At 72.9% G+C, this 113,744-nt stretch carries 95 protein-coding genes, 1 tRNA gene and 1 pseudogene (2 of these 97 running past the window's edge); 49 read left to right on the top strand and 48 right to left on the bottom strand.

The window, feature by feature from the left end; all coding sequences use genetic code 11:
- The 6 genes from ACFY0I_RS12125 to ACFY0I_RS12100 form a co-directional block, all read right to left on the bottom strand.
- On the bottom strand, positions 1-485 hold the start of the coding sequence (locus ACFY0I_RS12125; RefSeq protein WP_388893466.1) for an AMP-binding protein. 886 nt of this gene lie to the left of the window's left edge; 485 of the gene's 1,371 nt are visible here — the first part of the coding sequence; its start codon is at positions 483-485; its stop codon lies off the left edge, out of view.
- Positions 486-588: 103 nt separating this feature from the next.
- The gene (locus tag ACFY0I_RS12120) at positions 589-1,494 is read right to left on the bottom strand and encodes an STM4011 family radical SAM protein (RefSeq protein ID WP_388893464.1); all 906 of its coding nucleotides are present in this window, start codon (positions 1,492-1,494) and stop codon (positions 589-591) included.
- Between the two features lie 5 nt (positions 1,495-1,499).
- A complete protein-coding gene (locus tag ACFY0I_RS12115; RefSeq protein ID WP_388893462.1) occupies positions 1,500-2,864 on the bottom strand; it encodes an STM4012 family radical SAM protein in 1,365 nt (454 codons plus the stop codon).
- A complete protein-coding gene (locus ACFY0I_RS12110; RefSeq protein ID WP_388893460.1) occupies positions 2,861-3,667 on the bottom strand; it encodes an STM4013/SEN3800 family hydrolase in 807 nt (268 codons plus the stop codon). Before ACFY0I_RS12110 ends, ACFY0I_RS12115 begins: the two co-directional genes overlap by 4 nt.
- Positions 3,668-3,692: 25 nt before the next feature.
- Positions 3,693-4,820 carry an STM4014 family protein gene (locus ACFY0I_RS12105; RefSeq protein ID WP_388893458.1) on the bottom strand — a complete coding sequence of 376 codons (1,128 nt, stop codon included), beginning with the start codon at positions 4,818-4,820 and terminating at the stop codon, positions 3,693-3,695.
- A gap of 10 nt (positions 4,821-4,830) precedes the next feature.
- On the bottom strand, positions 4,831-5,787 hold the full coding sequence (locus ACFY0I_RS12100; protein WP_388893456.1) for an STM4015 family protein: 957 nt from the start codon (positions 5,785-5,787) through the stop codon (positions 4,831-4,833).
- Between the two features lie 333 nt (positions 5,788-6,120).
- Here ACFY0I_RS12100 and ACFY0I_RS12095 point away from each other — a divergent pair, with 333 nt between their 5' ends.
- The 5 genes from ACFY0I_RS12095 (at position 6,121) to ACFY0I_RS12075 (ending at position 11,016) form a co-directional block, all read left to right on the top strand.
- On the top strand, positions 6,121-7,743 hold the full coding sequence (locus tag ACFY0I_RS12095; RefSeq protein WP_388893454.1) for an alpha/beta hydrolase: 1,623 nt from the start codon (positions 6,121-6,123) through the stop codon (positions 7,741-7,743).
- A 457-nt stretch (positions 7,744-8,200) separates the two neighbouring features.
- Positions 8,201-8,782 (top strand): TMEM165/GDT1 family protein, encoded by a 582-nt coding sequence (locus ACFY0I_RS12090; RefSeq protein WP_388893452.1) that lies wholly within the window; start codon positions 8,201-8,203, stop codon positions 8,780-8,782.
- A 252-nt stretch (positions 8,783-9,034) separates the two neighbouring features.
- On the top strand, positions 9,035-9,241 hold the full coding sequence (locus ACFY0I_RS12085) for a hypothetical protein (protein WP_388893450.1): 207 nt from the start codon (positions 9,035-9,037) through the stop codon (positions 9,239-9,241).
- Between the two features lie 68 nt (positions 9,242-9,309).
- Positions 9,310-10,260, top strand: a complete 951-nt coding sequence (locus ACFY0I_RS12080; RefSeq protein WP_388893448.1) for a nucleotidyl transferase AbiEii/AbiGii toxin family protein — start codon at positions 9,310-9,312, stop codon at positions 10,258-10,260.
- Between the two features lie 90 nt (positions 10,261-10,350).
- Entirely contained in the window at positions 10,351-11,016 is a 666-nt protein-coding gene (locus ACFY0I_RS12075; RefSeq protein ID WP_388893446.1) for a class I SAM-dependent methyltransferase, read from the top strand.
- A gap of 264 nt (positions 11,017-11,280) precedes the next feature.
- Here the strand turns inward: ACFY0I_RS12075 and ACFY0I_RS12070 are convergent, their stop codons facing one another.
- From ACFY0I_RS12070 to ACFY0I_RS12060, 3 genes are all read right to left on the bottom strand, one after another.
- Positions 11,281-11,511, bottom strand: a complete 231-nt coding sequence (locus ACFY0I_RS12070) for a hypothetical protein (protein ID WP_388893444.1) — start codon at positions 11,509-11,511, stop codon at positions 11,281-11,283.
- Between the two features lie 289 nt (positions 11,512-11,800).
- Positions 11,801-12,652 (bottom strand): NAD(P)H-binding protein, encoded by an 852-nt coding sequence (locus tag ACFY0I_RS12065; protein WP_388893442.1) that lies wholly within the window; start codon positions 12,650-12,652, stop codon positions 11,801-11,803.
- Positions 12,649-13,077 (bottom strand): nuclear transport factor 2 family protein, encoded by a 429-nt coding sequence (locus ACFY0I_RS12060; RefSeq protein WP_388893440.1) that lies wholly within the window; start codon positions 13,075-13,077, stop codon positions 12,649-12,651. Before ACFY0I_RS12060 ends, ACFY0I_RS12065 begins: the two co-directional genes overlap by 4 nt.
- 94 nt (positions 13,078-13,171) lie before the next feature.
- Here ACFY0I_RS12060 and ACFY0I_RS12055 point away from each other — a divergent pair, with 94 nt between their 5' ends.
- Positions 13,172-13,783: a TetR/AcrR family transcriptional regulator gene (locus ACFY0I_RS12055; protein WP_388893438.1), complete on the top strand. Its 612-nt coding sequence runs from the start codon at positions 13,172-13,174 to the stop codon at positions 13,781-13,783.
- Between the two features lie 147 nt (positions 13,784-13,930).
- Positions 13,931-14,929 (top strand): NAD-dependent epimerase/dehydratase family protein, encoded by a 999-nt coding sequence (locus tag ACFY0I_RS12050; protein ID WP_388893436.1) that lies wholly within the window; start codon positions 13,931-13,933, stop codon positions 14,927-14,929.
- A gap of 39 nt (positions 14,930-14,968) precedes the next feature.
- Here the strand turns inward: ACFY0I_RS12050 and ACFY0I_RS12045 are convergent, their stop codons facing one another.
- Together ACFY0I_RS12045 and ACFY0I_RS12040 are read right to left on the bottom strand one after the other, a co-directional pair.
- A complete protein-coding gene (locus tag ACFY0I_RS12045; protein WP_388893434.1) occupies positions 14,969-16,078 on the bottom strand; it encodes a sensor histidine kinase in 1,110 nt (369 codons plus the stop codon).
- Complete coding sequence (locus ACFY0I_RS12040) at positions 16,071-16,910, bottom strand: response regulator transcription factor (protein ID WP_388893432.1); 840 nt, start codon at positions 16,908-16,910, stop codon at positions 16,071-16,073. The genes ACFY0I_RS12045 and ACFY0I_RS12040 overlap by 8 nt, the downstream gene beginning before the upstream one ends.
- 123 nt (positions 16,911-17,033) lie before the next feature.
- Here ACFY0I_RS12040 and ACFY0I_RS12035 point away from each other — a divergent pair, with 123 nt between their 5' ends.
- The 3 genes from ACFY0I_RS12035 to ACFY0I_RS12025 are packed head-to-tail and all read left to right on the top strand — an operon-like array spanning position 17,034 to position 19,023.
- The gene (locus ACFY0I_RS12035) at positions 17,034-17,750 is read left to right on the top strand and encodes a glycosyltransferase family 2 protein (protein WP_388893430.1); all 717 of its coding nucleotides are present in this window, start codon (positions 17,034-17,036) and stop codon (positions 17,748-17,750) included.
- The gene (locus ACFY0I_RS12030; RefSeq protein ID WP_388893428.1) at positions 17,747-18,367 is read left to right on the top strand and encodes a DUF2064 domain-containing protein; all 621 of its coding nucleotides are present in this window, start codon (positions 17,747-17,749) and stop codon (positions 18,365-18,367) included. Before ACFY0I_RS12035 ends, ACFY0I_RS12030 begins: the two co-directional genes overlap by 4 nt.
- On the top strand, positions 18,364-19,023 hold the full coding sequence (locus tag ACFY0I_RS12025) for a class I SAM-dependent methyltransferase (RefSeq protein ID WP_388893426.1): 660 nt from the start codon (positions 18,364-18,366) through the stop codon (positions 19,021-19,023). The genes ACFY0I_RS12030 and ACFY0I_RS12025 overlap by 4 nt, the downstream gene beginning before the upstream one ends.
- Before the next feature lie 134 nt (positions 19,024-19,157).
- Here ACFY0I_RS12025 and ACFY0I_RS12020 read toward each other — a convergent pair whose 3' ends face one another.
- Together ACFY0I_RS12020 and ACFY0I_RS12015 are read right to left on the bottom strand one after the other, a co-directional pair.
- Positions 19,158-19,562, bottom strand: a complete 405-nt coding sequence (locus tag ACFY0I_RS12020) for a hypothetical protein (protein WP_388893424.1) — start codon at positions 19,560-19,562, stop codon at positions 19,158-19,160.
- On the bottom strand, positions 19,562-20,704 hold the full coding sequence (locus ACFY0I_RS12015) for a molybdopterin-dependent oxidoreductase (protein ID WP_388893422.1): 1,143 nt from the start codon (positions 20,702-20,704) through the stop codon (positions 19,562-19,564). Before ACFY0I_RS12015 ends, ACFY0I_RS12020 begins: the two co-directional genes overlap by 1 nt.
- 113 nt (positions 20,705-20,817) lie before the next feature.
- On the opposite strand from ACFY0I_RS12015, the gene ACFY0I_RS12010 reads away from it, so the two are divergent.
- Both ACFY0I_RS12010 and ACFY0I_RS12005 read left to right on the top strand, forming a co-directional pair.
- Positions 20,818-22,275, top strand: a complete 1,458-nt coding sequence (locus tag ACFY0I_RS12010) for a glycosyltransferase 87 family protein (RefSeq protein WP_388893420.1) — start codon at positions 20,818-20,820, stop codon at positions 22,273-22,275.
- A gap of 26 nt (positions 22,276-22,301) precedes the next feature.
- The gene (locus tag ACFY0I_RS12005) at positions 22,302-23,561 is read left to right on the top strand and encodes a cation:proton antiporter (RefSeq protein WP_388893418.1); all 1,260 of its coding nucleotides are present in this window, start codon (positions 22,302-22,304) and stop codon (positions 23,559-23,561) included.
- 52 nt (positions 23,562-23,613) lie between these two features.
- Here ACFY0I_RS12005 and ACFY0I_RS12000 read toward each other — a convergent pair whose 3' ends face one another.
- Positions 23,614-25,029, bottom strand: coding sequence for an alpha/beta hydrolase family protein (locus ACFY0I_RS12000; protein ID WP_388893416.1), 1,416 nt, complete (start codon positions 25,027-25,029; stop codon positions 23,614-23,616).
- Here ACFY0I_RS12000 and ACFY0I_RS11995 point away from each other — a divergent pair.
- Positions 25,019-26,845, top strand: coding sequence for an MFS transporter (locus ACFY0I_RS11995; RefSeq protein ID WP_388893414.1), 1,827 nt, complete (start codon positions 25,019-25,021; stop codon positions 26,843-26,845). The genes ACFY0I_RS12000 and ACFY0I_RS11995 overlap by 11 nt on opposite strands.
- 40 nt (positions 26,846-26,885) lie before the next feature.
- On the opposite strand, the gene ACFY0I_RS11990 is transcribed toward ACFY0I_RS11995, so the two are convergent.
- Genes ACFY0I_RS11990 through ACFY0I_RS11980 form a run of 3 tightly spaced genes read right to left on the bottom strand, consistent with a single transcriptional unit; the run spans position 26,886 to position 30,573 of the window.
- A complete protein-coding gene (locus tag ACFY0I_RS11990; RefSeq protein WP_388893412.1) occupies positions 26,886-27,872 on the bottom strand; it encodes an FAD binding domain-containing protein in 987 nt (328 codons plus the stop codon).
- Complete coding sequence (locus ACFY0I_RS11985) at positions 27,869-29,974, bottom strand: xanthine dehydrogenase family protein molybdopterin-binding subunit (protein ID WP_388893410.1); 2,106 nt, start codon at positions 29,972-29,974, stop codon at positions 27,869-27,871. Before ACFY0I_RS11985 ends, ACFY0I_RS11990 begins: the two co-directional genes overlap by 4 nt.
- Positions 29,971-30,573, bottom strand: coding sequence for a 2Fe-2S iron-sulfur cluster-binding protein (locus tag ACFY0I_RS11980; RefSeq protein ID WP_388893408.1), 603 nt, complete (start codon positions 30,571-30,573; stop codon positions 29,971-29,973). Before ACFY0I_RS11980 ends, ACFY0I_RS11985 begins: the two co-directional genes overlap by 4 nt.
- 232 nt (positions 30,574-30,805) lie before the next feature.
- Here ACFY0I_RS11980 and ACFY0I_RS11975 point away from each other — a divergent pair, with 232 nt between their 5' ends.
- The 6 genes from ACFY0I_RS11975 to ACFY0I_RS11950 all read left to right on the top strand — a co-directional run bounded on the left by ACFY0I_RS11975 (position 30,806) and on the right by ACFY0I_RS11950 (position 38,495).
- Positions 30,806-32,056 carry an arginine deiminase gene (locus ACFY0I_RS11975; protein ID WP_388893406.1) on the top strand — a complete coding sequence of 417 codons (1,251 nt, stop codon included), beginning with the start codon at positions 30,806-30,808 and terminating at the stop codon, positions 32,054-32,056.
- A gap of 90 nt (positions 32,057-32,146) precedes the next feature.
- A complete protein-coding gene (locus ACFY0I_RS11970) occupies positions 32,147-33,595 on the top strand; it encodes a basic amino acid/polyamine antiporter (RefSeq protein WP_388893404.1) in 1,449 nt (482 codons plus the stop codon).
- A gap of 69 nt (positions 33,596-33,664) precedes the next feature.
- Positions 33,665-33,802: a hypothetical protein gene (locus tag ACFY0I_RS11965; protein WP_388893402.1), complete on the top strand. Its 138-nt coding sequence runs from the start codon at positions 33,665-33,667 to the stop codon at positions 33,800-33,802.
- A 241-nt stretch (positions 33,803-34,043) separates the two neighbouring features.
- On the top strand, positions 34,044-35,405 hold the full coding sequence (locus ACFY0I_RS11960; protein WP_388893400.1) for a bifunctional o-acetylhomoserine/o-acetylserine sulfhydrylase: 1,362 nt from the start codon (positions 34,044-34,046) through the stop codon (positions 35,403-35,405).
- Positions 35,402-36,643, top strand: coding sequence for a homoserine O-acetyltransferase (locus tag ACFY0I_RS11955; RefSeq protein ID WP_388893586.1), 1,242 nt, complete (start codon positions 35,402-35,404; stop codon positions 36,641-36,643). Before ACFY0I_RS11960 ends, ACFY0I_RS11955 begins: the two co-directional genes overlap by 4 nt.
- A gap of 46 nt (positions 36,644-36,689) precedes the next feature.
- The gene (locus tag ACFY0I_RS11950) at positions 36,690-38,495 is read left to right on the top strand and encodes a hypothetical protein (protein WP_388893398.1); all 1,806 of its coding nucleotides are present in this window, start codon (positions 36,690-36,692) and stop codon (positions 38,493-38,495) included.
- A 38-nt stretch (positions 38,496-38,533) separates the two neighbouring features.
- Here ACFY0I_RS11950 and ACFY0I_RS11945 read toward each other — a convergent pair whose 3' ends face one another.
- Positions 38,534-38,941 carry a hypothetical protein gene (locus ACFY0I_RS11945; RefSeq protein ID WP_388893396.1) on the bottom strand — a complete coding sequence of 136 codons (408 nt, stop codon included), beginning with the start codon at positions 38,939-38,941 and terminating at the stop codon, positions 38,534-38,536.
- A gap of 365 nt (positions 38,942-39,306) precedes the next feature.
- Here ACFY0I_RS11945 and ACFY0I_RS11940 point away from each other — a divergent pair, with 365 nt between their 5' ends.
- From ACFY0I_RS11940 to ACFY0I_RS11930, 3 genes are all read left to right on the top strand, one after another.
- Positions 39,307-41,037, top strand: a complete 1,731-nt coding sequence (locus tag ACFY0I_RS11940) for an ABC-F family ATP-binding cassette domain-containing protein (RefSeq protein ID WP_388893394.1) — start codon at positions 39,307-39,309, stop codon at positions 41,035-41,037.
- 40 nt (positions 41,038-41,077) lie between these two features.
- Complete coding sequence (locus tag ACFY0I_RS11935) at positions 41,078-41,947, top strand: GNAT family N-acetyltransferase (protein WP_388893392.1); 870 nt, start codon at positions 41,078-41,080, stop codon at positions 41,945-41,947.
- A gap of 120 nt (positions 41,948-42,067) precedes the next feature.
- Positions 42,068-42,142 (top strand) — tRNA-Trp (locus tag ACFY0I_RS11930).
- 47 nt (positions 42,143-42,189) lie between these two features.
- On the opposite strand, the gene ACFY0I_RS11925 is transcribed toward ACFY0I_RS11930, so the two are convergent.
- From ACFY0I_RS11925 to ACFY0I_RS11910, 4 genes are all read right to left on the bottom strand, one after another.
- A complete protein-coding gene (locus ACFY0I_RS11925) occupies positions 42,190-42,510 on the bottom strand; it encodes a hypothetical protein (RefSeq protein WP_388893390.1) in 321 nt (106 codons plus the stop codon).
- A 53-nt stretch (positions 42,511-42,563) separates the two neighbouring features.
- Positions 42,564-43,445, bottom strand: coding sequence for an alpha/beta fold hydrolase (locus ACFY0I_RS11920; protein WP_388893388.1), 882 nt, complete (start codon positions 43,443-43,445; stop codon positions 42,564-42,566).
- A gap of 163 nt (positions 43,446-43,608) precedes the next feature.
- Positions 43,609-44,781: a glycosyltransferase gene (locus tag ACFY0I_RS11915; protein WP_388893386.1), complete on the bottom strand. Its 1,173-nt coding sequence runs from the start codon at positions 44,779-44,781 to the stop codon at positions 43,609-43,611.
- Positions 44,782-45,063: 282 nt separating this feature from the next.
- Positions 45,064-45,699, bottom strand: a complete 636-nt coding sequence (locus tag ACFY0I_RS11910; RefSeq protein WP_388893384.1) for a TetR/AcrR family transcriptional regulator — start codon at positions 45,697-45,699, stop codon at positions 45,064-45,066.
- A gap of 211 nt (positions 45,700-45,910) precedes the next feature.
- Here ACFY0I_RS11910 and ACFY0I_RS11905 point away from each other — a divergent pair, with 211 nt between their 5' ends.
- Complete coding sequence (locus ACFY0I_RS11905; protein ID WP_388893383.1) at positions 45,911-47,704, top strand: hypothetical protein; 1,794 nt, start codon at positions 45,911-45,913, stop codon at positions 47,702-47,704.
- 111 nt (positions 47,705-47,815) lie between these two features.
- Here the strand turns inward: ACFY0I_RS11905 and ACFY0I_RS11900 are convergent, their stop codons facing one another.
- From ACFY0I_RS11900 to ACFY0I_RS11890, 3 genes are all read right to left on the bottom strand, one after another.
- Positions 47,816-48,697 (bottom strand): geranyl diphosphate 2-C-methyltransferase, encoded by an 882-nt coding sequence (locus ACFY0I_RS11900; protein WP_388893381.1) that lies wholly within the window; start codon positions 48,695-48,697, stop codon positions 47,816-47,818.
- Positions 48,698-48,711: 14 nt separating this feature from the next.
- Positions 48,712-50,088 (bottom strand): family 2 encapsulin nanocompartment cargo protein terpene cyclase, encoded by a 1,377-nt coding sequence (locus ACFY0I_RS11895; RefSeq protein WP_388893379.1) that lies wholly within the window; start codon positions 50,086-50,088, stop codon positions 48,712-48,714.
- A 101-nt stretch (positions 50,089-50,189) separates the two neighbouring features.
- On the bottom strand, positions 50,190-51,602 hold the full coding sequence (locus tag ACFY0I_RS11890; RefSeq protein WP_388893377.1) for a family 2B encapsulin nanocompartment shell protein: 1,413 nt from the start codon (positions 51,600-51,602) through the stop codon (positions 50,190-50,192).
- Between the two features lie 286 nt (positions 51,603-51,888).
- Between ACFY0I_RS11890 and ACFY0I_RS11885 the strand changes: the two genes are divergently transcribed.
- Positions 51,889-53,532: an adenosine deaminase gene (locus ACFY0I_RS11885; RefSeq protein WP_388893375.1), complete on the top strand. Its 1,644-nt coding sequence runs from the start codon at positions 51,889-51,891 to the stop codon at positions 53,530-53,532.
- A gap of 201 nt (positions 53,533-53,733) precedes the next feature.
- A complete protein-coding gene (locus ACFY0I_RS11880; RefSeq protein ID WP_388893373.1) occupies positions 53,734-54,771 on the top strand; it encodes a DUF4436 family protein in 1,038 nt (345 codons plus the stop codon).
- A 212-nt stretch (positions 54,772-54,983) separates the two neighbouring features.
- Here ACFY0I_RS11880 and ACFY0I_RS11875 read toward each other — a convergent pair whose 3' ends face one another.
- Positions 54,984-56,156: an alpha/beta hydrolase family protein gene (locus tag ACFY0I_RS11875; RefSeq protein WP_388893371.1), complete on the bottom strand. Its 1,173-nt coding sequence runs from the start codon at positions 56,154-56,156 to the stop codon at positions 54,984-54,986.
- Between the two features lie 443 nt (positions 56,157-56,599).
- Here ACFY0I_RS11875 and gyrB point away from each other — a divergent pair, with 443 nt between their 5' ends.
- Positions 56,600-58,552: a DNA topoisomerase (ATP-hydrolyzing) subunit B gene (gene gyrB, locus ACFY0I_RS11870; RefSeq protein WP_388893369.1), complete on the top strand. Its 1,953-nt coding sequence runs from the start codon at positions 56,600-56,602 to the stop codon at positions 58,550-58,552.
- A gap of 77 nt (positions 58,553-58,629) precedes the next feature.
- Here the strand turns inward: gyrB and ACFY0I_RS11865 are convergent, their stop codons facing one another.
- The gene (locus ACFY0I_RS11865; RefSeq protein WP_388893367.1) at positions 58,630-58,842 is read right to left on the bottom strand and encodes an MbtH family protein; all 213 of its coding nucleotides are present in this window, start codon (positions 58,840-58,842) and stop codon (positions 58,630-58,632) included.
- A gap of 160 nt (positions 58,843-59,002) precedes the next feature.
- Between ACFY0I_RS11865 and ACFY0I_RS11860 the strand changes: the two genes are divergently transcribed.
- On the top strand, positions 59,003-60,112 hold the full coding sequence (locus ACFY0I_RS11860) for an alpha/beta hydrolase-fold protein (protein ID WP_388893365.1): 1,110 nt from the start codon (positions 59,003-59,005) through the stop codon (positions 60,110-60,112).
- Between the two features lie 15 nt (positions 60,113-60,127).
- Here the strand turns inward: ACFY0I_RS11860 and ACFY0I_RS11855 are convergent, their stop codons facing one another.
- From ACFY0I_RS11855 to ACFY0I_RS11820, 8 genes are all read right to left on the bottom strand, one after another.
- Entirely contained in the window at positions 60,128-61,828 is a 1,701-nt protein-coding gene (locus tag ACFY0I_RS11855; protein WP_388893363.1) for an ABC transporter ATP-binding protein, read from the bottom strand.
- A complete protein-coding gene (locus ACFY0I_RS11850) occupies positions 61,815-72,839 on the bottom strand; it encodes an amino acid adenylation domain-containing protein (protein ID WP_388893361.1) in 11,025 nt (3,674 codons plus the stop codon). The genes ACFY0I_RS11855 and ACFY0I_RS11850 overlap by 14 nt, the downstream gene beginning before the upstream one ends.
- 56 nt (positions 72,840-72,895) lie before the next feature.
- A complete protein-coding gene (locus ACFY0I_RS11845) occupies positions 72,896-74,686 on the bottom strand; it encodes an ABC transporter ATP-binding protein (RefSeq protein WP_388893359.1) in 1,791 nt (596 codons plus the stop codon).
- Positions 74,683-75,747, bottom strand: coding sequence for an iron-siderophore ABC transporter substrate-binding protein (locus ACFY0I_RS11840; protein ID WP_388893357.1), 1,065 nt, complete (start codon positions 75,745-75,747; stop codon positions 74,683-74,685). The genes ACFY0I_RS11845 and ACFY0I_RS11840 overlap by 4 nt, the downstream gene beginning before the upstream one ends.
- Before the next feature lie 99 nt (positions 75,748-75,846).
- On the bottom strand, positions 75,847-76,722 hold the full coding sequence (locus ACFY0I_RS11835; protein WP_388893355.1) for an ABC transporter ATP-binding protein: 876 nt from the start codon (positions 76,720-76,722) through the stop codon (positions 75,847-75,849).
- Positions 76,723-76,763: 41 nt separating this feature from the next.
- Entirely contained in the window at positions 76,764-77,915 is a 1,152-nt protein-coding gene (locus ACFY0I_RS11830) for a FecCD family ABC transporter permease (RefSeq protein ID WP_388893353.1), read from the bottom strand.
- Positions 77,912-78,970: a FecCD family ABC transporter permease gene (locus ACFY0I_RS11825; RefSeq protein WP_388893351.1), complete on the bottom strand. Its 1,059-nt coding sequence runs from the start codon at positions 78,968-78,970 to the stop codon at positions 77,912-77,914. The genes ACFY0I_RS11830 and ACFY0I_RS11825 overlap by 4 nt, the downstream gene beginning before the upstream one ends.
- A 225-nt stretch (positions 78,971-79,195) precedes the next feature.
- On the bottom strand, positions 79,196-80,074 hold the full coding sequence (locus ACFY0I_RS11820) for an aminoglycoside phosphotransferase family protein (RefSeq protein ID WP_388893584.1): 879 nt from the start codon (positions 80,072-80,074) through the stop codon (positions 79,196-79,198).
- Positions 80,075-80,259: 185 nt separating this feature from the next.
- Between ACFY0I_RS11820 and ACFY0I_RS11815 the strand changes: the two genes are divergently transcribed.
- Positions 80,260-80,688 carry a hypothetical protein gene (locus ACFY0I_RS11815; RefSeq protein WP_388893349.1) on the top strand — a complete coding sequence of 143 codons (429 nt, stop codon included), beginning with the start codon at positions 80,260-80,262 and terminating at the stop codon, positions 80,686-80,688.
- A 155-nt stretch (positions 80,689-80,843) separates the two neighbouring features.
- Positions 80,844-81,362 carry an adenylate kinase gene (locus ACFY0I_RS11810; RefSeq protein ID WP_388893347.1) on the top strand — a complete coding sequence of 173 codons (519 nt, stop codon included), beginning with the start codon at positions 80,844-80,846 and terminating at the stop codon, positions 81,360-81,362.
- 82 nt (positions 81,363-81,444) lie between these two features.
- On the opposite strand, the gene ACFY0I_RS11805 is transcribed toward ACFY0I_RS11810, so the two are convergent.
- Positions 81,445-82,875, bottom strand: coding sequence for a carotenoid oxygenase family protein (locus ACFY0I_RS11805; RefSeq protein WP_388893345.1), 1,431 nt, complete (start codon positions 82,873-82,875; stop codon positions 81,445-81,447).
- A 348-nt stretch (positions 82,876-83,223) separates the two neighbouring features.
- On the opposite strand from ACFY0I_RS11805, the gene ACFY0I_RS11800 reads away from it, so the two are divergent.
- Positions 83,224-83,742, top strand: a complete 519-nt coding sequence (locus tag ACFY0I_RS11800; RefSeq protein ID WP_388893343.1) for a hypothetical protein — start codon at positions 83,224-83,226, stop codon at positions 83,740-83,742.
- A 51-nt stretch (positions 83,743-83,793) separates the two neighbouring features.
- Here ACFY0I_RS11800 and ACFY0I_RS11795 read toward each other — a convergent pair whose 3' ends face one another.
- Positions 83,794-84,174 carry an ArsR/SmtB family transcription factor gene (locus ACFY0I_RS11795; protein ID WP_388893341.1) on the bottom strand — a complete coding sequence of 127 codons (381 nt, stop codon included), beginning with the start codon at positions 84,172-84,174 and terminating at the stop codon, positions 83,794-83,796.
- A gap of 187 nt (positions 84,175-84,361) precedes the next feature.
- Positions 84,362-84,736 carry a hypothetical protein gene (locus tag ACFY0I_RS11790; protein ID WP_388893339.1) on the bottom strand — a complete coding sequence of 125 codons (375 nt, stop codon included), beginning with the start codon at positions 84,734-84,736 and terminating at the stop codon, positions 84,362-84,364.
- 474 nt (positions 84,737-85,210) lie between these two features.
- On the opposite strand from ACFY0I_RS11790, the gene ACFY0I_RS11785 reads away from it, so the two are divergent.
- The 5 genes and pseudogenes from ACFY0I_RS11785 to ACFY0I_RS11765 all read left to right on the top strand — a co-directional run bounded on the left by ACFY0I_RS11785 (position 85,211) and on the right by ACFY0I_RS11765 (position 89,434).
- A complete protein-coding gene (locus ACFY0I_RS11785; RefSeq protein WP_388893337.1) occupies positions 85,211-85,777 on the top strand; it encodes an NUDIX domain-containing protein in 567 nt (188 codons plus the stop codon).
- A gap of 10 nt (positions 85,778-85,787) precedes the next feature.
- Complete coding sequence (locus ACFY0I_RS11780; protein ID WP_388893335.1) at positions 85,788-86,333, top strand: AAA family ATPase; 546 nt, start codon at positions 85,788-85,790, stop codon at positions 86,331-86,333.
- A gap of 19 nt (positions 86,334-86,352) precedes the next feature.
- Positions 86,353-87,059 (top strand): annotated as a pseudogene (locus tag ACFY0I_RS11775) (PIG-L deacetylase family protein).
- Positions 87,060-87,246: 187 nt separating this feature from the next.
- Entirely contained in the window at positions 87,247-88,692 is a 1,446-nt protein-coding gene (gene argG, locus ACFY0I_RS11770; RefSeq protein WP_388893334.1) for an argininosuccinate synthase, read from the top strand.
- A 262-nt stretch (positions 88,693-88,954) separates the two neighbouring features.
- Positions 88,955-89,434 (top strand): peptidase inhibitor family I36 protein, encoded by a 480-nt coding sequence (locus ACFY0I_RS11765; RefSeq protein ID WP_388893332.1) that lies wholly within the window; start codon positions 88,955-88,957, stop codon positions 89,432-89,434.
- Positions 89,435-89,485: 51 nt separating this feature from the next.
- Here the strand turns inward: ACFY0I_RS11765 and ACFY0I_RS11760 are convergent, their stop codons facing one another.
- Positions 89,486-90,298: a polysaccharide deacetylase family protein gene (locus ACFY0I_RS11760; RefSeq protein ID WP_388893330.1), complete on the bottom strand. Its 813-nt coding sequence runs from the start codon at positions 90,296-90,298 to the stop codon at positions 89,486-89,488.
- Between the two features lie 304 nt (positions 90,299-90,602).
- Here ACFY0I_RS11760 and ACFY0I_RS11755 point away from each other — a divergent pair, with 304 nt between their 5' ends.
- From ACFY0I_RS11755 to ACFY0I_RS11735, 5 genes are all read left to right on the top strand, one after another.
- On the top strand, positions 90,603-90,920 hold the full coding sequence (locus ACFY0I_RS11755; RefSeq protein ID WP_388893328.1) for a hypothetical protein: 318 nt from the start codon (positions 90,603-90,605) through the stop codon (positions 90,918-90,920).
- Between the two features lie 132 nt (positions 90,921-91,052).
- The gene (locus ACFY0I_RS11750) at positions 91,053-92,129 is read left to right on the top strand and encodes a serine hydrolase domain-containing protein (protein ID WP_388893326.1); all 1,077 of its coding nucleotides are present in this window, start codon (positions 91,053-91,055) and stop codon (positions 92,127-92,129) included.
- Between the two features lie 206 nt (positions 92,130-92,335).
- On the top strand, positions 92,336-92,821 hold the full coding sequence (locus tag ACFY0I_RS11745; protein WP_388893324.1) for a hypothetical protein: 486 nt from the start codon (positions 92,336-92,338) through the stop codon (positions 92,819-92,821).
- A 189-nt stretch (positions 92,822-93,010) separates the two neighbouring features.
- Positions 93,011-94,081 carry a DUF5954 family protein gene (locus tag ACFY0I_RS11740; RefSeq protein ID WP_388893323.1) on the top strand — a complete coding sequence of 357 codons (1,071 nt, stop codon included), beginning with the start codon at positions 93,011-93,013 and terminating at the stop codon, positions 94,079-94,081.
- 235 nt (positions 94,082-94,316) lie between these two features.
- Complete coding sequence (locus ACFY0I_RS11735) at positions 94,317-94,553, top strand: hypothetical protein (RefSeq protein ID WP_388893322.1); 237 nt, start codon at positions 94,317-94,319, stop codon at positions 94,551-94,553.
- A gap of 52 nt (positions 94,554-94,605) precedes the next feature.
- On the opposite strand, the gene ACFY0I_RS11730 is transcribed toward ACFY0I_RS11735, so the two are convergent.
- The 5 genes from ACFY0I_RS11730 to ACFY0I_RS11710 form a co-directional block, all read right to left on the bottom strand.
- Positions 94,606-95,217 carry a GPP34 family phosphoprotein gene (locus tag ACFY0I_RS11730; protein WP_388893320.1) on the bottom strand — a complete coding sequence of 204 codons (612 nt, stop codon included), beginning with the start codon at positions 95,215-95,217 and terminating at the stop codon, positions 94,606-94,608.
- 292 nt (positions 95,218-95,509) lie between these two features.
- A complete protein-coding gene (locus ACFY0I_RS11725) occupies positions 95,510-96,481 on the bottom strand; it encodes an LLM class F420-dependent oxidoreductase (protein ID WP_388893318.1) in 972 nt (323 codons plus the stop codon).
- Positions 96,482-96,530: 49 nt separating this feature from the next.
- Complete coding sequence (locus ACFY0I_RS11720) at positions 96,531-96,836, bottom strand: hypothetical protein (RefSeq protein ID WP_388893316.1); 306 nt, start codon at positions 96,834-96,836, stop codon at positions 96,531-96,533.
- Between the two features lie 145 nt (positions 96,837-96,981).
- A complete protein-coding gene (locus tag ACFY0I_RS11715; protein ID WP_388893314.1) occupies positions 96,982-97,248 on the bottom strand; it encodes a DUF4235 domain-containing protein in 267 nt (88 codons plus the stop codon).
- 138 nt (positions 97,249-97,386) lie between these two features.
- Positions 97,387-97,563: a CsbD family protein gene (locus tag ACFY0I_RS11710; protein WP_388893312.1), complete on the bottom strand. Its 177-nt coding sequence runs from the start codon at positions 97,561-97,563 to the stop codon at positions 97,387-97,389.
- A gap of 322 nt (positions 97,564-97,885) precedes the next feature.
- On the opposite strand from ACFY0I_RS11710, the gene katG reads away from it, so the two are divergent.
- The 6 genes from katG (at position 97,886) to ACFY0I_RS11680 (ending at position 108,034) form a co-directional block, all read left to right on the top strand.
- Positions 97,886-100,072: a catalase/peroxidase HPI gene (gene katG, locus ACFY0I_RS11705; protein WP_388893310.1), complete on the top strand. Its 2,187-nt coding sequence runs from the start codon at positions 97,886-97,888 to the stop codon at positions 100,070-100,072.
- Between the two features lie 142 nt (positions 100,073-100,214).
- On the top strand, positions 100,215-101,183 hold the full coding sequence (locus ACFY0I_RS11700; protein WP_388893308.1) for a cyclase family protein: 969 nt from the start codon (positions 100,215-100,217) through the stop codon (positions 101,181-101,183).
- A gap of 118 nt (positions 101,184-101,301) precedes the next feature.
- On the top strand, positions 101,302-104,064 hold the full coding sequence (locus ACFY0I_RS11695; protein ID WP_388893582.1) for a SpoIIE family protein phosphatase: 2,763 nt from the start codon (positions 101,302-101,304) through the stop codon (positions 104,062-104,064).
- Between the two features lie 174 nt (positions 104,065-104,238).
- Positions 104,239-105,789, top strand: a complete 1,551-nt coding sequence (locus ACFY0I_RS11690; protein WP_388893306.1) for a sugar ABC transporter ATP-binding protein — start codon at positions 104,239-104,241, stop codon at positions 105,787-105,789.
- Positions 105,786-106,853 carry an ABC transporter permease gene (locus ACFY0I_RS11685; protein WP_388893304.1) on the top strand — a complete coding sequence of 356 codons (1,068 nt, stop codon included), beginning with the start codon at positions 105,786-105,788 and terminating at the stop codon, positions 106,851-106,853. Before ACFY0I_RS11690 ends, ACFY0I_RS11685 begins: the two co-directional genes overlap by 4 nt.
- 50 nt (positions 106,854-106,903) lie before the next feature.
- A complete protein-coding gene (locus ACFY0I_RS11680) occupies positions 106,904-108,034 on the top strand; it encodes a substrate-binding domain-containing protein (RefSeq protein ID WP_388893302.1) in 1,131 nt (376 codons plus the stop codon).
- A gap of 2 nt (positions 108,035-108,036) precedes the next feature.
- Here the strand turns inward: ACFY0I_RS11680 and ACFY0I_RS11675 are convergent, their stop codons facing one another.
- The 3 genes from ACFY0I_RS11675 to ACFY0I_RS11665 form a co-directional block, all read right to left on the bottom strand.
- Positions 108,037-108,852 carry a YqjF family protein gene (locus ACFY0I_RS11675; RefSeq protein ID WP_388893300.1) on the bottom strand — a complete coding sequence of 272 codons (816 nt, stop codon included), beginning with the start codon at positions 108,850-108,852 and terminating at the stop codon, positions 108,037-108,039.
- 111 nt (positions 108,853-108,963) lie between these two features.
- Positions 108,964-109,830, bottom strand: a complete 867-nt coding sequence (locus tag ACFY0I_RS11670) for a DMT family transporter (protein WP_388893298.1) — start codon at positions 109,828-109,830, stop codon at positions 108,964-108,966.
- Between the two features lie 113 nt (positions 109,831-109,943).
- Positions 109,944-110,831, bottom strand: coding sequence for a LysR family transcriptional regulator (locus ACFY0I_RS11665; protein WP_388893296.1), 888 nt, complete (start codon positions 110,829-110,831; stop codon positions 109,944-109,946).
- Between the two features lie 102 nt (positions 110,832-110,933).
- On the opposite strand from ACFY0I_RS11665, the gene ACFY0I_RS11660 reads away from it, so the two are divergent.
- Both ACFY0I_RS11660 and ACFY0I_RS11655 read left to right on the top strand, forming a co-directional pair.
- Entirely contained in the window at positions 110,934-111,899 is a 966-nt protein-coding gene (locus ACFY0I_RS11660) for a DMT family transporter (protein WP_388893294.1), read from the top strand.
- Between the two features lie 7 nt (positions 111,900-111,906).
- Positions 111,907-112,299: a hypothetical protein gene (locus tag ACFY0I_RS11655; protein ID WP_388893292.1), complete on the top strand. Its 393-nt coding sequence runs from the start codon at positions 111,907-111,909 to the stop codon at positions 112,297-112,299.
- Here the strand turns inward: ACFY0I_RS11655 and ACFY0I_RS11650 are convergent.
- Positions 112,286-113,512, bottom strand: a complete 1,227-nt coding sequence (locus ACFY0I_RS11650) for an MFS transporter (RefSeq protein WP_388893290.1) — start codon at positions 113,510-113,512, stop codon at positions 112,286-112,288. The two genes, ACFY0I_RS11655 and ACFY0I_RS11650, sit on opposite strands and share 14 nt — an antisense overlap.
- 78 nt (positions 113,513-113,590) lie before the next feature.
- On the opposite strand from ACFY0I_RS11650, the gene ACFY0I_RS11645 reads away from it, so the two are divergent.
- On the top strand, positions 113,591-113,744 hold the 5' end (the start) of the coding sequence (locus ACFY0I_RS11645; RefSeq protein WP_388893288.1) for a CGNR zinc finger domain-containing protein. It continues 422 nt past the right edge of the window; 154 of the gene's 576 nt are visible here — the first part of the coding sequence; the start codon lies at positions 113,591-113,593; the stop codon falls past the right edge of the window.

Raw genomic sequence — 113,744 nt, 5'->3', positions numbered from 1 at the left:
GCCTCGTAGGTGAACACCTTCCGCAGGAACGGTCCCCGGGCCGCGATGTCCGCCGCCATCGCCGTGTGGTCGAAGCCCCGGTGGGTCGCCGGGCCGACGTAGCCGACGCTCTCGGTGACCTGGACGAGGTGTGCGACCCCCTCCGCTCCGTACGGGAGCGGGCAGAACACGGGGACCGCGCCGACGCGCATCAGCGCGAACACGGTGATGACGAACTCGGGGACGTTCGGGAGTTGGACGACGACCCGTTGCCCGGGCCCCAGGCCGCGCAGTCGGAATCCGGCGGCCATGCGGTCCACGCGCCGGTTCAGCCTCGCGTACGTGACGCGGGTGTCGCCGTGCACGAGCGCGGTCCGCGGTCCGTACTGGAGGGCCCAGCCGCGGAGCAGGTTGTCGAGGGTGTTGCCGCGCCAGTGCCCGGCCGCCCAGTAGTGGTCGACGAATTCCTCGGGCCAGGGCGTACAGCCGTCGAGCAGGGGTGTCATGTGCTTCTTCCTTGCCGGGTCCCGCCTGTCGTCTTGATCTTGGCCAGCCAATCCCCCGCCGCCGTCGGACGCAATGCGTCATCCGAACCATGGCCGTCGAGCCTCATCGGCCGATGGTCCAATCCGCGCCGCTGACCAGCGGGCCGACCGAAAGCGGAGGGAGCGGGGCCGCTGCGGGGACCCGTTCCAGGATGCCGCCCGCGAAGACGTCGTACAGGGGCAGCGTCTCCAGGTGGACGTAGCCGATGTGGCAGTCGCAGGTGGCCAGCGGGCAGGTGCGGGGGGCGAGGGCCGTGCGGTAGGAGCCGTCGTAGAGGTTCCCGAGCTCGGTGCGGACGAAGTGGCAGCGGCGGACGGTGCCGTCCCCGTCGACCGACAGGACGGACTCGCCGGTGCGGCACGGCAGACCGGCCGAGCGGTGCGGACGCCGACTGTACGGGAACAGCGGGTCGAGGGCGGTCCAGGTGTCGGCCTCCGCGTCGGTGTACGTGTGGCCGTCGGCGGCGTTCACCCACAGGTAGACGTGGGCGGGCAGGTCGGCGCGCAGCCTGCGGGCGTGCTCCAGGTTGTCGGGGAGGCCGACGATGCCGACGCTGTGGCGGACGCCCCGGTCGGCGAGGTCGCGGACCTTGGCCAGGAACCGTTCGTAGGGCGTTTGTCCCGGGTGGTAGGTGCACCACAGGGCGAGGGTGGCGGGGTCCGCTTCGGCGAGCCAGTCGGTGCGGCAGCTGAGGTTGGTCTGGATGGCGACGCGGTCGACGTGCGGCTGGTGGGAGAGGTCGACGAGGGCGCGCCGGTACCAGGAGCGGACGAGGCCCTCGCCCCAGGGGGTGAAGAGCAGCGAGAGCCGGTCCTCGGTGCGCGAGCGCGCCCAGTCGGTGAACCGTTCGAGGGCCGCCCGGTCGGCGCGCAGTTGCGCGGTGGTGTCGCGCCGCTTGGCGAAGGGGCAGTACGGGCAGTCGTAGTCGCAGGAGGCGAGCGGGCCGCGGTACAGCAGGGTGAGGTCCACGGGGGCTACTTGGTCTCGTAGGCGGCCATGGCGGCCCGGACGGCGGGTGAGAACAGGGCGGGGCCGAGCGCGTCGGAGTGGGCCAGGCCCTCCGGGGTGAGGCGCAGGAGGGGGCCGGCGCCGTCGTGGTCGAGCCAGCCCCGGGCGGCGAACGCGGCGAGTTCCGCGGGGAAGTCGTCGTGCGGGTCGGCGGCGAACCGTTCCCGGTAGTCGGCGACCGGCATGCCGCGGGCCTGGAGCAGGGATTGGAGCAGGTGGCGGCGGCGCGCCTCGTCCCCGGTGGTGTACCGGCCGTGGACGGCGCGGGTGAAGTCGTCGGTGGCGGTGTAGTCGTCGATGATCGACCGGATCTCGCCCATGTCGACGGCGTAGTCGAACGAGTAGTGCAGTGCGGAGGTGTAGGAGCGGGCGCCGCAGCCCAGGCCGATCATGCCGTCGGTCTGGCAGGCGTGGTCGTCGGACCCCTGCGGTGCCGCGCCGGGCAGCCGGAACATGCGCATCGACACCTGCTCGTAGCCGTGCGCGAGCAGGTGGTCGCGGCCCCGCCGGTAGAGGTCCAGGCGCTGTTCGTCCCAGGCCCGGTCGGTGAGCGCGGTGCGTCGGGCGAGGCCGGTGAGGGGGCGGACGTACAGCGGGTACAGGTACAGCTCCTCGGGTCGCCAGGCCAGGGCGGCGTCGAGGGAGGTGCGCCAGGTGGCGGGGGTCTGGCCGTCGATGCCGTAGATGAGGTCGATGTTGAGGACGGGGACGCGGGCGTCACGGATGCGGCCGAGCGCCGCCTCGACGTCGGCGCGCCGCTGGGGGCGGACCGCCGCCCGGGCCTCTTCGGCGACGAAGCTCTGCACGCCGATGCTGACGCGGGTGGCGCCGCGGTCGGCGAGGACGGCGAGCCGGTCGGCGGTGGCGGTCGCGGGCGAGGTCTCCACGGACAGCGGGACGGCCCGCAGGTCGACGCCCGTGCGCCGCTCGGCGATGTCGCAGAGGCGCTCCAGCTCACCGGCCGTCAGGAAGGTGGGGGTGCCGCCGCCGAACGCGGCGTTGGCGAACCGGACCGGTTCCTCGTCGCCGAGGGCCTCGCGTACGGCGGCGGCCTGCCGGTCGAGGGCGTCGAGGTAGCGGCCGGTGAGGCCGTCGGGGGCGCCGATGCGGGTGAAGAGGTTGCAGAAGCCGCAGCGGACCTCGCAGAACGGTATGTGGAGGTAGAGGGAGAGGGCGTCCTTGCGTTCGCCGCGCCACAGGTCCCGCAGGGCGGGCCGGTCGGGCAGCGGCCGGTACGCGGTCTTGTGGGGGTAGGCGTACACGTAGGCGTCGTACGGGCCGGCCGGAGTCGGTCGGGCGGGCGCGGCGGGCTCCGGCGCGAGGGCGGTCATGCGGACGGCTCCAGGAAGAAGTGGGCGTACGGCACCGTCCAGACGGCCCGGTGGGCGAGGCGGTGGCCGGTGTAACCGTCGTCGCCGTAGGTGGTGCCGTGGTCGGAGCAGACGATGGCGAAGCAGCGGCGCCGGGAACTCATGGCGTCGAGGAGCCGGCCCACGTGCCGGTCGACGTATTCGAGGGCGGCGGCGTGGCTGGCCCGGGTGTCACCGGCCCCGGCCGTGGCGCCGGGCAGGTGGAACCAGTTGGGCTGGTGCATCGCGGAGGCGTTGACGAAGAGGAACAGCCGCTGCCCGGCGGGGAGTGCGGCGACGATCTGCTCGGCCCGCTCGACCTGTGCCTCGAAGGAGTTCGGCGCCGCGACGCCGAACTCGGGCTCCCAGTGGCTCTCCTGGAACATGCCGGGCAGGACGTCGCCGAGCGCGCCCCGCTTGTTGAAGAAGCCGACGCCCCCGACGCACACCGTGCGGTACCCGGCCGCCGCGAGGCCGGACACCAGGTCGGGCGTGTCGAAGACGTACGTCCGGCCTTCGGTGGTCTCGCTGCCGGCGAAGCGGGCGGCGAACAGGCGCGGGTGCGGGCCGGGGCGGGCCGGCGTGGGCAGGAATCCGGCGAACATCGCCTGGTGGGAGGCGTAGGTGAAGCTGCCCGGGGCGTGCCGTTCCTCCCAGACCCCGCCGGGCAGGTGGCGGGCCAGGTTCGGGAGGCGTCCGGCGGCGGCCAGTTCGGCGGCGACGTCGTGGCGCAGGGTGTCCAGGGTGAGCAGGAGCAGGTCGTCGCGGCCGACGACCTCGTTCATGTCGGGGATCGGGGGCGCTGGGGTTTCAGGCGGGTGCACGGTCGTTCCTCGTCGGGTGGTGCGGTACGGATCCTCGGGAGGCGGCGGCGACCTGGGCGGCGTAGGTGTCCTGGCCCTCGGCGCCGCTGCCCGGCAGTCCGGTCAGCCCCGGCAGCAGGTCGCCGAAGGCGTTGACCTCGGCCACGGCGAACCGGCGCCAGCCGACGGCGGGCAGCAGGTCGACGCCGACGCAGAGCGTGCCGGGGAAGCAGGCCGCGGCCCGCTCACAGATCCGCAGGGCCTCGGCCCAGGCCGTCGGGCCCGCGGCCCGGACCACGGCGGACAGGTCGCCGCGCCGGCCGCCGAGATGGAGGTTGGTCATCGGGGCCCGGCTGGTGCGCACCACGGCGTGGGTGGCCCGCCCGGCGACGACGACCACGCGCAGGTCGGCCGCGCCGTCGTCCAGCGAGGCCTTGGGCCACCACCGTTCGACGTGGAGTCCGTCGGGGGCGAGGGCGTCGACCAGCGCGGCCACCTCCGGCTCGCGCGTGAGGCGCCGTACCCGCAGGGAGTTGTACAGCCGACCGTCCCGCGCGCTCTCCACCGACGTCGTCGCCCTGATCCGGCCCCCGCCGGCCGTCTCGACGGCGACGACGCCGGAGGCGGAGGAGCCGTGGGCGGGCTTCAGGAACACCCGCGGCATGCGGTGGGCGTCCATGAGGGCCCGTACGTCGTCCCAGCCGCGCGGCGGTGTCGCGCCGCCGGAGGTCGGCGCCTGCGGCACGGGGACGCCGGCGCGGGCGAGGGTCCGGTGGCAGCTCCGCTTGTCGAAGAGGACGGCCAGTTCGTCGGGGTCGTCGAGGCGCCGGCCGCCGGTCAGCGTCCGTACGGCGGCCGTGAAGGCGGCGTACCAGCGGGCTCCGCCCTCGACCCGTGTGGGGTCGTCCGTACCGCGCAGGAGGCGGTCCACCTCGGTGTTCTCGCCCGGCGACTCGAGCCGGACGATCTCGTCGGCGGCGAAGGCCGCGCCGCCCGCGCGCAGGACGTCCGTCCAGGGCACGATGCGCGGCGCGGGCAGCCCGGCGGCGCGCACGGCCCCGGCGAACAGGGCGACGCGCCGGTTCTCCGGGTTGCCGACGACCGCCCAGCGCGGCGGGCTCGCTCGGTCCGTCATGACCCGGCTGCTACTCGCCGACGGCGACGTAGCGCCAGGTGCGGCCGTCGTATTCGTCGTCCTCGGCGTTGCCCCGCTCCAGGTCGAGCAGGACGCCGGCGCCGCCGAGCACCTCCGAAAAGCGCTCGCGCAGCGGCTCGGTGAGGTAGTTGTGGTGCAGGTCCAGCTTCTTCAGGTGCGTCAGCGACTGTCCCGAGAGCAGCGCGGCGCCTCCCTCGTCGGTGAGAACGCCCATGGACAGGTCGAGGGTCTCCAGGCGGGCGACCACCGGCGCGGACGCGACGGCGGCGGCGATCGCGTCCTGGATGTCGCTGTTGCGCAGTCCCAGGTGGCGCAGGCGCGGCAGGCGTTCCCCGTCGAGGATCGGGGCCACGTCGGTGATGGTCGCGTCCCCGCCGTACTCGGACGTGCCGAGCCACAGGTCGAGGCGCTCCAGGACGGGCAGGTCGCTCGCGGCGACGCCGCGGACGGCCTCGGCGGGCATGCCGCCGGTCTCGATGGTCAGGGAGCGCAGCTTGTGGTGCGTGACGGCGGGCAGCACCAGTCCGGATCCGCCGCGTACGCCGAACTCCTCCAGCTCCGGGAAGCCGTCGAGGAGCGGGCCGACGTCTCCCTGGTTGATCCAGGAGACCTCGCACTCCTCCGACTCCATGTCCCCGAGGAACAGGGCCCGCAGGGCGGGCAGTTGGGGGCGTGCGTCGAGCAGCGCCGCGATGATCTCCTCCGGACCGGTGTCGTAGGCCTCCTCCCAGGAGCCGACGACGATCACGCGGACCGCGCGGGTGTCGACCGCCGCGCGGAACCGGGTGAAGGCCTCGGTCCAGCTCTCCTCGCTGTCATAGCTGTCGGTGCCGATCCGCCACGCGACGTCGTCGGCCTCGGGCAGGCGCGAGTCGGCGTCCTTCGGGCCCGGGAAGTCGATGACGGGCAGCCCGCCGAATCCCGTCAAATGCCTCGGGTAGCTCATGGGGTGCCCGCCGTTCCTCGACCGTCGCGTCAGATGTGCTGCCAGTTGTAGCAAGCGGCACCGACAACCCCCGAGGTGGGGTGCGGGAGGCGCCGGGGGTGATCCGGCGGGGGGCGTGCGTGCGGTGGGGACGGCCCGCCGGTGGGAACCGCCGTCCGGCCGGTTCCGGCCAGGATGTCGACCCCGGCGTTTTCCGGGAGCGTACAACCGTGGTGGTACGCGGGCGCCGCCCCTGGTGGTAGGCAGGAGTGCACTCCTGGTGGGCCGACAGGCGCGGTGACCGGCGGCTACGTTGTCGCTCGTTCCGGAAGAACCATGACGGAGGATCGCCGCATGCAGACCCGTTTGGCTGATGACCCGCGCAGGCGAGTGGTGTGGGGGATATCCCTGGTCATGATCGCGGTCACCGCGCTCCTCGGGAGCGCGCCCGGCGCCGCGACGGCGACGCCGCTCTCGACCCCGCCCGTTCCCACCTTGACCTGGGGGCCCTGCGACGGGGTCGACGCCGAGGATCCGGGGGACGGCTTCGCGTGCGCGACCGCCCTGGTGCCGTTGGACCACCGCCGGCCCGACGGGGCCACCATCCCCCTGGCCGTCACCCGGCGGCTCGCGAGCGACCCGACCCGGCGCGCCGGTGTCCTGCTGCTGCATCCGGGCGGACCGGGCAATTCCGGCGTCGACTTCACCCGCAACAGTTACGACGCCCTGCCGGCCTCCCTCCGCGACCGCTTCGACGTCGTCGGGTACGACATGCGGGGCGTGGCGCGCAGCGGGCAGGTGGAGTGCTGGAACGACAAGGAGTACTCCGCCGCCGTCGACGCCGCGCGGGGCGTACCGGCCCCGGGAGCCCTGCGGGAAGCGATCCGGCAGGGCCTCGACTTCGCCACCGCCTGCCAGGAACGCGCCGGGAACCTCGTGCCGTTCATCGGCACCGGGTCGAACGCCAAGGACATCGACCTGCTGCGTCAGGCCCTCGGCGAGGAGACCCTCTCCTTCTACGGCCGTTCCTTCGGCAGCTACGTCGGCACGGTCTACGCCGCCCAGTTCCCCCGGCGCGTCCGCGCCATGGTCCTGGACGGGGGCTACGACCCGCGCACCTACGCCGACGTGCCGTACGCCTACGACGCCGGGCAGTTCGCCGCCCTGGACTCCGCCGTCGGCCGGTTCCTGGACTGGTGCGCGCAGAACGCCACCACCTGCGGGTTCGGTGACGGCGAGCCCCGGCAGGCCTTCGAACGGCTCAAGCGGTCGCTGGACGCCGATCCGGTCATCACCGCGAGCGGACGCCCGGCCACCGGTTACACCCTCGCCTACCGCCTGATGTTCAACATCAACTCGGGCAAGGAGATCTGGCCCTACCTGGGGCAGGCCCTGCGCGCGGCCCAGGACCGCCGGACCTCGTTCCTGCTGTCGCCGCCCTCGCCCGGCTCCTTCGACTTCCTCAACGTCAACATGGCCGTCGAGTGCGCCGACCGCGTCTACCCGACCAGCCGGCTCCTGCTCGCCACCCTGGTCGGCGCCGAGGCCGCCTCCGCTCCCCTGCTGGGACCTCCTGTCGGCCTGGGACCGCCCACGTACGACCACAATCACGCGCCCACCTGCGCCCAGTGGCAGGCGGAGCGCCCGAGCCGCTACGAGGGCTCCTACCGGGCGGCCGGTTCGGCCCCGATCCTCGTCCTCGGCACGACCGGGGACCCGGACACCCCGTACCAGGACTCCGTGGCCCTCTCCCGGACGCTGGAGAACGGACGGCTGCTGACGTTCGCCGGCGAGGGGCACACCGCCTACAACCGGAGCGCGTGCGTCAGCGCGCTCGCCACGGACTACCTCGCCACGCTGGCCCTGCCGGCGCGGGGCACCGTCTGCGCCGACGAGACGCCGCCGGCGCCGCTCGGCCTACGGGCGACGGGCATCGAGGTGGACGAGACGCAGGACGTGATCCCGGTCCTGCGCTGAGCGGGCCGGCCCGGGCGTCGGCCACGGAGCGGGGCCGCGGTCGACCACCGGCTGCGGCCCCGACCCCGTTCGGGAGGCCGGGCGAGCGGTCCCCGTGGCCGTGGGACACCAAGGAGGTCGTCCCGTCGGCCGCGACCGCGCGGACGGAGCGCTGCCCGGGAGACTGGTGACGTGCGCCACCCGACCCCCGGTTCCCACAGCCTTTGCCATCCGTTTATGCTGGGAGCAGCGAAGGGGAGTAGTCCCGAAATACCGCTGGTCGACATACTGGACAGGGCAACCCGTCCCGGCCATCGGGCCCCGGCACACAGTGCCGTGGTGGACGAGACCTTCGGCCAAGCATGACCGAGTCCGCACACACGTGCGGGCCGCTCCGTCGTGCCGGGCCGAGTGGTTCTCCCGTCGCCTCCTGGGTGTCGTACGAGCTGACGGCCCGGCCCCAGCAGAAAGCACCAGGATGACTCTCGACCCCCTGGCGATCATCACCGCCTTCGGGCTGATCTTCCTCGCGGAACTCCCCGACAAGACCATGTTCGCCTCGCTGGCCATGGGCACCCGCATGCGCCCGCTGTACGTGTGGTTCGGCACCTCCACGGCGTTCATCGTGCACGTGGCCATCGCCGTCGGCGCCGGCAGCCTCCTCGGGATGCTCCCGGACATGCTGGTCAAGCTCGTGTCCGCCGCCCTCTTCGCGTTCGGCGCGGTCGTCCTGCTGCGCAGTGGGGACGACGAGGACGAGAACGGCGCCGCCAGGACGGTCACCGGATTCTGGCCCGTGTACACGACGGCGTTCATGGCCGTGTTCATCAGCGAGTGGGGCGACCTCACCCAGATCACCACGGCCAACCTCGCCGCCACCAACGGCTGGCTGCCCACCGCCATCGGCTCCGCCCTCGCGCTGATGTCGGTCTCGGCCCTCGCCCTGCTGGTCGGCCGGTTCATCGCCCGGCGCGTCCCGTTGAAGAACGTCCAGCGCTTCGGTGCCGTGTGCATGGCCGCGCTCGCCGTCTGGACCCTCGTCGAGGCCTTCACCGCCTGACCCGCCTCCGACGGCCCCGGCGACCGCGTCCGTACGGCCCGGCCGCCGCCCCGCCGCCGCCCTGCGGCCGGGGCGGGCGGCGGGCCGCTCGCTGCGGGGCCGGCACCGCAGCAGGACCCCCTGGCCCACCAGGACGGCTACGCGAGCCTGCACGGCCTCCTCGAGGAAGCCGGTGACTGGTACGGCTGCGAGTACGGCAGCGCACGGGAAACCCCGGCCGATGTCGTCGACCGCCTCGCCCGGACCGTCGCCGTGCTGCGGCTCGACGACGAGGACACCCGGATGCTCGTCGAAGCCGTCCGCGCGGCGGCACCGGGCGGGCTCGTCGCACTGTCCCCCGCCCAGGAAGCCGCCGCCATCCGCTACCTCGACCTCGTCGCCACCCTCACGAGGACGAGCACCTCGCCCCTGGACCGCGCCTTGGCCCGTCTCCTCGAACCCGGCGGCCGGAGCGGGTGACCGGCAGCGGCGGGGGAGGCCGATTCGACCGGGAGCGCGTTGTCGGCGGCCGTAGTTACAGTCGCGGGATGGAAGCGAACGACGCCTCGGGCGCCACGGCGCACGCGGTGACGGGGCACGGCCGCGCCGCCCTCGACCACCTGCTGCGCCTCATCTCGGAGTCCGCCTGGGGTGACGAGCTGATCCTGCGCGGCAGCATGGTCATGCCCGCGTGGGTCGGCGACCGGGCCCGGGCGCCGGGCGACCTCGACTTCGTCGTGCTGCCGCCGTCGTCGGTTCCGATCGACCCGCTGCACCCCCACCCGTACGTCCCCGCCCACGACGCCGTACAGGAGTGGCCGGAGGCCGTCGGTGGGGCCGCCCGCTACGAGATGTGGTCGGACGGCGAGGCGGAGTTCGAGACGCGGGGGCTGCGCGCGGTGGTCCCGCCGGAGGGTCTGGTCTGGCAACCGGAGCCGGAACCGGCGGACTTCCCCCCGTACGAGGACCTGTTGGAGCTGGTCCGCAGCCGCCCGCGGGCCGCGCGGGGTGTGCTGCTCGACGCGGACGGGGCACGCCGGGACGGTACGTGGGCCTACGCGTACGCCGAGGACGAGTCGGCCGGGATCAGGATCCTGATCCCGTGGCGGGCGGAGTCCGGGCCCCGGGGTGAGGCCCAGCTCGACTTCTCCCACGACGAGCGGCTGCCCGAGGGACCCGTCCGGACGGCCGTTCCGCGCGGCGACGGCGGGGTCACGGTGGTGCGGACCGCGAGCCGCGCGCTGTCCCTCGCCTGGAAGCTGCGGTGGCTCCTGGAGGACTCCGCATCCGAGGACGGGCCCCGGTGCAAGGACCTGTACGACGCCGTGCTGCTGGCGGAGACCAGCCCGGCGCCGCGCCCCCCGGTGCCCGCGCGACTGGCCGACGTACGGGTGGACGAACAGGCGTGGCGGCGCTTCCGCGCGGTCCACCCCGAGGCACACGGCGCCCCCGGCGACTGGCTCGCCCGGCTGCACACCGCGCTGACCCGCACGGCGTGAATCGCGCCGGCCCTCCCGCCGGCCCTCCCCCGGCGGGAAGGCCGTGATTCTTCCGACTCCCCTCCGGGCCGGGGAACTACTGTCGCGGGCATGGTCGAACACGATGCCCTCCCTGCCGTCCGCGAGGCGTACGACGCTGCCGCCCCCACCTACGCGCGGCTGTTCAGCGACTCGCTGCGCGACAGTCCCCTGGACCGCGCGATCCTCGCCGCCTTCGCCGAGCTCGCCGGTGGGGGTGGGGACGGTCGGGTCGCGGACGTGGGGTGCGGGCCCGGCCACGTCACCGCCCACCTGAACGAGCTGGGTCCGGTGGCGTTCGGTGTCGACGCCTCCCCCGCGATGATCGAGTTGGCTCGACGGGCCCACCCGGGCCTGCGGTTCGAGGTGGGCTCGATGGCGGCGTTGGACATCGCCGACGGCGTGCTGGGCGGCGTCCTCTCCCGCTGGTCCGTCATCCACACTCCCCCACGGGAACTCCCCGCCGTCCTCTCGGAGTTCCACCGCGTGTTGGCGCCCGGCGGCCACCTCCTGATCGGCTTTTCGGCAACGGACGGCCCGGCCCACCTGACGCAGACCTTCGATCACGCGGTCGCCCCGGCCCACCGTTGGTCGCCCGATCACCTCGCCGCACTGCTGCGCGAGTCCGGCCTGACCGAGGTGGCCCGGATGACCCGCGAGCCCCGGCCCACCGACCGACGCCAGTTCCAGGAGGTCCAACTCCTGGCCCGCAAGGCCGAGTCCGACCCGGACCGGTAGCCGCACGGGCCGCGAGCGACGTCGACGACCGCACGCCGAAGGGAGCGGGCGGCCGGTACCCACGCACCCGAAGCCGACCGGTGACCTCCCGGCCGCGAACTGCCCCCGCATCAGGAGATCGGGGCCGACACGCGCTCCGACGTGCCCATTGCGGCACGTTCGGATGGATCGGTGGCGGAATCCGACGGGGATCGGCCCCGTTCTCCTTCGGGCCTGCGCTCCCGCGCCCGTTTGCCGGCGGTGGACCGGTCCTGACGTCGCTCGTCACCTTCGGCGGTCCGCGGCCGGGTCGGGCGGGCCCATGAAGGCGTCGAGCCGTTCGATGATCCTGCGGAGCTCGCGGGCTCCGCGAGGCGACATCGCTCGGGTCGCGACGCCGAGCAGGGCACGGGCTTCGAGAGGGTTGCCGCAGCAGTACCAGTGCACGTTGCCGAACTCGTCGTCGTGCCAGAGTTCGCGCGCGGGGCGGTGGACGTAGTCCTTCCACAGCCGCAACGCCGCACTGATGTCGCCCGGTCGGAGGTAGTTCCGCGTGCGCTCGAGGCGAACGATCTCGGACAGCGCTCGCGAGGAGAGGCGATCGACGGCCGGCCCTGAGCGCTGCGACCGCTGTCGATCCGGGGTTAGGGCCCGGATGCGTCCAGGCCGTCTACGCGGCATGGACCTTTCGGTTGGTCGTCATGCAAGACATGGTGCCACAAGGAGGGGTACGGCTCCCTTCGCCCGGCGGAACTCCTCGAGCAACCAGGCGATGCCGAACACCACCCGCCGGACAGAACGCCCCTCAAGGCTCCCGCGCCGACAGTTCGCGTTCCGCGACCGTGCGGAAGTCGTTCGGCGGGCGGCCCGTGAGGCGTTGGACGGTGTCGGTGGTGCGGTCCTCGGACCCCTCCGCGATCGCCCGGTCCATGCCCGCCAGCATCACGGCGAACTCCCGGGGAACGGCCCCGGCCAGCCGCTCCACCAGGGCGTCGTGGGTCAGGTGGTGGTGGACCACCGGGCGGCCGGTGACGTCCGTGAGGACCGCCGCGATGTCGTCGTGAGCGAGCGCCCGGGGCCCGGTGAGGATCAGGTCGGTGTTGGGCGCGCGGTCGTCGGTGAGGGCCCGTACGGCGACGGCGGCGATGTCGTCGGCGTCGACGAACCCGACCCGGCCCGCACCGGCCGCGGTGCGGATGACGCCGTCGGCGCGGACGCTGTCGGCGTGGGCGTGCGTGCCGGTGAAGTTCTGCATGAACCAGGAGGGGCGCAGGACCGCCCATTGCGCGAAGAGGTCGGGCAGGGCCCGGTGCACCCTCCCCACCGCCGGGCCGCCCTCGGGGATGGCCGAGGAGCTGAGGAGCACGGCCCGCAGGACTCCGGCGGCGCGCGCCCGGTCGAGGAAGGGCAGCATGACGGCGGCCGGGTCCGGGTCCCCGATGGGTGGGACGAGGTAGACGCGGTCGGCTCCGGCGAGGGCCGGGCCGTGGGTGTCGGGCTCGTACCAGTCGAAGCGGACCGGCTCGGCGCCCGGGAACGCGGCGGCGCTTCGGCCGGCGGCCCTGACCCGCCGGCCCGCGGCGATCAGTCGCGCCGCGGTGCGGCTTCCGGTGGTGCCGGTGGCGCCGATGACCAACGTGGTTCCGGTGACGGTCATCGGGCGTCGCTCCCGGCGAAGCGCAGACCGGGTTCCTGGACGGCGAGCGGGTTCCAGTAGTCGCGGTAGGAGGTGAACCTGCCGTCCTCGACGGTCACGACGGCGATGTAGGTCATGTCGAAGGGGGCTCCGGTCGCCACCACGCGGCCCACGCCGCGCATTTCGACCACGATGGTCCCGGGTTCGGCGGTCCGGTGGATCCGCAGGTCGGGTATGTCGCGCAGGTCGATGTGGTCGGGATGGTCACGCATGTAGCCGGCGATGGCCTCCCGACCCTCCAGCCGTTGGGGCCATCCGGGTGGGGCGAACGGGAATTCCATGACGCCGTGCTCGGACCACAGGGCGACCCAGGAGGCGATGTCCTTGTTCAGGAGCAGGCGCAGGCTGTGGCGGTACAGGTCCGTCGGCGAGGTGGCTTCGGGCATGAGGGATCTCCGTCCCGTACGATACGGACCAGCGGTCCGCTTCTCTCCACGAAGATACGGACCGCCGGTCCGGTTCGCAACCCGAGGGAACGCCATGACTGCCGAACGCAAACCACGCAAGGACGCCGCCCGCAACCGGGCGGCCATCTTCGCCGCGGCGGACACCCTCTTCACCGAGTGCCGCACCCCGGAAGAGGTCACGATGGCCGACATCGCGGCAGCGGCCGGCGTCGGCAAGGGGACCCTCTTCCGCTCCTTCGGCGACCGCACCGGACTGATCCGCGCGCTGTACGAGGCGCGGCTCGAACCGGTGAGGGAGGCGATCGAGGCGGGCCCGGCACCCCTCGGGCCGGCAACCCCGCCCGTCGAGCGCGTACCGGCGCTGCTCGACGCCGTCCTGTGCCTCAAGCTCGACAACCGCCACCTCGCGATGGCCCTGGAGACGACCGGCGCCGACAGCCCGTACCGCACGGAGCACTACGAGCGGTGGCACGCCCTGCTCCGGGACCTGCTGGCGCGCGTCCCCGGCCTGACCTCGTGCGACTTCACCGCCCACGCGCTGCTCGCCGCCACCCGCGCCGACCTCGTCGCGTACCTGGCCGGCGAAAAAGGGGTACCGCGCGAGGAACTCCGAAGCCGACTCGCGGACTTCACCGCTTCGGTGCTCGACGCCGGGACGCGCCGGGCGCCGGCCGCCGAGGGGTGACGGCGGGGCCGCGCGCGGGAGCGGGGAACGCCGCCCGCACGACGTCCTCACGGAGCCGGGAACGCGGCCCGCGCGACGTTCTTACGGATCCGTGACGTGCGGCCGGTCGCGCCGCCGCTCCCCCCGCCGGCGGCATAGCGTCGGACCATGCGCGTACTGGTGACTGGCGGAGCGGGCTTCATCGGCTCGCACATCGTGGCGGAACTGATCGACCGGGGACACGATCCCGCGGTCCTCGACCTGGCGGCCGACGGCCGCGACGTACGGGATCCGGACGCGGTACGGGATGCCCTGCGCGGGGTGGACGCCGTCTGCCACCAGGCGGCCAAGGTCGGCCTGGGCAAGGACTTCGCCGACGCGCCCGACTACGTATCGGTCAACGACCTCGGTACGGCCGTGCTGCTCGCCGCGATGGCGCGGGCGGGCGTACGGCGACTGCTGCTCGCCGGGTCGATGGTCGTCTACGGGGAGGGCCGCTACGAGTGCTCCGCGCACGGGGTCGTGCGTCCCGGCCCCCGGGCCGAGGCCGACCTCGCGGCGGGCCGGTTCGAGCCGCGCTGCCCGGACTGCGGCGCCGACCTCGCCCCCGGCCTGGTGGGCGAGGACGCCCCGATGGACCCGAGGAACGTGTACGCGGTCACGAAGCTCACCCAGGAGCACCTCGCGTCCTCCTGGGCCCGGTCCACCGGAGGCCGCGTCGTCTCGCTGCGCTACCACAACGTCTACGGACCAGGAATGCCGCGCGACACCCCGTACGCGGGCGTGGCCGCCCTGTTCCGTTCGGCGCTGGCCCGGGGCGAGGCGCCGCGGGTCTTCGAGGACGGCGGGCAGCGGCGCGACTTCGTCCACGTACGGGACGTCGCGGCGGCCAACGCCGTCGCCCTCGACGCCCTGGACGACGGGCCCGGCTTCGCCGCCTACAACGTGGGCAGCGGGGAGCCGCGCACGGTCGGGGAGATGGCGGCGGCGCTGGCCGGCGCGTGCGCGGGACCGGCCCCCGTCGTCACGGGCGAGTACCGGCTGGGGGACGTCCGCCACATCACGGCGGACTCGGCGCGTCTGCGCGAGGAGTTGGGCTGGAGCACTTCGGTGCCGTTCGCGGCGGGGATGGCCGAGCTGGCCGCCGGGGCCGGGGCGCCCGTGTAGGACGGCCGGGGAGGGCCCCTGCGACCCTCCCCGGCCGTCCTACACGGGCGCCGGGAGGGTGAGTTCGAAGCGGCAGCCGCCGGGGACGTTGTGGACGTCCGCGTGCCCGGCGTGCGCCTCGACGATGCCCCGGACGATCGCCAGTCCCAGGCCCGCCCCGGACGGAGGGGTACGGGCCGGAGTGCCGCGCCAGCCGGTGTCGAACACGCGCGGGAGGTCCTCCTCGGGGATGCCGCCACAGGCGTCGGTGACCGACACCACCACCGCGCCGGCCCGGCGTTCGGCGGCGATGGCGACCGTACCGTCGGCCGGGGTGTGGCGGATGGCGTTGACGAGGAGGTTGGACAGGACCCGGGTCATCTCCTTGCCGTCGACCTCCACCGGGAGCGCGGCCACCTCGTCACCGGCGAGGTGCACGCCGTGCTGGCGGGCGAGGGCGTCGGCGCCCGCCAGCGCGTCGCCGACGAGGTCGTAGAGGGAGAGGCGGGTCGGGGTCAGGTTCAGGGCGCCCGCGTGGATGCGGGACAGCTCGAACAGGTCCGTGACCATGGAGTTGAGCCGCTCCACCTCGGCGCGCATCTGGCGGTGGTAGCGCGCCGGATCGGCGACGATCCCGTCCTCCAGCGCCTCCGACATGGCGCGCAGGCCGGCCAGCGGGGTGCGCAGGTCGTGCGAGATCCAGGCGACGAGCTCACGGCGGGACGTCTCCAGCGCGCGTTCCCGGTCGCGGGACGCGGCGAGCCGTTCGCTGGTGAGGGCCAACTCCCGACTGAGTGAAGCGAGTTCGGCGGGGGCCGGCACGGTGGGGGCCGTGAAGGTCCCCGCTTCGCCGAAGTCGCCCGCCGCGCGGACGAGTTCCCGGCAGCGCCGTACGACCTGACGGCCGAGGAGCAGGGCCGTGGCCAGGGACACGGCGGCGGCCATCGCCACGACGGTGGTCACGACGGCGAGGTCGTGGGAGGAGAGGAACATCGCCCAGGCGACGGTGAGCGTCCCGGCCAGCATCGCGGAGACCGCGACGGCCGCCACGACCGCCAGCGAGACGGCGATGCTGCGTCGGCGCAGCACGCGCAGGGCCGCCGCCCCGAGGAGACCGACGGCGCAGGCGCCGAGGAGGGCGTACAGGGCGATCAGCAGCAGGTCACGCATGGCCGTCCTCCGGCTGGGCCCCGTCGGCGCCGGCCGCGCCCATCGCCGGCGCCGGACCCGTCTCGAACCGGTATCCGGCGCCCCACACGGTCTTGATGAGCCGGGGGTTCGCCGGGTCGTCCTCGATCTTGCCGCGGAGCCGGCGGACGTGGACGGTGACGGTCGACAGGTCACCGAAGTCCCAACCCCAGACCTCGCGCATCAGCCGTTCCCGGTCGCAGACCTGCCCCTGGTGTTCCAGGAAGTAGGCGAGGAGGTCGAACTCGCGCAAGGTCAGGGCCAGTTCGCCTCCGCGCTTGGTGACCCGACGGGCCGCCGGGTCCATCACGAGACCGGCCGCGGCGAGCAACGGCCCGCCGGCCCCGGCTTCGGCGGCGCTCCGGTGGGCCGAGGCCCTGCGCAGGACCGACCGCACGCGCAGGACGAGCTCGCGCGGGCTGAAGGGCTTCGTCACGTAGTCGTCGGCGCCGACCTCCAGGCCCAGGATCCGGTCGTCCTCGTCACCGCGCGCGGTGAGCATGACCACCGGGACGGGGCGCGTTCCGCGTTCGCGGTCCCGTAGCCGGCGGCAGACCTCGAGGCCGTCCATACCGGGCAGCATGAGGTCGAGGACGATGAGGTCGGGCCGGTGGCGGTCGGCGGCTTCGAGCGCGGCCGGGCCGTCGGCGGCGCGGAGCGCGGTGAAACCGGCGCGTTCCAGGTAGCCGGTGACCACCTCCGACACGGTCGGGTCGTCGTCCACGACCAGGACGAGACCGCCCGCCTCCCCCGTGCCGGGATCCCGGTCGGTGCTCCGGCCCGGCTCGGTGCGCTGTTCGTTGCTTGGTGCCATGCCTCCAGGGTGTCACCGCGGGGCCGCGGATGGTCCCCGGCCGCCGCGCATCCGGGGCGGCGTCCGCGTTTCGTAAGGTCTTGAAACGCCTTTACCGGCTGTCCGGTTCCTACGGTGTGGAGGGTGACTCCTTCTGCTTGTGCTCCGCCCCGCGCGGATCTCGTACTGCCCTGCCTCGACGAGGCGGAAGCCCTTCCCTGGGTGCTGGCGCGCGTGCCGGTCGGGTGGCGGGCCATCGTCGTGGACAACGGCTCGACCGACGGTTCCGCGGAGATCGCCCGCCGGCTCGGGGCGACCGTCGTGCACGAGAGCCGGCGCGGTTTCGGCGCGGCCTGCCACGCCGGCCTGCTGGCAGCCCGTGCCGACCTGGTCTGCTTCTGCGACTGCGACGCCTCCATGGACCCCGGCCTGCTCGCCGCGATGGCGACGCGGGTCGCGGCCGGCGAGGCGGACCTGTTGCTCGGCCGGCGCCGCCCGCAGGGCCGTGGCGCGTGGCCCGCGCACGCCAGAGCCGGCAACCTCGCGCTCGCGCGCATGCTGCGCCGCCGCACCGGACTGCGGTTGCACGACCTCGGCCCGATGCGGGTCGCCCACCGGGAGGCCCTGCTCGGCCTGGACCTGACCGACCGGCGCAGCGGGTACCCGCTGCAAATGGTCGTGCGGGCCGCCGACGCGGGCTGGCGGGTCGCGGAGACGGACGTCCCGTACCTGCCGCGCGCCGGGAAGTCGAAGGTCACGGGGACCTGGCGGGGCACGTGGCACGCCGTGCGCGACATGCGCCGGGTACTGGCCGAACCGGCTGTCGCCGGCAGCGCGCGGGTACGGGGGGTGTCCGCGTGAGCACCCTGCTCGTCATCGCCAAGGCGCCCGTCGCGGGACGCGTCAAGACCCGTCTGACCACGACGTTCACGCCGGAGGAGGCCGCCGATCTGGCGCGTGCCGCGCTGGAGGACACCCTCGCGGCGGTCCTGGCGACGCCGGCCCGGCGCCGGATCCTGGTCCTGGACGGGCAACCGGGGGCGTGGCTCCCGTGCGGCATCGAGGTCGTACCGCAGTGCGCGGGCGGGTTGGACGCCCGGCTCGCGGCCGCCTTCGCGCTGGCGGACGGTCCCGCCCTGCTCGTCGGCATGGACACCCCGCAGGTCACGCCCGACCACCTCCGGCGGGGGCTGGACTTCTCCGAGGCGGACGCCTGGTTCGGACCGGCGGACGACGGCGGGTTCTGGGCCCTCGGCCTGGCCGCCCCGGACCCGGCGCTGCTGCGTGGGGTCCCCATGTCCGTACCGGACACCGGCGAGGTGCAGCGACGTCGCCTGACCGCCGCCGGCCTCGCCGTACGGGACCTGCCCGAGCTGTGCGACGTGGACACCCCGGCCGATGCGGCGCGGGTCGCCGCGACGGCCCCCGGGTCGCGTTTCGCACACCGGTACGCCGAACTGTGCGGGGTGACCCCGTGACCGCTCAGCTGACGCGATCGACCGGCCGTCCCTGGCAGGCCGACCCGTACGTCGACGCCCTGCGGTCGGGTCGCGGGCCGCTCTACCTGCGCCGCGGCGACGGCTGGCTGCTCCCGCTGGAGGTCGAGCGCTGGTGCGCCGACGCGGACGGGGCCGACGACACGGTGCTGGCCCGCTGCACCGGGTCGGTGCTGGACGTCGGCTGCGGCCCGGGCCGGCTCGTCGCCGCCCTCGCCCGGCTGGGACTGCCGGCGCTGGGGGTGGACGTGACGCCGGAGGCGGTGTCCCGGACCGTGCGCGCGGGCGGCAGCGCCCTGTGCCGCTCCGTCTTCGACCCGCTGCCGAGCGAGGGCCGCTGGGGCACGGTGCTGCTCATCGACGGCAACATCGGCATCGGCGGCGACCCCGGCCGGCTGTTGCGCCGTGCGGCCGAGCTGGCGGCGTCGAACGGTTCCCTGCTGGTGGAGGTGGCCTCCGCCGACGTGGACGAACGCGTGGAGGTGCAGGTGGAGGACGGCTGCGGCGGTCACGGATCGCCGTTCTGGTGGGCCCGGCTCGGCACCCGCGCCCTGTGCGCCGCGGCCGAGGCCGCGGGCTGGACACCGTCGGCTACGTGGCAGGCGGCGGGGCGGCACTTCGTGCACCTGCGGCGTTGAGGCGGCGGACCGCGGAGCCGGCCCCGTAGCCGCTGTCGCCGCCGTCGCCGTAGCCGTCGTGAAAGGCCGGGCGGGATCCAGGGCCTCCTGGATCCCGCCCGGCCTTTCGTCCGCCGCGTGCCGTACGTCGCCGCTCAGGGCTTGCGGCGGGCCCGGCGCAGGAGGGCTCGGGTGCCCTCGTACCCGAGGGTGAGCACGATGATGGCCGCCATCGTCAGCAGCCAGTTGCGCAGGTAGTCCAGGGGCAGCGCCGTCGCGTTGGCCGCGGCGCCCGGACGCAGCAGCGGGGGCAGGGCGATCGCGGTGAGCGAGCCCGCGACGATCAGGGCGGCGCGCGGGACTCCGCGCAGCCGCAGGCCGGCCGCCGCGGTCAGGGCGGCGACGGCGATCACGAGGGGGGCGATGAAACCGTCGTGCACGACGAGGGCTCCCCCCAGCCAGACGATGATCCGCCACGGCTGGGGCTGTCGGCTCAGCAGCAGGCAGCCCCAGCCGATGAGGGCCAGTCCGAGGGCTCCGCACAGGTACCGGATCCGCATCACCGCACCTCCAGTCGGCCGACCCACTTGGTCTGCAGCACGCCCGGCCGATTGGGGGCGATGATGCGCGCCGGATAGCCGTGGTCGAGCGACAGCACCTCCCCGTTCAGGCGCAGCGCGAGCAGGGTGAGCGGGTCCTGTGCGTAGAGCCGGCCCATGTCCATCACCCGGTACGCGCCGGCCGCCTCCAAGGACACCACCCGGGCCCGCGAGGAGGGGCCGCCGCCGGCAAGTTCCAGCAGGTCACGGACCCGTACGCCGGTCCAGTGGGCGGACTTGCTCCAGCCTTCGACGCACGCGATGGGCAAGGTCACCTCGTGCTGGGGCAGGGCGCGCAGCTCCTCCAGCGTCAGGGCGAGGGGGCGGGGGCCGGCCACGGTGAGCCGCCAGTCGGACAGGGAGTCGCGGGTGACGCGCGCGGCGGCGGCCGTACGGTTCACCGGCAGGCCCTGGACGCCGTGGGCGGGGCTGCGCGGGGCGAACAGGTCGAACCGGCCGAGCGCCGTCACGGACTGCCCCACCGTCGTCAGGGTGACCGCTCCGACCGCTGCCGCCAGCCCGACCAGGAACTGGCGCCGGTCCGCTCCGTCGGCCTCGGGAAGGGCGAGGGTGCCGGGCGAGCCGAGGGTGAAGTGGTCCCGGATCTTGGGCCACTGCACCGCGATGTGCAGCAGCAGGGAGCCGATGACGACCCAGGCGACGGCGAAGTGGACCGGCACGAAGCTGAACGGCCACGGGTACCACTGGAAGGTGTTCAACAACCCCGTGAACAGCTCGAACAGGGAGGCCGCGACGAGCACCGCCACGGACAGCCGCTCCAGCGCGTGCAGGACGGAGCGCACCGGCGGCCAGGCGAACAGGCGCGGGTACACCGTCCACAGCTTCGCCAGCAGCAGGGGGATCGCGGCGATGCCCGAGGCCACGTGGAGTCCCTGGGTCAGCCGGTAGCCCCAGAAGGGGCGGCTCGGCAGCAGGTCGGCGGCCCATCCCGGCGGATGCTGGAGGAAGTGGCTCAGCAGGCCGGTCGCGAAGCAGACGACGAAGGCGACCGCGAGCCACCGGCCGATGGCCGTCGCGGTGCGGGCGTCGTGCAGCCGCGCCTTGAAGGTGATCGGCGGGCCGGGGGGCAATGTGAAGCGCATGTCTCCATCACACCCCCGCCAACGGGTCGGTGGGCTGCCGCGACACCTTACGGAACGCGGACGTCGCGGCGTCGCGGGCCGCCGGAGGGCCATGTGATGGAACGCTTGCGCAGGTGAACCCGCGCACCCTCCTCGCCTCCGCCGTCCTCGCCGCTCTCGTCACGGCTCTCGTCCTGACCGTGCGGCACGACGGCTACTTCACGGATCCGGTCGGCCTGTTGTTGGGGTACGGGGCCTGCTGGGTCCTGTTCGTCCTCGCCCTGCTCGCGCTGCGTCGGGTCCCGGCCGGGCACGTGGTGCCGCTGGTCCTCGCCGGGGCGGTCGCCGTCACCGTGACCGGCCTGGTCGCGGCGCCCCGCACCAGCACGGACTCGTACCGCTACGCGTGGGACGGTCGTGTCCAGTCCGCCGGGATCTCGCCGTACGACCACACCCCGCAGGACCCCGCGCTCCTCCCGCTGCGGGACCCGTGGCTGTTCCCCACCGGCCCGCTCTGCACCGGCCCCGGCCTCGCGCCCGTCCCCCATACGGGCGAGGTGCGCCACTGCACGCGGATCAACCGGCCGGCCGTCAACACCATCTACCCGCCCGTCGCCGAGGTCTACTTCCTGGCGGTGGACCGGCTGGCGCCCGAGGGGTCCCGGTACAAGCCGCTCCAGATCGGCGGCGCCCTGATCTCCCTCGGGGTGACGGGCGCTTGTCTGCTGATCGTGCGCCGGCGCGGCGGTGGCCTGCGCGGGGTCGCGTACTGGGCCTGGTGTCCGGCCGTGCCCATCGAGGCGGTCAACAACGCGCACATCGACGTGCTGGGCGTCCTGCTCGCGGTGGCCGGCCTCGGCCTGGTCGCCGCGCGAGGAGCCATCGCCCGGCGAGGAGTCGTCGCGCGAGAAGTCGCCGCCGCCCAAGGGGCCGTCGCCGCACCCGGAATCGGCCGGCGGATCGCCGGGGGCCTGGTCCTCGGCGCCGCCGTCGCCACCAAGCTGATGCCCGCCATCGTCCTGCCGGGGGCCCTGTCCGGGGTGCGCCGCGTGCGGGACGCCGCTGCCGTCCTGCTCCCCGCCGCCGCCTTCACGGCGCTCGCCTACCTGCCGTACGTCCTGCTCTCGCACGGCTCGGTCCTCGGATACCTGGGGGGCTACGTGGAGGAGGAGGGCTACCAGGACCCCGAGTCCGGTTCCCGGTACTCGTTGCTGCGCCTGGCGCTGCCCGACGCCTGGGCGTTCCCCGCGCTCCTGGCCGTCCTGGCGGCGGTGTGCGGGTACGTGATGTGGCGCGGGGACCCGCGCCGGCCGTGGAGCGGAGCCCTCCTCGTCACCGGCTGGGCCTTCGCGCTGCTGACGCCCGGGTACTGCTGGTACGCCCTGCTCCTGGTCGCCCTGGTGGCGCTGGACGGGCGTTGGGAGTGGCTGGGCATCGCGTTCGCGGGGGCCGCCGTCTACGTCCTCGCCCCGGAGTTCGGCTACCGGGCGACGGTGAGCAACCTCGCGTACGGCGCCGCGGTCGTGCTCGTCCTCGTCGTCACCGCGCTGCGCCGACGTGGCCCGCGCGACAGGACCGCTTCCTGCGGCTGAGGGGCCCGTCGGGGAGGATGGGGGCAATGACACTCTCCGACGTCGTGTACCTGGCCGTGGGGATCGGCGCGCTCGGCGCGGCCGTCATCCCCCGGCTCGTCTTCCGACAACCGCTGTCCATGCCCATGGTCTTCCTCGCCGCGGGCGCCCTGGCAGCGCTCCTGCCCCTGCCGATCGTGGAACCGGGGCGCGACCGGCTCTGGGTCGAGCACGCCACCGAACTGTGCGTCATCGTGTCCCTGATGGGAGCCGGACTCGCCCTCAACCGGCCGGTGGGACTTCGCCGTTGGCAGGGCCCGTGGCGGCTCCTCGGCATCAGCCTGCCGCTGACCATCGCCGCGATGACCGCCGCCGGCGTGTTGCTGCTCGACTGGCCGCTCGCCCCGGCACTGCTCCTCGCGGCGATCCTGTCGCCGACGGACCCGGTGCTGGCGGCGGAGGTGCGGGTGGGCGAGCCCACCGACGTGGAGGACGACGAGGACGAGGTCCGGTTCTCGTTGACCGCCGAGGCGGGTCTCAACGACGGGCTCGCCTTCCCCTTCGTACTCGCCGCCCTCGCTCTGGCCGCGGCCGGCGGCGGGGCCTCGGGGGCGGGCTGGATCGGGCACTGGTTCCTGGTCGACGTACTCGCCCGGATCGCCATCGGCGTCGCCGTCGGCATCGTCACGGGATGGCTGCTGGGCAGGATGTTCTTCCGGGCGCGGCCGTCCGCGCTGCGCCTCTCCGAGCACATGGAGGGGTTCGTCGCGCTCGGCGCGACGTTCGTGGCGTACGGCGCTGCCGAACTCCTCCTCGGCTACGGGTTCCTCGCCGTCTTCGTCACCGCCTGCACGATCCGGGCCGCCGAACGCAACCACGGCTACCACAAGGTGCTGCACGAGTTCACCGAGCAGATCGAACGGCTGCTCACCGTCTTCCTGCTGTTCCTCCTCGGCGCCTACCTCGTCGAACACGGTCTGGCCGCACTGACCTGGCAGGGCGCCCTGGTCGGCGTCCTGCTCGTGCTGGTCGTCCGACCGCTCGCCGGATGGGTGGGCCTGCTCGGCGCCGCCACCGGGCCGCGCGAGCGCGTGGTCACGGCCCTGTTCGGCATCCGCGGCATCGGCTCGCTGTTCTACCTGGCCTACGCGCTCGGCCACAGCGACCGCTTCGCCACCTACGCGGATCAGCTGTGGTCCGTCGTCGCGTTCACCGTGCTGCTGTCCGTCTTCCTGCACGGCGCCGCCGCCACACCCGTCATCCGCCGCCTGGACCGGATGCGACGCGACTCGCCCACACCACCCTGACCCCGACGGCGGACGTCCCGGCCCGGGGCCGCGCTGCCCGTCCGCCGACGGGTCAGCCGCCCGACATCGTCTCCTGGAGCCAGTCGAAGACGACCTCGCAGTGGAACTGAGGGGCCATCGGCGAGCAGTGGAGCTGCGCGCCCTGGGCCGCGGTCAGCTTCACGTAGTCCTTGGGAGAGGTGAGCTTGTCGTACAACTGCCGTGGCTGGCCGGGGTAGAACTGCTCGCCGTCGTAGTCCAGGACCAGGGTGGGCGTTGTGATCCGGCTGACGACGGAGGTGATGGCCAGTGCCTGGATGCGGGTGGCGGGCGTGTAGAAGTCGGTGAACAGCTTGCCCCGGCGGGCATCGAGCATCGCCGGGACGGAGAACGGTTCGAAGCGCTTCTTCATGACGGCGGCGGCGTCCGGAGGCAGTTCGGGGACGACCTCCTTGTTCCAGATGTTGTTCGTCTCCTCCTTGTTCGGCGTGAGGATCTGCCGGATCTCGGGCGGGAAGCCCAGCCACGGCTCGACGCAGCCGGGCATCGCCACCAGCGCGGCGAGCCGGTTCTCGAAGGCCGCGGCCCGCGGTGCGAGGTCCCCGGCCATGCTCAGGCCGGTCAGGGCGATCTTGCCGGTGTCCACGTCGGGGCGGGCGGACAGCCAGTCGATGAGCGGGGTGACGACCTTCTCCCAGGTCGGGGTGAACACCACCTGGTCGACGAAGAGCAGCTGCCCCTGGCCCGGACCGTCGTAGACGAGCGCGTTCCAGCCCCGTTCGAGTGCGGCGGGGACGCCGTAGGTCCACATGTCGACGTTCTGGCCGTCGCTGCCGTTGGTCAGGATCACGGTGGGGCGCGGGGTGTTCGACGTGTCGGGCCGGAAGAACCACACCGGCAGCGGCGTCGAGCCGTACGGGACGGCGGCCTTCACCGGGGCGGGTTCGCACAGGTCGCAGAAGGCGTCCCAGGCCCTGCGACCCGACCGGTACAGCTGCTCCTCGCTGCCCGGATCGTCGGACCCCAGGACGAAGAACAACGCCTGGCCGTAGTACTGGGCGGCGCGCAGCGCCCGGAACCGCTTGGTCTGGTCGTCGGCCGGGGCGCCCGGTGGCGCCTTCAGCAGCTGATCGCCGAGCTTGCGGAAGGTCTCCACGTACGTCTGCGCGGAGAGGCCCGCCTGGTTGATCGTGTTCACCGCGGTGAGGACCTCGCCGACCTCGGCCGAGCCGGCGCCGGAGCCACCGAGCGCGAGGAGGCCGTTGAAGTTGTACGCCGGGTCCTTGAACAGCGTCATCACGCCGGGGGTCGGATCCGCCCCGGCGGCGGAGGCGGAGGCGCTCGGCGTCGGGGTGGCGCGCAGGACGGGCGCGGCGGCGCCGGACGTACCGCCGGGGGCGCATCCCGCGGCCAGGGCCGTTCCCGCGCCGGCGAGGAGCAGGGCGCGGCGGGTGGGACCGGATTCCCGGTCGCCTGATATGGACGTCATACCAACGGAACGTAGCCCCGACCCGGCCCGCCCACATCTCACCCTGCTCCGAACGGGCCACACGACGACCGGCCGCACGACGACGCGACGAACAGCCGGCCCCGCGCGCCCCGACCGGCTCGATCGAGCGCGCTCGCGGGGTTCGTGTCCGCGCGACGGAATTCGTACCCGTCCTGATACTTTTTGCTGCCCTGTCGATGCGAGCCGAATTCCCGCCCGGTTCGCGGGGGTCCGCCGCTCGGGATCCACCGGAAGAGATCGCGTGAAACGCCGGCAGCAATTCATGAGCAGGCGTCGCCCATGGTGGGTCCTGGGCGTGATGGCCTGTGCTTCGTCGATGATCGCCATCGACGCCCTGGTCGTGTTGGTGGCTCTCCCGACCATCCAACGGAGTCTGGACGCCTCGCCCACCGGGCTCCAGTGGATCATCAGTGCGTATCTGCTCGGTTTCGCCGCCATGAGCGTGATCGGCGGACGCATCGGCGACGTCCTGGGGCACGAGCGCACCTTCCGCTTCGGCACGCTGCTGTTCGTCGTGGCGTCGATCGCCGCCGGGATGGCCCAGTCCGAGGCCTGGCTCATCGCCGCGCGCGCGGTCCAGGGCGTCGGCGCGGCGATCCTTCGGCCCGCGTCCCAGGTACTGATCTTCAAGGAGTTCGGGCCCCGGGACCGGGGCCAGGCCATGGGCATCTCGTCCAGCATCTCCACCCTCTTCTACGGGACGGCTCCGCTGATCGGGGGCGTGCTGACGTCGGCGTTCTCCTGGCGTGCGATCTTCTTCGTCAACCCGCCCATCGGCATCGCCGCGGTGGTCCTCGCGCGCCTCCTGCTCGACGACGAGCCGCCACGGCGCGAACGAGTCGATTGGGCGGGCGCGCCCCTGCTGATCGGCGCTCTGGTGTGCCTGGTCCTGGCTCTCATGCAGGCGCGGTACTGGGGATGGTCCTCGGTCGCCGTCGTCTCGCTGCTCGCCACTTCGGGCGCGCTGATGACGTTCCTGGTCGTACGCGAACGCCGGATCGCCCGTCCGCTCATCCACTTCGAGCTGTTCGCCGACAAGGAGTTCGCGGTGGGCGCCGCCGTCATTTCCACGGTGCGTTTCGCATTCGTGGGATTCGCCGTGTTCGGGGTCATCTGGCTCCAGGACGTCGGGGGCATGTCCGCCTTCGAAGCCGGTGTCGCCGTATTGCCGCTCACTCTCCCCACCGTCGTGTTCGCGCCCCTCGGCGGACGGCTCTGCGATCGCCGGGGGCCGCGCGTTCCCCTAGGCATCGGCATGGGTCTGTGCGTGGCGGCCCTGCTGTCCGCCGCGGCGGCCCTGCACCGACAGGAGTACGGCTGGCTGGTGGCCTCCTTCTGCGCGATGGGCATCGGCATGGGGCTCTGCGTGAGCCCGGCCTGGACCACCGCGCTGGGCGGCACCACCCCAAGCATGCGCGGCTATGCGGCGGGGATCATCCAGACCGGTCGGGAGATCAGCGCGGCTCTGGGTCTCGCGGTCATGGGCGCGATCGTGGCGCACCTGCAGAGCTCCCGACTCCAGCAGATCCTGCAGCGGGACGGCCGGCTGCCCTCCGACCGCTTCGACCGGATCGAGCGGTCCATCGGTAGGGCGGTCGCGGCGGCGCAGCACGGTTCCCCCCTGCCCACCGGGATCCCCGCCGATCTGCTGCCGGCGCTCAGGGGCGCGGTCACCACTGCCGTGTCGGCCGCGTTCTACGTGGGCGCTGCGGTGCTGTTCGCCGCGGCTGTGGCGGTTGCCCTCCTGCCCCGGAAGTTCGCCGGGTCGGACCGGAGGTCGGACGATCGCGGGTGAGGGGACGCCCACGTCGACGGCGGTGCCCGGTGGAACCCGTTCAGTCCTCCCCGCACAGCTCGCGGAGGGTGGCCACCAGCGTGTCGCGAGCGAGCGGAACCCGGAACGCGTTGGCGGGGACCGTACGGGCGGCGGAGAGTTCCTCGACCGCCGCCGCCACGAACCGGTCCGCCTCCGCCGGGGCGCCCCGCAGGACGGCTTCCGCGCGCGTCGCGCGCCACGGCTTGGTCGCCAGTCCGCCGAAGACGACGCGCGCGTCCTTGATCGTGCCCCCGTCGAGATCGATCGCCACGGCGACCGACGCCAGCGCGAAGGTGAAGGAGGCCCGGTCACCCACCTTGCGGTAGCGGGAGCGGGCCGCCATCGGCAGCGGGGGCAGCTCGACCGCCGTGATCAGTTCTCCGTGCCCGAGCACGGTGTCACGCTCCGGGTGGTTCCCGGGCAACCGGTACAAGGTGGTGACCGGAATGCGGCGCGTGCCCGCTCGGCCCCGTACGCACACCGTCGCGTCCACGGCGCACAGGGCCACGGCCAGGTCGGAGGGGTGCACGGCCGCACAGCTCCGCGACGCGCCCAGTACGGCACTGTGCTCGGCATGGCCCTGCGCGGCCGCGCAGCCGGATCCGGGTTCCCTCTTGTTGCACGGGGTCTCCACGTTCAGGAAGTACGGGCACCGCGTGCGCTGCATCAGGTTCCCCGCCAGGGTGGCCATGTTGCGCAACTGGGGTGAGGCGCCGGCCAGGAGCGCCTGCGAGACGACCGGGTAGCGCTCGCGTATCTCGCGATGGGCGGCGAGATCGGCGTTGCGGACGGTGGCTCCGATGCGTACGCCGCCTCCGGAGAGCGCCTCGACGCCGTCCAGGGCGAGGCCGGTGACGTCCACCAGCAGGTGCGGTCGGTCGATGCCCAGCTTGAGGTGGTCGAAGAGGTTGGTGCCACCGGCCACGTACACGGCATCGGGATCGCCCTCGACCAGCTCGACGGCCTCCCGCACGGTGGAGGGTCGCTCGTATCGGAACGGCCTCATGTCCCGTTTCCCGATGCCGCCGCGTCCATCAGAGCGCACGCGTCGAGCGGCAGGCCGCGGATCCGGTGACCGGTGGCGTGGTGGACGGCATTGGCGATGGCCGCCGCCGTCCCGACGATGCCGATCTCGCCGACGCCCTTGGACCCCATGGGGCTCGTGTGGAAGTCCTCCTCGTCGATGCAGACCGCCTCGATCCCGGGAGCGTCGGCGAAGGTCGCCACGTGGTAGGCGGCCAGGTCGCGGGTGTGGAAGTGCCCGTACGTCCGGTCGATGACACCCACCTCGCACAGCGCCATCGAGAGGCCCATGACCATGCCGCCGACCAATTGCGATCGCACCGTGACGGGATTGATCACGCGGCCCACGGCGAAGACGCCGAGCATGCGCGGCACCCGGATCTCCTTGGTCGACGTATCCACGCTCACCTCGGCGAACTGTGCCCCGAAGGCGTGTTGGGAGTGGGTGCGCGGCGTGGCGAGTTCGTCGAGGGTGTCGGCGACGGCTTCGAGGCCGCCGTCCGGTACGTGGCCGCCGCACCGTCCGATGGCGGAGCGCAGACCCTCGCAGGCGCGCACCACCGCTGTCCCCCACGACGTCGTTCCGCTCGACCGCCCGGCCCAACTGGCCGCCGGGTAGGCGCTGTCGCCGACCTCCACCGTGACCCGTGCCGCGTCGACGCGCAGGGAGTCGGCAGCGATCTGCGCCAGGACCGTGCGCGCCCCGGTACCGATGTCCACCGCCGCGATGCGCACGGTGTAGTGGCCGAGGCCGTCGGTGCGCGCGCTCGCCCGGGAGGGGAACCGGTACTGCGGAATGGTCGACGCGGCGACGCCCATGCCCACGAGCCGGCGCCTGTCGCCGTGTTCCGCGCGGAGGCGGTCCCGGTCGGCCCAGCCGAACCGCTCCGCCCCCAGGCGCAGGCAGGCGGCGAGGTTGCGGGTGCTGAAGGGCCGGCCGCTGTGCGGATCGTTCGCGGTGTCGTTGCGCAGGCGCAGCTCGACCGGGTCGACGGAGCACGCGACGGCGAGTTCGTCCATGGCGGACTCCAGCGCGAACATCCCCGGGCATTCGCCCGGCGCGCGCATCCAGGTCGGGGACGGAACGTTCAGCCTCGTCCGCCAGTGCCTGGTCTCGCGGTTCGGCGCCGCGTACATCGTGCGGGTGGGCGCGGCCGGGTACTCGCAGTGGTCACTCGTCACGGACGTCTGCTCGAACGACACGTGCGACACGGCCAGGAGCCGTCCGTCCGCCTCCGCCCCGAGACGGATGCGCTGCACGGTCGGAGGTCGGTACCCGGCGACGACGCTGAGCTGCTCCCGGGTGAGGGCGGTCTTGACCGGCCGTCCGACGGCGAGTGCCGCCACGGCGGCGAGGACGAGATGGGCTCGCGGTGCGGCCTTCGAACCGAAGCCTCCCCCCACGTGACGGGCGATGACCCGGACCTGGTCGGGGCTGATCCCGAAGAGCCGCGCCAGGATGTCGCGCGTGCCCGAGGGCCCTTGCGTGGTGTCGAAGACGGTCAGCGCGCCGTCGTGCCAGTACGCGACGGTCCCGTGCGGCTCGAGGGCGTGGTGGTGGTAGGGGGGAGTGGTGTAGGTGGCCTCGATCCGTACCGGTGCGTGTGACAGGGCAGACTCCACGTCGCCGTGCGAGCAGTCGGTGGGAAAGAAGGGGCCGTGGTCCGGCGGCCGGTGGAACCCGTCCCCCGGGGTGTCCGGGCTGAGGCGGTGCGGAGCGGGCGCGTAGTCGACGCGCACCGTCCGCGCCGCCTCGTGGGCGATCCGAGGTGACTCGGCGACGACCGCGGCGACGAACTGGCCCCGGTGGACGACCGATCGGGACTGGAGGACGGCGAGGTCGGCGCTGCCCGTCCCGTTCAGACGGGGGCAGTTGGCCCCGTGCAGCACGGCCAGTACTCCCGACCGGGCGAGGGCGTCCTCGGGGTGAACGGCCGTGACCCGCCCGTGAGCGATCTCCGCCGGAACCACCGCCACGTGCGCCAGGTTCGGCAGGGCCACGTCTCCGGTGTAGCGAGCGCTGCCCGTGACCTTCTCCCGGGCCTCCCGTCGCGGAGGGGACTCGCCGATGGACCCGCGCGTCACGGCGCCACGTCCGCGATCGCGACGTCCGTGATCGCCACGTCCCTGATCGCCGCGACGATGTTCTGGTACGCGCCGCAGCGGCACAGGTTCCCGCTCATGCGCTCACGGATCTCCGGCGCCGACAGGGGTCGTCCGGCGCCGGGCCGCCCGGTCACGGAGCTGGGCCATCCGCGGGCGGCCTCGTCGAGCATCCCGATCGCGGAACACAGTTGGCCGGGGGTGCAGAAGCCGCACTGGAAGGCGTCACGGGTGATGAACGCCTCCTGCAACGGGTGGAGATCCGGCCCACCGAGGCCCTCCACCGTCACGACGCGCGCGCCGCCGCAGGCCACGGCGAGGGTCAGGCAGCTGTACACGCGCCGGCCGTTCACCAAAACGGTGCAGCAGCCACAATGGCCGCGCTCGCAGCCGGCCTTGGCTCCGGTCAGGCCCAGGTGTTCCCGCAGAACGTCCAGGAGCGACAACCTGGTGTCGACCGTCGCACAGCGGTCCTCGCCGTTGACGTTGAGCGCGACGTCCACGTGCACCGCCGGGATGTCCTCGGCCGCGCGGACCGCCGGGGCCTCCTCGGCGACTTCGGGTGATTGGGCTCCCACCATGAGGCACGACCCCCGTTTCGGCGCTGCGGGCCCTGCTGCGGGCGGACTCTCGGTTGTCCCGCGGCTCCACGCTACGCCCCTACTGGATCTTCCGCCTGACGAGCGAGGGGGGGCGGAAACGGACCTCTTACTCCATGCGCGTTCATCGCCCCGGGGTCTCCCCGCCGCGGAGCCTCGAGACGGCCACACCGTGCGACGATGCCCGCACATTCGGCTACGACAAGGAAGAGTCATGAACTCTGCGGCGGGCGTCCTGGGCGTGCATTCCGAGGTCGGAAGGCTGCACAAGGTGCTCGTGTGCGCACCCGGTCTGGCTCACCGGAGACTGACCCCGAGCAATGCCGACGACCTCCTGTTCGACGACGTGATGTGGGTGGAGAACGCCCAGCGCGACCACGCCGACTTCGTGAACAAGCTCCGCGGGCGTGGGGTGGAGGTGGTCGAGCTCCACGAGCTCCTCGCCGAGACGCTGGCGGTCCCGGGCGCCAGGGACTGGTTGCTGGACCGCAAGATCGTGCCGAACGAGGTCGGGATCGGACTCATCGACAGCACGCGCGGTTTCCTGGAGTCCCTCGCCCCGCCCCGGCTGGCCGAGTTCCTCATCGGCGGGCTCGCCACGACGGACCTCCCCGACGAGTTCCGGACGCCGTACCTCGCGCTGGCCCGCGAGTCCACCGGCGTGCGCGAGTACCTGATGCCGCCGCTGCCCAACACCCTGTACACGAGGGACACCACCTGCTGGCTGTACGGCGGGCTCACCCTGAACCCCCTGTACTGGCCGGCGCGGCATGACGAGACGCTGCTCATGAAGGCCGTCTACACGTTCCATCCCGACTTCAAGGACGCCACCGTCTGGTGGGGCGACCCCGAACAGGGCTGGGGGCAGGCCACGTTCGAGGGCGGGGACATCATGCCCGTCGGCAACGGAGTGGTCCTCATGGGAATGAGCGAGCGCACGTCCCGTCAGGCCGTCACCCAGGTGGCCGAGTCGCTGTTCCGCAACGGGGCGGCCGAGCAGGTCATCGTGGCCGGCATGCCGAAATTGCGGGCGGCGATGCACCTGGACACCGTCTTCACCTTCGCCGACCGCGACATCGTCACGCTCTACCCGAAGATCATGGACTCCGTGCACACGTTCACCCTCCGTCCCGGTGACGCACCGGCCGCGGTGCACGTGACCGACGAGGGGGCGCGGTCCTTCGTCGAGGTCGTCGCCGCCGGCCTGGGGCTTCCCTCCCTGCGGGTCATCGAGACCGGCGGTGACGAGTACGCCTCCGAACGGCAGCAGTGGGACAGCGGCAACAACGCCGTCGCACTGGAGCCGGGCGTCGTCTTCACCTACGACCGCAACACCCAGACCAACACGCTGCTGCGCAAGGCGGGCGTCGAGGTGATCACCATCGTCGGCGCCGAACTGGGCAGGGGTCGCGGCGGCGGGCACTGCATGACGTGCCCCCTCATCAGGGAGCCCGTGACGTTCTGAGGTCACGGGCTCCCGTTCGCCCGGGAACCGCGACCCTCCGGCGGACCGCCGCACACAGCCGACAACCCCCGAGCGCCGTCGAGGAACCGCATGTCCCAGGCAGAACCGACCAACGCGTCACCTGACTCCGTGGCCGCGGCCAAACTCCCCCTCTTCACCCTGACGGCCCTGGTCGTCGGCTCCATGGTCGGCGCGGGCGTCTTCTCCCTGCCGCGCCGCTTCGCCCAGGAGACGGGCGTGGCCGGCGCGCTGATCTCGTGGGCGGTCGCCGGTACGGGCATGCTGATGCTCGCCTTCGTCTTCCAGACGCTCGCCGTCCGCCGACCCGACCTCGACGCGGGCGTCTACGCCTACGCCAAGGCCGGGTTCGGCGAGTACCTGGGCTTCTTCTCGGCCTTCGGCTACTGGGCGAGCGCCTGCGTCGGGAACGTGACGTACTGGGTCCTGATCATGTCCACGGTCGGAGCTGTCGTTCCGGCCCTCGGGGACGGCGACACGATCCTGGCGGCCGTCCTGTCGTCCGTCGGGCTGTGGGCGTTCTTCTCCTTCATCCGGCGGGGCGTGAAGGAGGCCGCGGCGATCAACAGGGTCGTCACCGTCGCCAAACTCGTCCCCATCATCGTTTTCATCCTGCTGGCGCTCTTCTGTCTCGACCCCGGTGTGTTCGCCGACAACTTCGCGGGCGCCGACTACGCGGGTTCGTTGTTCGACCAGGTGCGCGGCACGATGCTGGCCACCGTCTTCGTCTTCCTGGGCGTGGAGGGGGCGAGCGTGTACTCGCGGCACGCCAAGCGCCGCGAGGACGTCGGGCGCGCCACCATCCTCGGTTTCCTGAGCGTGTTCGCCGTGTTCGCGTCCGTCACGGTCGTCTCCTACGGGATCCTGCCGATGAGCGAGATCGCGGAGCTGCGCCAGCCGTCGATGGCCGGGGTGCTGGAGGCCGCCGTCGGCACCTGGGGCAAGGTGCTGATCAGCATCGGGCTCGTCGTCTCCGTCCTGGGGGCCTATCTCGCCTGGACGTTGATGGCGGCCGAGGTGCTGTTCGTGGCCGCCAAGGACAAGGACATGCCGCGCTTCCTCGGCCGCGCCACCGCCCAGGACGTACCGGTGCCGGCCCTCGTGATGACGACCCTGCTGTCGCAGATCGTGCTGATCGTCACCCTGTTCTCCGACGACGCCTTCAACTTCGCCCTCGACCTGACCAGCGCCCTCTCCCTGATCCCCTTCCTCCTCGCCGCCGCCTTCGGCGTGAAGGTGGCCCTCTCACCCGCTGACACGGCCGGTGGGAGCCGCCGGCGCGAGCTCGTGGTGTCCGTACTGGCCACCCTCTACACCGCGTTCCTGATCTACGCGGCGGGTCTGAAGTACGTGCTGATCTCCTTCATCCTGTACGCGCCCGCGACCGTCCTGTTCGTGATGGCACGGCGCGAGCAGGGCCGCAGGCTGTTCTCCCGGCGTGAGGCGGTCATCCTCGTCGTCTCCGTCGCCGGCGCCGTCGCGGGGATCGCGGCGCTCGCGACCGGGGGGATCGAGCTCTGAGGCGGGGAGCCGACACCCGGCCCGGCCGGTCGAACCGCCGCCGCTCGGCTTCCGGTTGTCCGTTGCAGGATGTTCATCACCGCGTTCGCGAAGCCGCTGGTGCGGGCCCTGCAACTGTGGTTCCCTGAGGTCATGACCGTACTTGTGACCCGCCGCCACGTGGACTACGTGCGTGTCACGACCACGGCCTGTCCCGCCGCCCTCTGACGCGGCGCCGCGACCCCGGTCGCCCCTCTCCCCGCTTCCCGCGCACCGTGCGCTGAGGCCGTCCCGCTGCGGAACCGGCCCCCGACGCGCTGCCCAGCGGTGAACCCTCCCGCGCCGTAACACCCCCGTGGGTACGGGCTCCGTACATCGGTCCCCCGTCACGCCCCGCCGCTCCTCGGCATCCCATGTCCCTGCCCACCCCCTGCCCCGCCGGGCTTCCGTACGCGTACCAAGGAGAAGCATGAGCCAGCCGATCGACGCCGTCACCGCAGGTCACACGCCCCAGGACGAGGCGAGCGGACCCGACACCTCCGCCTGGTCGTTCGAGACGAAGCAGCTGCACGCGGGGGCCGCCCCCGACCCGACCACCGGTGCGCGGGCGGTACCGATCTACCAGACCACCTCGTTCGTCTTCCGCGACACCCAGCACGCGGCCGACCTCTTCTCCCTCGCCGAGCCCGGGAACATCTACACCCGCATCCACAACCCCACCCAGGACGTCTTCGAGCAGCGGATCGCCGCACTCGAAGGCGGAGTCGCCGCGGTCGCCCTCTCGTCGGGCCAGGCGGCCGAGGCGCTGGCCATCCTGAACGTGGCCGGCGCGGGCGACCACATCGTCTCCAGCGCCTCCCTCTACGGGGGCACGTACAACCTCTTCCGGCACACGCTGCCGAAGTTCGGCATCGAGGTGTCCTTCGTCGACGACCCGGACGACCTCGATGCCTGGCGGGCCGCGATCCGGCCCGGTACGAAGGCCCTGTTCGCGGAAACCCTCGGCAATCCGCGCGGCAACGTCCTGGACGTCCGCGCCGTCGCCGACGTGGCGCACGGCGCCGGGCTGCCGCTGATCGTCGACAACACCGTGCCCACCCCGTTCCTCCTGCGCCCCATCGAGCACGGCGCCGACGTCGTCGTGCACTCGGCGACGAAGTTCCTCGGCGGCCACGGCACCACCATCGGCGGTGTCGTCGTCGACGCCGGAACCTTCGACTTCGGCGCGCACGCCGAGCGTTTCCCCGACTTCAGCGAGCCGGACCCCAGCTACCACGGCCTGCGCTACTGGCCCGCGCTGGGGCCGGGCGCCTACGCGGTCAAGCTGCGCGTGCAACTGCTGCGCGACCTCGGCCCGGCGATCGCGCCGCACTCCGCCTTCCTGCTCCTCCAGGGGGTGGAGACGCTGAGCCTGCGCCTGGAGCGCCACACCTCCAACGCGCAGGCGCTGGCGGAGTGGTTGGAGGGACGCGACGAGGTCTCGGTCGTGCACTATCCCGGTCTGCCCTCCAACCGCTGGTACGAGGCCGGGCGCCGCTACCTGCCGCGCGGCGCAGGCGCCGTGCTCTCCTTCGAGTTGGAGGGTGGTGCCGAAGCGGGCAAGCGCTTCGTGGACGCGGTCGAGCTCTTCAGCCACCTCGCCAACATCGGTGACGTGCGCAGCCTCATCATCCACCCCGCCTCCACCACCCACAGCCAGCTCGACGAGGCGCAGTTGGCGGCCACCGGAACCTCGCCGGGGTTGGTGCGCCTCTCCGTCGGCATCGAGAACCTCGCCGACCTCAAGGCGGACCTGGAGGCCGGCTTCCGCGCGGCGAAGGAGGCGTCCTGAACCCCGAGGGGCCGACCCCGCCGGGGGCGGGTGCCCCGGCGGCTCCCCCTCCGGCCACCGGCGCATGGCGGGAGGGGGACCCGCCGGGACGCAGGCAGTGGCACCAGCCCGTACGTGAGCTGCCGTTGGAGGCGGGTGGTCGGCTGCCGGGCGTGACGCTGGCGTTCGAGACGTGGGGCCGGCTCGCGCCCGACGCCTCGAACGCGGTCCTCGTGCTGCACGCGCTCACCGGCGACAGCCACGTCGCCGGGCCGGCCGGGCCCGGGCACCCCACTGCCGGTTGGTGGGACGGCCTGGTCGGCCCGGGCCTGGCCCTGGACACGGACCGCTGGTTCGTCGTCGCACCGAACGTCCTCGGCGGCTGCCAGGGCAGCACCGGGCCCGCCTCGCCGCGTCCCGACGGGCGCCGCTGGGCGGGCTCGTTCCCCCGGCTGACCCAGCGCGACCAGGTGCGCGCCGAGGCCGGGCTCGCCGAGGCGTTGGGGATCGACCGGTGGGCGCTGGTGGTCGGCGGGTCCATGGGCGGGATGCGGGCCCTGGAGTGGGCCGTGTCGTTTCCGCGGCGGGTCGAGGCGTTGCTGCTGCTCGCCTGCCCCGCGGCGGCGAGCGCCGACCAGATCGCCTGGACCTCGGCGCAACTCCACGCGATCCGCGCCGACCCCCACTGGCGGGGCGGCGACTACCACGAGGCCGGACCGGGGCGCGGCCCGCACACCGGTCTCGGCATCGCCCGCCGCATCGCCCACACCACCTACCGCGCCGCCGGGGAACTCGAAGCCCGCTTCGGCCACCGCCCGCAGGACCTGGAGGACCCGTGGCTCGGTGGCCGCTACCAGGTGGAGTCGTACCTCGACCACCAGGCGGCGAAGCTGGTCGGGCGGTTCGACGCGGCCAGTTACGTCGTCCTGTGCGAGGCGATGAACGCCCATGACGTCGGTCGGGGCCGGGGCGGCACGCGCGCGGCCCTCGGCCGGGTCGAGGCGAGGACGCTGGTGGCGGGAGTGGACTCCGACCGCCTGTACCCGCTGTCGCAACAGGAGGAACTGGCGGCGGGCATCCCCTCGGCGGACGGGGTCCGGGTCATCGCCTCACCGTTCGGCCACGACGGGTTCCTCATCGAGACGGAGCAGGTCGCGGCGCTGGTAGGGGAACTCCTCGACGGCGGCGACGCCACCGGACGGGCACCGACCCCCCGGCACGGGCAGAGCTCGCGGGAGCACCTGAATTCGAGGAATTGATCGAACGGATCGAACGGATGAGTCCGGCGCCGGTACGCTGCCGAGCGTGATCGACAGGGTGAGCCGGTTGTGGCGGCGGCGGAGCGACCGGGGCGCCAGGGCGTCGGCCGCCGTGGGCGGGGCCGGATCCGATGAACCCTGGTACGTCCTGGAGAACGTCGCCGAGGGACACGAGGTGATACCCGGGCTGCTCCGCGGACTGCTCACGCCCGGCAGCCGCCGGGTGTCGTGGATGCGCCTGGAGCCGTATCTGGCCTGGTGGCGCACCCCGAGCCTGGTGCGTCCGCTGCTCTCGGAGTTGTCGGTCATGCTTCCCGAGCTCGACCGCAGGCGCCGGATCGGCGTCCTCGACGCGGTCGCGGGGATCGCCGGCGCCCTGCGCGCGGGCTCCCTGCGCACGGACACCCGCGCTCTGGAGGCCGTGCTGGTCGACGCCCAGCGCGCTGCGGCCGGTCTCCTCGCCGACGACTGCCCCGAGGTCCGGTCGGCCGCCGCCGCGGCGGTGGAGCACGTACGGGCCGCCGACCCCGAGACGTTCGCATCGCTTCGTCGACAGGCCGAGGTGGAGGCCGATCCCCATGTGCTGGGCTGCCAGCTCCGCGCGGCCGGCGAGGTGCTGGCCGCGCTCGGCACGCCCCCTCCGGAGCACTGGTGGGAGTGCTGGCTGCACCACGCGGATCCACACGTACGGCTCACCGCCCGCGCCGCGCAGCTGACGACCGGCCGGGCGGCGCACCTGCGGGAGGTTGCCACCCGGCGTGCGGGCGCCAGGTGCACGGCCCCGCGTCAACGGGACGTGGAACGGGCCGGCGACCTGTTGCGCACGAGGCGGAACCCGCCGACCGGGACGTGGGAAACGGTCGTCGAGGCACTCGCGGCCGAGGACTCCCTCGTCGCCGGCGCCGCCGCCGAGATCATCGCGCGGGCGGGCACACGGATCCACCCGTACACCGATCTGCTGCTCCCGTTCGCCTGGCTGGAACGGCCCGTCGCCGACGACGTCGTACGGGGCCTCATCGGCGCGGGTGACCCGCGGGCCCTGCCCCTCTTCCTGAAGCGGGCCCACTCCCCTTGGCTGGGCGTCACCTCCCTGCCCGCGCGGTGGGCCCCGGAGATCCTGCCCGTCTTGCGGGTACGGCTCGCCGGGGCGCGGCCGGAGGAAACCCTGCAGGTCCTCGCCGGTTGGGGTCCGGCCGCCGCTCCGGGCACTCCCGAGCTGATCGGGCTGCTCGTCACCCCGCACGCGCGGGGGGCGGCAGCGGTGCTCGGAGGCATCGGATCCGCGGCGGGCGACGCGGCCGGCCTGCTCGCCGACCTCGCACGGGGCGACCTGCGCCCGCGGCGCTTCCCGGAGCACGACTACCGCGAGCCCCGGCGTTGGCACGGTGCCCAGACCGCGGCCTGGGCGCACTGGCGGGTCACGGGCGATCCGGGGATCGCGGTCGACGTCATCGGTGCGGCGGCCCGCACCGGCCGCGGCCGGGTGGTGCTGTCCCACCTCGCCGACCTGGGCCCGCTCGCCGCCGACTGCTCCGCCGACGTCGAACCGCTCCTCGGCAGCCTCGGCGAATGGACCCGGGTCGGCGCGGCCGAGGCGTGGTGGCGACTGACGGGCGACGCGGACACCGCGGTGACCACTCTGCTCCCCGAGCTGCGACGACTGTCGGAGTACGGGGCGGATCCGCTCCTGCTGCGGGTCATCAACGCCCTGGGGGCGATCGGCCGTCCGGCCGCGGCAGCCGTGCCCGCCCTCACCGCGGTCATCGCCTCCGAGCGCCGCTACGGCGGGAGCATCCCGCTCGACGAGGAACTGTGCCGCGTCGTACGCGCCGCCTTGGCCGCGATCGGCTGACGGGACCCTGGGCGGGGGCGCTGACGCGTCGCGCGTCCTCAGGGCTGACGGCGGGGACCGGCCCTCTTCTTCCACGAGGCGATCAGCAGGGAGAGCCCGCCGGTCACGACCAGACTGCCGATGAGAATCATGCCGACGCCGAGCACGTAGAGGCCGCTTCCGTCATCCGACCAGTCGTAGAAGGCGGCAACGGCCAACCCCGCGCTCGTGCCGAGCACGGCGGCCGTGACGTACTGACGGGAAGCCGCCCAGTAGACCGCCACCAGCAGGGTCAGCACGAGCCCGATCACCTGCCACACCTCGTACGGGCCGGTCGTGGAACCGTCCGGTTGCACGTCACGTTCCTGATCCCACCCCAGCCACCCCGCCCATGCGGCCACCGCCACCATGAAGAGCAGCAGGGTCACCAACAGTTCGCGTACGGGCTTCTGCATTCCATTGCGCATGGCCCCAGTCTCGACTCCCCCACCCGCCCCCGGCAGAGCGGACGTACTCAGGTCCACTTGAGTACCCGCCCGCACCGCGCGGGGCATCGAGGGGGCTCGAACCGCCGGCGTTCGGGTGACGGCACGGGCGGAGGGTTTCCGTGGGGGCGTCGGGGCGGCGCGCTCCTGCGCCCGCCGGCGGGTGGGTCCGAAAAAGGGAAAGACGAGACGGTCCGGTCCGTCCTACACTGGCCGGCATGTACGTGCGCCACTTCTTCCTCTGAGCACCGGGCACGGCCCCGGCGCGGTCGGCCTCCGACGGCCGGTCGCCGGTTCGTGCCGTCCGCCGCCGCCAGGAAGCAGGCCCCCGTACCCAAGGACGTCCCATGCGCTCGCACCCCTCTGCCACATCCCGGGCCACCACCACCCCCACCCACGTCGCCGCCCCCGTCACCGTGTCCCAGCTCGCCCTGCGTGACGTGTCCAAGTCCTACGGCGACCGGCTCGTCCTCGACCGGGTCTCCTTCACCCTGCGGCCGGGCGAGAAGGCCGCCGTGATCGGCGAGAACGGCTCCGGCAAGTCGACCCTCATGCGGCTGATCGCCGGAGCGGAACAACCCGACGACGGCCGGGTCACCCGTTCCTTCCCCGGTGGTGTCGGCCATCTCGCGCAGACCCTCCCCCTCGGGCCCGACCGCACCGTCCAGGACGCCGTCGACGCCGCGCTGCACGAACTGCGGACCCTCGAAGCCCGCATGCGGGCCGCCGAAGCCACCCTCGCGAGCGCCGGCCCCACGGAACTCGACGCGTACGGGGACCTCGTCGGCGCCTACGAGGCCCGCGAGGGCTACGCCGCCGACGCCCGGACCGACGCCGCGCTGCACGGGCTCGGCATCGGCCACATCCGTCGCGAACGGACCCTGGGCTCGCTCTCCGGGGGCGAGGAGTCGCGGCTGGCCCTGGCCTGCGTGCTCGGCGCCGCCCCGGAACTGCTCCTGCTGGACGAGCCGACGAACCATCTCGACGCGCCCGCCGTGGCCTGGCTCGCGGAGCGGCTCCACGGGCACCGCGGCACCCTGGTCGTGATCACCCACGACCGGGCGTTCCTGGAGCGCGTGGCGACGACGGTGCTGGAGGTGGACCGGGACCTGCGGACCGTCACACGGTACGGGGACGGCTGGGCGGGCTACCGCACGGCTCTCGCCTCGGCCCGTCGCGGGAGGGAGCAGCGCCACCAGGAGTACCTGGACGAACTCGCCCGCACGCAGCGGCTGGTGGACGCGGCCGGGCAGCGCTTGGCGTCCACCGGAAAGGACCCCGGGCAGGGCTTCGGCAAGCACCGGCGCTCGCACGAAGCCAAGCTGTCGGGCCGGGTCAGGGCTGCGCGCAGGCACCTGGACCAGCTCCTGCGGGAGCCCGTCGCGGCGCCCCCCGAGCGGTTGCGGTTCGCCGCCCGGATCGAGGAGGACGGCAGGCCCCTGCCCGAGGACGTGCCGTACGTCGCCGAACTGGCCGGGGTCCGGGTGGGCGACCGGCTCTCCCTGGCGGAGCTCGTCGTCGCCCCCGGGGCACGCCTGTTGGTGTCGGGGCCGAACGGGGCGGGCAAGTCGACCCTGCTCGGAGTACTGGCGGGTGACATCGCACCGGACCACGGCACCGTACGACGTCACACGTCGGTCGGGTACCTCCCGCAGGAGGTCGCCTTCGACCCGGCGCGCCACCCGTTGCTGCACGGCTTCGCCGAGGGGCGGCCGGGCGACCCGGACGAGTACGCCGACGAGCTGCTCGCGCTCGGCCTGTTCCGCCCCGATGACCTGCACGTCCCGGTGGCGGCCCTGTCCGTGGGGCAGCGGCGGCGGCTGGAGCTGGCACGGCTCGTGACCCGCCCGGCGGGGTTGCTCGTCCTCGACGAGCCGACCAACCACGTGTCGCCGGCCCTGGTCGAGGAACTCGAGGAGGCGCTGGCCGCCTTCCCGGGCGCGATCGTCGCGGTCTCCCACGACCAGCGGTTCCGCTCCGCCTTCACCGGCCCCCACCTGGAACTGCGCGCCACGCTCGCCCCGTCCGGCGCCGCGAACGCGTCGACCGGCCGCCGACCGGCGCCCGCGCGGCCGTAATTGAGGCGCTCACCGACCCCCCTCTGTCTAGGGTGGCCGGATGAACGTGATGGAGATCGTGCCCGACCAGGGCGCATGGCGGGCCGGGTTCGATGAACGGGTGCTCGCGGGGTACCGCGCCGCGGGGTGTTCGGAGCCCCTCGCGCGGGCCCTGCTGGAGCGCGCCGTGGAGGGCATCGACGACTGGACGGTGGCCACGGACGGCTCCGGGTGGATCGCCGTCGAAGTGAAGGAGGACAACGGCGCCACCGTGGGCCGGATCCACGACCTGACGGCGCCCGAGGGACGCGCCTGGGCCGAGCGCTGGTGCGCCGAGCAGGGCGCGCGCCGGGTCGAGGTCCGACTCACCGGCGGAGCCCGGGGGTTCGCCGACTACCCCGTACGCCAGCAGATACGGATGCGCGCCTCGGCCCAGAAGCCGGAGCTGCCCCCGGGCCTGACGGTCCGTCCGCTCACCGAGGAGGAGTACCCGGGCTGGCACGCCGGCGAGGAGGCCGGGTACATCACGGACATCGTCCGGGCCGGCGTCCTGACGCCGGAGCAGGCCAAGGAGAAGTCCGACCGGGACTTCGCCCTCCACCTCCCGCAGGGGTACCGGACCCCCGGTCACGCCTTCTACGCGCTGGAGGCGGACGGGCAGGTGGTCGGCACCGGCTGGGTGCGGCACGGGTACCTGCCGGGTGTGACCTTCGGCTTCTCGTTGGAGGTGTACGAGGAACACCGCGGCAAGGGCTACGGCCGGGCCGCGATGGCCGTGGGCGAGTGGGCGTCCCGGCACGGCGGCGACGAGGCGATGATGTTCAACGTCTTCGGCGGCAACGAGGTCGCGATGAGCCTGTACGACAGCACCGGCTACACCGTGCTGGACGAGTACCGGTCGCTCAACCTCCAGTCACCGAGCGGCTCCTAGGCCTCGGTTCGGGGGGTGTCGATCGTCCTCGGGCGTCGGTACGGGAGCCGAGGCGCAGCCGAGGGCGGGAGGGGCCGGCCGGGGGTGCCGTACCCCGCACGTACGATGGGCGCGGGGGGCGGAGTCGTAGCGCAGAGGTCGTCGCGCGCGGTCTCCAAAACCGTGAGGACGCCGGTTCGAATCCGGCCGGCTCCGCCTCTCCCCCGTGCCCCGGAGCCCGGTCCGCGGGGCGCGGACCGGGCTCAGGCGTCGTTCGTCGGGGCGGACCGACGTGACTGCCGCAGGGCCGGGAGGCCGACGCCGATACCGCTGCCGACCGCCAGGCCGAGGGCCAACCCGAGTCCGATGTTGTCGAACACGAAGAGTCCCAGGAGCAGCCCGACGCAAACGCCGGACGATACGCCCAACGCCAGTCCGTTGGCGGCGGCCGGGTCCTCGGTCGGGACGGGCGCGGACTCCGGGACGGTGGAACCCGCATGGCCGGGCTCCGGCTTCACGGACTCCGGCTTCACGGGCTCCGGGGCCACGGACTCCCCCGCCCCCGACTGCTGTTCATGTGTCATGCACACAGTCTGGCAGAACCCCGCTGCGGAGTCGCCGGCCGGCCCCCCGCAGGTCAGCCCCGGTCGAGGAGCTCGCGGAGGGTCGCGGCGAAGGCCTCCGGTTCGCCCTGCTGTCCGTACTCACCGCCGAGGAAGCCCCCGTGGTGGCTGGGGAAGAGGACCGTCCCGCCGCCCAGCGCCTCGGCCGCGCCGGCCGCGGCGCGTGCGGGGAACTGGCCCTGCGACTCCTTGCCCTCCGCGATGACGATCCTCGTCCCCGCGGCCCGGAGCGCCGCGAAGTCGGGCAGGTAGGCGGTGCAGCCGCGCATGTTCTGTCCCAGCAGGGGGTCACCGCGCGTGCCGTCGTCCTCGGCGGGCAGGCCGAAGGCGGCGGGGGCCGGCGCGGGCTCGTCCCGCCAGTTCGCCGGGATCGGTCCCGTCCGGGTGGCCATGACCAGGAACTTCGCCATGGCCGGGCCCATTCCCTCGCGCAGGTACGTCGCGTGGATGTCCGCGCACACCTCCAGGGCCGCCTCCCGGTCCGGGAGCACCTGTGCCAACGGCGGCTCGTGCGCGACGAGGGTGCGGACCAGATCCGGGTGGCGGGCCACCAGCGCCAGCCCGTTGACGGCTCCGCCACTGCTCGCGAACACGTCGACGGCGCCGGCGCCGGCCGCCTCGATCACCCGTCGCAGGTCCTCGCCGTGCTCCTCGGGCATCGTCTCGGCGGCGCCGTCCGTACGGGCGCTGCGGCCGGTGCCCCGCGGGTCGTACGTGATCACGGTCCGGTCGGTGAAGTGCGCGGCCAGGCTCGCGAACCCGGCCGCGTCCATCGGGGAGCCGATCAGGAACAGGGCCGGCCCGACCCCGCCCTCGGTACGGTCGTCCGCGCCGTGGACGTCGTACGTGAGGGTGGCGCCCGTGGATTCCAGCGTGCGGGTGACGGTCGCGGTCATGGTTCCTCCTGCGGGTGAGTGCTGTCGAAGGGTTTGACCGTCGGGGCCATCGGAACTCATCGCTCTGCGACGCACGGGTTTCGGCCGCCCCGCGAAACGCCGGAGCCCACGCCACCGCGTGGGCGGTGGCGTGGGCTCGGAGGGGGACGAAAGGTGCGGTCGGTCAGCCCGCCGCGGCGGCCAGCAGGACGTCGACGAGCCGCTCGGCGGCGTCGGGCCGCCCGTGGGCCCGGGCGCGCTCCGCCATCGCCAGGCGCAGGGCGGGGTCGGTCAGGAGCGGTCCGAGGGCGTTCCAGAGGGTCTCCGGGGTGACGTCCCCGAGCAGGGCGACGGCCGCGCCCGCGTCGGCCAGGTGCTTCGCGTTGTGCGCCTGCTCGTTGCCGGCGGAGGTGGCGAGCGGCACGAACACGGCCGGCTTGCCCAGCGCGGTCAGCTCGGCCAGCGTGCCGGCGCCACTGCGGGACACCACGACGTCGGCCAGCGCCAGGACGTCGGGCAGTTCCGGTCCGACGAAGCCGGTGAGGTGGTAGCGGCCGGCGAGGACCGGGTCCAGGCCGGCGGCGGCGGCGCGGAGTTCGTCCACGTTGGCCGGACCGCACTGGTGGATCACGTTCGCGTGGCCGAGGAGCCACGGCAGCACGTCGCGGACGACCCCGTTGATCTGCTGCGCGCCCTGGGCGCCACCGGTGACGTAGACGGTCGGCAGCCGGCGGTCGAAGCCGACGAGGTTGAGGGTGTGCACCGCCTTGTCGGGGTGCCCCGTCAGCACCTCCGGCCGGACGGGGTTGCCGGTGACGACGGCGGCGCCGCGCAGTTCGGCGGGCAGCAGGTCGAGCGAGGAGTCGGAGGACAGGGCGATCCGGGTGGCGGAGCTCGCCAGCTTCCGGTTGGCCAGTCCGAGGCGGACGGTCTGCTCGTGGAGGACGAGCGGGCGGCGGCAGAGGCGCGCGGCGAGGCCGGCCGGTACGGCGACGTAGCCGCCGGTGGCCAGGACGACGTCGGGTTCGAACTCGGACACGATGGAGCGGGCCTGGGCCACGCCGAGCGGCACGCGCGCCATGTCCTTGACGTTCGCCGCGGACAGCATCTTGAGCGGGTTGGCCGAGCGCCGGATCTTGCCCGTGGCCACCGTCTTGAACGCGATGCCCTCGGCGGGCGCGACGCGCGCTTCGAGACCGTCGGCGGTGCCGATCCACAGGACGTCGAGCGTGCTGCCCTGGGCCGCGAGGCGACCTTGCAGTGTCCGGATCGCCGTCAGAGCGGGATACGTGTGACCGCCGGTCCCTCCGCCCGTCACGAGCAACCGGAAGGAACGCGGGAGTGCGGAAGTGTTCACCCTGCACACCCTACTGGCCTCGTACGCGCGTCCTACGATCGCGGGTCGGCGCGCGTCGGCGCGGGTACGCGGAACCGCTCGGGGGTGGCGCTCGGGGGTGCCGCACAACGCGAAGGTCCCGACCCCCCGAGGGGGCCGGGACCTTCGTTTCGGAGCGCTGGGCAAGCCTTGCACTTGCATTTCCCCACGGGAAGTGGGGCGTCTTTCCTTGGACCACCAACGCACGGTCCGCTGCCGTGATCACGGCGGCGAGCTCAAGATCGACTATAGCGCATCCGGGGGCTACTCCCAAAGACGCCCGAGGTGGGAGTGGAGGACGTCCTGCGCCGCCCGCCGACTGAGGTGGCCGATGAGGACGTGGGTGGTGAGGCCGTCGGCGAGGGCGAGGAGCGTACGGGCTTCCCGGCGCGGGTCGAGCGGCTCCGCCGGCCGGCCGTTGCCCCCGCCCGCCCCCTCGCCCGCCCCTGTCGCCGCCGCGTCCGCGGTCGCCTCCGCGATCAGGCGCGCGAAAGCCTCTTGGAGCTCGCCGTAGTTCGCCCTCAGCGGCGTGGCGAGCGCCTCGCTGACGGCGGCCTGCGCGGCGAACGCCAGCCAGACCCTGGCCTCGGCCCGGTGTTCCTCGCGGAGCAGCGCCACCTCGGTGACCGCGTGTCCCAATGCCGTACGGGCCGACTGGGCCGGGCTCCTGACGAGGCGGGCCTGGACGCGTTCGCCGATCAGCCGGCCGATGTGCCCGAGCGCGAACACGAGCATCTCCTCCTTGGTGCGGAAGCACCGCTGGACGGCGCCCATCGACACCTGCGCGCGGGCGGCGACGTCGCGCAGCGAGACGCCCTCCAGGCCGTGCTCGTCGGCGAGCTCGCAGACGGCCTCGGCGATGAGCCGCCGCCGGCCGGCGTGATCCACCTGTCGGGGCATGTCCGGCCGCCTCCTGGTTCCCGGGTGTCCGTCGTCCCGCGCGCTCCGCACGACGCGCACGCACCGCTCGCCAGGCTACAAGTTCCGATGCGTTCGCATTGCTTCCGGGCGCCGGCGCGGGGCGCAGCCACGATTCTCCCTTGCGCCGCAGGGGCGGCCTCGGCGACGATCACGGCATGACGATGCGAAAGGGCGTACTGCGCCCGGGCCCGTGAGGCCCCAAACGCCGGTCCTCCTCGGTCCGGCCGACTGTGTGGAGACCTGGATCCACGAGGCTCTGCACGACCCGACCTCCGCCCGCTGCGGCGCCGCGCGGAGCGCGATCTTCGATGCCGTACGGATCGACCGCGCCGGGCCGTTGACCGGCCGGCTGCTCGCCGAGGTCCGCGCGGCTCCCGTGGGGCCGCGCCTTCTCCTGTTGGAGTTGCTGACCGGCCTGTGCACGGGGCACGACGTCCCGTGGCCCGAAGCGGCGGCTGCAGCCGTGTCCCTGATGCGGGATCCGCAACCGTCGGTGCGGCGGGCCTCGGCCTGGCTGCTGTGCGACGCCGACCAGCATCGGGCCTCGGGGTTGTTGACCGGGCCGGACGCCGAGCCGGATCCCGTGGCCCGCTTGGCACTGGCCGAGGCCCTGCTGGTGCGGGGCAACGGGCCGGACCGGCGCACCCTGCGCGCCGACCCCGACCCGGCGATCCGGCTCCGGGCCGCCCTGCGGCCCGACACGGACGCGGTCCTGGCCGATCTCGACGCGGCCGGCGCCCGGCTCGGCGGACCGGGAGGCCGGACGAGCTGGGGCGCGGGCACCGTGTGGGGCCTGGCGGCGTCCCGGTCCGGCGACGCGGAGACCTGCTACGCCGACATCGGACTGCTCGCCGCCCGCGACACCGCGGTGGCCCGGCGGGCGGCGATCGACATGGCCGAGGTGGCCCTGCGGAAGTGGCGGGCGGCTCCGGAGGCGCTCGTACCGCACCTGAGGCCGCTGCTGAACGGCGCCGGGGACCCTGGGGTACGGGCGGCGGCCGCCTCCGTCGTCGCAGGTCCGCTCGCGACGACCCGGCTGTGCGCCGAGGAACTCGCCGCGCTGATGGACGAGTTGCCCGAGGCGGCGGCGCCCGCTCTCGCCCGGATCGGCGACGTGCGGGCCCTGCCGCGGCTGTGCGCGATCGTCGCCGGGGGCACGCTCGCCCGAACGGTGACGGAAGGCGTCGACGCACTGGCCCGCACCGGCTGCGACCTGGGGCCCCTCATCGCGACGGCCGCCGGGTTCCTCGACCGGCACGAGGGAGTCGCGGACCGTACGGTGTGGGCCGCCGTGGGCGTGCTGCGCGCCTGCGGGCCCGCCGCCGCGGCGGCCGTCCCGCAGTTGCTGCGCCTGCTCGCCCCGGACGCCGACCCCACGGGGCTGCGGACCCAGGCCGTCCTGGCGCTCGGGGAGACCGGCCGCGGGGCGGTCGATGCCGTGCCCCGGCTCGAAGGCCTCCTCGGTGGTCCCGGCAGCCGGTTCACGGGGCAGGTCGAGATGGCGCTGATCCGGATCAACGGGGACCGGCGCCGGGCCGAGCGGCTCTTCGCGAGGCTGCCCGAGCGGCGGCGCGACCTGAACCTGGCCGCGAGCCTGCTCACATGGCTGGCCGAGCACGGCGGGCTGGAGCCGCGCCACGTCGCGTACCTGCGGGCGGCCTGCGCGGACCCGACGCGGCGGGCCGTGCACCCGAAGTGCGCCGGCGCCCTGTGGCGGCAGGAGGGGGACGACGTCGCCGAGCTCGCCCTCGACGTCCTCGTCCCCCATCTGGGGGGCGAGGTGTACGGCGAGTACGTCTGCACGGTCCTGGGCGCCATGGGCGCGGCCGCCGCCGGAGCCGTACCCGCGCTACGGGCCGTGGCCGAGCGCCGGGAGCGGCTCCGGCTGTACATCGGCGGCTTCGACGAGGAGACGCGGGCCGACGAGCGCCTGGCCGAGGCGGCCCGGGCCGCCCTGCGTCGGATCGCGGACGCCACGCCCTGAAGGCCGGCCACCGTCCGGCCCCGCCGGGTCGGGCGGCGGCGCCCCCGACGCGCGGAGGGGCCGGACCCCGTGCGTACGGGTCCGGCCCGCCCGGTAGGGCGTCCGTCAGGGTCAGACGCGGTCGGCGGCGATCAGCACGTACTGGAAGGAGCCGTCCTTGTACGAGTTGATGAACGCCTCCTCGATGCCGGTGACCAGGGACGACGTGGCCCGCAGCTCCCAGTAGGGCAGGGTCGCCGGGGTCAGGTCGATGACGGCCTGCGGTACGAGGCGGTTGTCGGCCAACGCCTTCATGTACTCGCGGCGGGAGTGGATGTTGCACTCGAAGTGCGCGTTGATCTGCGAGACCCACTTCGAGGGCTGACCGTAACGGGGGTTCCAGCAACCGGTGATCGTCACGTAGCGACCGCCGACGGCGAGGACCCGGGAGTGCTCGGCGAAGAGGTCGTGCAGGTCGACGTACATGCTCGACTCGTTGTTCCACGAGCCCGCGGCCCGCCCCGTCTCGAAGGGCATGTCGAGCATGTTGCAGACGCGGGCGCGCACGGAGTCGGCGATGCCCAGTTCGTGGGCGCGCTGGTTCGCGAACTCGGCCTGCTTGGCCGACAGCGTGACGCCCTCCACCTTGCATCCGAAGCGCTGGTGGGCCATGACGGATGACCCGCCGCGCCCGCAGCCGGCGTCCACGAGGGTGTCCTCGCGGCCGATCGCCCCGAGGTGGTCCAGCAGGACGTCGGCCTGGGCCGACTCCAAGCGGTGCAGCTCGGCGATCAGCTTCTTCTCGTACTCGCTGTCGGCGGTGTCCCCGAGGGCGGCGTGATCGACGTCGCCGATGCCGTAGTGGTGGTGGTAGAGCCCGTCGACGTCGCCGAGACGCAGATTCACCGGCCGGGCCTCGTGGTCCCAGTAGCGGGCGATGTCACCCTGGTAGGGCGTCGCCGGGGCCGGGATGAAAGCCGAGGGGGTCGCGGTGGTGAGCTCGGTGTTGGTCACAGATGTATCCGTCCTTACCAGAAGTCGGGGAGGCTGTAGCGGTAGGTGTTGGTCTGGTGCCAGTGGTGGTTGCCGTCGACCCACGCGGCCACGCCGTCGAGGAAGCGCAGGACGTTCGGGACGGGGCAGGCTGCCGCCAGGTCGGCGGCGGCGGCCTCGAAGGCGTGCATGAGCTCGTTGTGGACTTCGACGCCCTTGAGATAGGCGTCGCGTACGGAGCAGTCCTCGCGTTCGGCGATCACCACGGGCAGGTTCAGGTGCGTGCCGGGACTCGCCAACTCCTTGGTGTAGGAGTACAGGTCGTTGACGATGGTGGTGGCGTTCCCGGCGAGCGCGAGGACGCGTTGCATCGCCGGTTGGGCGTGCAGGTCCGCCGGCAGTTCGTAGCCGCCGACGGTGTCGGTGATGGTGGGACACGGGCGGAAGTTGTTGAACTGCCGCATCGCGAGGTACTCCCACACCTCCGGGACGTACTCGGTCTCGGCCCAGGAGGCCTCGGCGAGGTAGCCGAGGTGCAGGCGGGCCATGTCGTGCCGGAACCGGTCGGCCTGGGAGGGGGAGGCTTCCTGGAGGAAGTACTCCATGGCGGAGCGGTAGGCGCGACGGGGTGCGTCGGAGTGGAGGGACCGGGCCCAGTCGGGCTGGTACTCGGCCGTCGTGTGGAGGGGATCGAGCGCGGTGTGCGCCAGCAGGAGGCGTCCGCCGAGGCCGATGGGCGAGCCGCCGTGGTCCTCGCAGTAGTAGTCGTCCACGGCGTTCTCGGCGGCCATCAGCCGGGTGGCGATCATCAGGTGGTCGATGGTGGGGGCGTCCGGATGGCAGCCGACCATGTACCGGCCGAGGGAGAACCCGTCGAACTGGTCCTCCCAGTCCGGCGGGAACAGATCGACCTCGTCGACCGCCCAGTCCTTGATCCTGCGGCTGATCTCCTGCGCCCGTACGGGGTCGGGTTCCGCCACCGGGTGGTGGTAGAGGCCGGGGATCGGGTTGCCCACCGGCGGCGTGGGCGGGTCCGCGGGCGCGAGGGGTTCCTCGCGCGGCCGGGTCAGGTAGAGGCCTGCCGTGCCCAGCCCGCTCGGGCCGCGCAGGAGCCGCTCCAGGGCGGGGCTCGACGCGGCCGCCGCGGCGGGAGCCGGGGCGTCGGGCGGAACGGGTACAGCGGTGGGCAGGGGCACCACCGGCGCCAGGGGGGCCACCGGCGGGGCGGGGGCGGGCGGGGCGGGGGTCTCGGGCGGGGCCGGCGCCGCGGGGGCCGCATCGACGCGCGGGGTCGGCAGGGCCGGTCGTACGCCGCCGAAGGCGTCGATGCCCCGGCCGTGGCCGTGGGCCCCGAAACGGGCCGCCGCGCCGGGCAGGCTCGACTGCAGGGGGGAAGGCCCGGGATCGGGCATCCGTGGCTCCTTGCTGGTGGTTGGACTGTCCCGGATCCCGGATCCCGGACGTGGCGGGCGGGTCCGGTCGGCTCCCGGCCGCGCGTGGCCGACGGGACGGCCTAGTCGGGCCTGCGGGCGATCTGCACGTTCTCCAGCACCCCGAGCGCGTCGGGCACCAGAATGGCGGCGGAGTAGTAGGTGGTGACCAGGTAGGAGATGATCGAGCGTTCGTCGATGCCCATGAAGCGCACCGACAGGCCCGGCTCGTACTCCTCCGGCAGGCCGGTCTGCCGCAGGCCGATGACGCCCTGCTTGTCCTCGCCCGTACGCATCACCAGGATCGAGCTGGTGTTGTCCTTGTTGATGGGGATCTTGCCGCAGGGCAGGATCGGGACTCCGCGCCAAGCCGGGACCTGCTGGCCGCCGAGGTCGACGTGGTCCGGGTAGAGCCCGCGGGCGTTGAGCTCGCGCCCGATCGCCGCGATCGTCCTGGGGTGGGCCAGGAAGAAGCGGGAGCCGCGCCGGCGGCAGAGGAGTTCGTCGAGGTCGTCCGGGGTGGGCGGGCCGGAATGGGTTTGGATCCGCTGCTTGAACGCGGCGTTGTGGAGGAGCCCGAACTCCCGGTTGTTGATCAGCTCGTACTCCTGGCGCTCGCGCAGCGCCTCGATGGTGAGCCTGAGCTGTTCCTCGGTCTGGTTCATCGGCTGGTTGTAGAGGTCGCCGACCCTCGAGTGGACGCGCAGCACCGTCTGGGCGATGGAGAGTTCGTACTCGCGCGGGTTCAGCTCGTAGTCGACGAAGGCGCCGGGCAGTTCCGCCTCGCCGGTGTGGCCGGCGGACATCGCGATCTCGGCCTCGCCGTGACGGTTCTGCCGTTGCAGCGGGAGCGCGCCGAACCGCTCGATGTGGGCCCGCAGGTTCGGCGCCGTGGACAGGACGGCGTCGAACTCGGCGCGGGTGAGGGTGAGGAGGGTGCCGGAGGTGGCGGCGGTGGCGGTGTGGTCCCAGGTCGCGTCGGTGTCCAGCAGGGCGTTCTCGCCGAAGCGGTCACCCTCGGCGAGGACGGCGACGGAGACCTCGTCGCCGTACTTGCCGACGGAGGTCTGGTTGATCCGGCCGTGGGCGATCAGATGGATGCGGTCGGCGGGGGCGCCCCGTTCGACCAGTACCTCCCCGGCGCGGAAGTCCCGCTGCACGCACCGGCCGGCCAGCGCCGTCAGCACGCCGATGTCGTCGAAGCCCCGCAGCAGGGCGAGTTCGCCGAGTTCGCGGGGGATGACCCGGACGCGGGCGCCGTCCTGGACGAACTCGACGCGCCCGTCGCCGACGGTGTAGCTCAGCCGGCGGTTCACCCGGTACGTGCCGCCCTGGGTCTCCACCCAGGGGAGCATCTTCAGCAGCCAGCGGGAGCTGATCTCCTGCATCTGCGGCGCGGACTTCGTCGTGGTGGCGAGGTTGCGGGCAGCGGCCGTGCCGAGGCTGCTCTGCGGGGGCGGCTCCAGCTGCGCCTCTGGGCTGGTGTCCACGGTCATCGGACAGGTACTCCTTCGTAGCGGTGGTGATCGGCGCACGTGTACGCCACCCGTGGAAAACGAGGGGCGAATATCCGGGCAATCCGTCCAGATCCGGGAGCACATTAACCACGGGGAAGGCCGGACGGCCCCAAGATCCCGGGGGCATTACCTCAATGCGGTGATCTTGCCCGTGGGGGTGTTTGAAGCCCGTTCAGACGATATTCGGACATGCCAAATGGCCTTGCCCGAAACCGACTTGGGGCAATTCGACAGCAGGAACGATTCGTCCGGGCCCTCCCGGGTGATGGTCGGACACATCCGGCCCGTCGCGCCGGCGGGGGGCCCTCCTCCTCACCACGATGTGCCGGTGATCTCCCCGCACGTGATCGGTGCGCTCTCCGCACTGGCACTCTTCGCACCCACGGCCGCCCAGGCGGCCCCCCTTCCCTCCGCTCCCGAACCGTCCGCGCCCGGCACCGCCGCCGAGCAGGCCGTCGACCGGTACTTGTCCGCTCTGCACCGGCAGCCGGGGCGGTTGCGGGACTTCTTCGCCGGCCTGCCCAAGGGCGGCGACCTGCACAACCACCTCGCCGGCGCCGTCTCCACCGAGTTCCTGATCGAACTCGCCGCCGAGGACGGGCTGTGCGTCGTCACGGCCACGAGCACGGCCGTACCACCGCCCTGCGCCGCCGGCACCCGGCCGGCGGCCGACGCGGTGACCGACGCGGAGTTCCGCCGTCAGGTCATCCGGGCCTGGTCCATGCAGGACTTCCCGGCCGACGGCAACGGGCACGACCACTTCTTCGCCACCTTCGGCAAGTTCGGCGAGGTCACCTGGCGCCACCCGGGCCGGATGCTCGCCGAGGTCGCCAACACGGCCGCCCGGCAGAAGCAGTTCTACCTGGAGACGATGACCTCCCCGGCCTCCACCGAGGCCCGCGCCCTCGCCGACCGGATCGGATTCGACGCCGACCTGGACCGGATGCACGACAAGCTGCTCGCGGGCGGCGCGCTCGACGCGGTCGTACGGCAGGCACGCACCAACGCGGACGCCACCGACGCCGAGTTCCGTACGGCCGCGCACTGCGACACCCCGCGCCCGGACCCGGCGTGCTCGCTGCCCTACCGGTGGATCGCCCAGGTCGGGCGGGCGGGCGCCCCGGAGCGGGTCTTCACCCAGCTGGCGCTCGGCATGCGGCTGGCGGAGCGCGACCCCCGGTTCGTCGCGGTGAACCTGGTGCAGCCGGAGGACGACCCGGTGGCCCTGCGCGACTACCGGCTGCACATGCGGATGCTGAACTACCTCAAGTCCCAGTACCCGAAGGCACACGTCACCCTGCACGCGGGTGAGCTCGTCCCGGGTCTGGTCAAGCCGGAGGACTTGACCTTCCACATCCGCGAGGCCGCGCAGACGGGCCGGGCCGAGCGGATCGGCCACGGCGTGTCCGTGCTGCACGAGGACCGGTGGGAGTCGCTGATGCGCCACATGGCCGAGCGGCGGATCGCGGTGGAGGTGCCCTTCCACAGCAACGAGCAGATCCTGCGGGTCTCGGGGGACGCGCACCCGTTCGCCACGTACCGCCGCTTCGGCGTTCCGGTCGTGCTGGCCACGGACGACCCGGGGGTGTCGCGGATCGAGATCACCGACGAGTACCGCCGGGCCTCGGAGATGTACGGGCTGCGCTACCGGGAGCTGAAGGACCTCGCGCGGGCCTCGCTCGACCACGCCTTCCTGCCGGGTCGGAGCCTGTGGCGGACCGACGTCCGCGCCGGCTACCGGCCCGTGGCGGCGTGCGCCGGCGAGACCCCCGGCACCGAGCACGTCGGCGAGCGGTGCGGGCGGTTCCTGGAGGCCAGCGCGAAGGCGCAGGTGGAGTGGCGCCAAGAGGCGGCGTTCACCCGCTTCGAGTCCGACCGCGCCCGGCCGGGGCGTCCCGGCCCGCGCTGACCCGGGCGCACGGCCCGGACGCACGGCCCGGACGCACGGACCCGGACGCGCCGAGCCGGACCGCACCGACCCGGTCCGCCTCGACCCGGTCCGACGAGGCTCCTCCCCCGCTCCGGCCCGCCCGCGGCCCGGGTGCGGGTCGGCCACACCACCGGACCCCTCCGCCTGGCGCCCGTCACGGGCCTCCCGCAGCATCGGATCATGGCCGACGGTGACGAGTGGGTGGGCCCGGCCGGACGGGAGACCGCGGCCCGGCAGTTGCGCCGGGGCGTGGACGTCGTCCAGGACGTGAGCCGGCGCGGCGCCGAGCTGCCGTGGCGGACCCTGGTGATCTTCCTCGTCGTCGTCGCGGTGGTGTGCGGCGCGGGGATCGCCCTGTACTTCGACGAGCGCAACACCCGTCAGCAGACCGTGGTCGTCGGCCCCCAACAGGCCGGCGACCGGATCGACGTCCACGCCGACGTCCAGCGCACCGACCCGGTGCTGCGCCAGATCACCCTGCGGGTCACCCTCACTCCGTTCGGCCGCTACGAGGGTCCCGACGGGTACCCCACCCAGGACCTCACCCTGTACGCGAACACCACCGGAGCGCAGGAACTCCAGTTCCCGGCGGGCAGCGGGCTGTGGGTGCGGGACATCCAGGTGCCCCTCTCGGACGGCGCGTCCTCGGACTACCCGTTCGACAAGTACACGGCCGACTTCGCGTTCGCCGCGACGGCCGGTTCCTTGGACACCCGGGTGCCGGTCGTCCTGCGCCTGCACGACCAGGACCCGAACTTCGCGTACAAGAACGGCGACGGCTCCTACGAGGGTCAGGCCGTCTACCTGACCAGTGAGGTCAGGCGCTCGCGCAGCACCTTCATCCTCGCCTGGTTCATGATCGCCGCCATGTGGGCGGTCGCCCTCGCGATCGTCACCGCATGCTGGCTGGTGGTCGGGCAGCGGCGCGGCCTGCTCTGGCCGGCGCTCGGCTGGATGGCCGCCAGCCTCTTCGCCCTCGTCGGTCTGCGCAACGCGGCGCCGGGCTCGCCGCCCAACGGCTGTCTGCTCGACTACCTCGCGTTCTACTGGGCCGAGGCGCTGATCGTCCTCAGCCTCACCGTGCTCGTCTTCCACGGCATCCGCATCGAACACGGCCTCGGCGGCCCGGTCACCGACCCCCGGCAGGACGCGGCGACCCGACGGCGCCGTCCGGCCCGCCGGCGCGGCGTCCCGGCGGGCCACCGCCACCGCTCCTGACCGGACGCCGCACCGCGCGGGCGGGCCGGGCCGTCTCCCGCGGATCCTGCCGGTCGGGTCAGGATCCGGACGAGCCGGCCGGGGTACGGGCGTCGTCGGAAGGGGTCGGCATGGGCGTGGCTCCTCGGGTCGGTGGGCGGGCGGACCGGACGGGCGCGGTGGGGAGCCGGGAGCGCGGGGGGGCCGTTGCCGGGACGCCCCCGCGCCGGGTCTCAGCCGCGGTGGAACACGACCTCCGGGTCGGCCGGCGTCGGGCCGTTCAGCCGGGGCGCGGGCAGCCCGCGCAGGTGGAGGTCGAAGAAGTCGCCGACGTAGGCCCGCGTGATCTGCTGGGAGCGGGTGCCGGAGAGCGGCGTCTCCGGGTGGGCGTAGCCCACCTGGTCGCCGAGGACCGGCCAGTCGGTGAATCCGGGGTGGCCGACTCCGGTGACGGTCAGCCAGCGCTTCCAGCCGTCGAGTCGGGGCCAGGTGTCCTCCCAGGAGGTGTCCGGGAAGTCCGGCGGCAGCAGGGCGGGGTCACCGGCCAGCATCAGGAAGGGGCGTCCTGCGAGCCCGCCCTGCGGCACCGGCGTGAAGAACGTGCCGTCCATGTTGACCCCGGCGTCGACGCGCGGGTCCACGGCCATGGTCGCCGAGGCCGCCGCGCCGCCGATGGAGTGGCCGGCCATGCCCACGTGGCGGGGGTCGATGAGCCGGGAGTACCGCCAGGCGGGGTGCGGCCCGGTGAGGCGGTCGAGGACGAACGGGATGTCCCGGGCCCGGCCGTCGGAGACCCGGTGGAGGGAGCCGTCGGGGAACACCTGCTCGCAGGCCTTGCAGGTGAGCAGCCTCCCCCCGGGGAAGACGGTGCCGTCCGACTCGTAGGCGTGGTCCACCGCCGCCACGACGTAGCCGCGGGCGGCGAGGTCCTCGGCCAGCACGCTCAGCGAGGCGCGCGGCATCGTGAAACCGGGCGAGAGCACGATCAGGGGGTAGCGCTGCGCGGAGGGGCGGGGCAGGGCGCCGGCGCGGGACTGCGTACGGGTGGCGGCTACGCGCTCGGGCGTGACGTACTCGCCCAGTTGCCCCCGGTCGGTCAGCAGGGCCTTGGCCTCCGGGACGCTCAGGTAGGGCGCGGGGGTGCCGGTGTGCGCGAGCGCCGGGTAGTACAGGGAGAGCAGGAGTTCCCGGTCGGCGGTGGGGACCCAGGGGTCCTTGCGGTCCCGGTCGACCAGGTGCAGGGTGTCGCGGCCCACGGCGAAGGCGCCGGTGGTGCGCGGGAGTTCGAGCCTGGTGGACTCCCCGGGCGGTGCGGCGGTGGCCGCGGCGGGGGGCGCGAGCGTGACGGGCGCGGTGAGGGCCAGGCCGGCCGCCACGGCCGTCAACGCGCGGATGATCTTCTTCATGCCCGCATCCTAGACAGACTTAGGTCAGCCTTACCTAACTCATTCCGCAAGGCACCGCACACTTCGCGCCACCACCCCACAGCCGCCCCCCAAGGGGGGAAGCTCCAGATGCCCCTCTGCCGCGCCAGTGGCGCACAGACCTGGAGGGGATCGACCACAAGCATCATAATCCGCTGAACGGGCACACAGGCACCTTCCCGGCCTCATTCACAGACCAACCCACTGTCCTTAAAACCGTTCTGAGGGTGTGCCAAGGATGGCGGAGATCGTAAACTTTGGCGAAGTCGACGGGCCGCCCGGACGTCGATCCGACCGTGCGCGCCCTCGGCTGGCGGACCCCCGACCGCCACCGCAACTGCCGCTCGCCACCACCCCCTTGACCTGACACGCTCCGACCCGTTCGGTCGGCGGCGTGCTCCGTGCTGCGCCCCGAGGAGTACTCCGTGACCCTTTCCGACAACCGGACCACCACCGCCCCCTACGACGCGGGAGCGATCACCGTCCTGGACGGGTTGGACCCGGTACGGCTACGACCGGGCATGTACATCGGGTCCACCGACGAACGGGGCCTGCACCACCTGGTGTACGAGGTGGTGGACAACGCCGTCGACGAGGCACTGGCGGGCGTCGCGGACACCATCGAGGTGACGGTGCTGGCCGACGGCGGGTTGCGGGTGACGGACAACGGGCGCGGCATTCCCGTCGACGTCGTGGCCTCGGAGGGGCGGCCGGCGCTGGAGGTGGTGATGACCGTCCTGCACGCCGGCGGCAAGTTCGGCGGAGGCGGCTACCAGGTGTCGGGCGGACTGCACGGCGTGGGGCTGTCGGTGGTCAACGCACTGTCCACGCGGGTGGTGGCCGAGGTGCGCAAGGACGGGTACCGGTACAGCCAGACCTTCAGGGGCGGTGCGCCCGTGGCGCCGCTCCAACGCCATGAGGCGACGGCGGCGACCGGCACCAGCATCACCTTCTGGGCCGACGAGACGATCTTCGAGACCACCGACTACGCCTACGAGACGCTCGCGCGGCGTTTTCGGGAGGTGGCGTTCCTCAACCAGGGCCTGACGGTGGGGCTGCGCGACGAACGACCCGGGGCCCGGGAGCCGCTGCGGTACCGGTTCGACGGGGGCATCTCCGACTTCGTCGACCATCTGAACGCCCGCAGGGGCGATCCCGTCCACCCCGGCGTCATCTCCTTCCGGGCCACCGATCCCGAACGCGTCCTGTCCGCGGAGGTGGCCCTCCAGTGGAACGCGGGCTACCAGAGCGACGTCCACTCCTTCGCCAACGCCATCCGTACCCACGGCGGCGGCACGCACGAGGAAGGGTTCCGCGCCGCGATCACCGCCCTGGTGAACAAGTACGCCCGGGAGAAGAGACTGTTGCGCGAGAAGGACGACAACCTCACCGGCGACGACGTCCGCGAGGGGTTGACGGCGGTCATCTCGGTCAAGCTGGGCGAGCCGCAGTTCGAGGGCCAGACGAAGGACAAGCTCACCAGCACGCAGGCCAAGGCGTTCCTGCAAAGGGTCGTCCAGGAGCACCTTGCGGACTGGTTCGACCGGCATCCCGACGCGGCCGGTGACATCGTGCGCAAAGCCGTGTCGGCCGCGACCGCCCGGGCCGCCGCGCGCAAGGCGCGCGACATCACCCGCCGCAAGGGACTTCTCGAATCGGCCACGCTGCCGGGCAAGTTGTCCGATTGCCGGTCGAACGAACCGACCGAGTGCGAGATCTTCATCGTCGAGGGTGACTCCGCCGGCGGTAGCGCGAAGTCCGGCCGCAACCCGACGCACCAGGCCATCCTGCCGATCCGCGGCAAGATCCTGAACGTCGAGAAGGCCCGGATCGACAAGATCCTCCAGAACACCGAGGTCCAGGCGCTGATCAGCGCCTTCGGTACCGGTGTGCACGAGGACTTCGACATCGAGAAGCTCCGCTATCACAAGATCATCCTGATGGCGGACGCCGACGTCGACGGCCGGCACATCAACACCCTGCTGCTGACCTTCCTGTTCCGCTTCATGCGGCCCCTCATCGAGGCCGGGCACGTGTATCTGTCCCGACCCCCGCTCTACAAGATCAAATGGAGTCGGGACGACATCCGGTACGCGTATTCCGACGGGCACCGCGACAGCGTCCTGGACCACGGCCGGCTACACGGCAAGCGGCTGCGGGACGACACCGTCCAGCGCTTCAAGGGGCTGGGCGAGATGAACGCCGAGGAGCTGCGCGTCACCACCATGGACGCGGACCACCGCGTCCTCGGGCAGGTCACCCTGGAGGACGCCGCGTTGGCCGACGAGCTGTTCTCGGTGTTGATGGGAGAGGACGTCGAGGCCCGACGCTCCTTCATCCGGCGCAACGCCGATGACGTCCGGTTCCTCGACATCTGAGGCCGCCGCGCCGCGCCGGAGGGCGGCGGGTCACCGGACCACCGGGCCGGTGGACCTGGCGGGCCCGCGCCTCGTGGTCAGGTGTCCGTCGATCGTGCGAGGGAGCGCGGGCGCAGGTCCGTCCAGTGGGTCTCGACCCAGTCCAGGCACGCCTGCCGGGTGTCCTCGCCGAAGGCGGTGCTCCAGCCGCCCGGCACCTCGGCGAAGGACGGCCAGAGCGAGTGCTGGCCCTCCTCGTTCACCAGGACCAGGAAGCGGCCTTCGGCATCGTCGAATGGGTTGGTGCTCACGTCCAGTGCCTCCTCGGGCCCCCCGTCGGGGGGTGGACCTTCAAGGGAAGGAAACGTCATGCTTAGGTTAGGCTCGCCTAACGAGCCGAGCTTAGCGTTCTCCCCTTGCCCCTCACAAGGAGACCTCGATGCGCCTCGTGACCGCATGCAGGGCCCGGCCGTGAGCGGCCGCGCCTTCGACCCCGGAGCCTCCCCGGGAGGACCCTTCGCCACGTTCGGCCTGCCCGGCACACCCGGCACGGACGGGTTCTGGGCGGCGGCCGGAGCCCCCGCGTCCGTGCGGTCCGAAAGCGGCTGGGTAACCCTGTTCCTGTGGCGCGGCTCCCCCGCGCGCCTCGACTTCGAGAGCTGGTCGCCCTCGCTGCCCCTGCGCCGGTGGGGCGACTCGGACTGCTGGTACGCCGAAGTGCCCATGCCGACCCGGCTACGGGTGACCTACCGGTTCCTCGCCGGCGACGCCGCGTACGCCGACGCGCTCAACCCCGCGGGCGCCGGCGGGAACTGGTCCGTCGCCGCCACCCCCGACACCCCGGCGCAGCCGCACTGGCCCGCCGTCGGAGCGGACGACGTGCTGCCGCTGCCGAGCACCCGGATCCGCTGGACCAGCCGACGGCTCGGCGGCCGGCGCACCGTACGGGCGCACCCGTCGGGCGGCGGCGGACCGCTGGTCCTGCTGCTCGACGGGGACGACTGGCTGTACCGGCATCCGGCCGTGACCGCCTTCGACTCGGCCGTGGCGAGCGGCGCCGTACCTCCCGTCACGCTCGTCTTCCTGCCGACCCGGGACCGGGAGGCCGAGTTCGGGTGCCGGCCGCAGCTGTGGCAGGCCGTACGGGACGAACTGCTGCCGCTGGTCGTGGACAGCGGCGTACCCGCGGACGGGGACCGGCTGGTGGTCGCCGGGCAGAGCCTCGGCGGGCTGAGCGCGGTGTACGCGGCGCTGGAGTTCCCCGAGCTGGTGTCCCGCGTGGCCTGCCAGTCGGGGTCGTTCTGGTGGACGCCGGACGCCGCCGGACTCGCGGACCCGTTGGGCGGCCCGGTCGGTGGAGTCGTCGCCGCACGCCTACGGGAGCGTCCCGACCTGTCCGGCCTGCGGGTCGCCTTCGACGTGGGGGAACACGAAACGCGGATGCTGCCGCACTGCGAGCTGACGGAGGCCCTGGCCGAACGGGCCGGGGCGACCGTGCACGTCTCACGGTCGCCCTCGGGCCACGATCGGGCGGGGTGGCGGCACGCCCTGCTCAGGGACGTCGCCCGGGTGCTCGCGTAGCGGGCCTCCGGCCGGTCAGCGGGCGACCGCCGCGCAGTAGTCCTCGTCGCCGGCGAGCAGGTTCCGGTGGGTGTCCTCGGCCGTGATGACGCCGTCGTCGAGCACCAGGACCCGGTCGGCGGCGTCCAGGAGGGCCGGGCTGCTGGTGATCACGACGGTGGTCCGGCCGCGGCGCAGCGCGGCGAGGTTGCGGGCGATGAGCTGCTCGGTGACCGCGTCGACGGCCGTCGTCGGGTCGTGCAGGACGAGGACGTCGGTGTCGGCGGCGAGGGCGCGGGCCAGGGACAGCCGTTGGCGCTGGCCACCGGAGAGGTTGGCGCCGCGGTCGCGGACGCCGTGGTCGAGCCCCTCGCGGTGGAGGGCGACGACATCGGTCAGCATGGACGCCTCGACTGCCTCGGGGACCGTACGGCTGGTGCCCGTCGGGTCGATGTTCGTCCGGAGGGTGCCCGCGAAGATCTCCGCCTCGTACGGGTTCACCAGCATGTGCGCCCGCACCGCCTCGATCGACAGGTCGCCGATCTCCCGCTCGCCGAGCCGTACCACCCCGTCGTAGGCGTCGGGCGGGACCCGCACGGACAGGATCGCGGCGAGGTCGGCCGCGGCACGCGGTTGGTAGGCCGTGATCGCCACGAACTCCCCCGCCGACACCCGGAACTTGAGCTCGTGCAGCACCCCGTACCGGACGCAGTCGATGTCCAGGGACCCGCCCGCTGTCGGGCGGTGCGGTCCCGGGGTGGTGACCGGCGGGGCGGCCAGCACGAGCGCCATCCGCTGCGCCGAAGCCCGCGCCATCATCACGTACTTGGGCATGTCCGAGAACATCTTGAGCGGCTCCATGATGAACTGGGCCAGCCCCACGGCCATCACGAGTTCACCGATGGTGATCTGCCGGTCGAACGCCAGCCAGCCGGCCGTCAGCGTCACGGTGGCGGCGAGGAGGGCGTTCAGGGCCATGGCGGTGCCCGCGTAGGCGCCGTTCGCCATGGCCACGGTGACCGCTTGGTGCCTCGCCTCCGTACTGACCTTGCGATAGGACGCGAACGCCGCGTGGTTGCCGCCGAATCCGTGCAGCGGGCGCAGGCCGGTGATCAGGTCGGCGACCTTCGCACCGGCCCTCGCCACCCGGGCCTGTTGTTCCCGGGTGCTGGATCCGATCCGCTTCGACATCACGCTGAGGACCAGCAGGATCGCGACGGTACCCACGATCACCAGCAGACCGAGCCGGCCGTCGGCCAGTCCCAGGGCGATCGCCGCGATCAGCACGGCGACCAGCGAACTGATCAGGAGCGGCACCACCTCGATGATGTCGGCGGTCTGGTCGGCGTCCTCGGTGGCGATGGTCAACACCTCGCCGGACTTCAGGCCGGTGTCCCGGGGCACCGGTTGGAGTCCGCAGTCCGCGACCCCGACGCGCCAGCGGTGCGCCTCGGTCGTGTTGGCCTTCTGCAGGACGCGCATGCCGAACCGCCACGACAGCGACACGGTCGTGATGATCACGGCCAGCGCGCCGATCGACAGGGCGAGGGCGCCCGGGGATCGGTCCTGCATGGTGTGCTCGACGATCAGGCCGAGCGCGATGGGGAACGCGGTCTCACCGGCCTGGTAGAGGCCCATGAGGACGGTTCCCCAGAGCATGGCTCCGAGGTTGCGGCGCAGCGCCGTCCGGAGGATGTCGGACCCCGTACGGGGCCTCGGGATGTCATGAGTTGTCATCGAGGTGGCGCGCAATCGCTTCCGGGGTTCGCAGGGTGAACAGGTCTCGAACGGTGACCACTGGGCCGTACTCACGGCGCAGCAGTCCGATCAGTCGCACCGCCAGCATGGAGTGTCCTCCCAGGGACACGAAATCGCTCACCGCGCTCACCTCCTCGTCGTCCAGGTCGAGTGCCTCGGCGAAGAACTCGCAGACGGTGGTCTCCGTGACGGTCCCGGGGCCGCGCTCCCCCGCCGTGGTCAGCGCGCCGAGCGGTTTGGCCTCCGGCAGGGCCTTGGTGTCGGCCTTGCCGTTGACCGTGAGCGGAATGCTCCCCACCCGGGCGTAGTGGGTGGGGCGCAGGAAGTCCGGCAACCCGGCGCCGACCTCGGCGGCGACGGCGGCGAGTGCGGCGGCGCCGGGGTCGTCGCCGAGGTCGCCCTGCCCGTCGCCCCCGCCGTCGCCCCCGCCGTCGCCGTTGCCGAGCACGAGGTAGGCGGCCAGTCGGTGGGTGCCGTCGACCTGGGGGTCGGCTTGGGCGACGGCCGCGACGAACCGTACGGCGGGGTGCGCGGCGAACGCGGCCTCGACCTCGCCCAGTTCGACGCGGTGTCCCCTGATCTTGACCTGCTGATCGGTCCGGCCCAGGTACATCAGGTTGCCGTCGGGACGTCGGACGACCAGGTCGCCGGTGCGGTACATGCGCTCGCCGGGCGGGCCGAAACGGCAGGCGACGAAGCGGTGCGCGGTCTGCGCGGGCTGTCCGAGGTACCCGCGGGCGATGCCGACGCCCGCCACGTACAGCTCGCCGGGCACCCCGTCGGGCAGGGGGCGCAGCCAGGGGTCCAGGACGTGGACGTCGGTGTTGTCGATCGCCACGCCCACGACCGGGTCCTGGCACTCGAACGTGCCGACGCCGAGGGTGTTGATGGTGTACTCGGTGGGCCCGTACAGGTTGTAGCCGACCGTGCCCTCGGTGGTGGCGAGCCGCCGCCACAGCGTGGGGGTGACGGCCTCGCCGCCCAGGAGGACCAGGGCCGGCCGGTGCGCCCGGTCGTCGAGGAGGCCCTCGGCGACCAGTTGCTGGGCGTAGGTCGGGGTCACGTTGATGACGTCGATCCCGTGCCGCAGGCAGTACTCGACGAGGCGGGGGGCGTCGCGGCGCAGTTCCTCGTCACAGACGTGCACCTCGTGGCCGTCGGCGAGCCACAGCAGTTCCTCCCACGACATGTCGAAGGCGAAGGACACGGTGTGCGCGATCCGCAGGACGCGGTGGCCGTGTTCCGCCAGGACCGGTTCGAAGATCCGACGCCGGTGGTTGATCAGCATGTTGGTGAGCCCGGCGTACTCGGTCACCACGCCCTTGGGCCGGCCGGTCGAGCCGGAGGTGTAGATCGTGTAGGCGGGGTGGCGGAGCCGGTGGGGGTCGTCCGGAGCGAACGTCACGAGCGGCTCGGCCTCGGGGAGGGGCCGGTCGAGCTCGATCAGGGCGCCGGTCGGGGTGTCGGTGACGGCGCGGGTGAGGCGGGGGGTCACGGAGCTCACGGTGAGGACGGCGTCCGGGCGGGCGTCCGCGACGATGGCCGCGATCCGCTCGTCCGGGTGGTCCAGTTCCAACGGGACGTACGCGGCGCCCGTGCGCAGCACGGCGAACAGCGCCACGATCGAGTCGAGGGAGCGCGGGAGCGCGAGGGCCACGGTGTTCTCGGGGCCGATGCCGCGCCGGGCGAGCACGCCCGCGACCGCGCGGCTGCGGTCCCGGAGCAGGCCGAAGGTCATGGTCCGGCCGTCGGCGACGAGGGCGACCCGCGCCGGATCGCGGTCCGCCGCCCGGTCGAAGCGGTCGACCACGGTGTCCGTGCCCACGTCCGTGCGCGCGGCGGGCCGGGGGTCGGGGGCCGGGCCCCGCAGGGCGCCCAGCGGTCCGGTCCATCCGGACAGGTCGTCCAGTAGGCGCAGGTACTCGTCGAGGAGGCGGCGGGCGCCGGGGGCGTCGGCGTCACGGTGTTCCAGTTTGACCGTGAGCCGCTCCCCGGGGGTGACGACCCAGGTGAAGGGGTAGTGGGTGGAGTCGTCGGCGCGGACCGCGGTGATGCCGTGGCGGGCGTTCATCGCGGCGAACGCGTCCATGTCCAGGAAGTTCTGCAGGACGAACAGGTTGTCGAACAGGGCGTCGTGTCCGCCGGCGCGCTGGATCTCGCCGAGCCCGAGGTGCTCGTGCTCCATCGCGGCGACCCTGGCCTCCTGAACCCGCGCCAGGTACGTCCGGACCGTGTCCGCGGGGCGGGCCCGGGTCCACATGGGCACGGTGTTGAGGAGCACACCGACGATGTCGGACAGTCCCTCGCCCTCCCGGCCGGAAACGGTCACGCCGAACACGGCGTCGGCGCGGCCCGTGCGGGCGCCCAGCAGGAGACCGAAGGCGCCGGTCAGCAGCGAGTTCAGGGTGACGCCGTGGGCCCGGGCCGCTGCCCGCAGCAGCCCCGAACGCTCGGCGGAGAGCGTGTGGACGATGGTGCCCGGCAGGCCGTCCGGGAGGCTCGGCGCCGGTCCGGCGAGCAGTGTCGGTCCGGGCAGGCCGCTCAGGTGCTCCGCCCAGAAGCGTTCCGACGGGGCGGGGTCCTTGGCGGCGAGGGCGCGGGCGTGGTCCTCGAAGCCCGGCGCCGCCGGGGTCGGCGCCGTCAACCGGCCGGCGATCGCCTGCTGGTAGGCGTCGAACAGGTCCCGCAGCACGATCTCGCGGGACCAGCCGTCCCACAGCAGCAGGTGGTAGCTGAGCAGGAGCCCGTCCCGGCCGTCGGGGCGGCGGATGACGGTCAGCCGGATCAGTGGCGGCCGGTCGAGGTCGAATCCGGTGTCGCGGTCCCGGGCGAGCAGGGTGTCGACCTCCGCGTCCGTCGACAGGGTGACCGTGCGGACGTCGACCCGCCGGCCCGCGCCGAGGACCTGGACCGGGTTGCCGTCGTCATCGGTGGTGAACCCGGCGCCGACGACCGGGTGCCGTGCGATCACCCAGGCCATCGCCTCGGCCAGCGCGTCGGTGTCCAGGCGGCGGTCGAAGGTGAAGTGGCTCTGCGCGACGTAGTGTCCGGCCGGGCCCGCCATCTGGGCCTGGAAGAACAGTCCCCGTTGGAGCGGGGTGACCGGCGCGAGGCGCTCGGCCCTCGTCGCGGCGTCGGCGAGGGCCGCCAGCGCGGCGGACCAGTGACCGGTGATCGCGTCGGGTACGCCGTCGGCGAGGGTGAAGACCGCGTGCAGGCTTCCGGTGTCCGCGTCGGTCCACGCGTTGACCTCGACGGCGTACGGACTGCCCCGGTCGCCCCCGCCGATGCGCGGGGCACGGGACTCGGCGCCCCTGCCGAGGTAGTTGAACAGCACCTGCGGGCGGGCCGTGAGCAGCGGGGCCGTCTGCGGGTCGAGGTACCTCAGCCGGCCGTAGGCGGCGTGCGCCCGCTCGTCGGGCTGTCGGGCGGCGAGCTCGCGGGCGGCCGCGACGGGGTCGGTGTGCGCCGTGAGCCGTACGGGCGCGATGGAGGTGAACCAGCCGACCGTGCGGCTGTAGTCGTGGTCGGGCCGGGCGGGTACCCGGCCGTGTCGCTCCAGTTCGATCGTGAGGTCGGTGGGTGTGGGCTGGACGTGTGTCAGGGCGGTGCGCAGGGCGCCGCAGAGCAGTTCGGTGAGGCCGATGCCGAGCGCGGCGGGCGCGGTGCGGGTGACCAGGTCGCTCACCGCGGCCGGTAGGACGGTCGTGGTCTCGCGGAGCGCGCCGCCGCCGAGGGCGGCCGGCAGCGGGGGTGCCTGGAGCGTGGTGATCCAGTGCCCGAGGTCATCGATGTCGTGGGCGGATCCTTGGGCGAGCGCCGCCGCGTACGCGGCGTACGAGGTGGTCGGCGCCGGCAGGGGCGTGCCGTGCAGGGCGGTGGTCAGGTCGTCCAACAGGATCAGCCAGGACACCGCGTCGACGGCCAGGTGGTGGACGGTGACCACCAGGGTCCGGCTCGCCTCCAGCCAGGCGAACGCGATGACCTCGCCGGCCTCGGGGTCGAGGTGTCCGGCGGCCTCGTCGGCGACGGTCGTCGCGTCGGCGGTGCCCGCCGGACCGCTGGTGTCGGGGCGGGTGACGGTGACCTCGCGGGTGGGTTCGGTGCCCAGGGCCCAGACCCCGTGTTCGACGCGCAGTCGCATCCGGAGCGCGGGGTGCGCGGCCACGACGGCTTCGGCGGCGCGGCACACCGCGGGGAATCCGATGCCCTCGGCCACCGTCAGCGTCCTGGCCTGGGCGAACCGGATGAGGGAGCCGCCGAGGTCCCGCCGGCGCAGGATGATCGGCGTCGGGGTCAGCGGGCCGTCCTCGTGCAGCGCGGGCAGGGCCGGCGCCGCCTCGGGTGCGTTCGTCGCCAGGTGGGCGGCGAGGGCGCGCGGGGTCCTGAGCAGGAACACGTCCCGCGGGGCGATCGCGAGGCCCTGCGCCCTGGCCCGGTTGACGACGGTGATGGCGAGGATGCTGTCGCCGCCCGCCCGGAAGAAGTCGCAGTCCGCGTCCACGGCGGTGCCGGGCAGCGTCTCGGTGAAGATGTCGACGAGCGCGGCGAGCGCGGTGGGTGCGGGACCGCTCGGGGGTACCGGCGGCTCCTGCCGGGCGGCCCGCTCGGTGAGGGCCTTGCGGTCCAGTTTGCCGTTGACCGTCAGTGGGAGGGCGTCCACGGGCAGGGTACGGCCGGGCACCATGTGCGCGGGCAGCTTCGCGGACAGCAGGGCGGTGAGGTCGTCGGGGAGCCGGCCCACGACGTGCGCCACCAGGTGGTCGCCGCTTTCCGCCACGGTGACGGCCGCGTCGACGACGCCGTCGAGTCCCCTGATCGCGGACTCCACCTCGCCGAGCTCGATGCGGAAACCCTTGAGCTGTACCTGGTCGTCGGCGCGGCCGACGAACTCCAGTTCACCGTCGAGCGTACGGCGGGCCAGGTCGCCCGTGTGGTACATGCGGGAGCCGTCCCCGGCGAACGGATCGGCCACGAACCGGCTCGCGGTGAGCGCCGACCGGCGCAGGTAGCCGAGCGACACCTGGTCACCGGCCACGTACACGGCACCCTCCCGGCCCGGTGGCACCGGGCGGAGCCGGTCGTCGAGGAGGTGGGTGACGAGGCCGGGGACGGGGGCGCCGATCGGGCTGACGTCGTCGTCGCGGTCGAAGTCCTCGTCGGTCAGGACCCGGTGGGTGACGTGGACGGTGGTCTCCGTGATGCCGTACATGTTGACCAGCTCGGGAGTGGCGGTGCCGTGTCGCTCGACCCAGCCGCGCAGCCGCGCCAGGTCCAGCGCCTCCCCTCCGAAGATGATCCGGCGCAGGGCGGTGTCCGGTGCGCCGGCGTGCCGGTCGGCTTCGATGAACTGGTGGAACGCCGACGGCGTCTGGTTCAACACCGTCACCCCGCGTTCGCGCACCAGACGGTGGAAGTCGACCGGGGAGCGGGTCAGTCCGTGGTCCGGCACCAGGAGTTCGCTGCCGTGGGCCAGCGCGCCCCACAGCTCCCAGACCGCGAAGTCGAAGGAGTACGAGTGGAACTGGACCCATACGTCGTCCGGGCCGAAGTCCATGTCGGACCAGGTGTTCGCGAGCAGGGTGACCACGGCGGAATGCGGGACGACGACGCCCTTGGGTCGGCCGGTGGAGCCGGACGTGTAGATCACGTACGCCGGATCGTGCCAACCCGCACCGGGCACGGGACCGGGCGCGGCGGCGGTCGGCGCGGACCGGTCCCCCTGCACGAACACCCGGGCCGGTACACCCGCCCGGTCCAGCAGTTCCGTGAACCGCTCCCGCTGTTCCCGGTCCACGAGGACGACCTGCGGGGCGGCGTCGGCGAGGATGTACTCGAGTCGTTCGTCGGGGTAGGCGGGTTCCAGCGGTACGTACGCGCCGCCCGCGGTGACGACGGCGATCAGGGCGGTGACCTGCTCCACGGAACGCGGTACGGCGACGGCGACGCGCTCGCCCGGCCGCACTCCGACCGAGAGCAGCTCGGACACCAACGCGTCGCGGGCGGCGGCCAGTTGCCCGTAGGTCAGGGAGCGGCCGGCCCCGTCGAGCGCGCAGTGGGTGACGGCGGTGGCGTCCGGGTCGCGACGGGCGGCGGCGTCGAAGAGCGCGCCCAGCGTGGTCGGGGTGATCCGTGCGGGACGCCGGGTCCCCTCGGGGGCCGGGGCGGCGACCGTGGCGTCCGGTCGGGCCAGCAGCTCGGTGAGGGTGTGGGTGAAGCCGGCGAGGAGGGTGTGGGCGGTGGACTCGCGGACGAGGGCGGCGTCGTGGATGAGGTTGAAGCGCGGGCGGCCGTCGCGGGTGCGTTCCACCACGAGCGTGAGGGGATAGTGCGGGGCGCCCTCGTTGGTGATCGCGGTGATGGCGAGGGTGTCCTCGGGACGGCGCAGGGCTTCGAGGTCGGTCGCCACGTCGAACACCACCAGGGTATCGAAGAGGGGTCCGGCGCCGCTGCGGCGGCTGATCCGCGCCAGGGAGACGTGTTGGTGCGGCTGCACCGCGCTCTGGTGTTCCCGTACCGAGGCGAGCAGTTCGCGTGCCGTGGTGGCCCCGGTCCATCGGGCGCGCACGGGGATCGTGTTGATGAACAGGCCCACCATGTCCTCGATGCCGGGCACGTCGGCGTCGCGCCCGGAGACGGTGGAGCCGAACACGACGTCCCGCGTGCGCAGGACACCGCCCAGGGTGAGTGCCCACGCGCTGTGCACGGCGACGCTGAGCGGCACTCCGGCCGAGCGGGCGGCCTCGTCGATGTCGTCGTCCGGTTCCACGGTCGCGTCGGCGAACCGGTCGGAGGGCGCTCGCCCTTCGGCGACCAGGGACGGGCCGGGCAGGCCGGCGAGTTGTGCGTGCCAGACCCGGTCGCCCTCGTGCTCGTCGCGGGCGGCCAGCCATCGCACGTAGTCGGAGAAGCCGCCGCGCGGGTAGCCGGTACCCGGGGCGTGGTACTCGGTCAGCAGCGCGCGGAGCATCGGCGGCACGGACCAGCCGTCGGCGATGATGTGGTGGACGGTCTGCACCAGGACCTGCCGGCCCGAGCCGGCGCGGATGAGGGTGTAGCGCATGAGGGGGCCGGCGGCCAGGTCGAAGCCGGCGCGGCGGTCCCGTTCGGCGTGGTCGCGGATCTCCTCGTCGGTGATGCCGGGCCGGTCCAGGGTGGTGAACGGGGCCCGCACGCCGTTCTCCAGGACGGATACCACCCGGCCGTCGGCGAGTGCGACGAACCGCGCGGCGAGGTTGGGGTGGAGGGTGAGCAGTCGGTCGGCCGCCGCCGCGAGCCGGTGCTCGTCCACCTCCCCTTCCAGGGTGAGGAGTTGCTGCTCGACGTAACGGCCGTCGGCGTCGTCGTCGAAGACCGAGTGGAAGTAGAGGCCCTCTTGCAGCGGGGTCAGCGGGAGGACGTCCCGCAGCGTCGGGCCGTCCAGTTCGTCGACGTCGGCCTGGGTGAGCTCCACCGGGGCGAAGTCGCTGGGCGAATGGCCGCCCGGGTGGAGGGCGGCCAGGGCGGCCAGTCCGGTGAGGGCGTCCCGGAAGTGGGCGCCGATGACGGAGACGTCCTCGTCGGTGAGCAGCCCGTCGGGCCAGGAGAGGGTGGTGGCCAGTTCGTGGGCGCCGGCCCCGGCGGGTTCCGCGATGGCGTTGAACTCCAGGGCGCGCGGTAGCCGCATCCGGGGATCGCGCCGCTCGCCCAACTGGTCTGTGGTGTGCGCGAGTTCCCAGTCGTTCGCACTGCCTGCCTCGAAGCGGCCGAGGTAGTTGAACAGGACCTGGGGTGCGGGGGTGTCGAACTCGGCGCCGGTCAGGTGCCGCAGGACTCCGTAGGAGAGGCCGTTTCGGGGGATCCGCGCGAGGTCTTCCTTGACCGCCTTGAGGGCGGCGGCCATCCGATCGGGGTCGGTGTGGTCGACGGCCGGGCCGGGGTCCACGGTCACCGGGAAGAGGGTGGTGAACCAGCCCACGGTGCGGGACAGTTCGGGCTCGAATCCGGCGGTGTCGGCCACGTACCGGCCTTCACGGCCGTGGCCCTCCAGCTCGATGTGGGCGAAGGTCTGCCGCTGCCCGAGGTCGCGGCGCCACCGCGCGAGGGTGACGGCGAGGGCGGTCAGCAGTACGTCGTTGACGCCCGCGTGGAACTTCGCGGGCAGCTCGCCCAGCAGGGCGGCCGTGATGTCGGCGTCGACCCGCACGGTCGTCGTCCGTTCGCGGGCGACGGTGTCGGTCGCCGCCAGCGCACGCCGGCCCAGCGGGGCGTCCGGTCCCGGCAGGGGACGCCGGTAGCCGGCGCGGTCCGGGTCGAAGGCGGCGCGCTCCAGCAGCTGGGTCCAGCGCCGGAACGACGTTCCCACGGGGGGCAGTTCGATCGGCGTGCCCGCGGTGAACCGGCGCCACGCGGTGGCGAGGTCCTCCATCAGGATCCGCCAGGACACGCCGTCGATCACGACGTGATGGGCGACGAGGACGAGTTGGCGGTCGTCGCGGCGCCAGACGGCCCGCAGCATGACGCCCCCGTCCGGGTCCAGTTCCTCGGTGGCGAGCGCGACGCACGCGTCGAGCGGCAGGTCGCTCTCCTGCCAGATCCGGGCGGCTGACCGGCCGGCCTCCGGGATCTCGAAGCTCCAGCGGTCGGCGCGCACCAGCCTGGCGCGCAGCATGTCGTGGCGTTGGAGCAGGGCGGTCAGGACCGCGTCGAGGGCGTCGGCCGTCAGGTCCGCCGGGGTGTTGAGCACCACCGACTGCACGAAGCCGTCGATCGCGTCCGTGGTCGCGCCGAGCCACCGCACGATGGGCGATCCGGCGACGGCGCCGGTGGCCACGTCGCCGTGGTCCACGGTGGTGGCGGCGCCACGGTTCGCGACCGCCGCCAGCGCCCCCACGACACTGTTCGTGAAGATCTGGCGTGCGGTGACGTGCAGGCCCTCGTCCCGCAACGCGCTCAGCAGGGAGATCGCCAGGATGCTGTCCCCGCCGAGCTGGAAGAAGTCCTGGTCGACGCCGACCTCGTCGAGGCGCAGGACGGTCGCGACCGCCGCGCACACGAGGCGCTCGTCGTCCGTGGCGGGCTGGGTCGTCGCGCCGGTCGTGGGCGCCGGCTCCGGCAGTGCGGTCCGGTCGATCTTGCCGTTCGCCGTGAGCGGGAACGCGTCCGTGACGACGATGTGGGCGGGCACCATGTGCTCCACCAGGTGCCCGGCGGCCCACGCCTTGACCTCGTCCGCCCTCAGTTCCTCGCTCCCCGCGGCCGGGATCACGTAGCCGACGAGGTAGGTTCCACCCGCCGTGTTCTTCTTCGCGACGACGCAGGTGTGCCGGACCCCGGGGTGTTCGGCGAGGCCCACCTCGACGTCCTCGAGCTCCAGGCGCATGCCGCGGATCTTGATCTGGTTGTCGGACCGGCCCAGGAAGTCGAGCGACCCGTCCGGGGCGTAGCGCGCGAGGTCACCGGTGCGGTACAGCCGGGAACCGTCGCGGGCGAAGGGGTTCGCGACGAACCGGGCCGCGGTCAGGGCGGGCGCGTTGACGTATCCGCGGCCCAGGAGGAAGCCGCCCACGTAGAGTTCGCCGCCCACGCCGACGGGGACGGGGCGGAGTTCGTCGTCGAGGACGTAGAGCTGGGTGTTGGGGTTGGCCTTGCCGATCGATGTCGAGAGCCGCTCCGCCGCGCCCCGGTAGATGACGTGCGAGACGCCGATCGTCGTCTCGGCCGGCCCGTAGCCGTGGTACATCGGTATGTCGAGCCGGGTGCGGAACCGCTCGTACAGCTCCGGGGTCAGTACCTCGCCGCCGCACCACACGTGCCGCAGGCTGTCCAGCCGGCCGGAGTCGCCCGCGATCTCCAGCAGGACGTCGAGCATGGACGAGACCAAGTACGTGAAGGTGACCCGCTGTTCGGCGATCACGGCGAGCAGGTGGTGCGGGTCGCGTTCGCCGCCGGGGCGCAGCACCACCAGCCTGCCGCCGGAGACCAGGGGCAGGAAGATCTCGTTGATGGAGATGTCGAACGAGAGCGGTGCCTTGAACAGCGAGGCGTCGTCGGGTCCGAAGCGGAGGATCTCGTCGACCTGCCACAGCAGGCGTTCGCTGATCGCTTCGTGGCGAATCATCGCGCCCTTGGGCCGGCCGGTCGAACCGGATGTGAAGATCACGTAGGCGAGGGAGTCGCCGGGGACGGCGGGTCCGGCGCCCTGGTCCGCGGGGGAATCGAACCGCCAGTCGCCGAGATCGACCGGCACGGCTTCCGGTTCATCGGGGGCGTGCTCACCGGAGGCGTTGAGCTGGAGGGCGACGCGGGCGTCGGCGATGACGACGGCCCGGCGCGCGGCCGGCCAGTGCGGGTCGAGGGGTACGAACGCGGCGCCCGCCCGGAGCACGCCGAGAAGGGCGATCACCATGTCGGCGGAACGGTCGAGCGAAATGCCGACGACCTGTTCGGCGCCTATGCCCCGATCAAGTAAATGGCGAGCCAACTGGCCCGATAATAAATCTGCTTGACGATATGTCAGCAAGCGATGCCCGTCGGTGATCGCGACCGCGTCCGGCCTGGTCCGGGCCTGTTCCAGGAACATCTCGACGATGGTCGGGCGGATCCGGTCGGCCCGGGTGTCGTTCCACCCGGCCAGGGTCTCGATCCGCCCCGCCACACCGGAGGGCCCGATGGTGGACACGGGCCGGTCCGGGAAGGCGGTGAGGTCGTCCAGGGCGAGTTGCGCGTCGGCGTGTACGACGCCTTCCGGAACGGCGATGCTCCGGCTGTCCGCGCCGACCTCCCATCCGGCCGGTGCGGCACCGCCGTTGTCCACCCATGCCAGGACGTCGACGAACAGGGTCCCCGGGGTGAGCTCCAGGCCTTCGGGGTCGCGGCCCGTGGCCCAGTACGACAGCCCGATGGCGCACGCCTCGGCGATGGTCCGGTCGCAGTGGTCACCGGTTCTCCGGCGCACATCGGCCAGGCGCGTCGCGGAGAGCAGTACGTGACGAGCTGTCGGTTCCGTCATCGGAGACTCAACGTCCTTTCCGGTTCACCTCCTGCCCCGTACGGAGCAGGGGTCGCTCAGCTGCCTTCCCGCCACGCCTGCCACAGCCGCGCGTAGCGGCCTTCCAGGGCCACCAGTTCCTCGTGGGTGCCCTGTTCCACGACGCGTCCCGCGTCGAGCACGGCGATGCGGTCCGCCGCCATCGCCTGGGTCAGTCGGTGGGCCACGAACAGGGTGGTCCGGCCCGCGCAGGCGGCCAGTACACCGCGTTCCAGTTCCGCCGCACCCTCGCTGCCCGCCTCGGCGGTCGACTCGTCGAGCACCACCACCGGGGCCCGGCCCAGGACGAGCCGGGCCAGCGCGATCTGCGCGACCTTGGTGACGTCGAGGCGTTCGCCGCCCTCACCGACCGGGGTGTCCGCTCCGGCGGGCAGGGCCCGGACCCACGGATCGGCGCCGACCGTGGTCAGGGCCGCAGCCAGCTCGTCGTCGCCGGCTTCCGGAGCGGCCAGCCGCAGGTCGTCGGCCAGCGATCCGGAGAACACGTGGGTCTCCTGCGTGAGGATGCTCACCAGGGCCCGTGCCCCGGCCTCGTCCACTTCGGCGAGGTCCGTCGATCCGATGCGCACGGATCCGGCCTGCGGGGTCCCGATGCCCGCGATCAGGGCGGCCAACGTCGACTTGCCCGCGCCGGTCGCCCCGACGAGGGCGAGCGAACCACCGGCCGGGATCGTCAGGTCGACGTCCCGCAGGACCGGTTCCTCGGTGTCGGGGTAGCTGAACGTCACGCCCCGGACCGTCACCGGCAACCGCACGTCCGCGTCGGAGCCGGCGGCCAGGGCGCCGACGAGGCGATCGTCCGCGTCCTCGCCCAGTACGCCGACCAACCGGGTCAGGCTCGCGCCCGACTTCTGCGCCTCGTCGAAGGTGAACATGATGGAGCCCAGGGGCGTGAACAGGCGGTGGAACAGCAGCGGGGCGGCCGATACCTCGCCCAGGGTGGCGGCGTCGGCTTCCAGCAGGGCGTACCCCACCACGATGATCAGGACCAGTCCGATGAACTCGGCCCGGTTCTCCCTGCCGACGAAGCGTCCGAAGAGCCGGAACACCTCGACCCCGAGGTTGCGCACCCGCCACGACTCGCTGGTGACCTTGTCGCGGACGGCCCCCTCCAGTCCGTACGCCCGGACCGTGTCGATGCCGTTCAGGCCGCTGATGAGCGCCTGCGCGCGGTCGGCCTGGGCGGCGCGCTGCCGCCGGTAGAGCGGGGCGGACACCGGGAGGTACCAGCGCAGGGCCAGCGCGTACGCGGGCAGCGCGCCGGCGCCGGCCAGCCCGAGCCGCCAGTCCAGGCCGAACATGCCGACCGTGGCGATCACGACCAGCACGCCCGCCGAGAACACCGTGGGCACGGCCGTGCGGATGCCCTTGGACAGCACCGCCACGTCGTCACCGACCCGGGACAGCACGTCGCCCCGGCCGACCTGCTCGATCCGTGCGCTCGGCATCCCCAGCACCGCCCGGACGGCGCCTTCGCGCAGCCGGGCGAGCAGATCGGCGCCGAGGCGTCCTACGAGGTACGTCGAGACGGCGGTGGCCGCCGCACCGAGCACCGCGGCGGCCACCATCGCGACCCCGGTCGTGACCAGGATCGACCGTGGCCCGCCCGCGACCACCGCGTCGACGACCCTGCCGAGCAGCAGCAGGGGCAGCACCTGGAGCGCCGCACCGGCGACCGTGGTGAGCACGGTCGCCGAGGTCAGCCAGGGCACTTCGCGGCAGTGCGCTCCCACCCAGCGGGCGGCTTCGCGTCCGGTCGTCGTGTGCAGGGTCGACGGAGCGGCCGCGCGCGTGTCGGTGGTGCTCACACCTGACCGACCGACTTGACGAGTTCGTCGATGGCGTAGGGCAGGGACAGGAGCGTGCCCTGGGACATGGCCGCGCCGACGGCCGGCCCCTCGCTGTCCGGCAAGTAGGACACCTTGCCGTTCTTGACCGCGGGCAGGTTGGCGAACAGTTCGAACTTCTTCAGCGCTTCCGTGTCCGCCTTGTCGTTGATGACGAAGAGCCGGTCCACGTTGATCAGGTCCATACGTTCCGGTGAGAGCACGGTGAAGAACTTACCGTCCGCGATCTTGTCGATCTCGGTCTGCCCCTTGAAGCCGATCCCCGTGACGAGTCGCCCGCGTACGTCGGTGGTGGTGAACGGGGCCGCCGAGTCCTTGTACCAGGACAGTGCCACGGCGGTCCGGGACGCGAACTCGGGGTGGGCCGCGCGGGCCGCGTCCAGCTTGTCCTGGATGTCCTTCACCAACGCGCCGCCCTCGTCGGCCTTGCCCAGGGCCTTGGAGATGTGGAGGGCGTTGTCCTGCCAGGGCGCGCTGAACGGCTCCTTCTCGGCCTTGGTGCGACCCACCGTCGGGGCGATCTTGGAGAGCTTGTCGTAGCCGGCCCGGTCGATCTCGGAGTAGACCGCGATGATCAGGTCGGGCCGCAGGGCGGCGATCTTCTCGTAGTTCGGGCCGGTGTCGCCGTTGTTCATGACGACCTCGGGACGAGTGTCGCCCCACTTCTCCTTCACCCAGGGCCACTGGGTGTTGATGTCGGGCGCGGTGCCCGGCGGGTTCGGGTACTGGTCGACCATGCCGACCGGCTTGATGCCGAGGGCCAGGACGGCCTGGTCGTCGGTGTAGCCGACGGACACGACCCGTCGGGGCGCCTTGGTGACCTTCGTGGACCCGAACGCGTGCTCCACGGTGACCGGGAAGGTACCGCCGGCGGCGGCCGGGGCGCCGTCGCTCTTCTTGTCCCCCTCGTCCTTGGAATCCGAACCGCACCCGGCGAGGAGGCCGATCCCGAGAGTGGCCGCGGACAGGATCGCCGCCACCCTTCGCCGGGAATTCGTACGCGTCGTTTGCTGGAGAAGCATCCGCAGTCCCTTGCTGTCGCGCTTTCCGTCACGGTCCGTGGTCCGCGTGGCGGACCGTCCCGCTCGAGGGCAGCCAAACCCTAGCGTGCGCAAGTGAGGCTAGCCTAGCCTTACTTGAGCCGTATCTTTGTCCGACGCGTCGGGCCGAACGTGGGCACGACCGATCGGCACGATGAGCGGCCGGTCCCCGACCGGATCGTCGATCACCTTGGCGCGCAGACCGAACGCCTCGTACAGCAAATCGGCGTCGATGACGTCGCCCGGATGCCCTTGCGCCAGGATCGAACCCGCCCTCATCACGATGAGGTTGTCGCTGTAGCGGATGGCCAGGTTGAGGTCGTGCAGCACCATGACCACGGTGCGGCCGGACTCGTGGAGGTCGTCCACGAGGTCGAGCACGTCGATCGCGTGCGCGAGGTCCAGGTAGGTGGTCGGCTCGTCGAGCAGCAGCAGGTCGGTGCCCTGGGCCAGCGTCATCGAGATCCAGACGCGCTGACGCTGTCCACCCGACAGCGCGTCGACGGGACGCTCGGCCAGGTCGGACACGCCGGTCATCGCCAATGCCTGCTCCACGACGTCCGCGTCGTCGGACGACCACTGCCGCAGCCAACTCTGGTGCGGATGGCGGCCCCTGGCGACCAGGTCGGCCACCGTGAGTCCCTCGGGCGCCACCGGCGCCTGCGGCAACAGGCCCAACTTCCTCGCCACGTCCCTGGTCCGGAGCGTGGCGATGTCCTCCCCGTCCAGCACGACCGTCCCGCTGGTCGGTTTGAGCAGCCGTGACAGGGTGCGCAACAGGGTCGACTTCCCGCACCCGTTGGAGCCGATGATCGTGGTGACCACCCGTGGCGGAATCGCCACGTCGAGACCGTCGATGACGGTACGGGCGCCGTACCCGACCGTGACCCCCCTGGCTGCCAGCCGGGCAGCGGCGCCGCCTCCGGAGTCGGTCCCGGTGATCTGCTGAACGGACACGAGTCCCCCCTGAACTGGACGTACTTGGACGTGTGCGCCGGTCAGCGGACGTTGGCCCGCACCAGCAGGTGGACGAGGAAGGGGCCGCCGATCGCGGCGGTCACCACGCCGACCGGCAGGGTGATCGGCAGGGCGGTGCGCGCGATCAGGTCGGCGCCGATCAGCAGTAGGGCTCCGAACAGACCGGACGCCACCAGCGGCGGTGTGGGGCACCTCGCCAACCGCATGGCCACCTGCGGGGCCACCAGCGCGACGAACGGGACCGGACCAGCCGCGCTGACCGCCACGCCGGCCAACAGGACCGCGCACAGGAGCAGGACGGCCCGGACCCTCGTGTACCGGACGCCCAGCCCGGCGGCGACCTCGTCGCCCAGGTGCATCGGCTTGAACTGGAAGGCGACGCACGCCACGACGGCCGTCAGGGCGATCGTGGACCAGAGCGCCATCGTGATGTCGTCCCAGGACCGGTTGTCCAGCGAGCCGATCAACCATGCCTGCGCGCGGGCCACGTCCCGGATGTCGGCGCCGACCAGCAGCCAGGTCGTGATCGCCTCCATCACGGCGCTCACGGAGATGCCGATGAGGATGAGCCTGAACCCGTCGACCCCGCGCCGCCACGCGAGGAAGTACACGAGCAGTCCCGTACCCAGGCCACCCGCGAGGGCGGCCCCGGACAGACCCACGGAGTTGACGACGACGGTGGCGGTCCCGCCCGACACGGTCACCAGGAACACGGCGACCGCGCCGGCTCCCCCGGTGATGCCGAGGATGTCCGGACTGGCCAGCGGGTTGCGCGCGATGGACTGGGTGAGCGCCCCCGACACGCCGAGCGCGACGCCGACGACGCATCCGGCCAGGGCGCGCGGCATCCGCAAGTCCATGATCACGAACTCGTCGACCTGCTCGCCACGGCCGAGGATCGTGGCGATCACCCGGGGCAGGCCGATGGGGAAGTCCCCGACACCGATGGACAGGCAGAACACGAGGAAGGTCGCCGCGGCCAGCAGCAGGGTGACGGCCACGACCCACGGCCGCCACACGAACGACACCCGCCCGAGCCGCACGCCCGGAGCCACCGACGACTTCGCGCTCGACGACGCCACGTCCGACTTCTTCAGGTCCGACGACTCCACACCGGACGAGTTCACGCCCACCGTCCCCATGCCCGCCCCCTTCTCCCCGGTCCCGTTCACGCGCTCCTGAACTTTCCGCGCCACACCAGGAACGCGAAGAACGGGGCGCCCAGGAGGGCCACGACGACACCCGCGTCCAGTTCGCCGGGCCGCACCAGCAGGCGTCCCACGATGTCGCAGAGCAGCAGGATGACGGCGCCGAGCAGCCCGGCGTACGGGACCAGCCAGCGGTGGTCGGGGCCGGTCAGGTACCGGGCGACGTGGGCGACCATGAGGCCGAGGAAGGCGATGGGCCCGCAGGCAGCGGTCGCCGCTCCGGCCAGCAGGGTGATGGCGAGGATGCCGACGGTGCGGATCAGCGTGACGTTCACCCCCAACCCCCGTGCCACGTCCTCACCCAGATTGAGCAGGTTGAGGGCCGGCAGCGTGGTCAGCGCCAGCAGCAGCCCGGCCCCGACGAAGACGGTCACGGGCCGGATCACCTCGAAACCCACCCCGACGACGGAGCCCGCGTTCCAGAAGCGCAGCGCGTTCAGCGACGCCTTGTCCGACAGCGCGACCGCCGTCGTCATCGCCGCGAGGAACACGGTGACGCCCTGACCGGCGAGGGCCAGCGTCAGCGGGTTGCCCGCGCCGCGCCCCACGCTCGCCAGTGCGAACACGACGACGCCGGAGACGGCCGCCCCCAGGAAGGCGAACCACACGTACTGGAACGGGTCGACGAACCCGAACACGGCGATCACCGTCACCACGGCGAACGAGGCTCCGGAGTTCACCCCCAACAGCCCCGTGTCGGCGATCGGGTTGCGCGTGTACCCCTGGATCAGCGCCCCGCCGACCCCGAGGGCGATGCCCGCCACCACGGCGAGCACGGTCCGGGGCACCCGTACCGTCTGCACGATGAGCCCGATCTCGGTGAGCCGGGGATCCGAGCCCGGCGGCCCCCACAGCCCCTGCCACACCTCGGCGGGACTCAACGCCCGCGCCCCGACCGCCAACGACACGACCGCGGCGACCAGGAGGACCAGTACGAGAGCGAACAGACCTGTGACTCTTCGGCTGCGAACGTCAGTTGTCGTCTTGCGTGCCAGGCGCTCCACTGCGGTCGTGCTCATGTCGCTGTACGTCATCCCTTCGATCCACCGGGTGAACCAGGAACAGCGGCCCTCACTTCCGACGGTCACGCGATGGGCCTCCCGCGACGCCGCACGACGTGCGACTGGCGCTCGAATTGGGGAGATCGGGGGCACATCGAAGGGAAGCCGCGTGTAGGACTTAGGCAAGGCTAAGCTGATCTTTTGCGGCTGTCGAGAGACAAAACGGACGGTCGGGAGCCGTGCTCAGCTCCCGAGGACCTCACGGATGACGTGCCGGGCGTTGGCCGAGATGATCGGATTGGTCGTCCGGTAGTACGGCAGCTGGATGACCGCCATGGACAGCGCCCAGCCCCGGCTACGGGCCCACGTCGCGTCGTCCACGTCCACCGCCTCGCGGTAGGCGCGCCGCGCCGGGGCGGGCAGCAGGTTCCAGGCCGGGATGAGGTCGGTCGCGGGTTCGCCCATGCCCACGGTGCCGAAGTCGATGACTGCCGAGACCCGGTCGCCCGCGAGGAGCAGGTTGCTCGGCATGAGGTCGGAGTGTGTCCAGCAGGCCGGGCCCGTCCAGGCCGGTGCGGCGAGTGCGTCCTCCCAGGCCTCGGTGATCTCGTCGGCGTCGAAGGGTTCGTCGGTGTGGCGCAGGGCCTCGATCGCGGCCCGCGTCTCCCGGTCCTCGGTGATCAGCGGCGCGCCCCGGTGTGCGGGCGGACCGTCGGGGAGGCCGACCTCGCGGAAGGCGACGGTGAACTCCGCGAGGTCACGGGCCACGCGGCCGGGTTCCGCCAGATCGCCCTCGACCGGGTTGTGACCGTCGATCCACCGGTACACCGCCCAGGGCAGCGGATACCCCTCCCCCGGGACGCCGGTCACCACCACCTCCGGGATCGGCAGCGGCAGCAACGGCGCCAGCCGGGGCAGCAGTCGTGCCTCCATGGCGATCGCCTCCGCGCCGCCGGGGCGCAGCGGCAGCCGGACGGTCAGGTCGTCGCCGAGCCGGTAGATGGCGTTGACGGTGCCTCCGGAGGCGAGACGGGAGACGGGGAGGTCCGCCCACCGCGGGAACTGGGCGCGCACCAGCCGCCGGACCAGCTCCGCGTCGGTGTCCGCCTCGTCGGCGTGCATCCTGCCCATGTGCCCCCGCCTGCCCGTTCTCCCGGTTCCTGCCGGGATCGTCGCACGGGCCAGGCGGGCCCGAAACCGATTTTCCCCGTACCCGGAACGGCCCCACGCCCATGCCGACCGACTGAATCCGCGCGAGACGTCCGGGCCCGCGCGTCGGCGGCGGATCCTGCGCATAGGGTGTCGACATGTCGCTGAGCCACATGATCCTCACGTCCGGTCGTTCCGTCGAGCTCACCGAGCTGCGGATGTCCTCGACCTATGCGGGGTTGCTCGAGGGCTACCCGTGCAAGGTCATCAACGACATGAAGGTGCGCGGCCTCCAGCAGCGGGCCGAGCGCGAGTTCTCGGGGCCGGTCCATCTCGTTCCACCCGCACGCGAGTATCCGGATCAAAGCGGCGGCGCCTTCGGCCCTGTTGAGGTGCTGCCCTCCGTGGCATGCGTCGGTCTCTTCCGTTCGACGCCGGTCGATCCTGAGCTCAACCCGGTGCTGCACCAGTCCGTTCTGGTCGTGGCCTGGTTCCAGCCCGTGCCGGACGTCCCGACGGGCGAAGCCGCCGACCTTGCGCTGCGCGGCGTCCGTTGGGCGGAACTGGCCCGGGACCACGAGCTCTAGGTGTGCTGCCCGGTGAGGTCGGGGACCCGGGCCTGCGCGTACGGTGCAACGGCTGCGGCCCGTCCGGTCCGGGCCTCTTCGGATCGCCCCCCGGCCCGCTCATACGGAACTGCCTCGCACTCGGGTGGGGCGGGGGCCCGGATAGTGTGCGGCGCATGGGTATGGAACGTGTGATCATCGCCGGGATCTCCGGATCGGGCAAGACCACGATGGCGACGGCGCTGGCCGCCCGCCTCGGGTTGCCGCGCACCGAGTTGGACGCCCTGTACCACGGTCCGAAGTGGGTGAAGCGTCCCGAGTTCGAGGACGACGTGGCCCGGTTCACCGCGGAGCCCCGCTGGGTGTGCGAGGAGCAGTACTTCTCCACGCTCGGCGGCCTGTTGTGGGGCCGCGCGGACACCCTGGTCTGGCTCGACCTGCCCCGACGCACGGTGATGTGGCGGGTCGTACGCCGATCGGTCCTGCGGGTGGTCACCCGACGGCAGTTGTGGAACGGCAACCGCGAGACGCTCCGGGAGTTCCTGTGCGATCCCGAACATCCGATGCGCTGGGCCTGGACCCACCACGCGGTGAGGCGCGAAGCCATCGGTGAACGACTCGCCGCCCATCCCGGCCTCGTCGCCGTCCGGTTGCGCAACCCGCGCGAAGTACGGCGCTGGCTTCGCGACCTCTAGGTCCTGTCAGGGGCATTGACGGGAGCGCCCGCCCCTGCCGCGTCGGCATGCCCGCGCGGAGGCCGTCGGGCGCGGGGCGTGGTCACGTCGTCGGGAGCCAGCAGCCGTGCAGGCCGAGCGGGACGCGTACGGGAATGCGGGCGCGGGCCACCGGGCCGCCGGTGGGGTCCTCGGCGGGGATGACCAGGAACCAGCTCGACCCGTCAGTGCGGTCGGTGGCGAAGGTCAGCCAGTATCCGCTTCCGTCGCCGTCATGGCCGGGCTCGGGGGCGAACACCGGCTCGCCGACCGACAGGTTCCCGGCCGACCAGACCCGAGAGGTGCCGGTCCCGGTGTCGTACCAGCGCACGGCGTCGTACTCGCCGGTCAGCAGGTCGGTCCGACCGGTACCGGTGGCCAGCGCGACGTGCCGGTGGCGGCGTCCGATCCTGCGGTCGTCGATCCGGGGGAACTCCACCCGGGTGTCGTCCAGCATGGTGCGCGCCATGCTGCCCGCCACCGGATCGATGCGCGCCCGTACGAGGCCGCCGCTCACCGGGTCCGCCCCGCCCTCGGGGGCCCCGCCGACGGTCAGCCGGCTCCACTGCACGTAGTCGAGGATCACCGCGGCGTCCGGGTCGGGGCCGTCGTCGTAGGCGTTCACGGTGTGCCAGAGCCAGAAGGCCTCGTCGGAGGCCCAGCGCGGCGGCGTTCCGTCGCGCGGGATCAGTGCCACGCGGGTGCCCCGCTCGGGCCGCCAGGCCAGGAGGGAGCCGCCGGACATGGCGGCGCCCGGATCGAAGAACGCGGGGGCGAGGACGAGGACGACGTAGCGGGCGGTGAGGGCCATGTCGTGGATCATCATGGGTTCGTCCACGCCGTCGATCGGGGTCGGACCGCGAGCGACCGTGCCGTCACGTTCGATGACGGACCAGGTCAGGTACGGCGGTTCCAGGCCGTAGCAGAAGACGACCATCTCGCCCGTGACCGGGTCGACCTTGGGGTGGGCCGTGATGCCGGCGGGCAGGGCCCCGACGAAGTCCTCCTTGCCCAGGGTCTCCAGGTCCGTTCCCACCCGGTAGGGGCAGGCCGACTCGGCGAGCGCCAGCAGGCGTCCGCCGTGCCGGACGACGTTGATGTCGGGGAGGTCCCGGAACGTTCCCGCGAGTTCCGGGCCGACCTGATCGGCGTCCGGCATGATCATGGATTCGAGTCCGCCCCACAGGGCGCGGCCGGCCCGCTCCTCGGCGAGCAGCGCCGGGGTGCGCACGAAACGGTTCCGGTAGCGGGCGCGGCCTGCGGAGAGCCACACACCGTGCAGCATGCCGTCCCCGTCGATGGGATAGAGGTAGGAGCCGATCGGCGTGAACCGCGGATTGGGCCCGTTGCGCAGGTAGAGGCCGTCCAGCGCGGCCGGCAGTTCCCCGGTGACCTCCAGGTCGGCGAACTCGACCTCCTCGGTCACCGGCGCGAACGAACCCTGCAGGTGGGGCACCCGGGTGGGATCGAACCGGGGTGGTGTGTGCGTGTTCACGGGACCTCCCGACGTGCGCCCGTGGCCGGAGGGCCCCCTGCCCACGGTGGGCCCTCCGCGGGCACGCTTGTGCGGCACTTCCCAGTGAAACGCGGCCCCGGCACCGCCGCCAGGCGACCGGGTGCCGGATCGACCGGCCCCGGCGGTGAGGCGGGTTCGCGGGGTCCGGGCAACGTGTCACATCATGCGACAAGTACGGTGAGCCGTTCGGGCGTCATGTCCGTTGCCACGTGGCCGCGGAGGGCCGTGCGCCCGCGCATGCCGCAGTCCGGCCGGCAGGTCCGCCCGCTCCTGCCGCAACAACCGAAACGACCGAGACGACCGAGACGACTCATGACTGTGAACGACATGGACCGAGCACCCATCGGCGACACGCGCTTCGGCGCCGTCACCGTCCGCCAGGACGGTCAGGAGCGGATCGAAGTCGCAGGCGACGGGATCCCCGGCGCGGTCCTGGAGCGTTCCCTGGCGGAGCGTTCTCCCGCACCGGAGGTCGACCCCCAGATCGCGATCGGCACGCGCGACCCGGCCCTCCTCACCCTGAGCGTCGACGGCCGGAAGGCCGAGCTGAGGCCGGCGAAGGGCGGGCTGAGCAGGCGCTCGTACCGGGTGGACGTGACGTACGACGGGGCCGTCTACCGGCTGGTCCCGGACTCCGTGCCCAGTAGCAGGCTGACCCGCGACGGCACGCACATCGGCGACTTCTCCTGCGACGGTGACGAGATGGTCATCGCGGAGTGGCAGGAGGGCGCCGAGGTCAGGCCGGTCGACGCCTCGATCGGCTACGTGCTGGCCTCGGCTTTCGGTACCGGCGGTCAGCCCATGTGGATGATGATCGTCGACGGTGTGACCGACGCCCTCCCGTAACCGAGGTTCCGGGCGGGAACGCCGCGGGGCCGGGGGGAGGGCGGCAGCGGATCACTGCGCGTGGACGCCCGGGGTGCGCACCGGCCCCGCCGGGGCGGCGGTCGGCTCCACCTGACGGAGTTCCTCCAGCAGTTCGTTCCGACCGGCCAGGAGTTCGGTCAGGATGCGGCGGGCCGCGCGCAACAGATCGGCGACGTCCCCGCCCGCCAGCGCGTAACTGACCGTGGCGCCGTCCCGTATGGAGACGACGATGCCGGACCGCCGCAGCACGGCCAACTGCTGCGAGAGGTTGGACGGTTCGATGTCGATCTCCGCGAGGAGCTCCCGTACGGGGACGGGTCCGTTCTGGAGCAGTTCCAGCACACGGATGCGGACGGGGTGGCCCAGCATTCGGAAGAACTCGGCCTTCGCCTGATACAGGGGTACCTGCATTCCCACGCATGCTCCCGCCGTGTGCGTGGAACGGTTCTTGCCGTTCCGGGGGTTCGGGGTCGGACAGCTGTCGGAACCCATCTTCCCGTTCCGTGGGCCCACGCATGTCTGAGGTTGACCGGTTTCAGATGTGTCGAGTTGAAGAATCCTGCAACTCGTGGGCATGCGTGGGCCCGAGAAGACCGGGCTACAGCTCCAGCGCGGACTCGATGCGCTTCAACTGGTGCCGGGCCATGGCCAGGTTGGAATTGCCCTTGTCGAGCACGACGTACAGGAAGAGACCGTCCGTACCCCGCCCCCTGAGCAGCCGGATCAGGTGGTACTGGCTGCCGAGCGTGATCAGCAGGTCCTCGATCTCGTCGCGGAGACCGAGCATCTCCAGGGTGCGGACCTTCGCCCGGATCACATCGGTGTTGCCGGCGGCGGCGACCACCAGGTCAAGGTCCTTGCCGCCGCCGAGAGTTCCGAGCGCCATGCCGCTGGTGTAGTCCACCAGGGCTGCCCCCAGAGCCCCTTCGATCGAGGTCATCGTCTCCTTCAAGGACACTTCCACGTTCGCCATCGGTCCAGCTCCCTCACGTGCGGTTCACCACCGGGGCCCGACACCCGCGTGCGCGAAGATCGGACCGATTTCGAAAGTCACGCTACTGAGCACGCTCGACGGCGTGCGGAGAATGACGAACATGGCGCAAACCGCCCCCCTCTCGGATCGACGTGCCCGAGTCCCCGTCGGACGGGGTCCGGAGCAGGCACCGAGCCCTGCAAGTCCCCGATCGAGTGCTTCGCGCGACCCGTCCACTCGAACGTGCGAGTTCGGGATCCGTCTCTCCCGAAGGGACCGACCGGCACCGCGCTCCCGCAATTCCGTTCGAAATCCTCATGCTCGGGGGCCCGTTACCGTGCTCCGTGGTGAGGGGTTGTTCGAGTACCGCTCGGTTTCGCGTTCCCCAGGAGGACCCATGCAGACAGCGTTCAGCCGGGCGGTCCCCGGCGACCCCCCGGCCTCCCTGCACCAAGCGGGCCCCGGGGCCGGGCGGTGAGCGGCCGCGAGCGCTACGCGTTGACCGTCGACGTACACCTGATCCTGGCCCGCGACGGGGCGACCGGTCCGGAAGTCCTGCTGTCCCGGCGGGCCGGCCCGGTGTACGCCACCGGGTTGTGGCACCTGCCGTCGGGGCATCTGGACGGGCCGCACGAGGACGTGGTCGAGGGCGTGATCCGCGAGGCCGCCGAGGAAACCGGCGTCGCCATCGACCGGCCGGACGTGGCCCTCGCCGCCACGGTCCACCACCGGAGCCCCCACGGCCGCGCCCGGATCGGCTTCTTCTTCGAGGTCCGGTGCTTCACCGGCGAACCGGGCATCATGGAGCCCGCCCTCTGCGACGCGATGGGCTGGTACCCCCTCGACGCGCTGCCCGCGCCGATGGTGGCGTACTGCCGCGCCGGGCTCGACGCCTACCGCGCCGGCCACCCGGGCGCCACCCACTTCCAGCAACCCGGCGACCCGGTCCCCCACGACGCCGACCTGCCCGTACGCACCCGGCTCCTGACGGCCCCCTCCCCCGCGGGCGCCGCTCAACGCCCGACGCTCGGTGGCCGGTAGCGTGGCCCGGATGGGGGTGGGGCATGGGGGGACCCGGCTCGTGGTCGTTCGTGGGAACTCGGCGTCGGGCAAATCCTCGGTGGCTGCCGGGATCCGCGAACGGTTCGGCCGCGGCGTGGCCCTCGTCGGCCAGGACAACCTGCGGCGGATCGTGCTGCGGGAGAGCGACCTGCCCGGCGCCGCCAACATCGGACTGATCGACACGGTCGCCCGCTACGCGCTGGACGCGGGCTACCACGTGGTGGTCGAGGGCATCCTGTACGCCGACCGGTACGGCGACATGTTGGCCGCCCTGATCCGCGACCACCGTGGCGTCTCGCACTGCTACTACCTCGACATCCCGATCGAGGACACGCTGACCCGACACGCCACGAAGGCCGACCTCGCCTATCGGACCCGGGTCACCGAGCGAGAGCTGCGCACCTGGTACCGCGAGCGCGACCTCCTCCCCGGCCGCCTCGAAACCGTCATCGGAGCGGACAGCGCCCTCCCCGACACCATCGACCGGATCATGAACGACACCGGCCTCGCCGGCCTGCCCGCGCACGACAACTGACCCGAAGGACCGATCCGCCATGTCCTGTCCCGATGTCCTCGCGGTGTACGCCCATCCCGACGACGAGTCCCTGTCCGCCGGCGGCATCCTCGCCCGGCACGCCGCAGCGGGCGCGCGTACTGCCGTCGTGACGGCCACCTGGGCCTCCGACAGCCTCCGGGCCGGTGAACTCGCCGACGCGTTGCACATCCTCGGGGCCGGGGAGCCCCGCATGCTCGGCTACGCCGACCACCGCGTCCCGTCGTCGGCCCCGGGGCGACCGCGCTGGTGCGACGCACCGCTCGACGAAGCCGTCGGGCGGGTCGTCGCCCACGTACGCGCCTTCCGGCCGGGCATCGTGGTCACCCACGACGCCCACGGCTCCTCCGGCCACCCGGACCATGTCCACACCCACCGCGTGACCCTGCTCGCGGTGCACGCCGCAGGACTCGAAGGGTTCCTGCCCGAGGCCGGTCCCCCGTGGCGGCCGAGCGCCCTGTACCTCTCCTCTCCTCCCATCCGCACTCGGCCTCGGGAGAGCTGGCCGGCCTGCTCGCCCGGGTCGGAAAGCGCGTGCACACCGTGCCGGACGAGTCGGTCGACACGGCCGTCGACGTACGCCCCTGGGTCGAGCGGAAGTGGGCCGCCATCCGGGCCCACCGCTCCGAGGCGGCCCGGGCGCGCTCGCTGCCCGGGCTCCTTTCCGGAGTGCCGGAGGCGACCCGTGGACGGATCCTCGGTACGTAGTGGTTCGTCCGGTACGACCTCACCGCCGGCGCGGGCGGCCTGACGGATCTGACCGCCTGAGCGTGCGGTTCCGTTACCCGGGATCGGATCGGGTCAAGGCCCGTCGGTCAGGCCCGGATCCCGTCCGGTTCGGATCCGTCCGAGATTCGGTTTTGCATGACCATGCATTATTGCGCATACTCTTCCCATGTCTAAGGTTCTCACCTCCCTTCCCGCCGGCGAGCGCGTCGGCATCGCCTTCTCCGGCGGCCTCGACACCTCCGTCGCGGTCGCTTGGATGCGCGACAAGGGCGCCATCCCGTGCACCTACACCGCCGACATCGGCCAGTACGACGAGCCCGACATCGCCTCGGTGCCCGGCCGCGCGAAGACCTACGGCGCCGAGGTCGCGCGCCTGGTCGACTGCCGGGCGGCGCTCGTGGAAGAAGGCCTGGCCGCGCTGACGTGCGGGGCGTTCCACATCCGCTCGGGCGGGCGCGCCTACTTCAACACCACGCCGCTCGGCCGCGCCGTCACGGGGACCCTCCTCGTCCGGGCGATGCTCGAGGACGACGTCCAGATCTGGGGCGACGGCTCGACCTTCAAGGGCAACGACATCGAGCGGTTCTACCGCTACGGCCTGCTCGCCAACCCGCACCTGCGCATCTACAAGCCGTGGCTCGACGCCGACTTCGTCACCGAGCTCGGCGGCCGCAAGGAGATGTCGGAGTGGCTGCTGGCCCACGACCTCCCCTACCGCGACAGCGCGGAGAAGGCGTACTCCACCGACGCCAACATCTGGGGCGCCACCCACGAGGCCAAGACCCTCGAACACCTGGACACCGGCGTGGAGACCGTCCAGCCGATCATGGGCGTCCGGTTCTGGGACCCCTCGGTCGAGATCGCCACCGAGGACGTGACCATCGGCTTCAACCAGGGCCGCCCGGTGTCGATCAACGGCAAGGCCTTCGGCTCGCCCGTCGACCTGGTGATGGAAGCGAACGCCATCGGCGGCCGGCACGGCATGGGCATGTCGGACCAGATCGAGAACCGGATCATCGAGGCCAAGAGCCGGGGCATCTACGAAGCCCCGGGCATGGCCCTGCTGCACACGGCGTACGAGCGTCTGGTCAACGCGATCCACAACGAGGACACCCTCGCCCAGTACTACAACGAGGGCCGGCGCCTCGGTCGCCTGATGTACGAGGGCCGCTGGCTGGACCCGCAGGCGCTGATGGTCCGCGAGTCGCTTCAGCGCTGGGTCGGCGCCGCCGTCACCGGCGAGGTCACGCTGCGGCTGCGGCGCGGTGAGGACTACTCGCTCCTGGACACCACGGGCCCGGCGTTCAGCTACCACCCGGACAAGCTGTCCATGGAGCGCACCGAGGACTCGGCGTTCGGCCCGGTGGACCGGATCGGCCAGCTCACCATGCGCAACCTCGACATCGCCGACTCGCGCGCCAAGCTGGAGCAGTACGCGGTCCTCGGCCTGATCGGCAGCGACAACCCCGCGATCGGCGCCGCCCAGGCGGCCGCGACCGGGCTCATCGGCAGCCTGCAGGAAGGCGGCGCCGAGGCGATCGCCTCGCGCGGCGAGGTCTCGGCCGACGAGGAAGTGCTGGACCGCGCCGCGATGGAATCCGGCACGGACTAGGGCGGAGCGCCGGGCGGACGGCTCGGCACCCGGCACCCGGCACTCCGAGGGGACCCACCTCGGGAAGGGCCGTCCCGGCGCCCACGGCGCCGGGACGGCCCTTTCTCCGTGCACGGCGGGCAGGGCCCGAGTGCCGTGGGGCTGCCGGAGTGCGATCAACGGCGCGCGGGGGTGCGATGGAAACCCGACTTCGAACCGTCGCCCCCGACGGCGACCGGCGGCCGGGCGACCTCCGGTCAGCCGGAGATTGGCGGCGATCACCGTGAACGAGCCCTCCGGCACCACCGCCCGACGTCCCCCGCGCAGCCGCCGGGGCCCCCGGGGGCGGGCAGGGCCGCCGGGCGCCGGCCGGCTCGGCCTCGTCCTCGCCCTCGCCTGCGCCCTTGCCCTCGTACTCGTCCCCGCGGGCCCGGCGGCGCCCACCGACCGGTGCAGTCCCGGCTGGGTGTGCGGCTGGACGGATCCCGGCTGGACGGGTGTGGTCAGCCTCGTGGCGAGCGACATGCCGCGGTATCCCGGGACGACCGCCTACGTCGGCTTCAACGGCGGGTCGTCGGTGTGGAACGGCGGCAGGACGTGGCGCGCGGACGGCCGGCTCCGGGGGCGCTGCTTCACCGCGTACAGCGGCGTCGATTACACGGGCCGGCAGGTGACCGTCCGCCCCGGTCAGGGGGTTTCCCAGCTCCCCGCGGACTTCGGAAACATCCGCTCCGGCCGGTTCCACGTGTGTCTTGCGTCCTGACGCCCGCCCGCGCCCCCACCGTCCGATGCCCACCGGCCGGGCTCGGCGCCCTCAGGCCGCGGTACGGACCGGGAAGGTGAAGTGATAGCCCTGGGCGGCGAGCCAGGGGAGGTACTGGCGCAGGGCGGCGACGGTCTCGCTGCGGTCCCCGCCACCGTCGTGGAACAGCACGGTCGGCTGGGCGGGCAGACCCTTCTCCACGGCCGAGACGATGGCGTCGAGGCCGGGCTTGCTCCAGTCCTTGGGGTCGACGGTCCAGCCGAGGGGCCGCATGCCGTTCGCCGCGGCGATCGCGCGGCTTTCGGGGGTGAAGGCTCCGCCCGGCGCCCGGTAGTAGTCGACGGAGACGCCGGGGGCCGCCGTCTCGATCATCTTCTTGCCGTCCAGGACCTGGCGGGTCTGGTAGTCGACGGGCTTGTGGTCCATCGTCACGTCGTGGTCCACGGAGTGGTCGCAGAGCCGGTGCCCGGCGGCGGCCACCTGCCGGACGAGGTCGGGGTGCGCCCGAGCCTGCGTGCCGATCATGCAGAAGGTGGCCTTGACGTTGTTCTCCCTCAGGACCTCCAGCACCTGCGGGGTCCAGCGGGGGTCCGGGCCGTCGTCGATCGTGATCGCGATGTCACGCCCCGCGCCCTCGGCGAGCCGGGATATCCCGGCCGGCGTCTTGGCGGGCGCCGCCCCCGGTGCCTGCGGCTGCGCCTGTACGGAACCGGAACCGGAACCGGGTACCTCCGGCGCCTGGCCCGGGGTGCCGCCACCGGCAGCGAGGGCCGGTGCGCCGGCTGCGGCCAGCAGGCCCAGGACGGCTGCCGTCACGGTGATGCCCGTACGACGACGGCGGCTTCCGGAGGTGGTGGTGCCCATGAATGTGCTCTTCCCTTGCACTCGGCCCCCCTGGACTCGCATTGCCCGTCCAGGCTAGGCGGCGGGTACGCGGGCGCCCATGGGCCGAACGACCCATGCCGGCCGTCCGGGACGTGAGAACGACCACTCGGGACACGGGAATGGACGTGGGCCGACGGCCCGGTCCGCTCCTCGGTGACGGTCGGGAGCGGCCCCTGCCCCGCGTGCTCCCGGCGGCGGCCAGTCGGGTCGATTCGGGAGGCCGTCCGTGGGCGGGCCGGGCGGGAGGAGCATCTTTTCGGCGTCGGCGGGCATCCGGACCGTCATGACCGTCTACGTCGTCACCGTTCCCGGGACCCTACTGACCGAGCTCACGCCGGACGCCCGCGCCGTGCTGCTCCGATCCCTCCGTCCGGCCGACCCGCGCACCACGGACGTCGGCGTCGAGGAGGACCTGCACCTCCTGTCCCTCTATCCGGAATCACCCGGCTTCGCCCTGCACCTGGAGGTGGAGGCCGCCGACACCGGCTCCGCCGAGCAGAAGGCGCGCGAACTGGCCACGGAGGCACTGGGACGCGCCGGGCTGGGCGAGGACGGGGCCCGCCTGGGCGATCCCGTCATCACGGGCATCGCCACCGAGTAGGCCGGACCGGGCGGGCGCCGCCGCGCTTCGTTCCGGCGGCGTATCCGCGTACTGCTCAGGTCGGACCGCTTCGCGTCGTAAATCATCATCCAGGCGCACCGGTTGGCCGCTCGGCGCCGTCATGATTCGAGCATGGATCAAGAACTCGGCAACCTCGCCCAGCAGACCGCCGATCGACTCGGGCAGCAGCGCGTGGGCGTGGTGGTGGTCGCCGTTTCCGGGGACCACGTGGAGATCAGGGGAGCCGGCAGCACCGGCGGCGACCTCGGCCGCACCCCGGGGCCGGACACCCTGTTCGAGATCGGTTCGGTGACGAAGTCGTTCACTGCCCTGACGCTGGCCCGCATGGCGGTGCTCGGCTCGGTGGACCTGGACGAGCCGTTGCGCGACCTCCTGCCGAGCGGGGTGGCGGTGCCGTCCCGTGAGGGCGAACAGATTTCGTTGCGTCACCTCGCGAACCACACGTCCGGCCTGCCGCGCCTGCCCCGCGGCATGCTGCTCCAGGCCCTGCTCCACCCCTCGAAACCGGATCCGTACGCCGATTGCACCGCCGACGTACTCCTGGCCGGGCTCGCCCGGACCCGGCTGCGGGCCGTCCCGGGGCAGAAGTTCCACTACTCGAACCTCGGGGCCGGCCTGCTGGGTCTGGCCCTCGCCCGCCGGGCCGGTACGGACTACGAGAGTCTGGTCATCCGGGAGGTCTGCGCGCCGCTCGGCCTGCGCGATACCTCGGTGACGGTGGACGACGCCCGGGCGCAACGTTCCGCCCGTGGTCACGGCAGGCGCGGGCGCCCCGTGCGGCCCTGGCACCTCGCCGACCTGGCGGGGGCGGGCGGCCTGTGGTCGACCGCGAGCGACATGGCCGCCTTCGTCCGGGCCCAGCTCGACGGCGGGCCCGAGGAACTCGCCGAGGCGATCCGCACGACGCGGGCCGATGAGCACCGTACGAGCCCCTTCGGCTGGGTGCACCTCGGCTGGACGGCCCACCGCCTCCACGCCAAGCAGGGCTCCCACCTGCAAATCTGGCACAACGGGGGAACCGGCGGCTTCTCCTCCTTCGTCGGCTTCGACCCGGAGACGAGGTGCGCCGTCATCGCGCTCGCCAACACCGCGCGCCCGGTGGACCGCCCCGCCTTCGACCTCCTGCGCACCTTGCAGTCGCGGGCCGCCGGCGGGTCGCCGGGACGTACGGGCACACCGCCCCGATGAGCATCGTCGTCCTCCGGCGGCCCCGGGGTCGGTCGCGAACCTCCGCCGGATACGCGTGGCTGCCCGCCCGTACCGGCGGACGTCTCGGCCGTACCGGCGGGCTTCCGGTCCTTACCGGCCGGTTCTAGCCCGTACCGGCGGGGTGGCGGCGGCTTCCGGGCGTGTACGGCCCGTCGGAGCCGTTTCGGCTGCCACCCTCGGCACCCATGGATGTCAGCACCTTCTACGCCCTGTTCTCCGCCACCTGTTTCACCCTCGTCGGGCTGTGGTGGAACGTCGTGCAGAGCCACCACGACTGGATGCGCGACCCCGCCCTGCGGCGCGTCGTCGGCGGGATCTACCTCTCGTTCCTCCTCCCCGCCCTGATGGGGCTGTTCGCCCAGGTCGGCGGGACCGATCAGCCGCAGATCTGGCGCGGCGCCTTCATCGTGCTGGCCGTCATCGGCTGCGGGTGCACGCTGCGGCTGTTGTCCCTGGGGCGCGGCAATCGCTTCCTCGTGTGGCAACAGGCCGGGGCCGCCGTTCTCTACGCCCTCATCGCCGTCGTCGGGGCCTTCCCCGAACTCGGTCGTCACACCGGTCTGCGTCCCATCCAGGCCGAGGCGATCATGCTGATCACCCTGATCGTCCTCGGCCACGCCCTGGTCTGGCGCTTCATGGCGGGTGAGGGGCGCCAGCCGGAGGAGGCCTGAACGGCGCCGCCGGCGGCCCTGCGCGCGCCCGCGGTGCGCCCGCGGCGGGCCGGGCAGCGGGCCATGACACGCGGGCGTGCGTTCGGTTCTCCGAGCGGGGGTTCGGACTGTACCCCGCCCGGGCGGTCCGACGTACGGGAATCGGCGGATCCGGAGCGCTGCCCCGGCCGGCGGCGTCAGGATGGGGGGATGGACCCTGGGAATGTGGAACCGGGCGGATCGCGGCCGATCGTGGTGCGGGTGCCGGTGGAACCGGTGGAGGCCGTGGTGGAGGCCGACGCGATCGACGCCGTGGCCCGTGCGGGTGCTCCGGTGGTGCGCGGCCCGCTCTTCGGGGTCGCCGAGCAGCGGGCCGGGGACGCGCCGCGGTGGCGGGTGGTGATCGAGGTGACGTCCAGTTGCCCGCGGCAGGCACGCGACGGGCTGAACTCCTGGCTGTGGTTCCGCGCGAAGGACCATGCGCAGGACCGGGCGGAGCGGCGGGCACTGCTGGCGGCGGTCTCCCGGTTGGAGAGCGAACGGGTCGACGACCTCGCCGTCGCCGGGGTCCGGTACCGGGTCGTGCGCGCCGAGGAGTACGCAGGTGCGGGTCCGGACGGCATCGAGCAGCCCCGGCCGACCGACCCGGAGCCCTTGGTCCCCGACTGGGCCCGTACGGCCAAGGTCCCGGGGATCGACGAGGGCCTGGTCGTCGACCCGGACGCGCCGGTCACCCCGACCCAGGCGGTGGAACAGCTGGCGATGCGCGGCCTGTGCTACACGGGTGCGCGGTTTCCCGACGACGTGTGCGCCGACGCGCGGCGGGCCCTGGACACCCATCCGGACGTGCTGCTGCTGCCGGCGACGTTCACCGTCGCGGAGCGCGGCGGAACCGGCTGGAGCCCGGTCAGCGGTCCGCACGCCACCGCCCACGAGGCCCGCAAGTCACTGGACTTCGCCCTGACCTGGATGTGGCCGCGCATGCACGGCATGATCCCGCCCGGCGCCGGCGCGCACGTCGACGCCCGTACGGGGGCCGCGGACGGTGAGCGCGCCGCGCGGCTGGCCGCGTACGCGGGGGCCGCCGACAGCCTCCGGGTGGGGCGCGTGAACCAGCTGGAACTGGACGGCACCCTCTACCAGATCGTCCGCACCCGCCGTCTGTTGCGTTGGGGGCCCGACGGGCCGGAGGGCCCGCGCCCCTCCGACGTCAACACGCAGGAGCCGACACGGATCCACCTCACGCTCGACGAGGACGGCAACGTCCAACCGTCGGACTGAGGCCGCGGGTCGTCTGCGAGCGTGCTCCGGTGGAATCCATCGGACGGACCGTCGGCTGGAATCCATGGGGCGGACCATCGGCTCCGGGTCCCCGCCGGCACCACGGATCGGCTTCTCCCGGGCGGTCCGGGTCGGCGGGGCTGCGGGCGCGATCGGTCGGTCGGCGCGCGGCCACGCCGGTGAAACTGTGCCTGATCGTGCCCGGTTCGGGGGCCGGACCCGCGAGAATCACCGGGTGAGTACACCACCCCAGTCCCAGCGCGGCGTCGGACGCGGCGTCAGCACCCTCATCCCGCAGAGCGCCACCGACCAGGCCATGGCCGCGCTCACGGGACTCGAAACCGTGCCCGTCCACGTCGGCCTCCTCCAAGCGGCGACCCTCCTCCTGGAGGAAGCCGCGCGCACCGCCTCCGACGAGGCGACGAAGGCTGCCATGGCCAGAACGGCGGGCATGCTGCGCGCGGCCATGTGAGCACGGGCCGGCCCGCGGTGGGCGGGTGGGGGTGCGTGCGTCCACGGGCAGGTCAGACCCCGCCGCGCCAGATGTTGTCGAAGGCCGCCTCGTCGATGGCGCGGCGTTGGCGCACGGAGGCCAGTTCCACCACCGCGTCGCTGACGGCGGCCAGGACGGTGGCCACGGCGTCGTCGGCGACGTCCGGGGTGTCCCCGGTCCGGTCGCCGCGGACCCCGACCGTTTCCGCGAGGTTCGCGAGGACGGGGTCCTCCGACTTCCAGCGGTCCACGGCCCTGCGGCGGGCGGGCGATTCGACGAGTTCCGGGGCGCCGGCGGTGAAGGAGAGTCCGCGGCGGCGTTGCCGGGCGAGCAGCCCTTCCTCTTCCAGCGCGGCCTCGTGGACGGCGGACAGGCCGCGGCCCCGGCGCCACAGCCAGTCGGTGACGGACTCGTAGGGCTCGTCCTGGACGACCGAGGAGGCCGCCTCCGCCATCAGCCGGTCGGCCGGCGCGGGACGGTCGTCGTCCGGGACGATCAGAACGCCGTCCAGCCGGACGGCCCGGGTGCCGAGGAGGTCGATCAACTCGGCGCCGGCGAGCGCGAGCGAGAGATCACCCTTCTCCACCGGGTGACCGGCTGCCGTGTCCATGGTGACGATCAACAAGTCACGCGGTGTGGTCATTTGGGGCTCCACGTCCGATGCGTCCGCTGGTGAATGCGTACCGGTGCGGCTGGTCCGGCACGGTCCGACAGGGGCAGGCTACCCGCGTCCCCGGCCCGACGGACATCGACCGGGCCGGCCCGGTGACTCCGCCCGGCGGCCCGCCGCACCCACCCCGCCGCGGCCGCACGACGGGCACCGATGGCTCGTCTGCCGGGAGTTCATCCGCGTCCTGCCGGCCGAGCGGGCACGACCCCCCGCCCGTCCTTGCGGGCCGGCCCCCCGGGACGGCGCGCCGACCGGTGGGTGCGGGCTATTCGCCCATGCCGCGCAGGGCCGGGAGGAGGGTGGTTTCGGCCCAGTCGATGAACGTGTGCTGGTGGGATCCGCCGACCTGGACCAGGGCGATCTCGGTGAAACCGGCGTCCGCGTACGGTCGGACGGCGTCGACGAAGGCGTCGACGTCGTCGCCGCAGGGAATCGACTTCGCGATGTCCTCGGGGCGCACGTACTGCGAGGCCTGGTCGAAGGCGGCCGGGCCGGGAAGCTCCGCGTTGACCTTCCAGCCTCCGGCGGACCAGCGGAACTGGTCGTGGGCGCGCTGGACGGCCGCGTCCCGGTCGGTGTCGTAGCAGACCGCCAGCTGGCCGACCCGTGGCTTGCCCACGCCTCCCGCCCTGTCGAAGGACTCCAGGAGTTCCCGTTCCGGATCGATGGCGATCGCCAAGTCGGCGTACCGGCCCGCCAGTTCGCAGGACCGTTTGCCGGACACCGCGATGCCGATGGGCGGCGGTTGGTCCGGCAGGTCCCACAGCTTGGCGTTCTCCACGTCGAAGTACTGTCCGTGGTGGTTCACGGAGCCGCCGTCGAAGAGGTCGCGGATGATCTGCACGGCTTCCTCCAGCATCCCCAGCCGCACGTGCGCGGCGGGCCAGCCGGGCCCGACGACGTGCTCGTTGAGGTTCTCGCCGGAGCCCAGGCCCAGCCGGAACCGGCCCTCGGACAGCAGCTGCATCGTCGCCGCCTTCTGGGCCACGACCGCCGGGTGGTAGCGAACCGTCGGGCACGTCACGTAGGTCATGAGGGGGATGGTGGTCGTGGCCTGCGCGGCCGCTCCCAGGACGCTCCACGCGTAAGGAGCGTGGCCCTGCGAGGCGAGCCACGGAGAATAGTGGTCCGAGGTGACGGAGAAGTCGAAGCCCGCCCGCTCGGCGGCGGCGACGTGCTCCACCAGTTGTCGGGGCCCGGCCTGCTCGGTCATCATCGTGTATCCGAATCGCACCATGTGCTGCGCCTTACCGGTCTCCCCCACGCGAAACCTACGGGCGCCGGGTTCAGGCCGCCGCCGCCGTGTCGCCCTCGTCGGCGAGGGCGGAGCCGTCGGTGAAGGACGGGGCCGTGCGGGAGGTCTTCGTAGCGAAGGAGGCGCCCGCGGTCCGGCACAGCCGTTCGGCGCGCAGGACGGTGCTCACGACGGCGGAGCCGGCGGAGCACGGGACCTCCATCACGACGGCGCGGGGCCGGTGGATCCTGAGGAGGAACTCGAACTCCGAGACGGCGGCGCCGCGTGTGCCGACGTCGAGGTCGTCGGGGAGCCGGACGAACAGGACGTCACCGTCGAACAGGTGAGTGAGCAACATGGGCACCCCTTCCCCCCGGCATGGCCGATGCGCCATGTTCACCATGGAAATGCCCGGTGGGCTTGCCGTTACACATAACAAAACTCACCTGCTGGACAAAGAATCCTTTGGATGCTCGTCCCGCAGTCGGGTTCGCGCCGTCGCCTCAGCCCGGCCAGGTGCCCGAAACCCGTCGTACGGCGACGGCTCCGGACCGCTCGACGGCCGCCTTGACGAGGGCGAAGATGGCACCTTGGACCGCCGCCGCAAGCAGGATCTCCCGCCACCGCCGCCCTTCGTCCATCGCGTCCGGGGCGTCGTCATCGTGCCCCGCCCACTTCCAGACCTGCTTGAACAGCGCCCCGGCGACGATCCCGGCGCCGGCGCCGAGCGCCAGGCCGACCGGCTTGTAGGCCACTTTCGATGCCTTCATGTACCGGCGCCTGCCCACCCCGCGGCTTCCGATACCTACGGGAAATCGGATGAACCGGTCGGAGTCGGTGTGCCGTCGGCAGGGCGCGCCCGCGGGCCCCCGACAGGGATGCCGGGGGCCCGCGGGTGTCAGCGGGTGTCACATCTTGCCGCGCTTGCCCTTCATCGCTTCCTTCGCGTCCCCGATGGCTTCCTTGGCCTTGCCCTTGGCCTGGTCGGCCTTGCCCTCGGCTGCCATCCGGTCGTTTCCGGTGACCTTGCCCGCGGCCTCCTTGGCCTTGCCCTTCGCCTTGTCCATTGCGCCCTTGTCGGCCATGGTGATCTCCGATCCGGTCGGGTTGGGTGCGGGGCGCGCGACGGTGGAACACCATGCCGTTCGCCCCCTCCGTCGGGGCACCTGCCCGGTTGTTCCCCCGATAAGCCCCCGCCGTCGAATCCCTTTCCCGCGTCCATTTCCCGCGCGGAGTTCACGTTCCGACAAAGCGGCCCCGCTCCACGTGTTCCCGCGCCGTGCTCTGCGTGTTCTCGCGGCCGTGCGGTCCGTGGTGCGCGAACATACGAACGCCGAACCCCGGCACCCTTTCCGGCGTCGTGAGAGCCGGCAGCAGGAAACATCGAGACAGGAAAGAAGGGCGGACGTGTCCGGCAGCGAAAGTGAGAACCCGGCAATCCCCTCCCCGACCGCCACTCCGACGCGACCCAGGACGAATCGGGACTGGTGGCCGAACCAACTGGACCTTCAGGTCCTCCACCAGCACTCGCCCCTGTCCGACCCGATGGCCGCCGACTTCGACTACCCGAAGGAGTTCGCGGGTCTCGACGTCGAAGCGCTCAAGCGGGACGTCTTCGACGTGATGACGGCTTCCCAGGACTGGTGGCCGGCCGACTACGGGCACTACGGACCGCTCTTCATCCGCATGAGCTGGCACGCCGCGGGGACGTACCGCATCGCCGACGGTCGGGGCGGCGGCGGCTCGGGCGCCCAGCGCTTCGCCCCCCTCAACAGCTGGCCGGACAATGCGAGCCTCGACAAGGCACGCCGTCTGCTCTGGCCGGTCAAGCAGAAGTACGGCCGTCGAATCTCCTGGGCCGACCTGCTGGTATTCGCCGGTAACTGCGCGATGGAATCCATGGGGTTCAAGACGTTCGGGTTCGGTTTCGGGCGGGAGGACATCTGGGAGCCCGAGGAAATCTTCTGGGGGTCCGAGGACACCTGGCTCGGGGACGAGCGCTACAGCGGGGACAGGGAACTCACCGGTCCTTTCGGCGCCGTGCAGATGGGCCTGATCTACGTCAATCCGGAGGGCCCGAACGGCAACCCGGACCCGGTGGCGGCCGCCCGGGACATTCGCGAGACGTTCGCCCGCATGGCGATGAACGACGAGGAGACGCTGGCCCTCATCGTCGGCGGCCACACGTTCGGCAAGTGCCACGGCGCGGTCGATCCCGATTGCATCGGGCCGGAGCCCGAAGCCGGACCGATCGAGCAGCAGGGCCTCGGCTGGCGGAACACCTGCGGCAGCGGGAAGGGCGTCGACGCGATCACCAGCGGGCTCGAAGGCGCCTGGACCTCGGAGCCCACGAAGTGGGACAACGGGTACCTGGACAACCTGTTCCGCTACGACTGGGAGCTGACGACGAGCCCGGCCGGGGCCAAGCAGTGGACCCCGAAGGATCCTGCCGCCCGCGACACCGTGCCCGACGCGCACGATCCGGCGAGGCGGCACGCGCCGATGATGCTGACGACGGACCTGGCGTTGAAGGTGGATCCCGTCTACGCGCCGATCGCCAAGCGCTTCCACGAGAACCCGGACCAGCTCGCGGCGGCCTTCGCCAAGGCCTGGTACAAGCTGCTGCACCGTGACATGGGTCCGATCGCGCGCTACCTCGGCCCCTGGATCCCCGAGCCGCAGCTGTGGCAGGACCCCGTGCCCGCGGCCGACCACGAACCGGTCTCGGACGCGGACGTCGCCGACCTGAAGGGCAGGATCCTCGCCTCGGGGCTGTCCGTCCCCCAACTGGTCACCACCGCTTGGGCGTCGGCGGCGAGCTTCCGCGGCACCGACAAGCGCGGCGGGGCGAACGGGGCCCGGATCCGGCTCGCGCCGCAACGCGACTGGGAGATCAACGACCTGCCCGAGGTCACCGAGGCGCTGCGGACCCTCGAGGGGATCCAGCAGGAGTTCAACGCGGCGGCGGGCGGCAAGAGGGTTTCGCTCGCCGACCTCATCGTCCTGGGCGGGTGCGCGGCCGTGGAGCAGGCCGCGAAGACTGCCGGGCACACCGTTGCGGTCCCGTTCGCGCCGGGGCGCACGGACGCCTCGCAGGAGCAGACCGACGTGGATTCGTTCGCCGTGCTCGAACCGCGGGCGGACGGGTTCCGCAACTACCTCCCCGAGGGGGAGAAGTTGTCCCCGGAGACCCTCCTGCTGGACCGGGCCAACATGCTGACCCTCACGGCTCCCGAGATGACGGTGCTGATCGGTGGCATGCGGGCGCTGAACACCGGCTTCAAGGGAGGCACGCACGGCGTCCTGACGGACCGGCCCGGGGCGCTGACCAACGACTTCTTCGTCAATCTGCTCGACATGGGCACGCAGTGGAAGGCGTCCGAGTCGGCGGAGAACGTCTTCGAGGGCCGGGACCGGGCGACGGGCGCGGTCAAGTGGACCGCGACCGCCGTCGACCTCGTCTTCGGTTCGCACTCCCAACTGCGGGCCCTCGCCGAGGTCTACGCGTGCGAGGACGCCCGGGAGACGTTCGTACGCGACTTCGTGGCCGCGTGGGACAAGGTCATGACCCTCGACCGGTTCGACCTGGCCTGAGCCCCGCCGGTGGTCCCGGCGGGCCGGTCGACGGCCGGCCGGGACGCCGGGGGTCCTCAACGCCCTCGGTGAAACCGGTCGGCGTCGCCCGAGCCGGCCGTCCCCGTCACCCTCCGTACGAGCCGTGGAGCACCCAGCCCCGATGAGCAGCGAACCCGCCGGCGCCCCCGGGCCACGGCCGTCCGGTACCGGCGAAGCCGTCGCCGTCTCCCGCGACGAGTTCGACGCGCTGTTCGACTCGGTCCGTACCTGGGGCCGCTGGTCGGCGGCCGACCGGGGCGCCTGGAACCGGGTGACGGCGGCCCACGTGGGCAGGGCCGCGGCCCTGGTCCGGGACGGGACGGTCGTCCCGCTGGGCCGGCCCTGGGACACCCGCCCCGGACCGGACAACACGAAGCCCGCGCTGCACTACATGTCCGACCTCGGCGACGTCGAGGAGCCGGAACCGGCCGCCTACAAGGATTTCCTCGGCGCCGACTACCACGCCAAGTCCGTGAGCCACCTCGACGCGCTGTCGCACATCGCCTACCGCGGGCAGCTGTACGACGGTCGCGTCGCGCGGCAGGCCATCGGCGCGGGCGGCGCCCGCTTCGGAGCCGTGGCGGCGCTGGGACCGCTCGTCACCCGGGGCGTCCTGCTCGACCTGCCCGCCGTCCTCGGCGTCGACTGGCTGGAGCCGGGGCGGGCGGTGCGCGGGCGGGACGTGCTCGCCGCGGAGGAGGCCCTTGACGTCCGGGTCGTGGAGGGCGACGCCGTGCTGCTGCGCACCGGCCGGTTCCGCCGCCGCCGGGACACCGGCCCCTGGGACACGGGGGCGGCGAGCGCGGGCTGGCACGTGGACGCTTTGCCGCTGCTGGCGGAGCGGGCCGTCGCGCTGATCGGCTCGGACGGGGACAACGACGTACGGCCGTCGCCGGTCGAGGGTCTGCACTCCCCCGTCCACACCCTCGCCATCACGGCCATGGGCGTGCCCCTGCTGGACAACCTGGACCTCGAAGCGCTGTCCGCGGCCTGCGCCGGGGCGGGCCGGCACGCGTTCATGCTGGTCGTGACGCCACTGAACGTACCCGGCGGAACCGGCTCACCGGTCAATCCGGTCGGCGTCCTGTAACGCCCCGGTCCCTCGCGAGCCCGGACGACGGCTGCCCACCGCCCTCACCCCGTTCATAGCATGAGGAATATACTCAAATCGGGTGATCGAGCGGGCTCCGGTGAGGGGAGTGGTGCAGATGGGGGTCGTGGAGGACCGCATCGGCCCCGTGCACTCCCGTGAGCAGTTCCTGCACGGCGAGACGGTCGGGGGGAGCGTACGCAGCCCGATCCTCAGTTCGTGGCAGCGCTGCCGGCTGCTGGGCCTGTCGCCGGACCAGTCCGAGCTTCCCTTCACCGAGGACTTCGACCTGGAGGGGCCCCTCGTCCGCGCGGCCGGTCCGGTGCTCGACCGGCTGGAGTCGATCTTCACGGGCAGCCGGATGAACATCTGCCTCGCCGACGCGCACGGCACGGTGCTGGAACGCCGCTTCGGCGACGCGGCCATGCTCCGGCACCTCGCCCCGATCCAGGTCGTTCCCGGCTTCGTGTTCGCCGAGCGGGTCGCCGGCACCAACGGAATCGGGCTCACCCTCGCGGAGCGCAGGCTCGTCCAGGTCTACGGCGCCGAGCACTTCGCCGAGCGGTCCCAGTCGGCGGCCTGCACCGCCATCCCCGTACGCGACCAGCTCAGCGGGCGCATCGAGGGCGTCCTGTGCCTCGGCTACCCGTACACCGACGCCGATCCGGCCCTGGTCCCGCTGGTGCGCCGGGCGGCCGAGGCCGTCGAGCGGCGCCTGATGGAGCAGAGCTCGGCCCGGGAGCGCGGCCTGTTGCAGGCCTACCTCGACGCGGGGAGCCACGCCCGGACCGGCGTCGGCGCCCTGGACGGGCACCCGGTCACCATGGACGACCTGCTCCAGAGCGACCTCGACCAGGCCGACCAGCTGATCCTCAAGGAAAAGGCCACCGAGCTGATGTCCTCGGCCCGGCTGGCCGCTTCCGACGTGCCCCTGTCCCGCGGCCGGCTGGTGACGCTCGTGAGCCGCTCGGTGACGAGCTCGTCCGGCGTCGAGGGACTCGTCGTCGAGGCGCTGCTGCCCGAGGACACGGACCGGCACGCCCCCGCTCCCGGCGCCCCGACGGCCGGGGCCTTCCCCCGGACCCCGGGTGGTCCGCACCCGGGTCCGGACCCGGCACCGGCCGCCGCCGCGCCCTCCGCGGACCCGGTCGACGGGCGGGTCCGGGGGCTCGTCCTGGTGGGCGAGCCGGAGGTGGGCAAGTACGCCGTCGCGGCACGGCGGCGCCTGGAGCTGCTGGCCGAGGCCAGCAACCGCATCGGCACCACCCTGGACGTGACCCGCACCGCGTGGGAACTCGCCGAAACGGCGGTGCCGCGGCTGGCCGACTTCGTGACCATCGACCTGCCCGAGGCCGTCCTGCGCGGCGAGGAGTCCCCCCGTCCGACCACCGAGATGCACCGCACGGTGGTCCACGGCGTCCATGAGGACTGCCCCTTCTACCCGGTCGGCACACGGGTCGTGCTGCGCGCGACCACCCCGCACATGAGGTGCCTGGCGACCGGCCGGCCGGTGCTGGAGCCCGACCTGAAGGCCGCGTTCGGGTGGATCGCCCAGGATCCCGAGCACGCCGATCGGCTCCTCGCCCGCAACATCCACTCCCTCATCACGGTGCCCCTGCTGGCCCGCGGCGTCCTCCTCGGCATCGTCGGGTTCTACCGCTCGCAGGACCCGGCTCCCTTCGGGGACGACGACCGCTCCCTGGCGCAGGAACTCGCGGCCCGCGCCGCCCTGTGCATCGACAACGCCCGCCGCTACACCCGCGAGCACACCCTCGCCCTGTCCCTGCAACACAGCCTGCTCCCCCGCGGCCTCCCGGAGCAGAACGCCGTCGAGGTCGCCCACCGCTACCTGCCCGCCGAGTCCGGGGTGGGCGGCGACTGGTTCGACGTCATCCCGCTCTCGGGCACCCGCGTGGCCCTCCTCGTCGGCGACGTCGTCGGCCACGGCCTGCACGCAGCCGCCACCATGGGCCGGCTGCGCACGGCCGCGCGCAACTTCGCCGAACTGGAACTCGCCCCCGACGAGCTCCTCACCCACCTCGACAACCTCATGGTGCGCCTGGACCGCGAGGAAGGTGGCGACCACCCCGACCCGGGCAGCCCGGGCATCGTCGGCGCCACCTTCCTGTACGCGATCTACGACCCCACCTCCCAGCTGTGCACGATGGCCCGCGCCGGGCACCCGCCGCCCGCGCTGGTACGCCCCGACGGCACCGTGACGCTCGTCGACCTGCCGGCCGGTCCCCCGCTCGGGCTCGGCGGCCTGCCCTTCGAATCGGTCGAGATCCGCCTCCCCGAACACAGCCAGTTGGTCCTCTACACCGACGGGCTGATCGCGGACCGGCACCGCGACATCGACACGGCCCTGGCCGAACTCCGGCGCGTGCTGGCACACCCGGACCGGAGCCCCGAGGACACCTGCCGGGCCGTCCTGGACGCGGTGGCGCCCGAACATCCCGGGGACGACATCGCCCTGCTCGTCGCCCGCACCAACGCCCTGCCCGCCGACCGGATCGCGAGTTGGGACCTGACCGCCGATCCGGCGCTCGTCTCCCGCGTCCGGGCCGATGCCATGGCCCGGCTGGGCGAATGGGGCATGGACGAGTGCTCGTTCGCCGCGGAGCTGCTGCTCAGCGAGCTCGTCACGAACGCCGTCCGCTACGGCGCCGCGCCCATCCGGGTCCGGCTGATCCACGACCGGACGCTGATCTGCGAGGTGCACGACGCCAGCAGCACCGCCCCCCGCATGCGGCACGCGGCCAGCACCGACGAGGGCGGCCGCGGCCTGTTCCTCGTCGCCCAACTCGCCCAGGCCTGGGGCACCCGCTACACCCCCGGGGGCAAGGTCATCTGGGCGGAGTGCACCCTGGACGCGGCGTGACCGGCCGCCCGGCGCGGCGCGGGCCCGGGAACCCGCCGAGCGGGGATCCACCCGTCGGCCGTTCGCCCATTGAGGTAGCGGAACGGGACGTTGTGCCGGGAATGCGGCACTTGCTCCCCGTAGAATCCCGCATGCAGTCGGGAAGAACTCGGAGGCCGACCCCCGGAGAAGTCTGTGCATGACGCTCCCGACACCTCGACGGGGCCGCCCCACCGCTCCGGCGGGGAGCCCCTCGTCCGGGTACGCGGTCTCGGCAAGCGGTTCGGCGGCACCCGCGCGTTGGAGGCGGTCGATCTCGATGTCCGTCGGGGCAGCGTCCTGGCCCTGCTCGGTCCCAACGGCGCGGGGAAGTCGACCCTGATCAAGGTGCTCGCCGGCGTCCACCACGCCGACGAGGGCGAGGTGACGGTGGCGGGGCATCCGCTCGGCTCGCACGCCGCGACCCGGAGCATGTCGTTCATCCACCAGGACCTGGGGCTCGTCGACTGGATGACGGTGGCCGAGAACATCGCCCTGGGCACCGGCTACCCGCGCCGGTACGGCCTGATCTCCTGGCGACGCACCCGCGAGCGCTGCGCCGAGGCGCTGCGGACCGTCGCCGGGCACTTGGACGCCGACGCCCGGATCGCCGACCTCGCCCCCGCCGAACGCTCGCTGGTCGCCATCGCGCGCGCCCTGGCATCGAGCGCCGAGCTCCTCGTCCTCGACGAGCCGACCGCCACCCTCCCCGCCGCGGACTGCGCCCGCCTCTTCGACGTCCTGCACGCCCTGCGCGACCGGGGGCACGGCATCCTCTACGTCAGCCACCGGCTCGACGAGGTGTACCGGGTCGCCGACAGCTTCGCCGTCCTGCGCGACGGGCTCCTCGTCGACCGGGGTCCCCTGGCCGGCCACAGCCCCGCCCGACTGGTGCACGCCATCGTGGGTCGCGCGTCCGCCCCGCACCGGCCCACCACCGAGCCGGCCGCCGGACAGCCGCTCCTGCGCCTCGAAGACCTGACGACCGAGTACGCCGAGAACGTCCGCCTGGAGCTGCGGGCCGGCGAGATCCTCGGGATGGTGGGCCTGACCGGAGCCGGCCACACGGACCTGGGCCGCGCCCTGGCCGGCGTACGGCCGGTCCTCGGCGGGCGGGCGCTGCTCGACGGAAGTCCGTACCGCCCCGCCACGGTGTCCGCCGCGCTCCGCGCCGGCGTGGGCTTCGTGCCGGGCAACCGTCAGGAGGAGGGCTGCGCGGCCGAACTGACCGTCCGGGAGAACTTCCTCGCCAACCCCCGGTCGGCGGGCGCGGGGGCACTGAGGTGGCTGGGCCCGCGGCGCGAGCGCGCGGAGGCCGCAGCGCTCATCGACCGCTTCTCGGTGCGGCCCCGGGACGGCGAGGTGCCGATCGCCACCCTGTCCGGCGGCAACCAGCAGAAGGTCATGGTCGGCCGCCGGCTCCGGGGGGACCTGCGCCTGCTGGTCCTGGAGGAGCCGACGGCCGGTGTGGACGTCGGCGCCAAGTCCGCGCTGTACCGCCTCCTCGACGACGCTCTGGCCGACGGTCTGGCGGTGCTGCTCATCTCCACCGACTTCGAGGAGGTGGCGGGCGTGTGCCACCGCGCGCTGGTGTTCGTTCGCGGGAGCGTGGCCGCGGAGTTGACGGGCGCGGCCCTCACCGTCGCCGAACTCACCCGGACCGCCTCCGCCATGCCCCCCATCACCGGAGCTGCGACGAGCCGATGACCCCCTTCCTCCCGCCCCGATCCCTGCCCGCGCGGCTGCGCGGGCACTTCATCGGCGGCTACGGCCTCCTGGGCCTCGCCGTCCTGCTGTTCGTGGTCTTCTCCGTCGCCCTGCCGGAGACGTTCCCCACCCGGGACAACATCTCCTCGATCCTCTCCAACCAGGCGATCCCCGCCGTCATGGCGCTGGGTGCGACGATCCCCATCGCGGCGGGCAAGTTCGACCTGTCCATCGGTTACGGCCTCGGGTTGGCCCACGTCATGGTGATGGACCTCGTCGTCACCGAGGGCTGGCCCTGGCCCCTGGCCTGCCTGGTGGTGGTGTGCGGGGGCGGGCTGGTCGGCGTCCTCAACGGTGTCGTCGTCGAGTTCGGGCGGATCGACTCCTTCATCGCGACCCTGGGCACCGGCAGCATGATGTACGCCGTCACCGGTTGGATCACCGACGGGGCGCGGATCGTTCCCGGCCCCGACGGCCTGCCCGGCGCCTTCACGGGCCTGTACGACTCCCGGTTCCTCGGGTTGCCGTTGCCCGCGTTCTACGTGCTGGCCGTCGCGGCCGCCCTGTGGCTGGTGCTGGACCGGCTGCCGGCCGGCCGGTACCTGTACGTCATCGGGTCCAACCCGCGCGCCGCGGACATCATCGGCATCCCGACGCGCCGCTACTGCGTGTACGCGTTCGCCGCCTCGGGTCTGGTCGTCGGGTTCGCCGGAGTCCTCCTCGCCGCGCAGCAGCAGACCGGCAATCCGAGCGTCGGGCTGGACTACCTGCTGCCGGCGTTCGTCGGCGCCCTTCTGGGGTCCACCACGATCAGGCCGGGGCGGGCCAACGCGCTGGGCACCGTCGTCGCCGTCGCGGTCCTCGCCATCGGCCTCGCCGGGATCGGCCAGCTCGGCGCCCAGTTCTGGGCCACACCGTTGTTCAACGGGGCGACCCTGCTCATCGCCGTCGGTCTGGCCGGTTGGTCGGCCCGCCGGCGGCTGCGTCCTCGTACCTCCGTGGCCGGTCGGCCGGTCGCCGCCGGGCCGGGGGGCGTACCGCCGGCGGACGGTCGCCGGCCCTGATTCCCCCTCGAACGCACACACGTGTCAGGAGCACCGTGCATCCGAACCGCATGACCGCAGCCGCGACCGCGGCCCTGCTGACGGCGGCCGTCGTCCTCGTGGCCGGCTGCGGGAGCGGCGGACCGTCGACCGGCGCCGGCACCGCGCCACCGAAGGACGGCTGCCCCGCGAGCCTCGCACGGGCGCGGGAGGCCGTCCGGCAGGCCGAGAACACCGACGGCTCCTGGACCGGGCCCACCAGCGGGCCCGCGGCGGTTCCCGACCGGAGCATCGTCTACGTCGCGCAGACCATGACCAATCCCGGTGTCGCGGGCGTCGCGAAGGGCCTCCAGGACGCCGCGCGGACCATCGGCTGGCGGGTACGGGTGATCGACGGGGAGGGCACTCCGGCCGGCATCCAGGCGGCGCTCAGCCAAGCCGTCACCCTGAGGCCGTCGGGCATCGTCATCGGCGGCTTCGACCCGGAGCTGACCTCCCAGCAGGTGGCGCGGGCGCGGGCGGCGGGCATCCCGCTCGTGGGCTGGCACGCGGTGGGCACGCCCGGGCCGAGCAAGGAGGCCGGTCTGCTGACGAACGTCACCACGAAGGTGGAGGACGTCGCGAGGATCAGCGCGGACTGGGTGATCGCCGGGGCGGGCGGGAACGCCGGGGTCGTCCTGTTCACCGACGACTCCATCCCGTTCGCCCGCAACAAGTCCGAGCTGATCAAGCGGGAACTGGCGACCTGCTCCGGTGTGGAGCTGCTGTCGTACGAGAACATTCCGATCCCGGACGCGAGCAGCCGCACCCCCCAGGAGGTGTCCTCCCTGCTGTCGCGCTTCCGGGACCGGTGGACGTACTCCGTCGCGATCAACGACCTCTACTTCGACGACGCGGCTCCGGCCTTCCGCGCCGCCGGCAGGCCGGGCTCCGGGCCGCCGTTCAACATCGGTGCGGGGGACGGCGATCCGTCGGCGTTCCAACGCATCAACAGCGGGCAGTTCCAGGCGGCCACCGTGCCCGAGCCGTTGTCCCAGCAGGGTTGGCAGATCGTCGACGAGTTCAACCGCGCCTTCGCCGGTGGGCCGCCGAGCGGGTACGTCGCCCCCGTCCACATCTCCACGGCCGACAACAGCCGCGGCGCCGCGTCCTGGGATCCGCCGGGCTACCGCGAGGCGTACCGGAAGATCTGGGGGCGGTGAGGTCAGGACGTGCGGGCGGGCCGACCGAGGCGCACCGGGACGCCGGGTGAGTACAGGACGCTGACCGGGGCGGCCTCGGGGGTCGGGATGCCCGCCGCCGCGATCAGGTTCTCCTCGCAGGTGACCAACTCGGCGCGGAACAGGGGCCAGCGGGGGTGGTCGTTGGACAGGTACGCGGCGCCGCCCGGGAAGGCGTTGTGCATGCCCCACCGGGCGGTGAGGAAGTGCTCCAGCGCGGTCGGTTCCGCGATGCGCTCGCCGGTGCGCACGGTGATCCGGCTGAACGCCCCGCGCGGGCCGGGTCGGCGGCGGGAGCTCGTGTAGCGGACGGTGTCCCCCTCGGTCCGCAGGTCCATCCGCGACCACACGTACGGCAACCGGAACCCGAGCCGGCCCGCCATGACGGGGACCAGTCGGGACGCGTCCATCGAACGGAAGACGACCCCGCGCCGCCCCTGCGCGTCGCGGGAGTACAGCCGTACGTTGGTTTCGGGGAAGGAGCCGAAGTACGGGATCCCGGGCAGCCCGAGCAGCCCGACCTTGTGCATCCGGAAGGCGACGAGGCCGACGTGGGTGAGCCCGTCATGGAGGTCGGGGACGGCGCCCTTCGGCAGGAGTGCGGCGACGGCCTCCGGCGCGACGGCCCAGTGGATGAACGTGAGGTCGAGCCACTGCTGGGTGAACAGGGGCCGGCGAATGGCGGCCGGGGCATCGGGGGTGACCGGGGCGGCCGTCGGCTCGTGGCCGGGGACCGCGGAGCCGTCGCGACCGGTGGGACGGCGCGGCGGGCTGACGGGGGATCGGCGGCCTGTTGTCATGGGCGCGTTCCTCACTTCGCGGGTCCGGCCCGGCGGCGGTCCATCGTCCCGGCGAGCCGGTATTGAACACGTTCAAGATACCAGTTGCCGGGCCCCTGCGACAGGGACGGCTCAGGGACCGCCCTCCTCGACCTCCGCGCCGGCCCGGGACAGGGCGAACACGCCGACGCAGATCAGGGCCAGGCCCAGCACCTGGGGCAGCAGCCACCAGTGGGCCCGTAGGTGTTCCTCGTACAGCAGCACCCCCAGCGCGACGCTGACGCCCGCGTCGCCGAGGGTCAGCGCGGGCTGCGAGGCGACGAGCGGGCCGCCCTGCATGGCGTGCTCGAGGAGCAGCAGGGCGCAGATGCCGCAGGCGGCGAAGGCGTACGTCTGCCAGGCGGTCAGGAAGCCGCCGAGGCCGCCCTCGTCGAGCAGGTGCATGGACGATTTCATGAGGGCCGCGGTGAGCGCGTAGCAGACGGCGGTGGCCGCGCCGAGACAGCCGGCCCGCATCCGACCGGGCGGCCTGCGCAGCCCGGTCACGGCCAGCGCGGCCACGGCCGCCGCGCACGCGGCCAGGGCCAACAGCCAACGGTCGGTCGGGACGTGCGTGCGGTTGCCCGCCGGTGAGGCGGCCACCAGCACGACCCCGAGTCCGGCGACCACACCGGCGACGGCGAGCCACACCGTCCCCGGCAGCCGGTTCCGCGTCACCAGCGAGCCGATCAGCAGCGCGAGCGGCAGCTCCAGTACGAACAGGGGTTGCACGAGGGCCAGCGCGCCCGTCGCCAGCGCGACGGCCTGTCCGACGCCGGCGGCGATGACGGCCAGGATCCCGCCGATCCACACCGGCCGCTTGAGCAGGTCCAGGACCAGCCCGAAGCGGAAGCCGTCGCTCTGCGGCACGGTGAGCGCGGCGCGCCGCTGGAGCACGGTCGCGAGGGCGTTGCTGAGCGCCGCGAACAGCGCGAAGAGGACCGGCAGTACGAAGCCCATGCGCCGATCCTCACCGCACCCGGCGCCGGTCCCCGGCACGACACCGCGCGCGGCCCGCCCGGCTCCGGCCGTTCCCCCGTCCAGACCCGTGCGCCCGACCCGGCGGGCCGGGGTCAGCCCACCGCCTCCCGCAGGGCGTCGAGGAGGTCGCGCACGGCGGGCCGGGCGAGCGAGACCTCACGGACGGCCACGTGGATCCTCCGCACCGGCCGCGGGTTGCGCACCGGGCGCACGAGCACTCCCGGATGGGCGCCGCCCAGTGCCATCCGCGGCATGAGGGCGATGCCCAGGCCGGCCGCGACGAAGCCCTGCGCGGTGGCGTAGTCCTCGCTCTCGACGGCGAAGCCGGGGCTGAAGCCGGCCGCCGCGCACGCGGTGAGCACGGCGTCCAGGCAGGGGCCGGGCGGTTCGCTGCCGACCCACGGTTCTCCGGCGAGGTCGATGAGGTCGACCTCCTCCCGCTCGGCGAGGGGATGGTGCGCGGGCAGGATCACGTCGTACGGGTCGTCGTGCAGGTGGACCAGGCGCACGCCTTCGTGGGGGCGGGGGTCCGGCCCCACGGCGAGCGCGAGGTCCGCCCGCCCCTGTTCCACCTCGTGGAGCGGGGCGGCCGGGTCGGCCAGCCTGAGGTCGATCGGGACCCGGGGATGGGTGCGGCGCAGGCCGACCAGGGCGGGTGCCACCAGCGCGGCGCCGGCGGAAGCGAAGTAGCGGACGGCCAGCCGTCCGGTGTGCCCCGCCCGCAGGTCGGCCAGGGCCGCCTCCGCCGCCGCGAGGTCCCGACCGATGATCTCCGCATGTTCGGCGAGCAGCCGGCCGGCCGCCGTGGGCCGCACGCCGCGACCGACCCGTTCCAGCAGCGCGGTCCCGGCCTGCTTCTCCAGGGCGGCCACCTGTTGGCTCACCGCGGAGGGGGTGTAGCCGAGGTGGCCGGCCGCGGCCGTGACCGAACCACTGGTGATGACCGCCCTGAGGACCTGCATCCGTCGCACATCAAGCATGTAGCACAGGTTAACGGTAGGTGCATGATCCTTTGCTTGTCCTATCGAATCGATTGCGGCACCGTTCTGAGGAGAAACGACCGGCCGAGGGGAGACAGAAGGATGACCAGTGCCGTACGGGTGGCCGTGCTCTCGCTGTTGTGGGGCTCGACCTTCCTGTGGATCGAACTCGCCCTGGACGCCTTCACACCGGTCCAGGTCACCATGGTCCGCTGCGCGCTCGGCGCGGCCCTGCTGTTGGCCCTGTGCCGCGCGAAGGGGCTGCGCCTGCCCAGGGAACGGGCCGTCTGGGGCCGCCTCCTGGTGGCCGCCTTCTTCTGCAACGCCCTGCCCTTCGTCCTGTTCGGCATCGGCCAGCAGACGATCGACTCCGGGGCGGCCGGGGTGCTGAACGCGACGACTCCCCTGTGGTCGCTGCTGCTCGGCGTGGTCCTCGGTGGCGAACGGCCCCTGCACGCGGTTCGCGTGGTCGGCCTGCTGGCCGGATTCGCGGGAACGGCGCTGATCTTCGCGCCGTGGGAGCGGTCCGCCCTCCTGGGCTGGGGCGCGCTCGCGATCGTGGGGGCCGCCGCGAGCTACGCGGTCGCGTTCGTCCACATGGGGCGGCACCTGGTGGGGCGCGGCATCCCCACCCTTTCGCTCGCCGCGTCCCAGCTGATCGCGGCGACGGCGCTCACCGCCTTGGCCCTGCCCTTCGGCGGCCTCACGCCCGTGCGGCCCGAACCGCGGGCCCTCGTCGCCGTCGTCGTGCTCGGGCTCTTCGCCACGGGTCTCACCTTCTACCTGACGTACAGGATCATCGCGGACGAGGGCGCGACCAACGCGGCGACGGTGGGCTACCTACTGCCGGTGGTGTCCGTGGTCCTGGGAGCGGTCGTCCTCGGCGAGGACGTGGGCCCGCGGGTCGCGGTCGGCATGGCGGTCGTCCTGGTGGGCGTCGCCATGACGCGCCATCGCGCCCGGCCCCGGCGTGAGCAGGCGTCGACCCGGGGCGCGGCCGGGGGCGGACCTGCGGGGATACTGGCAGCCGGGGCGCGGGCGGCCGGCCCGTACCGATCCGAGGGATGAAGAAGCGATGACCCTGACAGAAGGCCGGCGGGTACGACTGGCGGACGACACGACGCTGATCGATTCGCTCGCGCCGACGGACGACTCCCCGACGCCGCCGGGCGCCTTCGCCGGGTCCCTGCTGCTCGCGGCGGGGACCGAGGGCACCGTCGAGGAGGTGGTCGAGCACCTGGACGAGGGCGCGGGCGTGCGCGAGTACCGGCGCCTCACCTCGCTCCTCGACTCCTTCGGGCGCGACATGCCCACGGAGAGCAAGCGGCGACTGGAGGAGCAGATCGCCGACCTGGAGCCCGAGTGGATCGCCCATCAGCGGCGCGGGCCCCTCGTCACGGTCCGCGTGCGCTTCGACAACGGGTTCGTTCTGGACGGCGTGCGGCAGGAACTGTTCACGTCGGACTGACCGGCCGCGCGGCCTGCGGATGGTGATCGGGGCGGGCCGCCCGTGAAAGCCGCGTACGTCCGATGAGGGGGTCGACGATCACCAGTTGGGCGGCCGCGAGGGCGAGGCAGAGGACCGCGGTGGCGGCCCACAGCAGGGTCACTCCGGCGTGTTCGAGCGCCTGGGTGGAGGTGACCGGGGCCGCGACCGTGGCGATGCCCCAGCTGACGCCGTACGCGGCGAGGTAGCGGTCGACGGCGCCGGGCGGGGCCAGTTCCGCCACCACGCCCAGGGCCCGGCCCAGCAGGAGCACGTCGCCCAGGCTCCACAGCACGGTGGCGGCGGTGAACGCGGGGAGCGTGTGCGCGACGGCGTACCCGGCCAGGCCGACCGCCATCAGGACGTAGCCCAGGGCCAGGGCCGCGGAGTCGGGGAGGCCGGCGAGGCGGCGCAGCCGCAGGGCGGGCTGCGCCGCCACGACGGTCACGGCCGAGGCGGTGAACAGCAGCCCGGCGTCGGCGGGTTCCAGGCCCCGTCGGTCCAGGCTGAGCGGCAGCGCGATCATGATCTGCATGGTGACGAGGGCGAAGACGGTGCCGGCCCCGAACATGGCGCACAGCGCCCGGTCCCGCCAAGGACTCGCACCGTCCCGGTGGCGGCCCGGGGCGACCGGCGCCTTCGGTCGGAGGTGGTCGGCGGGCAGGACCAGTTGGAGCACCAGGGCGCAGACGAGGCAGGTCAGCGCATCGACGACGAACAGCAGGCGCAGGTCCCACCGGCCGAGGCCCGCCGCGATCAGGCCGGCTCCCGTCCCGCCGATGGCGAGCGCGGTGTTGAGCAGGCCGTACGCGCGCACCCGGTCGGCGGGGCCGACCGCGTCGGCGATCATCCCCTGGCTGGGCGGCTCGTACAGTTCGAAGGCCAGTCCCAGCAGGACCGCGAACAGCGCCACCGCGGCGAGTGAAGGGGCGGCGGCGATGCCCAGTTGGGCGAGGGCGCATCCGGCGAGCCCGAGCACCATGGTGCGGCGGCGTCCGAGCCGGACCGCGAGGCGGCCGCCGGCGAGCCGGGAGGGGATCGTCGCGAGGCCGAAGGCGGCCGAGAGCACGCCGGCCGTCGTGGTGCTCGCGCCGAATTCGGTGCTGATCAGGACGGTCAGGAAGGGCAGGGAGAAGGCGCCGAGCCGGTTGATCGCCCGGGCTCCCACCAGCAGCCATACGGTCCGCGGCAGCACGACCACCCCTCACGTGACTGTCGAATCGATTATTGTCAGTCACCCACGCTAGCCACGGAAGGAGTGACTGGTCAAGTGATGTTCGACAGTCACGTCGGCGTTCTGCTGGAGCAGGCCGTATCGCTCGTGAACACGTTGACCGACGGGGAGGCGCACGGCCGCCCCTACGCCGCGCCCCGCGGGGAGGCGCTGCCCGGCGCCGTCGACGCGGCGGTGTCCCACACCGCCGCGT

The sequence above is a fragment of the Streptomyces sp. NPDC001568 genome (genome assembly GCF_042893755.1).
Taxonomy (GTDB): domain Bacteria; phylum Actinomycetota; class Actinomycetes; order Streptomycetales; family Streptomycetaceae; genus Streptomyces.
This window is presented reverse-complemented; position numbering and strand designations above follow the sequence as displayed.

What these genes read in the sequence shown, in the direction of transcription:
- ACFY0I_RS12115 (WP_388893462.1), bottom strand. Translation starts at nt 2,864, where the DNA reads ATGACCGCCCTCGCGCCGGAGCCCGCCGCGCCCGCCCGACCGACTCCG.
- ACFY0I_RS12110 (WP_388893460.1), bottom strand. Translation starts at nt 3,667, where the DNA reads ATGAACGAGGTCGTCGGCCGCGACGACCTGCTCCTGCTCACCCTGGAC.
- ACFY0I_RS12105 (WP_388893458.1), bottom strand. Translation starts at nt 4,820, where the DNA reads ATGACGGACCGAGCGAGCCCGCCGCGCTGGGCGGTCGTCGGCAACCCG.
- ACFY0I_RS12100 (WP_388893456.1), bottom strand. Translation starts at nt 5,787, where the DNA reads ATGAGCTACCCGAGGCATTTGACGGGATTCGGCGGGCTGCCCGTCATC.
- ACFY0I_RS12095 (WP_388893454.1), top strand. Translation starts at nt 6,121, where the DNA reads ATGCAGACCCGTTTGGCTGATGACCCGCGCAGGCGAGTGGTGTGGGGG.
- ACFY0I_RS12090 (WP_388893452.1), top strand. Translation starts at nt 8,201, where the DNA reads ATGACTCTCGACCCCCTGGCGATCATCACCGCCTTCGGGCTGATCTTC.
- ACFY0I_RS12080 (WP_388893448.1), top strand. Translation starts at nt 9,310, where the DNA reads ATGGAAGCGAACGACGCCTCGGGCGCCACGGCGCACGCGGTGACGGGG.
- ACFY0I_RS12075 (WP_388893446.1), top strand. Translation starts at nt 10,351, where the DNA reads ATGGTCGAACACGATGCCCTCCCTGCCGTCCGCGAGGCGTACGACGCT.
- ACFY0I_RS12065 (WP_388893442.1), bottom strand. Translation starts at nt 12,652, where the DNA reads ATGACCGTCACCGGAACCACGTTGGTCATCGGCGCCACCGGCACCACC.
- ACFY0I_RS12060 (WP_388893440.1), bottom strand. Translation starts at nt 13,077, where the DNA reads ATGCCCGAAGCCACCTCGCCGACGGACCTGTACCGCCACAGCCTGCGC.
- ACFY0I_RS12055 (WP_388893438.1), top strand. Translation starts at nt 13,172, where the DNA reads ATGACTGCCGAACGCAAACCACGCAAGGACGCCGCCCGCAACCGGGCG.
- ACFY0I_RS12050 (WP_388893436.1), top strand. Translation starts at nt 13,931, where the DNA reads ATGCGCGTACTGGTGACTGGCGGAGCGGGCTTCATCGGCTCGCACATC.
- ACFY0I_RS12045 (WP_388893434.1), bottom strand. Translation starts at nt 16,078, where the DNA reads ATGCGTGACCTGCTGCTGATCGCCCTGTACGCCCTCCTCGGCGCCTGC.
- ACFY0I_RS12040 (WP_388893432.1), bottom strand. Translation starts at nt 16,910, where the DNA reads ATGGCACCAAGCAACGAACAGCGCACCGAGCCGGGCCGGAGCACCGAC.
- ACFY0I_RS12020 (WP_388893424.1), bottom strand. Translation starts at nt 19,562, where the DNA reads ATGCGGATCCGGTACCTGTGCGGAGCCCTCGGACTGGCCCTCATCGGC.
- ACFY0I_RS12015 (WP_388893422.1), bottom strand. Translation starts at nt 20,704, where the DNA reads ATGCGCTTCACATTGCCCCCCGGCCCGCCGATCACCTTCAAGGCGCGG.
- ACFY0I_RS12005 (WP_388893418.1), top strand. Translation starts at nt 22,302, where the DNA reads ATGACACTCTCCGACGTCGTGTACCTGGCCGTGGGGATCGGCGCGCTC.
- ACFY0I_RS11995 (WP_388893414.1), top strand. Translation starts at nt 25,019, where the DNA reads ATGGACGTCATACCAACGGAACGTAGCCCCGACCCGGCCCGCCCACAT.
- ACFY0I_RS12000 (WP_388893416.1), bottom strand. Translation starts at nt 25,029, where the DNA reads ATGACGTCCATATCAGGCGACCGGGAATCCGGTCCCACCCGCCGCGCC.
- ACFY0I_RS11990 (WP_388893412.1), bottom strand. Translation starts at nt 27,872, where the DNA reads ATGAGGCCGTTCCGATACGAGCGACCCTCCACCGTGCGGGAGGCCGTC.
- ACFY0I_RS11980 (WP_388893408.1), bottom strand. Translation starts at nt 30,573, where the DNA reads ATGGTGGGAGCCCAATCACCCGAAGTCGCCGAGGAGGCCCCGGCGGTC.
- ACFY0I_RS11975 (WP_388893406.1), top strand. Translation starts at nt 30,806, where the DNA reads ATGAACTCTGCGGCGGGCGTCCTGGGCGTGCATTCCGAGGTCGGAAGG.
- ACFY0I_RS11970 (WP_388893404.1), top strand. Translation starts at nt 32,147, where the DNA reads ATGTCCCAGGCAGAACCGACCAACGCGTCACCTGACTCCGTGGCCGCG.
- ACFY0I_RS11965 (WP_388893402.1), top strand. Translation starts at nt 33,665, where the DNA reads ATGTTCATCACCGCGTTCGCGAAGCCGCTGGTGCGGGCCCTGCAACTG.
- ACFY0I_RS11960 (WP_388893400.1), top strand. Translation starts at nt 34,044, where the DNA reads ATGAGCCAGCCGATCGACGCCGTCACCGCAGGTCACACGCCCCAGGAC.
- ACFY0I_RS11945 (WP_388893396.1), bottom strand. Translation starts at nt 38,941, where the DNA reads ATGCGCAATGGAATGCAGAAGCCCGTACGCGAACTGTTGGTGACCCTG.
- ACFY0I_RS11940 (WP_388893394.1), top strand. Translation starts at nt 39,307, where the DNA reads ATGCGCTCGCACCCCTCTGCCACATCCCGGGCCACCACCACCCCCACC.
- ACFY0I_RS11935 (WP_388893392.1), top strand. Translation starts at nt 41,078, where the DNA reads ATGAACGTGATGGAGATCGTGCCCGACCAGGGCGCATGGCGGGCCGGG.
- ACFY0I_RS11925 (WP_388893390.1), bottom strand. Translation starts at nt 42,510, where the DNA reads ATGACACATGAACAGCAGTCGGGGGCGGGGGAGTCCGTGGCCCCGGAG.
- ACFY0I_RS11920 (WP_388893388.1), bottom strand. Translation starts at nt 43,445, where the DNA reads ATGACCGCGACCGTCACCCGCACGCTGGAATCCACGGGCGCCACCCTC.
- ACFY0I_RS11910 (WP_388893384.1), bottom strand. Translation starts at nt 45,699, where the DNA reads ATGCCCCGACAGGTGGATCACGCCGGCCGGCGGCGGCTCATCGCCGAG.
- ACFY0I_RS11895 (WP_388893379.1), bottom strand. Translation starts at nt 50,088, where the DNA reads ATGCCCGATCCCGGGCCTTCCCCCCTGCAGTCGAGCCTGCCCGGCGCG.
- ACFY0I_RS11890 (WP_388893377.1), bottom strand. Translation starts at nt 51,602, where the DNA reads ATGACCGTGGACACCAGCCCAGAGGCGCAGCTGGAGCCGCCCCCGCAG.
- ACFY0I_RS11885 (WP_388893375.1), top strand. Translation starts at nt 51,889, where the DNA reads ATGGTCGGACACATCCGGCCCGTCGCGCCGGCGGGGGGCCCTCCTCCT.
- ACFY0I_RS11880 (WP_388893373.1), top strand. Translation starts at nt 53,734, where the DNA reads ATGGCCGACGGTGACGAGTGGGTGGGCCCGGCCGGACGGGAGACCGCG.
- ACFY0I_RS11875 (WP_388893371.1), bottom strand. Translation starts at nt 56,156, where the DNA reads ATGAAGAAGATCATCCGCGCGTTGACGGCCGTGGCGGCCGGCCTGGCC.
- ACFY0I_RS11855 (WP_388893363.1), bottom strand. Translation starts at nt 61,828, where the DNA reads ATGACAACTCATGACATCCCGAGGCCCCGTACGGGGTCCGACATCCTC.
- ACFY0I_RS11850 (WP_388893361.1), bottom strand. Translation starts at nt 72,839, where the DNA reads ATGACGGAACCGACAGCTCGTCACGTACTGCTCTCCGCGACGCGCCTG.
- ACFY0I_RS11840 (WP_388893357.1), bottom strand. Translation starts at nt 75,747, where the DNA reads ATGCTTCTCCAGCAAACGACGCGTACGAATTCCCGGCGAAGGGTGGCG.
- ACFY0I_RS11825 (WP_388893351.1), bottom strand. Translation starts at nt 78,970, where the DNA reads ATGAGCACGACCGCAGTGGAGCGCCTGGCACGCAAGACGACAACTGAC.
- ACFY0I_RS11820 (WP_388893584.1), bottom strand. Translation starts at nt 80,074, where the DNA reads ATGCACGCCGACGAGGCGGACACCGACGCGGAGCTGGTCCGGCGGCTG.
- ACFY0I_RS11815 (WP_388893349.1), top strand. Translation starts at nt 80,260, where the DNA reads ATGTCGCTGAGCCACATGATCCTCACGTCCGGTCGTTCCGTCGAGCTC.
- ACFY0I_RS11810 (WP_388893347.1), top strand. Translation starts at nt 80,844, where the DNA reads ATGGGTATGGAACGTGTGATCATCGCCGGGATCTCCGGATCGGGCAAG.
- ACFY0I_RS11800 (WP_388893343.1), top strand. Translation starts at nt 83,224, where the DNA reads ATGGACCGAGCACCCATCGGCGACACGCGCTTCGGCGCCGTCACCGTC.
- ACFY0I_RS11795 (WP_388893341.1), bottom strand. Translation starts at nt 84,174, where the DNA reads ATGCAGGTACCCCTGTATCAGGCGAAGGCCGAGTTCTTCCGAATGCTG.
- ACFY0I_RS11790 (WP_388893339.1), bottom strand. Translation starts at nt 84,736, where the DNA reads ATGGCGAACGTGGAAGTGTCCTTGAAGGAGACGATGACCTCGATCGAA.
- ACFY0I_RS11780 (WP_388893335.1), top strand. Translation starts at nt 85,788, where the DNA reads ATGGGGGTGGGGCATGGGGGGACCCGGCTCGTGGTCGTTCGTGGGAAC.
- argG (WP_388893334.1), top strand. Translation starts at nt 87,247, where the DNA reads ATGTCTAAGGTTCTCACCTCCCTTCCCGCCGGCGAGCGCGTCGGCATC.
- ACFY0I_RS11760 (WP_388893330.1), bottom strand. Translation starts at nt 90,298, where the DNA reads ATGGGCACCACCACCTCCGGAAGCCGCCGTCGTCGTACGGGCATCACC.
- ACFY0I_RS11755 (WP_388893328.1), top strand. Translation starts at nt 90,603, where the DNA reads ATGACCGTCTACGTCGTCACCGTTCCCGGGACCCTACTGACCGAGCTC.
- ACFY0I_RS11750 (WP_388893326.1), top strand. Translation starts at nt 91,053, where the DNA reads ATGGATCAAGAACTCGGCAACCTCGCCCAGCAGACCGCCGATCGACTC.
- ACFY0I_RS11745 (WP_388893324.1), top strand. Translation starts at nt 92,336, where the DNA reads ATGGATGTCAGCACCTTCTACGCCCTGTTCTCCGCCACCTGTTTCACC.
- ACFY0I_RS11740 (WP_388893323.1), top strand. Translation starts at nt 93,011, where the DNA reads ATGGACCCTGGGAATGTGGAACCGGGCGGATCGCGGCCGATCGTGGTG.
- ACFY0I_RS11730 (WP_388893320.1), bottom strand. Translation starts at nt 95,217, where the DNA reads ATGACCACACCGCGTGACTTGTTGATCGTCACCATGGACACGGCAGCC.
- ACFY0I_RS11725 (WP_388893318.1), bottom strand. Translation starts at nt 96,481, where the DNA reads ATGGTGCGATTCGGATACACGATGATGACCGAGCAGGCCGGGCCCCGA.
- ACFY0I_RS11720 (WP_388893316.1), bottom strand. Translation starts at nt 96,836, where the DNA reads ATGTTGCTCACTCACCTGTTCGACGGTGACGTCCTGTTCGTCCGGCTC.
- ACFY0I_RS11715 (WP_388893314.1), bottom strand. Translation starts at nt 97,248, where the DNA reads ATGAAGGCATCGAAAGTGGCCTACAAGCCGGTCGGCCTGGCGCTCGGC.
- ACFY0I_RS11710 (WP_388893312.1), bottom strand. Translation starts at nt 97,563, where the DNA reads ATGGCCGACAAGGGCGCAATGGACAAGGCGAAGGGCAAGGCCAAGGAG.
- ACFY0I_RS11700 (WP_388893308.1), top strand. Translation starts at nt 100,215, where the DNA reads ATGAGCAGCGAACCCGCCGGCGCCCCCGGGCCACGGCCGTCCGGTACC.
- ACFY0I_RS11695 (WP_388893582.1), top strand. Translation starts at nt 101,302, where the DNA reads ATGGGGGTCGTGGAGGACCGCATCGGCCCCGTGCACTCCCGTGAGCAG.
- ACFY0I_RS11685 (WP_388893304.1), top strand. Translation starts at nt 105,786, where the DNA reads ATGACCCCCTTCCTCCCGCCCCGATCCCTGCCCGCGCGGCTGCGCGGG.
- ACFY0I_RS11680 (WP_388893302.1), top strand. Translation starts at nt 106,904, where the DNA reads ATGACCGCAGCCGCGACCGCGGCCCTGCTGACGGCGGCCGTCGTCCTC.
- ACFY0I_RS11675 (WP_388893300.1), bottom strand. Translation starts at nt 108,852, where the DNA reads ATGACAACAGGCCGCCGATCCCCCGTCAGCCCGCCGCGCCGTCCCACC.
- ACFY0I_RS11670 (WP_388893298.1), bottom strand. Translation starts at nt 109,830, where the DNA reads ATGGGCTTCGTACTGCCGGTCCTCTTCGCGCTGTTCGCGGCGCTCAGC.
- ACFY0I_RS11665 (WP_388893296.1), bottom strand. Translation starts at nt 110,831, where the DNA reads ATGCTTGATGTGCGACGGATGCAGGTCCTCAGGGCGGTCATCACCAGT.
- ACFY0I_RS11660 (WP_388893294.1), top strand. Translation starts at nt 110,934, where the DNA reads ATGACCAGTGCCGTACGGGTGGCCGTGCTCTCGCTGTTGTGGGGCTCG.
- ACFY0I_RS11655 (WP_388893292.1), top strand. Translation starts at nt 111,907, where the DNA reads ATGACCCTGACAGAAGGCCGGCGGGTACGACTGGCGGACGACACGACG.